Raw genomic sequence first — 109,636 nt, forward strand, 5'->3', positions numbered from 1 at the left:
CGCCTGCATCCGCATGGGGTAGACGATCTCGCGCGAGGGGAAGGTCGCCCGGATCGGCTGGAGCTCGCCGTCGAGGGCGTGGGGCGCGTCCGGGCTCGCCGTGAGGCGGATGGCGGCGATGACCCAGCCCTCGCGCAGGTAGGGGCGGGTCGACTCGATGACCTCGTCACGCACGCGGTAGCCGTTGTCCTGCAGCCACTGCGTCAGCGTGCTCGTGGACGTCGACGTCAGCTGGGTGGCCGTGAAGGGTCCGAGTTCCCGCTGCTCCAGGACGCGCACGCCCGGCGGCGCTCCCGCCGAGGTGCCGTCGCCGGCCGCGCCGCCGATCACCGGGAGCTGCAGGCCGCGCAGCACCTTGCGCTCGACGACCTCCGGGCGGGTGGCCCGGGCCAGCTGGCCCAGGGTGTCGACGTCGGCGAGGTCGAGCTCGGCCCTCGCCGGCAGGGGCAGGATGAGCGCGACGTCCTGGGCCGAGGTGAACATGTCGAAGCTGAGGACGATGTCCTCCGTCTCGCCGTCGTGCCGCACGACCGCCGACTCCTCGTTGACGGACACGCTCTCGCCCTCCGGCGCCTCGACGCCTCCGCACGCGCAGGCCATGGCGGGCGCGGCCACACCGACGGCCTGCACGAGCGTCACGAGCAGCGCGATCGCCAGGGCCCGCAGGCCCGTCCTCGAGATGGTCACGTCATCCCCCTTCGTCCCCGCCAGTGTGGTGCACGGGCGCGGCGGGACGAAGGGGGAGGGCTCCCCTCAGAGGACGTCGTGACCGGGGCGGTCGCCCCGGGACATGGCCTCGGCGATCTCGAGCGCCGAGCGGACCCTGGGCGTCTTGGGGATGACCCCGAGGCGCCCGGCCTGGAAGTCCTCGAAGGCCGTGACGAGCTCCTCGCGGGTGTTCATGACGAAGGGGCCGTACGCGGCGACGGGCTCGCGGATCGGACGGCCACCGAGCAGCACGACCTCGAGCGAGGGGCTGCGCGAGTCCTGGTTGTCGTCGGCGGCGATCTCGAGCGCACCGCCGGCGCCGAAGACGGCGAGCTGGCCCTCGCGGATCGGTCGGCGCTCCGGGCCGACGACGCCCCGTCCGGACAGGACGTAGGCGAGACCGTTGAAGTCCTCGCGCCACGGGATGTGCATCCGGGCGCCGGGCGCGATCGTCGTGTGGATCATCGAGATCGGGGTCGTCGTGATGCCCGGACCCTCGTGACCGTCGAGCTCGCCGGCGATGACGCGCAGCAGCGTGCCGCCGTCGTGGCTGGAGAGCAGGCCGACCTGGCCGGAGCGGATGTCCTGGTAGCAGGGGTCGGTCATCTTCTGGTGGCTCGGCAGGTTGACCCACAGCTGCAGGCCGTGAAAGACCCCGCCGCTCACGACGAGCTCCTCCGGCGGGGCCTCGATGTGCAGCAGGCCGGACCCGGCGGTCATCCACTGGGTGTCGCCGTCGGTGATCAGGCCGCCACCGCCGTGGGTGTCCTCGTGGGCGAAGGTGCCGTCGATGATGTACGTGACGGTCTCGAAGCCGCGGTGCGGGTGCCAGCTCGTGCCGCGGGCCTCGCCCGGGGCGTACTCGACCTCACCCATCTGGTCCATGTGGATGAAGGGGTCGAGGCGGGCCATGTCGACGCCGGCGAAGGCGCGGCGGACGGGGAAACCCTCGCCCTCGTGGCTCCGGGGCGCCGTGCTCACCGACAGCACGGGGCGCGAGACGGTGTCCGGCAGCGGCTGGGTCACGCGGGGGAGGGTGAGGATGTTGTCGACGGTCACGGCGGGCATCGGGTGCTCCTTCGGGGTTGCGGTCCCTTGGTCCAACAGTAGTTGAAAATCAAACATTCCGTGTCCCGGAGGAGGTTGCGCAGCAACCGTCCCCCCGGTCCCTGAGGAGGTTGCGCAGCAACCGTCCCCCCGGTCCCTGAGGAGGTTGCGCAGCAACCGTCTCGAAGGGCCGGTCTAGTCTCGCGAGCGTGCCTCCACGTTCACCCCTGCCTGCGCGACACGGCCTCGCTGCCGCGTGGGTGCGCACCCTCGACCTCGACCACGGTCGTCCGCGGCCGTGGTCGACGATGTCGGATTGGTTGCGGGACACCTCCCCCGGGGGCGTCGACGTGGACGGGATGCTCGCCGCGGGGCGGTTCGTCTACGAGGACGCCACCCCGGTCCTGCCCGGGGACGGCTATCGCCCGCACACCTTCGTGTGGTTCCACCGCGACCTGCGCGACGAGGTCGAGGTGCCCGGCGAGCTGACGGTCCTCCACCGCGACGAGCGGCTGGTCGTCGTGGACAAGCCGCCCTTCCTCTCCACGATCCCGCGCGGACGGCACGTGCGGCAGAGCGTGGTCGTCCGGCTGCGGGACGAGCTCGGCCTGCCCGAGCTCTCCCCGCTGCACCGTCTGGACCGGGTGACCTCGGGCGTCCTCATGCTGGCGACGGAGCGCCGGTGGCGGGGGCCGTACCAGTCGCTCTTCGAGCAGCGCCGGGTGCGCAAGACCTATCTCGCGCTCGCCCCGTGGCGCGAGGACCTGGCCCTGCCCGTCACGGTCGGCAACCACATCCGCAAGGAGCGCGGGGTGTGGCAGGCGCAGGTCGTCCCCGACGCACCGGTCAACGCGGAGACCCTCGTGGAGGTCGAGTCCCGCGTCGGTGACCTCGCGGTCTACCGGCTGACGCCGCGGACCGGGCGCACCCACCAGCTGCGGCTCCACCTGCACGACCTCGGCATCCCGATCGTGGGGGACCCGCTCTACCCCGACGTGCTCGACGTGTCCGTCGACGACTTCACCCGACCGCTCCAGCTCCTCGCCAGCACCGTGGAGCTCGTGGACCCGGTCGACGGGCGCGAGCGGAGGTTCGTCAGCGCCCGGCAGCTGCCGCTCGCCGCGCAGGCCTGAGCCGCGACCGCTGACGACGGCGACCCACCCGCCGACCTCTTGCCGAACGCCGGCATCCGTGCCACTCTCGATCTCCATGTAGCGAGTGCTACATGGAGTCTGCAAGGACGCAGGCCGGCGGTGCGAGTCGTCCGTGGCGTCCCTGCACCGATGTGACCAGGAGCGCCACACATGACAGCACGCCCCGGACTCGCCCTCCTCGCCACCGCGGTCGTCGCGGTCGGCGGGCTGGGCGCCGCCGCCACGGCCACCGCGGCCCCGGCGGGACCCCCTTCGCCCGCCGTGTCCTTCTTCGACGGTCCGGCCAGCCCGGAGGACCTCGTCACCCTCCCGGGCACGGACACCGTGCTCGCGAGCGGGCTCGCCGCCGACCCGTTGTCCGACTCCTCGGTCGGCCACCTCTACGCGATCGACAGCCGCACCCGTGAGGCCACCGAGATCTGGCCCGACAGCACGTGGGGCATCGACCACGACCGCTCGCTCTACGGCGACTGCCCCGGCGCGCCCGACCCGAGCCTCGCGTCACCGCACGGCATCGCCGCCGAGCGGGGCGAGGGTGGGACCTTCGACGTCTACGTCGTCAACCACGGCGGGCGCGAGGCCATCGAGGTCTTCACCCTCGACCCGCGCGCGGACAGCCTCACGTGGCGCGGCTGCGTCGAGATGCCCTCGGGCACCTTCGCCAACGGCGTCGCGCCGCTGCCGCAGGGCGACGGGCTGGTGGCCACCGACTTCTTCGACCCGACGCTCTCCGACCCCTTCAGCCAGATCTTCAGCGACACCGCGACCGGCAGCCTCCAGCGCTGGGAGCCGGGCACGGGCTGGTCGACGGTCCCGGGCTCGAGCACCTTCGGGCCCAACGGCGTCGTCGTGAGCCAGGACGGGTCGAGCGCCTACGTCGCCGAGTGGGGGCGCAACCGGATCCACCGCATCCCGCTCGAGGGGTCGCGGCCCGGGACGACCCGCGCGGTCGCCGACGTCGACCTCATGCCCGACAACCTGCGGTGGTCGCGCTCGGGCGAGCTGCTCGTCACGGGCCAGGACTTCACCGTCGCGGACGTGCAGGCCTGCCAGCGCGACGACCTGGCCAACTGCCCCACGGGTCTGGACGTCTACGCGATGGACCCGCGCACGATGGACGTGCGCACCGTCTGGTCCGGCGACCCCGCGGGCTTCCGCGCTCCCACCGTCGCGACCCAGGTCGGCGGGGAGCTGTGGGTCGGCGCCGTGAAGGGTTCGCGCATCGGCGTGGTCGCCCCCTTCGCCGGCCGCTCCCGCTGACCGCCTGACGACGCCTTCGCCCCCACGTCACCCGGTCGGGTGGGTGGGGGCGAAGGGCGTGGTCCGGGGGCGTCAGGGGCGGCGCGCGGTCGCCAGCTGCGACTCGTCGTCGACGGCCCCCGCGTCGGAGGCGTAGGCGTCCAGCGTGTGCTGGGCGGCGTCCTCCACCGGGTGGTCCTCGTTGGTCTCGCGCAGCGGCGTGTTGGGGATGAAGAGCGTGGCGAGGAAGACGACCGCGAGGATCGGCAGGCCGAGCATGAAGGCGTCGTTGAGCTTCTCCGCCAGGCCCCAGCGCACGGCCTCGGCGACGGCCGGGGGCAGCGTGGCCAGGGCGCTCGGGTCGAGCACCGCGCCGGCGTCCATGTGGGCCCCTGCGCCCGCCGGCAGGCCGTCGGGCAGGTGCGACGCGATCCTCTCCTGCAGGCCGCTCGACATCACGGTCCCGAAGACCGCGATGCCGACGGTCGAGCCGACGTTGCGGAAGAACTGCGTCGAGGACGTGGCGACACCCATGTCGGCGCGGGAGACGGAGTTCTGCACGACGAGGGTGAACTGCTGCATCGCCATGCCGAGCCCGATGCCGAGGACGACCATCGAGCCGGTGAGCTCCAGGCTCGTCGCGGTGTGGTCCAGGCGGGTCAGCATGAGGACGCCGGCGGCCATGACCACGATGCCGGTGAGCATGAAGGGCAGGTAGCGCCCCGTGCGGGTGATGAGCATCCCGGTGACGATGCCGCAGACAATGAAGCCGAGCATGAGCGGCATGAGGATCAGCCCGGAGTTGGTCGCGTTGACGCCGATGACGCCCTGGGCGAAGACCGGGATGTAGATGATCGCGCCGAACATGACCATCGCGATGCCGAAGGCCGCGACGAGGCTCAGGCTGATCGTGCGGTCGGCGAAGAGGCGCAGCGGCAGCACCGGCTCGACGGCCTTGCGCTCCACGACGACGAAGGCGACGAGGGCGACGGCGCTCAGCGCGAACAGGCCGAGCGACTGGCTCGAGCCCCACGCCCAGCTCGACCCGCCGAAGGAGACGGCGAGCAGCAGCGCGACGAGGCCGGTCGAGAGCGTCGCGATGCCGAGGTAGTCGATCGGCGCGCGGCGCGGGGTGTGCGGGACGTGGAGGAACTTGGCGATGAAGACCAGCGCGATCAGGCCGATGGGCAGGGAGGCGAAGAAGAGCCAGCGCCAGCCGAGGTGGTCGGTGATGACGCCGCCGAGCAGCGGGCCGGCGACGGAGGTGACGCCGAAGACCGCGCCCATGAGGCCCTGGTACTTCCCGCGCTGACGCGGCGGGATGATGTCGCCGATGATCGTCTGCGACAGCGGCATGAGCGTGCCCATGCCGAGGCCCTGCACGGCTCGACCGGCGACGAGCATCCAGAAGCTCTGGGAGAACCCGGCGATGACCGAGCCGACCATGAAGACGACGATGCCGGCGAGGTAGAACTCGCGGCGGCCGTAGAGGTCGGAGAACTTGCCGACGATGGGCACGGTGACGGCGGAGACGAGCATGGCCGCGGTGGCGACCCAGCTGTAGTGCTCCATGCCGCCGAGCTCGGAGACGATGCGCGGCAGCGCGGGCCCGACGATGGTCTGGCTCACGGAGGCGACGAGCATGCCGAGCATGAGCCCGATGAAGACGCGTTGGTCCTGCGGGCTCAGCGTGTAGGGGGCGGGGGAGGTGCTCAAGAGGCGGTCCTTCCGGTGCTCTGGAGGGGCGAAGGGGGGTGCGTCGCCGACTGCGCGTCGGCGGCGAGGTCGGCGGCCAGCCGGGTGAGGAGACGGTCGAGGTCCTCGAGGTCCTCCTCCGGCCAGTCCGCGAGGATCTGGCCGAGGAGGCCGGCGCGGTTGCCGCGCTCGTCGCTGAGCGTCTGCTGGCCGCTGGGGCTCAGGCGGATGGTCGAGGCGCGCCCGTCGGTCGGGTCCGGCAGCCGCTCGACGAAGCCGTGGGACTCGAGGTGGGTGACCCGGCGACTGATGGTCGACAGGTCGTGACCGAGTGCCTCCGCCACCTTGGAGATGCGGATGCCCGGCTCGCTGGGGCAGTGCTCGAGCGTGCCGAGGAGGGCGTAGTCGGTGCGGCTCATGGCCTGCGGGTCGAGCGCCTGGCGGCGCAGGACCATCTTCGAGAAGAGCCCGAAGACCCGGCCCAGCGTCTCCTGCAGGTGGACTGCGACGGCAGGAGTGATTGCGTGCATTCCGCAACTATATACCTGCGTGAGGCAAGCAATCAAGTGAGAGTCTGCATTCCCCTAGGTGTTGCGGGGCATGAGGTTGGTGACACGAGGAGGGGCGTAACAGGGCGGGCAGGTCCCCGTGGCGACAGGATGAGGGTGTCAAAGCCGTTCATCACGAGCCAGCCAAAGGAACCTGCCCTGTGTCCCACGCTAATGCCCCGATGACCCCTGGTGGTCGCCTACGTCTGATCGAGCGAGTGCTGGGTCAGGCCAATGATGAGGCCGGCCCGCGGCCGATCGCGCACGTCGCAGCCGAGGCCGCGATCTCACGCCAGTGCCTGTCCAAATGGGTAGCCCGCTACCGCGAGCACGGCGAGGAAGGGCTGCACGACCGCTCCAGCCGGCCACAACGCTCCCCGAGCGCGACTGCCGAACCGGTGGTCGAGCGGATCATCGAGCTGCGGCGCCGTAAGTGGTCCGCGCGGCGCATCCATCTGGCGCTGGCCGATGAGGGCACGAACGTGGCGGTGTGCACCATCGCCCGGATCCTGCGCCGCGAGGGCTTGAACCGGCTGCGGGACCTGGACGTCGACGGGCAGCCCCTGCGCCAGCAGCCCGCCGGCAAGATCATCGCGCGCTACCCCGGGCACATGATCCACCTGGACGTGAAGAAGGTCGGACGCATCCCGCCCGGGGGCGGGTGGCGCGTCCACGGCCGCGGCTCGGACGCTGACCGGGCCCGCGGCCTGCGAGGACACCACCGCGGCGCCAAGGTGGGCTACACCTACCTGCACTCGGCCGTGGACGGCTTCACCCGGATGGTCTACACCGAGGCCCACGACGACGAGAGCGCCGCGACCGCGATCGCGTTCCTGGCCCGCGCCCGGGTCTTCTTCGCCGCGCACGGCATCACCCGCATCACCCGCATCGTCACCGACAACGGGTCCTGCTACCGCGCCAAGAACTTCACCCGCTCGGTGCTCTCCTTCGCCTCGAAGCACAAGCGGATCAAGCCCTACACGCCCAAGCACAACGGCAAGGTCGAGCGCTACCAGCAGACCATGGCCCGCGAGGTCCTCTACGCCGACGCCTACCCCTCCGAAGAAGCCCGCCGACGACAGCTACAGATCTGGGTGACCCACTACAACTACCATCGCCCACACAGCGCCATCGGGGACCAACCCCCAGCCAGCCGCGCCAAGACCCGTGTCACCAAGGTCATGCCCAGTTACACCTAGGGCAATGCGGGATCAGGTGCCGTGCTCGATGAGCAGGGTCGGCGTGCCGAGCGCCCGGTCGCGGATCGTCGCGACCCGCGTACCGGGCTTGCGGCCGGCCCTGGCCTCCGAGACCTCGACCCCTGAGGCCATGAGCCGCTCGCGCGTCGCGTCGAGGTCGGTGGTGCGCCAGGCGAGCCCGCCGAAGCGGTCCGGGCCGTCGACCCCCTTCGTCGGGGCCACCACCTCGACCACCGCGTCGCCGCAGCGGAAGAAGAGCCCGCGGAAGCCGTGCTCCTCGAGGCGCCGGTCGAGCCGCAGCTCCAGGCCCAGCCGCGCGCCGTAGTGCGCCGCGGCCCGCTCCGCGTCGCCCGTCTGCACGACGACGTGGTCGAGCACCACCTCGCCCGTGCTGCCGGGGACGAAGGGCGCGAGCCGCCACTCCAGCCCGCCCACGTCGAAGCCCTTGGCGTCCCGGACGAGCCCGCGCCGCTCGAGCAGTCGCTCGGTCCCGGGGACGTCGTCGACGCCGAGGACGACGGCGGCCAGGCCGCTCTCGCCCACCTCGAAGCTGATCTCGCTGCCGCTCGCGCCGAGGCGCCGCCACGCGTCCTGCGCGGCGGCGACGTCGGGGGTGCTGATGACGAAGCCGGTGATCCTCACCCGCCCATCATGGCGTGGCGGGCTCCGTGGGTGTCCACGGCTGGGCGAAGGGGGTCGCCGCCCGGCCCGTGTCGGCGAGCGTCAGCTCGAGGGTGGTCGCCCCGTCGATCTGCTCGCGGATGATGTCGGCGTGGCCGGCGTGGCGGGCCAGCTCCTCGACGAAGTGCGCGAAGGAGTACCGCAGGGTCGTCCGCGACGGGCTCATCAGGCCGTACCACGGGGCCGGTGGGACGGTGATCTCCTGCGCGGGGTCGCTCGCCCGGATCCACTCGACGACCGCCACGCGCCGCCGGTCGAAGACCTCGATCGTCGCGGCGAGCGTCTCGTCCTCCCGCAGTGCGAAGCCTGCCATGAAGGCCGCGTAGGCGGCCTCGGTGACCTCGCCGTCGTCCTCGACGCGCGGCCCCTTCTCCTCCGGCGGGGCGATGACATGGCTCGTGTGCTTGACCAGGCCACCGATGGACAGCGCCGAGCGGGTCGGGGTGAGGCGGGCCTGCTCCTCGGTCAGGCCGTGGGCGCTCGCCCGGATCGCCTCGAGCTGCTGGTCGACGTACTCGGCGTAGCCGGTGACCTCGTCGTGGACGGCGGGTGCGTACATGGCGTGCTCCTGGGCTGGGTGGTCGAAGGGGGCGGTCCCTCCCTTCGTCTGCCTCCCACGGTCCCGCCGATCGCGGACACCTCCTGTCACCGATCGGAGGAGACTCGTGGACATGGCCGAGACGACCGAACGCGCGCTGCGCCTGCTGGGGCTCTTCGAGAGCCGGTCCGTGTGGACCGGGCCCGAGCTCGTCGAGCTCCTGGGGGTGACGACGCGGACGCTGCGTCGTGATGTCGGGCGGCTGCGCGACCTCGGCTACCCCGTCGAGGCGACGTCTGGGGTCGGCGGCGGGTACCGGCTCGGGACGGGTGGCCGCCTGCCCCCGCTCCTCCTCGAGGAGGACGAGGTCGTGGCGGTGACTGTCGCCCTGCGCGTCGGCGCCCAGGGGATCTCGGCGATCGGCGAGCCCGCCGTGCGCGCCCTCACCAAGCTCGACCAGGTCATGCCGCCGCGGCTGCGCGGCGAGGTCGCGGCGCTCGCCGACGCCACCGTGCTGCTGCCCGGCGCGACGGACGACGTCGACACCGGCGTGCTCGTGGTCCTCGCCCATGCGATCCGCGACCGGGTCCGGGCCCGCTTCGGCTACACCGGCCGCGGCGGCGAGCCCACGGAGCGGGACGTGGAGCCCTACCGCCTCGTCGCGACCGGCCGACGGTGGTACCTGCTCGCCTGGGACGGGCGAAGGGAGGACTGGCGCACCTTCCGCCTCGACCGGATGGCCGGGGTGCGCGCCTCGACCTTCCGCTTCACGCCGCGGGAGGCGCCCGACGCCGTCGAGCACGTGCGCCGCGCCGTGACGCGGGCCGGGTACGCGCACCGGGTCCGGGTGCGCCTGACCGCCGACGTCGAGGCGGTGCGCCGCCGGGTGCCCGCGGCGTACGGGGAGGCGAGCGAGGTCTCGCCCGGGGTGACCGACCTCGAGTCGCACGCCGACGACCTGGCCGACCTCGCCAGGCACCTGACCATGGCGGCGCACGACCTCGGGGCGCGCCTGGTCGTCCTCGACCCGCCGGAGCTGGCGGACGCGATCGACGAGTTCGTGGGCGCGCTGGCCGGCACGCGGGTCCCGAGGCTCGAGCCCTAGAGCAGCCTGCGCACCACGGACAGCGGCAGCACCCGCATCGCGCCGCCGACGGCGACCCACGGCTTGGCCGGCACGAGTGCCTTGGCCTTGCGGGCCTCGATGGCGGCGACCATCGCGCGCACGCCGGTCTCGGTGTCGACCATGAACTTCGTCTTCTGCTCGACCTTCTCGTTCATCTCCGAGCGGATGTAGCCGGGGAAGAGGACGGTGACGTCGATGTCGAGGTCGGGCTTGCCCATCATCTCGCTGCGGATGCCCTCGCCGAGCGCGGCGAGGAAGGCCTTGGACGCGCCGTACGTCGTCATCGACTTCGGCATGCCGCGCAGGGCGGTGACGGAGGAGATGAGCACGAGGTGGCCGGCCCGCTGCTCGCGGAAGATCGCCATCGCGGCCTCGGTCTGCATCGCGGCGCCGAGGACATTGGTCTCGATCGTCTCGCGGTTGGCGTAGTGGCTGCCCTTGCCGTACGGGGCGCCCTTGCCGAGGCCGGCGTTGACGACGACCCGGTCGAGGCGGCCGAGGTCCCCCTTCGCCTGCTCGAAGACCCGCGTGACGGCTGCGTCGTCGGTGACGTCGAGGGCGTAGGTCTCGACGCGACGGTCGGGGTGTGCCACGGTGATCTCCGCCCGGAGGGCGTCGAGCCGGTCGGTGCGCCGCGCGGTGAGCGCGAGGTCGTGGCCGAGGGCGGCGAACTGGCGGGCCATCTCGGCGCCCAGCCCCGAGCTGGCACCGGTGATGAGGGTCGTGAAGGTCATGAGTACTCCTGGGTGCGACGAAGGGAAGGTCAGCCGATGAGGGATCGGCAGCGGGCCCCGAGGTAGGTGACCATCGGGCCGAAGACGGCGAAGCGGGGGTTGGTCGTGGCACCGGCGCGGTAGCGCTGGTAGATCTGCTGGGCGATGCCCGCGAGGCGGAAGAGCCCGAAGACCTCGTAGAAGGCCCACTCGCGCTCGCTCACCAGCAGCCCCCGCGCGGCGCAGTAGCGCTCGACGACCTCGGCCCGGGTGAGCATGCCGGGCAGGTGCGTGGGTTGCAGGCGAAGGGAGCGCATCGTCTCGTCGTCGTCCGCCTGGGCCCAGTAGGCCAGCGCCCCGCCGAGGTCCATGAGGGGGTCGCCGACCGTCGCGAGCTCCCAGTCGAGGACGCCGACGACGCGCGTCGGGTCGTCGGCGTCGAGGACGAGGTTGTCGAGGCGGAAGTCGTTGTGGATCAACGCGTGCGGGCGATCGGCCGGCTCGTGCTCGGCGAGCCAGGCCATGACGTCCTCGAAGTCCGGGACGTCGTCGGTCGCCGCTGCGCGGAAACGGCGGGTCCATCCTTCGACCTGGCGGTGGACGTAGCCGTCACCGCGGTCGAGGGCCGCGAGCTCGGGGACCGCGGTCACGTCGACCTCGTGCAGCTCGACGAGGGTGGCGAGGGCGTTGTCGCACAGGGCGGTCGCCTGCTCGGGGGAGAGGGTGACGCCCTCGGGCAGGTCCTTGCCGAGGATCGTGCCCTCGAGCTTGTCCATGACGTAGAAGTCGCTGCCGAGCACCGACGCGTCGGTGCACAGCGCGATCATGCCGGGCGCGTGCGGGAAAACGGGGCCGAGCGCGGCCTGGATGTCGTGCTCGCGGCGCATGTTGTGCGCGCTGCCGCCGAGCGCCCCGTGGGGGGGCCGTCGCAGGACGAGCGTCCTTGCCGGCCAACGCAGCTCGTAGGTGAGGTTGGAGGCGCCCGAGTCGAACTGGCGGACCTGCGGGTCGCCCTCGAGCTCGGCCGCCAGGTCCGGCGTGACCTGGGCTCGCAGCCACTGCGCCACCCTCGTCGCGTCGAAGGCGTCCTCCGGCCGCACCGCTCCGGCACCCATCGCCACTCCCTGTGCTGAATCCGAGTTCATGTCGGTCCGACCCTACCCGGGATCGGCGGACGACCCCCGGACGAGGAGGGCATGCCGCTCGCACCTCACCCGCAGGCGGGTCGCGGGGTCGAGCACGTCACCGTCGAGCTGCACGTGCAGCGGCACCTCGCTGACCACCTCGACCTCGCGGGAGGCGCGGGTGGTCAGGCCGGCGACGTCCCCCTGGAGACGGAAGACCCCCTTCGCCGCGACGCCGAGCCAGTGGGTCGGACGCTGCACGACCACCTCGAGCACGTCGAGGAGCCCGTCGTCGACGAGCCCGACCGGCGCGATGTGCACGCCCGCGCGCACCCGGCCGCAGTTGGCCGCGAGCACGCTCCACACCCGCAGGTGCTCGGGGTCGCCGCCGTCGTGGCGCACCGCGACCGGCACCGGACGACGCAGCGCGCTCACCGCCGCCGGGGCTAGGTAGGCGGGCCAGCCGATGCGGTCCTTCAGCCCCGGTCGGGTCGCCGCCACGGTCGCCGCGTCGTGGCCCATCCCCGCCAGCACGACGAAGGGGAGGTCCTCCGAGTCGTCGACGCGCGCCAGGCCCAGGTCCACCGGTCGGGCGCGGCCGGTGAGCGCGACCCGCACGGCGGCGTGGAGCACGCGGGGCAGGCCGAGGTTGTGGGCGAGCAGGTTGGCCGTGCCGGTCGGCACGATGCCGAGCTCGACCCCGGACCCGGCGACGCCGTGGGCGACCGCGCGCACCGTGCCGTCCCCGCCGGCGACGACGACGAGCTCGGCGCCCGCGGCGACCGCGGCCGCGGCCTGGGCGCGCCCGGTCTCCGCGCGGGTCGTCAGGTGCACCGCGGGATCGGGCCAGCCGGCCTGCGCCGCCGCGGCGGTGACCCCGTCGAGCACGCGCTCCCAGCCCCCCTTCGCGGGGTTGAGGACGAGTGCGGTCCTCACGATGTCCTGGAGTCGTCGGAGACGACGATCGAGCGGGCCGGCTCGTCGCAGGGCACGCCCGTCGCGACGCGCCGACGGCGGACGTGGACCGGGTCGTTGTTGATCTTCACGAGGCACCTCGGAGTCGGTTCCTGCGAACCTACGGCCGGGCGGCGAGCCTGCGGTGGAGGCGCACCGCGCACGGGCTGCGGGCCACCCGCGCGTCAGGATCAGCGGTGCGGCACATCCCGCCGGCTGAACCCGACGAGACCGAGGGCGACGAGCAACGCCCCGCCCACCCCGGCGACGAGCGCGCCGGTGACATGGAGGTCCTCGGCCGGGACGTTGCCGACGAGGCCGAAGGGCGCCCACTCCACGAGCGTCGTCGGCAGGTCGAGGCCCGGTCCCATGTAGCCGATGACCGCCGCGACGGCGAAGACCGCCCAGGCGGCCGGCTGCAGGCGCGGCAGCCAGCCGAAGAGGGTCAGGCTCAGCCCGGCGAGCAGCAGCGCGACGGGGAGGTGGGCCGCAGCGGCGCCGGTGATCCGCGCGACCCAGGACGCGTCGTCGAGGACGACCGCGGTCGATACGGCGAGCGCCAGGGCCCCGACGATCCCGACGACGAGGGTGCCGATGGCGATGACGAGCAGGTGAGGGGTCAGCCAGGCGGTGCGGCTGCGTGACTCGCTCAGCTGCAGCTCGAGGCGCCCGGAGACCTCCTCCTTGCGCAGGGAGCCGAGGGACTGCAGGACGTAGCCGACGACGACCATGGCGAGCAGGAGGACGAACATCGCCGCCATCGGCTCGATGATGCCCTGCGCGCCGCCCCCGGAGAGGAAGACCTCGAGGTCCGGGTTGCCCTCGAAGGCGTCGATGACCGTCTGCGACAGCGACCCGTACGTGCCCATGAGGATGCCGGCGACGACGGCCCACCCGAGGGTGACGGTCCGGTGCTCGCGCAGGGCCAGGCCGAGCGGGGTGAGCAGCCCGCTGCTCGCCCGGTGGGGGCCGGGGCGCGCGGCGACGAGCGAGCCGCCGACGTCCCGCCCCGCGGACAGGCGGAGGGAGAGCACGACGAGGGCCGCGGTCACGACCGAGGCGAGGACGAAGGGGGTGACCCGCGGCTCCCCGAAGGGTGCCACCTCGTCGTACCACCCGTGCGGCGAGAGCCAGACGAGCCAGGTCCCGTCGACGGCACCGATGCCCCGCACGAGGTAGGAGACGACGACGACCGCCAGAGCGGCGCCCCACACGGAGCGCTGGTGGCCGAGGGCCTGCGCCAGCACGGCGGTCACGCCGACGAAGACGGCGCCGAGCATGACGACCGCCGCGCCGTAGACGAACGACCCCGTGGTCTGCGCGCCGGCCACGAGGAAGGCGGCGGTGACGAGCCCACCGAGCGCGACGAGGGTCGCCAGGGCGAGGACGACGGAGGCGACGAGCGGGGCCTGCCGACCCACGCGGCTGGCGAGGAGGAGCTCGAGACGGCCGGCCTCCTCATCCCTTCGCGTCCCGCGGACGGTCATCGCGACCGCCATCAGCGGCACGGCGAAGGCGACCGCGAAGCCGAGCTCGTTGACGAGCACGCCGCCGAGGGTGTCGACGCCGGCGACGTCGCCGTTGAGCATCCGCAGCGCGGGCGTCGCGATCGACGCGGAGTAGCTGCGCAGCTTGTCCGGGGTGTCGTAGAGACCGGTGATCGAGGTGGTCGTCGTGAGGACGACGGCGGTGAGGCCGAGGACCCAGGCGAGCGAGGCCCGCCAACCGGTGCGCCACTGCACCCGCAGGCTCGTCCCGACGCCGCCGACGTGGACGCTCATCGCACGGTCTCCGCGACCCCACCCCGGTACTGCTCGAGGAACAGGTCGTCCAGGCTCGGCGGCGTGATCGTCAGCGTGTGCACGCCGGCGGCGTGGACGCGCCCGACGAGCTCGGCGACGGCGGTCGCGTCGACGTGGCAGCGCAGGTCGTGCCGCCCCTCGACGTCCCCGGCGACGAAGCCGGTGACCCCGGGGACGTCGGCGAGGTCGAGCGGTCGGTCGGTGACGGCGTGCAGGACGCTGCTCGTGCTGCGGCGCAGGTCCGCGAGCGTCCCGGTCGTCACCGTGCGGCCGCCGCGGATGATGCTCACCCGGTCGGCGAGCGCCTCGACCTCGCCGAGGATGTGGCTCGACAGGAGCACGGTCGTGCCGTCGGCGACGCGCTCGCGGACGACGTCCTGGAAGACCTGCTCCATGAGCGGGTCGAGGCCGGAGGTCGGCTCGTCGAGGAGGAGCAGCTCGACGTCGGCGGCGAGGGCGGCGATCAGCGAGACCTTCTGCTTGTTGCCGGTCGAGTAGTCGCGCGTCTTCTTGCTCGTGTCGAGGTCGAAGCGCTCGACGAGGTCACGTCGTCTCCCTTCGTCCAGCCCACCGTGCGCCCGTCCGAGGACGTCGATGCACTGGCCGCCGGTCAGTCCCGGCCAGAGCGTGACGTCGGCGGGGACGTACGCGAGCCTCCGGTGCAGCTCGACGGCGTCGTGCCACGGGTCGCCACCGAGGAGGCGCGCCTCTCCGGAGTCGACCCGGGTGAGACCGAGGAGGACGCGGATCGTCGTCGACTTGCCGGCGCCGTTGGGGCCGAGGAAGCCGTGGACCTCACCTGCGGCCACCGTCAGGTCGAGGCCGTCGAGGGCGTGGGTGCGGCCGTAGGCCTTGCGCAGGTCGCGGGTGCGGATGACGTCGTTCACGAGGTCACCTCCGACGAAGGGGGCGGGGTCGCGATGTGGCTGTCTGCGGCTGTATCGGGCGGAGGCAAGATCGCGGCATAGAACCGCATCGCCTCGTCGGCCCAGCGGGCGAGGCCCGCGCCGTGGAGCGGGTCGTAGCCGAGGACCTGACGCCAGTGGTCGGCGAGGAAGAGGGTGCCGAGGTCCGAGGTCATGGCCAGAGCGGCCCGGGTCTCGGGGTCGGGGCCGGCGACGAGCCGGCCGGCGGCGTCCCAGGCCGTGAAGATCTCGACGGTGCGGCGGTGCCAGACGGTGAGCAACTCGGTCCCGAGCGGGTCGCCGGACATCATCAGGCGCCGCAGGTAGGGGACGATCGGCGATCCCTCGGGCAGGGCCTGCTGGAGCACCTCGCCGATCGAGGACCACTCCCCGGCCTGCATGTCGCGCGCCATGTCGGCGTCGGCGCCCAGGTCGAAGAGCTCGTCCATCCACGCGCGCACGTGGTCGACGACCGCCTCGCGCAGGCCGGCCTTGGAGCCGAAGTGGTGGACGACGAGAGCGGGGGAGACCTCGGCGAGCTCGGCCACCTGGCGCATCGTCACCCGGTCCTCGCCGTGGGCGGCGAAGAGCTCGAGCGCGGCGTCACGCACCCTCGCCCGTCCCGTGCGGTCCTCGGCTGAACCCATGTTCAGCAGGCTAAACCTGTGTTCAGTGAGTGGTCAAGGCCCGCTGACGGTAGACAGGGGGCATGGACCCCCGTGCCGCTGGCTCCGTCGCCCGCTCCCTCGAGACCCTGCATGCCTTCGGGTACTTCGCCCCGGAGGTCGGCGCGGAGCTCACCGAGCTCGGGCTGCGCCCAGGTCGCATGTGCTACTTCGCCTCGCGCTCGGCGCCGATGGGGGCCGTCTCGCCGGGGACGGTGGCGGCGACCTTCTTCGTGTTCAACCCCGAGCTCGTGGAGCGCCACCTGAGCGACGCGTGGACCCTGGCGTCCCCGCACGAGGTCACGGCAGCCCGCTACCGGGGCGTCGCGAGCGCGTGGAGCCGGCTCCTCGGCGGTCTGGACCCGGACGAGGTCGCCGAGGCGGCGGAGCTGGCGCGCACCGCTGCGGTCGCCTGCTCGGTGGCTGGTCGCCCGCTCTCTGCCGCCCACGCCGGGCTGTCGTGGCCGAGCGAGCCACGCCTCGTGCTCTTCCACGCCCTGACGATCGTGCGCGAGCACCGCGGGGACGGGCACGTCGCGGCTCTCCTCGGCGAGGGCCTGTCCGGTCTCGAGGCCCTCATCACCCACACCGCCACAGGCCGTGGATTCACGGTGACCGCTGCCCAGACCACCCGTGGCTGGAGCGAGGACGAGTGGGGTGCGACGGCAGCCGACCTCGTCGAGCGTGGCGTGCTGACAACGCAGGGCGGTCTGACCGAGCAAGGGCAGGCCCTGCGACGGCGGGTCGAGGAGGCCACCGACCGGATGGCCGTGGGGCCGTGGGACGCACTGGGGGAGGACGGCGCCACCCGGCTCGCGGAGCTGGGACGCCCGTGGGTCCGACAGGCGCTGGCGAACGGTGCCTTCCCGGAAGGCGTCTTCGCCTGACAGGCTGTCCGTCCGCAGGCGTAGCGTCCTCCGTATGACTGTCGAGAGGGCGCCCGTAGGTACCGCCCGGGATGACCAGCCCGACAACCCGTGGCCGGCGCTGTGGGCCCTCGTCGTCGGGTTCTTCATGATCCTCGTCGACGTCTCGATCGTCTCGATCGCGACACCTGCGCTCATGGAGGACCTCGACGCCGGCATCGAGCCCGTGCTCTGGGTGACCAGTGCCTACCTGCTCGCCTACGCGGTGCCGCTGCTCATCACCGGGCGCTTCGGCGACCGGTATGGCCCCAAGAGGCTCTACCTCGTGGGGCTGGCGATCTTCACCCTCGCCTCGCTCGCCTGCGGCCTGTCCCCGACGATCGGCTGGCTCGTCGGGGCCCGGGTCGTCCAGGGACTCGGCGCGTCGATGATGACCCCGCAGACGATGGCGGTCATCACCCGCACCTTCCCGCCGGAGCGAAGGGGGTCGGCCATGGCGCTGTGGGGCGCGACCGCCGGTGTGGCCTTCCTCGTCGGGCCGCTGCTCGGCGGGGTCCTGCTCGACGCGCTCGGCTGGGAGTGGATCTTCTTCATCAACGTGCCGGTCGGCATCGTCGGCTTCGTCGCCGCGCTGCGGCTCGTCCCGCGGCTGGAGGTGCACGCCCACGCGATGGACTGGGTCGGCGTGGCGCTGTCGGCCGTCGGGCTCTTCCTCGTGATCTTCGGTCTGCAGGAGGGCGAGAGCCACGACTGGGGCCAGTACGCCGGACCGGTCACCATCCCGATGCTCATCGGTGCCGGCCTGCTCGTCCTGATCGGGTTCATCGCCTGGCAGGCGCGGGGTCCGCGCGAGCCGCTCGTGCCCCTCGGCCTGTTCCGGGACCGCAACTTCTCGCTGTCCAACCTCGCGATCACGATGATGGGCCTGGCCGTCACGGCGATGATGTTCCCGATGCTCATCTGGTTGCAGACCGTGCGCGGGTACTCGCCGACCGGCGCCGCGCTGTGCATCGCGCCGCAGGCAGTGGCCTCGATCCTGCTCGCCCGACCCGTCGGCCGGCTCGTCGACCGCATCCACCCGCGCCTGCTCCCGACCTTCGGCCTCGGGGGCTTCGCCATCACCCTCTTCGTGCTCTCGCGGCTGATGACCCCCGATGCCCCGATGTGGGCGGTCCTGGTGACGATCACCTTCATCGGCGTGACCGGCGCGTGCATCTGGGGCCCGCTCGCCACGACCGCCAACCGCAACCTGCCGGTCGAGCTCGCCGGCGCCGGTGCGGGCATCTACAACACGACCCGTCAGGTCGGCTCGGTCGTCGGTTCAGCGGCCATCGCCGCGCTGATGTCGGCGCGGATCAGCTCGCACCTCGGCCCGCAGGCGGCCACCTCGTTCGGGGGCGGCGGGCCCGAGGCCTCGTCGGCCGGCCCGGTCGAGCTCCCACCCCACGTCGCCGACGCGCTCTCGGCGGCCCTGTCGGACTCGATGCTCCTGCCCGCCGCGGTCCTCGTCGTCGGCGCCCTCGCCGCCCTGACCCTGGAGCGCATGAAGCACGTCGGCCGCCCCGGGGCCTGACCGCTGAGCAAGACTTTCGTCGCCTTCGCAGGAGTTTCAAACTCTTGCGAAGGCGAGGTTTATCGGGTGACCCGATAAACCTGGGACTCCTGGGACCAGCCTCAGGCCAGGTCGTCGGTGGCCGCGGCGTGGGCGCGGCCGAGCTCGCCGAGGTCGACCCGGTACTCGGTGATGCGGCAGCCCAGCCCGTTGGGCTTGACCCCGATGCCCTCCTGCCGCCAGTGCTCGAAGACGGCGGACCGCTTGTGCTGCGGCGCGTCCCCAGAGGCGTTGACGACACGCCACCACGCGACCCCGCTGCCGTACTCACGCAGGACCCAGCCGACCTGCCGGGGCCCGGTGCCGACGAGCGCCGCGATGTCCCCGTAGGAGATGACCCGCCCACGGGGGACGAGCTCCACCGCACGCAGCACCCTCTCGACGAGGACGTCGTCCATGCTCACTCCTCGCTGACCGTCACGCTCTCGATGCGGTGGACCTTCGCCGGGGCGCCGTCACCGCTCGACCCGTCGGCCTCGATCGCCTCGACGGCGTCCATCCCCTCGGTGACCTTGCCGAAGAGGCTGTAGCTCGGCGGCAGTCCCACGCCCGCGTCGCCGGTGATGATGAAGAACTGCGAGCCGTTGGTGTTCGGCCCGGCGTTGGCCATCGCGACCGAGCCGATCTCGTAGTCCCCGGCCTGCGGCAGCTCGTCCTCGAACTCGTAGCCGGGGCCGCCGCTGCCGTCGCCCGACGGGTCACCGCCCTGGACCATGAAGTCCTTGATGACGCGGTGGAAGGTCAGCCCGTCGTAGTACCCGTAGCGCGCGAGGACGACGAAGTTGTTGACCGTCGTCGGCGCCCCCTCGGCGTCCAGCTCGATCGTCACGTCACCGGCGTCGGTGGCGAGCGTCGCCGTGTAGGTCTTCGCCTCGTCGATGCACATCGGCGGCGCCTCCTCGAAGGAGGTGGCGCGCACCTTCGCCCCGCCCTCGGGCGGGCACTCGGTCGCGCCGCTGACCGCCGTGGTCTCCGCGTCGGTGCCGCCGTCGCCGGAGCCGCACCCGGTGAGGGCGAGCAGGACGGCGGCGGCGAGGGCGGGCAGGGCGCGTCGGGTCATGGCCGGAGTCTACGAACCTGCCTGCTCGCAGACGCATGATGAGGGCATGGCCTCGCTCACCCGGACCCTCGCCATCACCCACCCGATCGTCTGCGCGCCGATGGCCGGCGTCGCCGGCGGCCGTCTGGCGCATGCGGTCTCGGCCGCCGGCGGCCTCGGCATGATCGGTGCCCGAGGTGCCTCCTCACCCGAGTGGATCACGGAGCAGGCGGCGATCGCGGGGGCGGGAGGGACCCCCTTCGGCATCGGCCTCATGGCGTGGGTGGACGAGGTCGACGACCAGATCGACGCCGTCCTCGCGCTCGAGGGGGAGCGCCGTCCGGCGCTCGTGTCGGTGTCCTTCGGCGCACTCGCCGCGCCCGTCGCCCGGCTGCGGGAGGCCGGCCTGCGCACCGCCTGCCAGGTGGGCAACGCGGCCGACCTGGCGGAGGCGATCGACGCGGGCGCGGACGTCATCGTGGCCCGCGGGGGCGAAGGGGGCGGACACGGGCGTGACGAGGTGGCCACCGCCGACATGCTCGCCCGTGCGCTCGCCGCGACCGACCGCCCGGTCCTCGCCGCCGGCGGCATCGCTACCGGAGGCGACGTGGCCCGGGCCCTCGCCGCGGGAGCCGCCGGGGTCTGGTGCGGCACCCCCTTCCTCACCTGCGTCGAGGCCGACAACACCCCGGCCGCGCGCGCCGCGATCATCGCGGCGAGCTCGACGACGTACTCCCGGGTGCACGACGTGGCCCAGGACCTCGCCTGGCCGCGCGAGTTCGGCGGGAGGGCCGTGTCGACCCCCTTCGTCCGGCAGTGGGCGGGGGACGAGGACGCGATGACCGCGCAGGCGCGCGCCCAGCACGCCGCGGGGCGGGCGGCCGGCGATCCCGGCTACGCGCCGCTCTACGCGGGCACCGGTGTCGACCGGCTCAGCGCGGAGACCGACGCGGCCGCCGTCGTGCGGGCTCTGGCGGACGGCATTTGATGTCGTGTGACTCGTCCCACAGGATGAGGGCATGAGCGACGAGACCTCCGCGGGCGTGCACTTCCCGAGCGACGACCAGGGCCGACGGACGACGACCCCGACGACGAAGGGGGTCCTCGCGGACTCCGTCCGCGGCGTCGACCCGGCCCTCGCCGAGCGCGTCGACGGCGCACGCGACTGGCGCAAGGACTACGCCGATCTCGTCCACGCGGTGACGCTCGCCAGCGCCGCCTCGCCCGACGCCGCGACCCGCATCGCGGCCGACGGGCTGGCCTCGATGCGCCGCCGGATGGTGCTCGTCGACGCGGGCGGTGCCGAGGTGCCGCTCGAGGAGGCGGAGCCGGGCGGGGCGAGCGAGGCGACCTTCGGGACCGAGTCCGTGCGGGGCACCGCGCGGCCGGTCACCGAGCTGCGGGTGCCCTACGAGGGGCGCGAGCTCGCCGGCGATGAGCTGCGCGGTCAGCTCGCCGCGTGGGTGGACCGCGGGATCGTCGAACCCTCCTTCGCGGCGGCGGTCGAGGAGGTCGTCGACCACCCGGAGTGGCTCGCGCTGCCGGGCCACCGCGCGCTGCTCATCGGTGCCGGCGCCGAGATGGGGCCGCTCGAGACCCTGCTGTCCTGGGGCGCCGACGTGCTCGCGATCGACCTGCCGCGCAGCCGCGCCTGGCGGTACAAGAAGGGCCTGGCCTCCCGCGGCGCGGGCACGCTGACCTTCCCCGTCGACCCGGCCGGTGAGGAGGGCGGCGACGTCGTCCACCAGCTGCCGCAGGTCCTCGAGTGGGTCCGGCGGCAGCAGGGCGACCTGCCCCTGGCCGTCGGGATGCACGCGTACGCGGACTCCGGGGTGCACGTGCGCCTCACGGCGGCGGTCGACCTGCTCATGGACGAGCTGACCGCTGCCGACCCCGGCACCGCGCTCGCGTGGCTGGCGACCCCGACCGACGCCTTCGTCGTGCCGCCGGACGTGGTCGCCGATGCCCGGCGGCGCTGGGACGCGCGGGGGCTCGGGCTCAGAGGTGTCCAGGCGCCGGCGCGCGCGGTCGGGCGCGGGCGGCTCTTCGAGCCGGCCTATCGCGATGCGCCGGAGGGGCGCTCCGGGATCGCCGACGTCATCGTGCCCCAGCAGGGCCCCAACTACTCGCTCGCCAAGCGGCTGCAGCGCTGGCGCGGCGTCGCGGCCGAAGGGAGCGGGCAGACCGTCTCCTTCAACGTCGCCCCCGCCACGTGGACGCGCTCGGTGACGAAGAACCCGGTGCTCGGGGCCGCGTACGGCGGTGCGCACCACTTCGGCGTCGAGGTTTTCCGGCCGGAGACGGTGCGCCCGCTCATGGCGGCGCTGCTCGTGCGCGACCTCGTCCGCGGGGTGCCGCAGCGGGCGCACCCGGAGGAGCTCTTCAGCGATGCCGCGGCCCACGGCGGCCTGTGGCGCGTGGCCTACGAGCCCAAGACCGCCCTGGGCGTCGCCGCCGTGGCCGGCCTGCCCGGCTCGGTGAGGCGGCGCCTGCGGGGCTGACGGTGGTGGGCACACCCGCCTCATGATTATCGGGTCACCCGATAAACCTCGGGTTCGCAAGAGTTTTAAACTCATGGGAACCCGATGAATATCGGGTGACCCGATAATCCTGGGACGAGCCCCCTCAGCCCCCGTCGTGCCCCCGCAACAACTGGCTGAAGTCCGTCACCGGCCCGAGGGGCCCCGGCTCGTCGGCGCCCTGGGCGAAGCCGGCGACCCCGGTGCGCTCGGCCACCACGAGGGCGGCGAGCTCCTCGGCGGCGCGCTGCACGCGGCGGTCGAGGTCGACCTCGCCACCGAAGTCCTCGGTCGCCGCGAACACCGCGGTCGGCACGACGACGGCCCGCAGGTAGGCGAAGAGCGGGCGCAGGGCGTGCTCGAGCACCAACGAGTGCCGGGGCGTGCCGGCGGTCGCCGCGACGAGCACGGGCGTGCCGGTGAGCGCGTCCTTGTCGAGCAGGTCGACGAAGGTCTTGAACAGACCGGAGTAGCTGGCCGTGAAGACGGGCGTGACGGCGATGATGCCGTCGGCCGCCGCGACCTGGCGCTGGGCGGCGCCCAGGGCCGGAGTGGGGCGTCCTCCGGAGACCATCGACTCGGCCATCTCGACGGCCAGCTCGCGCAGCTCGACGAACTCGACGTCGAGGGACTCGCCCCGCCCACCGACCGCGGAGCGCGTGGCGTCCGCGAGCTGGTCGGCGAGCAGTCGGGTGCTCGAGGGCTGCGAGAGCCCGGCGCTGATGACGACGACGCGGCGGCTCACCGGGCTGCCATCTCCCGCTCCTGCTGGGCGATCGCGACCGGGCTGGTCACGACCTTGCGGTGCGGGCTGTCGGGGCCCTCGGCGACGAGCGACGCATGCGTGGGCGGCTCGCTCGGGACACCCTCGGGGCGGCGCGCCTCGAACTCCCGGCGCAGCACCGGCACGACCTCGCGGCCGAGCAGCTCGACCTGCTCCAGGGCCATCTCCAGAGGCAGCCCGGCGTGGTCCATGAGGAAGAGCTGGCGCTGGTAGTCCCCGACGTGGTCGGCGAAGGACAGCGTGCGCTCGATGACCATCTCGGGCGTGCCGACGGTGAGCGGCGTCTGCCGGGTGAAGTCCTCCATCGAGGGACCGTGCCCGTAGACCGGCGCGTTGTCGAAGTACGGACGGAAGACCCGCTTGGCCTCCGCCTCGGTGCCGGCCATGAAGGCCTGCCCGCCGAGCCCGACGATCGCCTGGCTGGCGTCACCGTGGCCGTAGTGCTCGAAGCGGCGGCGGTACAGCTCGACCATCTGGGCGGTGTGCTCGAGGTTCCAGAAGATGTTGTTGTGGAAGAACCCGTCGCCGTAGAAGGCGGCCTGCTCGGCGATCTCGGTGGAGCGGATCGACCCGTGCCAGACGAAGGGGGCGACGCCGTCCAGCGGTCGGGGGGTCGAGGTGAAGCCCTGAAGGGGCGTGCGGAACTGGCCCTTCCAGCTCACCGACTCCTCGCGCCACAGGCGGCGCAGCAGGTGGTAGTTCTCGACCGCCAGCGGGATGCCCTGGCGGATGTCCTTGCCGAACCACGGGTAGACGGGGCCGGTGTTGCCGCGGCCCATCATCAGGTCCAGACGGCCGCCGGACAGGTGCTGGAGGAAGGCGTAGTCCTCGGCGATGCGCACGGGGTCGGTCGTCGTGATGAGGGTCGTGGACGTGGAGAGCTTGAGCCGCTCGGTCTTCGCCGCGATCCAGGCGAGGTGGGTCGTCGGTGCCGACGGGACGAAGGGAGGGTTGTGGTGCTCGCCCGTCGCGAAGACGTCGAGCCCGACCTCCTCGGCCTTGAGCGCGATCTGCGTGATCGCGTCGATGCGCTCGCCCTCGCTCGGCGTGCGGCCGGTCGTGGGGTCCATCGTGACGTCACCGACGGTGAAGATGCCGAACTGCATGACCGCTGCCTCCTGGGTTGTTGATGATTCAACTATACCAACAGGGGGCCCCTCGGTTCCATTCCATGGTCAGCGGGTGGATCTCTGCCGGGCGGCCTGGACGTACGAGGGCCGGCGCAGCAGGGCCATGGCCCGGTACTGGCTCAGCCCCCGGGGCAGCTCGTCCACAGGGTCGAAGGGGTCCGCGGGTGCCGCGTCGCCATCGAGGGTCAGGCTGCCGAAGGTGTGCCACCGTCCTCCTGGTCTCGACCACGACAGCTCCCAGGCCGTGGCGGCCGTACCCCGCGGCGTCAGGCGCAGGAGCAGGGGTCCGGTGCCCGTGGCCATCGGCACGAGGGTCGAGCACGTGCCGGCGGACACGCGCGGCAGCAGCAGGTGGCGGCTGACGCGCCCGCTGCCGGTGCCGGCGAGCAGGAGGTCTCCTCCGGACGGCCCGTCGAGGTGTACCGCGATGCCCTCGATGTCAGGGGTCCCGGCGGGCAGCCCGATGGCGCGACTGCGTCGCACCACGCAGGTCCACGTGCCCTGCTGGTCGCACACGGCGACACCGACGGGTACCTCCGCGTCCTCGGTCACGGACCACGTCCCCCGGAAGACCTCCCCGTCGGGATGCAGGGGCCTGGCTCCGCCACGGCCGTAGATCCTGTTGATCAGCACCGACAGCGCGTGGCCGCCCAGCTCGGCACCGCCGTCACGGATGACACCCAGAGTCCTCATCGATCCAGACTAGGACCGCGCGAAGGGGGTGACCCCCTTCCCGCGCACCCCCGGGGACGCGACGAAGACCGACCCGGCGGCCGGGTCCTCACCCTCGTCCAGCCCCTCCCGCGAGGTCGTGATGTACAGCTCGTCCAGGTCCGCGCCCCCGAAGGTGCACGCGGTCACCTGCCGCGCGCCGACCTCGACCACCGCGTCGAGCGTCCCGTCGGGGGAGCGGCGTTCCACCCGGCCGGCGCCGAAGAGAGCGGTCCAGACACCCCCTTCGGCATCGACGGTCAGGCCGTCGGGGTTGCCGTCGACGTCCGCGAAGGTCCGCCCGTCGACCAGCCCGCCCTCCGGCGTCCAGTCGAAGACCGTGATCCGGCCGGTCGCCGTGTCGTCGTAGTAGGCGAGCGTCCCGTCCGGTGACCAGTCGATGCCGTTGGAGACCGTCACGGCGGGCAGCGCGGTCTCGACGGACAGGTCGGCGCCGACGCGGTAGAGGCGCGCGGCCCCCTTCGCCTGGTCGTAGGCCATCGACCCGACGTAGAGGGTGCCGTCGGGCGCGACCCCGCCCTCGTTCATCCGGACCGCGTCCGTGGTCCACAGCGGGCGAAGGGGGTCCACCCGCCAGTCCTCGTCGGCGAGCGCCAGGCCCCGCTCGACCGCGATGACCGCGCCCCCGCCCGCGCGGGGCCGGATCATCGCGGCGACGTCGCCGACGTGGGTGCGGGAGATCGCGCCGCTGTCGTCGAGGGCGAGGACGTCGCCGGCGAGCATGTCGACCCAGCGCAGGCCGCCCCACCCGGGCCACCAGCAGGGGCCTTCGGCGTGGTGGGCGACGGCATCGGTGAGGCGGGTGGCGCGCATGCCCTCGAGGCTAGCCGGGGGCCGTGGTCCGGCTCAGTCCCGCTCGAGCAGCTCCGCGATCTGGTGCGTCAGCTCCACGGCCGCCTCGATCTCGACCTTGCGGCTGGAGACGGACTCGATGTTGAAGCCGAAGGGGATGCCGAGGTAGCGGCAGAAGCTGGACAGCTCGCGTGCGGCGTTGAGCGCGTGGAGCTTGGACCAGGCGAGCGGGTCGTCGGCGTGGAGGATCTCGTTGCGCACCCAGCTCGGCACGTCGACCCCGAGCCACTCGAGGAACTGCAGCGTCTTGGGCGACCCGCACAGCGAGAGCGTGAAGATCAGCGGCGCCGGGTCGAGCCGGTCCTCCACGACCGCGTAGCGGTAGTCGGACGCGAGGTTCTTGGCGGCACCGATGTCGTAGACGATCTGGCTGATGAAGAAGCTCGACCCGGCGTGCTGCTTGCGCAGGATCCGCTCGTGCTCGTCGCCGCGCCCGGCGTGGCGCTCGGGGATCGTCACGCCACCGAGCGGCAGGAGGGGGCGCACCGTGCGGTGCAGCTCCACCGCCTCCGCGAGGCTGGTGCGCATCTCGGCGTCGCGCGTCGAGGACCCGACGAAGACCGTCAGCACGTTGTCCGGCGCGGACTCCAGCCACGTGCGCAGCTCGTCCTGGGCGTACTTGCCGACCGCGCGGTAGACGATCGCCGGACGGTCCCAGCGGTGCAGCTGCCGGCACAGGTACTCGCCCGGGTCGAGCATCGCGGCGAAGGGGAAGGGTCGCGGGGCGTCGTTGCGGTCGGCCTCGTCGGTGATGTCGTAGAGCACGAGCGCGTCGACGGGCAGCGCCTCGACGCGCTCGAGCGTCCGGGCGGCGATCTCGGCGACGCGCTCGGGGGCGGTCTCGGCGCGCGGGGGCGTCAGGCCGAAGAGCAGGACCTCCCGGGGGTTGCGCGCGGGCGCGGGGAAGGCTCCGGGGGAGGGGGTGTGCGACTCCGGCTCGGGCTGCTCCATGGCTGCACGCTATCCGCCCGGGAGGGGCACCCGCGGGGCCGTCCGCTGGTTAGGCTCGGCCCGAGCCATCCCGGCCTCGTCGAAGGAGAAGCATGCAGATCACGGACACCGCAGCCGTCGTCACCGGCGGGGCCTCGGGCCTCGGCGCCGCCACCGCTTCCGCGCTCGCCGCGGCCGGGGCGAAGGTCTACGCCTTCGACCTGCCGACCGCCGTCGAGACCGCGCCGCAGGTCGAGGGCGTCGAGTACGTCGCGGTCGACGTCACCGACCCGGAGCAGGTCCAGGCCGCCGTCGACACCGTCGCCGGTGCGGGCGTGCCGCTGCGCACCGTCGTCAGCTGTGCCGGCATCGGCCCCTCGATGCGCATCCTCGGCAAGAAGGGCCCGCACGACCTCGCCTTCTACGCCAAGGTCGTCCAGGTCAACCTCATCGGCTCCTTCAACGTCATGACGCTCGCCGCGGAGAGGATCGCGGCCACCGAGCCCCTCGAGGACGGCGCCCGCGGCATCGTCATCAACACCGCCTCGATCGCCGCCTACGACGGCCAGGTCGGTCAGGCCGCGTACGCCTCGAGCAAGGGCGGCATCGTCGGCCTCACCCTGCCCGCCGCGCGCGACCTCGCCCAGCACGGCATCCGCGTGATGACGATCGCGCCCGGCATCGTCGAGACCCCGATGCTCGCGACGGTCTCCGAGGAGTTCCGCGCGGGCCTCGCCGCCGGCGTCCCCTTCCCGCAGCGCCTCGCCCGCCCCGACGAGTACGCCCAGCTCGCGCTCGCGATCATCGACCACGACTACCTCAACGGCGAGGTCATCCGCATGGACGGCTCGCTGCGCATGGCCCCCCGCTGACCCCCGCTCCCTGAGGAGCTTGCGCAGCGCCGTCCCGCTCCCTGAGGAGCTTGCGCAGCGCCGTCCCGCTCCCTGAGGAGCTTGCGCAGCAAGCGTCTCGAAGGGTCAGGCCGGCTCGGTGACGTCGGCGACCTGCGCGCCGAGGTGGGCGATCATCGCGTCCGCGTCGAGGGTGGCGGCGAGGCCGTGCTCGCCGGCGCCGATCGAGACGGTGCGACCGGCGACGGTCGTGTCGGCGATCACCGGCAGCGCGGTCAGGGAGCCGAAGGGGGTGATCGTGCCCCTCTCGTAGCCGGTCACCTCCTGCGCGACCTCCTTGTCCGGCAACGAGATCCGGTTGACGGAGAGGAGGGTGCGCAGCTTCGGCCAGGAGATCTGGCGGTCGCCGGGGACGAGGACGAAGAGGTGGTCGCCCTCCCCCCTTCGCACCACGAGGGTCTTGATGATGTCGCGCGGCTCGACCCCGCGGGCGGCGGCTGCCTCCTCGAGGGAGCGCACCTTGCCGTGCCGCGTGATCGTGTGCTCGATGCCGCTGTCGCTCAGGGCCTGCGTCGCCCGGGTGCCGTCCATGATCCGACCCTACGACTGGGGGACCCGGGCCGTCTCGTGCATCACAGGATGTTATGTCTGGCCAAACATGCTCTTATGCTTGACGGCATGGGCTTCTTCGACTTCCCCGACCCGGTCAACGAGAAGGCGGCGCGCACGGTCGCGACCGGCGTCGTGCTGCTGAGCGTGCTGACGCTCGTGACCGGCTGGTGGTGGCTCACCGTGCCGCTCGCGCTCGGGTTCCTCGGCCGGGTGCTGGCGGGTCCGCGCCTCAGCCCCCTCGGCTGGCTCGCGATGAGGGTCATCGGGCCCCGTCTGGGTGCGCCCAGGTTCTCGCCCGGCCCGCCCAAGCGCTTCGCCCAGGGCATTGGTGCCGCCTTCTCGACGACGGCGGCCGTGCTCGCTCTCGGGTTCGGTCAGACGATGGCTGCCGGCATCGTCCTCGGCGTCCTCACCCTCTTCGCCATCCTGGAGGCGGCGCTCGGCTTCTGCGCCGGCTGCTTCGCCTTCGGCCACCTCATGCGCTGGGGCGTCGTCCCCGAGGACACCTGCGAGGCCTGCGCGGACATCTCCCTTCGCCGACCCCAGCCCTCTGCATTGCCCTAGGGCAATGCGGGCTCTCGCGACCGTTCGTCTGCATTGCCCTAGGGGAATGCAGACGAACGGGCGAGCGGGAGCGGGTCAGCGGCCGAGGAACTGCGCGAAGAGCGCCCGGGCCTCCTCGCCCTGCCCACGGCTGCTCAGGGTCGCGGCCTCGTCGACGGCGGACGCGGCCCGGTCCCGGGTCCACGAGGCGCGCAGCAGACGGCGGCTGTCACCGAAGGCGCCGGCCGCCCCCTTCGCGAGGCTCGTCGCCAGCTCGAGCGCGCGGGCCTGCGCGTCCTCGACGACCTCGGCCACCAGACCCTGGGCCAGCGCGTCCTGGGCCGACATCGGCCGACCCGAGAGGGCGAAGGCGAGCGCCCGCTGCTGGCCGATCGCGCGCGGCAGCAGGTACGAGGCACCGCAGTCCGGCGTCAGGCCGATCGCCGGGTAGGCGAAGACGAACTTCGTGCCCTCCTGGGCGACGACCACGTCCCCACCCAGCATGATCCCGAGGCCCCCGCCGGCGACGGCGCCCTGCACGGCCGTCACGACCGGCTTGGCGAGGTCCTCGAGCGCGATGACCGCGGCGCCGGCCTCCTCGGCGAGCCGCTGCAGGTAGGCAGGGTCCTCCTCGTCGACGAAGCTGCGGATGTCGCCGCCGCTGCAGAAGCGCTTCCCGGCCCCGGTGAGCAGGACCGCGCGCACGGCGTCGTCCTCCGCGGCCGCGGCCACCGCTCCGCGCAGACCGGTGGCCAGCGCCATGTCGATGGTGTTGGACGCCTCCGGCCGGTTGAGCAGGATGCGTGCGACCCCGTCGGCGACGGAGTACTCGACGGCCGCCATCAGATCCGCCGGAAGAGCGCCGCGAGGGCCTGGCCGCCACCGATGCACATCGTGACGATGCCGTACTCGAGGTCCGCGCGGACCATGTGCTTGGCGGCGCGGACCGTGAGGATGCCACCGGTCGCGCCGACGGGGTGGCCGAGCGCGATGGCCCCGCCGTAGGGGTTGACCTGCGCGGGGTCGAGGCCGGCGTCGCGGATGACGGCGACGGCCTGCGAGGCGAAGGCCTCGTTGAGCTCGATGACCCCGATGTCGGACGGCTGCAGCCCGGTCTTGTCGAAGAGGGCCTTGAGCGCGAGCGTCGGCGCGTAGCCCATGAGCTCCGGCTCCATCGCGGCGGTCGTCACGGCCTCCAGGCTGACGAGCCCGCTCAGCCCGCGCTCCTGCACGGCCGACTCGCGGCCGAGGACGACGACACCGGCGCCGTCGTTGATCCCCGAGGCGTTGCCGGCCGTGACGGTGCCGTCCTTGGTGAAGGCCGGGCGGAGCCGGGCGAGGGTCTCGAGGGTGGTGTCCGGCTTGGGGTGCTCGTCCGTGTCGGCGGTGAAGGGCTTGCGGCCACCGACCTCGACCGGGGTGATCTCCTCGGCGAAGGCGGCCCGCGCCTCCGGGGTCGCCGCGCGGCGCTGCGACTCCAGCGCGAACTCGTCCTGCTCCTCGCGGGAGACGCCGTACTTCTTCGCGACGTTCTCCGCGGTGACGCCCATGTGGATGTCGTGGAAGGGGTCGGTGAGCATGAGGACGGTGCCGTCCTGCAGCTGGCGGTTGCCGAGCCGGTACCCGTTGCGGGCGCCGAAGTCGTAGAACGGCATCCGGGTCATGGACTCGTCGCCGCCGGCGAGGGTGAAGTCGAGGTCGTTCCAGCGCATCTCCATCGCGGCGGACCAGATGGCCTGCAGGCCGGAGCCGCAGAGCCGGTTGACCGTGTAGGCCGGGACATTCGCGGGCAGGCCGGCGGTCACGGCGACGCGCCGCGCGTTGTAGGCGTCAGGGCCGACCTGGCCGATGCAGCCCATGACGACCTCGGAGATGTCCTCGCCCGCGACGCCGGCGCGGCGCAGCGCCTCGCGGCTCGCGGTCGCGCCGAGCTCGTGGCCCGGGACGTCCTTGAACATGCCACCGAAGCTGCCGGTGGGGGTGCGGGCGCCGTCGACGACGACGATCTTCTCGTTGCTCATGGTGGCTCCAGGGTCGGGTGCAGTGCTCACGGCAGCATCCCATCCCCCTTCGCCCCGGTCGTAGCCTTGTCCGCATGGCACTTCGTGACGCTCACCTCGTCCAAACCGCCCCCGTGACCGCCCTCGGGCTGGTCGGCGGTTACCTCACCGCGCGCGAGAGCGGCATCCGCCCGCTCGGCGGCCTCGTCCTCGGCGGGGCCGGCCTGCTCGCCGGCCGGAGCTGGCTGGCCAAGACCGACCCCGCGACCACCGCGGCGCTGTCGGCGATCTACCTCGGCGGCTTCGGCGCCTCGCACCCGCTCGCCAAGAAGGTCGGCGCCTGGCCGGCCGTCCTCGGCGTCGCCGCCCTGTCCGCCGCCGCCTCGTACGTGCTCTCCGACCGGCGATGACCCCCGTCGCCCTCACCGGCGCGACCGGTCGCATCGGTGGTCGGGTGGCGCAGCGCCTCGCGACGAAGGGGGTCCCCCTGCGCCTCCTCGTCCGCGACCCCGACCGGGCACCCGACCTGCCGAGGTCGAGTGCCGTGGTGGCCCCCTTCGCCGATGGTCCGGCGGTGCGCGCGGCGCTCGAGGGCGTCGAGACCGCCTTCATGGTCTCCGCCTCGGAGGCGGCGGACCGGGCCGAGCAGCACCGCACCTTCGTCGACGCTGCGGCTGCCGCCGGGGTGCGGCACCTCGTCTACCTGTCCTTCCAGGGGGCGAGCCCGGGGTCGACCTTCACCTTCGCCCGCGACCACGCGGTGACCGAGGACGCGATCCGGGCGTCCGGCATGACGTGGACCTTCCTGCGGGACGGCTTCTACGCCGACTTCATGCCCGGCCTCGTCGGCGAGGACGGTGCCATCCGCGGTCCCGGCGGTGACGGTCGGGTGGCCGTCGTCGCGCAGGACGACATCGCCGATGCCGCCGCAGCGGTCCTCGCCGACCCGGCTGCGCACGCCGGTGCCACGTACACGCTCACGGGGCCGGCAGCCCTGTCCTTCACGGAGATCGCGACGATCCTCGGTGAGGTCGAGGGGCGTGACATCAGGTACGTCGACGAGACCCTCGCCGAGGCCCGCGCCTCCCGGGCGGCCTACGGCGCCCCCGAGTGGGAGGTCGCCGGGTGGATCTCGACGTACACCGCGATCGCCGCGGACGAGCACGCCGAGGTGATCGGTGACGTCGAGGCGTTGACCGGGCACCCGGCCACGCCGCTGCGCGAGGTGCTGGGCGGCTGATCAGCCCTCGTACGGCAGGAACAGGTCGGTCCGCAGCGTGCTCGGGTCCATGTCGGGCCGCGGCTCGGTGACGTAGACCTCCCAGAAGGGCAGCGCCGGCTGCCGGCCGTCGGCGGCGGCCTGCTGCATGAGGCGGGACCACGCCTGTCCCAGCCCGTCGTAGCCGCCGAGGTAGGACATCGTCGCCACCTGGGTCGCGGGCAGGACCGAGGGATGGAAGGCGATGCCGCCCGCCTCGAGCTCGCCGTCGAGGGGCGCGGCGAGCGGGAAGCCCAGCTCGAAGGTCATCGTCGCCCCCGGCATGCGGCGGTGCATGGAGAAGGCGGGTCCGGCGACCTGGATCCCCTTCTCCTGCAGGGCGGGCACGAGCGCGCCGAAGCTCTCGTCGAAGATCCCTGCCAGGTCACCGGGCAGGACGTCCTCGGCCAGCCGGACGACGGTCGGGACCGCCTGGGTGCTCAGGTAGGTGACCTGCTCGTGGGGCGCGGCCGGGTGGGTGGGGGTGTCGCTCACGAGGTCCTCCTCGGGGTGGTGGGGTCCTTCACCCTCCCACGCTGGCCCCCGCCGTGAGGGTGACAGCGGCCGTCCAGGCGAGCGGTGACGGCCCGGCGGGGGACCCGTCGTCGCGCACCTTCTCCGGGAGCGACCCGGCGGAGGTGCGGTGACGGGCGAGCCAGACGAGCGTCTCGCGGGCCCGGTCCCGGGTCGCCTCCGAGGTCGCCCACGCCGCGGCGAGCACCGCGGTCTCCGGGGTCCAGGCGACCCCGTCCTCTCGCCAGCCGCCCCCGGGCGCGTAGCCCCCGTTGGGTCGGCGCATCTGCTCGGCGGCCCGGTCGAGCGCGGCCCGCAGGTCTGCGCGGTCGGTCAGGCGGTAGGGCGGCAGCATGAAGGCGACCGCGGTGTCGCTGCTCCCGCCGGCGATCTCGCGGGGCCATCCCCGCGCGCCGAAGGTCTCGTCGATGCGCGTCGCCATCCGCTCGGCCGCGGCGGCGCAGCGCTCGCGCAGCCGGCTCGGCCCGAGCAGCTGCACCGCGCGCTCGAGCCCGACGAGCAGGGGTGCGGCCGTGCCGAGCGTGAGGTGGTCGGCCTCCAGCTCCCAGTAGTCGGGCGAAGGGAGCGGCAGCCCGTCGTCGTCGAGGCGCGTGAGCAGGGTCGCGGCGCAGTGCCGCACGAGCGCCTCGACCCGCGGTCCGTGCGCATCGCCCCGCCATGAGCCGGCGGTCGTGTGCGCGGCCCACAGCACCCAGCCGAAGCCGTCGTCCTGCGGTGGCCGGTCGTCCGGTGTGCCCCCGTCGAGCGCGTAGCGCGCCTCGATCCGTGCGGCCCGGCCGACGCGGGAGGCGAGGGCGGAGAGCTGGCGGGTCGCCCCCTTCGCGTCCCCGAGGTGGTGGAGGGCGACGGCGACGTGCGCGGTGTCGCGGGGCCAGGCGTGCCGCCACATCGGCGACCACCCGGCGACGGCCATCGGCAGGCCGGCGGAGAGCACCCACACGTCGAGGGCGGCCTGGCGGAAGAGGTCGCGCGGGGTCCCCGGCACGTGGTCCGGGAGCGCGACGCTGCCGAGCCATTCCTCCTGCGCGTCGAGCAGGCGCTCCTGCTCGGGGCCGGCGAGCACGCGGGTGCCCGGGAGGAGCAGCTCGAGGCCGTCGGCGGGGACGATCTCGCGGGTCTGCCGCCACGGGCCGCTGGTCGAGCGCATGGCCACGGTGAGCCCGTAGGACGCGGGCACCTCGTGACGGTCGCGGTACAGGGCCAGACCGCCCGTGCCGGTCGCGGCGAGGGCGACCGCGCCGAGCGAGCCGGTCACGAGGGTGCGCCGGCTCGGCGGCTGTGGCGTGTCGCCCATCACCCCGTCACGGTACCGGTGCCCAGGGGCGAAGGGAGCGTGTGCCAGCACGGGCCGCGCAGCCCGCGCCGGTGTCGGCTCATCCGGCCACGTCCCCTTCGTCGGACCCCGAACCCTGCATCGCTCTGGGGGGGTGCAGCGGGTTGGCCAGGTCGCCGACGCGGATGAGGGAGCCCTCCGGGTCGGTCAGGTCGACCATCTGCAGGGTGTTGCGCAGCTGCAACCGGTTGAGGCACGAGTGCTCGAAGCTCGCGCGCAGAAGGTCCAGGCGCGCGGCCCGGGGGTGCTCCTCCGCGTGCTCGGCGATGCACTCCGCGACGAGCGACCAGAACTGGTTGCCCGGGAGCACACCGTCGTCGGTGAGGATCTCGGCGATGAAGCGCAGCACCCCGTCCAGGACGTCCGTGAGCACCGACAGCGACTGCACCTGCGGGTCGAGGACGTGCCGGATCCGCTCGACGTCTGCGGGCAGCGGTCGGTCGGACATGACGACGACCTCCTCACCGATGTCCTTCATGAAGATGCCGGTGGGCACATGGTCCTCGAGCACGAGGATGACGTTCTCGCCGTGCGGCATGAAGGCCAGGTCGTGCACCCCCAGGCAGTGCACGACGGGCCGCAGGTAGGCCCGGAGCATCCGGCGGACCCACTCGGTGGCGCCGATCGGGCTGGCCGAGATCAGCTCGGTGATGAGCGCGCCGCCGTCGGAGTCGCGGTGCAGCAGACCCGTGAAGGACTGGAGACGTTGTCCCACGCCGAGCTTCGGGACGGGCGACTCGCGCCACAGCGCGGCGACCATCTTGGTGTGCGGGTTGGGGGCCCCGAGCTGGTGGTACGCGTCGCCCGTGTAGCCGATCGCCGCGACCTCGCGCAGCACGCGGAATCCGCAGTCGGCGAGGTCTGGGTCACCCGCGACGATCCGCGCCACCCAGTCGTTGATCGCGGGCGTCGCGGCCATGTAGTGCGACGACAGCCCGCGTAGGAAGCCCATGTTCTGGATGGCCAGCGCGGTCTTGACGTAGTGCCGCTCCGGTCGGTCGGTGTTGAAGAACGTCCGGATCGACTGCTGCGCCCGGTACCGGTCGGTGCTCGGGCCGAGGTGGACGACGTCGCGCCGCGCGAGGTCCGCTGCGAACGTCACCGCGAGCTTGTGGTCCCACTGCCAGGGGTGGACGGGCAGGTAGAGGTAGTCCGCCGGCTCCAGACCCAGCGTCTCGAGGTGGAGGGAGAAGCGCGCCCGGTCCGCCTCGTCCAGCTCACCGTCGTAGAGGTCCGCCTCGGTCACGCCGTCGGCGAGGGCGAGATGGGCGACGCTGCGGCGGACCGCGACCCACACGAGACGTACCTCGGATCCGGCCTCGGGGGAGTAGGCCGCGTGGTCGGTCGCGGAGAACCCGATCCGGCCGTTGTTGGCGACGAAGGCAGGGTGCCCCTCGGTCATCGCGCCCTCGATCGTCTGGAAGTCGGCGCCGACCAGCTCGCGGCTGGTGTGCTGCTCGTGGTGCCACTTGTGGGCCAGGCTCGCGAGGGTCCCGCTGAGCTCCTCGAGGTAGGTCGAGCGCAGGTGGTCGGGGGTACCGAGGTCCTCGTGCAGGTCGGAGACGACCGTCAGGGCGTCGACCTCGGTCGGCTCGCCGTCGAGGCTCCGCTCCAGGCTCGTCGGATCGACCCGCCAGTGCTCGAGCGCGTGCCGGGTCGCGGCGAAGGTGTAACGGGCGTCTCCCGCCGCGATCGTCCAGCGCCCGTCACCGGTCGACTCGGGAGCGAGCAGCCGCTCGTGGGCGAACTCACCGATCGCCTTGGCCGCGACGTGGCGGTGGGCACGCGCCATCACCTCTGGCTGCAAGTGGGCGACGTCGGGCGAAGGGAGGCCCCCGCCGCCTTCGAGCCGGCTCGTCGCGAAGTCCACGGCCGTGCAGAAGCTCAGCAGGGCCTCCTTGTCCGGCAACGAGATCCGCCGGTCGACGACGAACCCGGCGGCGGCGTTCTTCGAGTGGATCGGATGGTTGCGCGCGTCCGGCTCGACGACGACGCGCGTGGTCGCGGGGTGGCGGAAGCAGAAGTGCATGACCGCGCGGAAGACCTGCGAGGTCAGCCCACGCACCGGGGTGCCGGTCGGTGCGACGAGCACGTGCATGCCGAGGTCGCCCGCGGCGACGGGGTAGTGCGCGGCGAGTGCGCTGTGCGCGGGGTCGTAGGTCTCGGTGAGGAAAACGGGCTCGTCGTCGACCCGACCGAGCCAGGCGTCGTGGTGGACGTCGGCGTCGATCTCGTCGAAGGCTGCCCGTGACTCCGCGCGCGTCGATCCCTGCATGCCCCAGAAGGCGGACCGCGGGTGCGTGACCCACGTGTGCAGCAGCGCGCCGTGCTCGGCCGGGACGACCGGCTCGATGGTGATCCGTCCGATCGGGGAGAGATGGTGCCAGGTCGTCATCGGCCCACCTCGACGAGCCGCGCACGCTCGACCACTGGTGACTCGATCTCGTGGACCCCGAAGTGCTGGAAGGCGATCCGCTCCTCCACCGGGTACACCTCGCGTCTCGCGACCGCGTTGACGATCACCGAGTTGCGGTGAGCGCCCATGCCGAGGTCGGGGGCGAGGACGGAATGGGTGTGCTCCTCCGCGTTCTGCACGAAGATCCTCCTGTCGACGTCGACGCTGTAGTCGTCGCCGGTGTCGTAGCGGTCCCGGGCGTCGCGCCGGATGCGGTCCTCGACGGGCGCGAGGAAGTGCGGTGTCCGCGGGCGGTAGCCGGTCGCGAGGACCAGGCCTGCGCTCGTGACGTGCACCGCCGCCTCCTGCTCCTCGTGGTGCACGACCAGGCGGTACCTCCCTTGGTCCTCGTCCCAGCTGGCCTCTTGCAGCTCGCTGCTGGACAGCAGGGTGGTGGGCACGGGACCTCCGGTCTCGACGCGCAGCCGGTAGAGCGTGTCGTAGATGACGTCGACGAGGTCACCGCTGATGCCCTTGTGGAGGTTGCGCTGCTCACGCGTGAGGACGTCGCGGCGCGCCATGGGCAGACCGCGGAAGTACCGGGCGTACTCGGGCGAGGTCATCTCGAGCGTGAGCTTGGTGTACTCCATGGGGAAGAACCGCGGGGAGCGCGTGATCCACGTCAGGTGGTAGCCGTGGGCCATGCAGCCCTCGAGCAGGTCGAGGTAGATCTCGGCGGCGGACTGCCCGCTGCCGATGACCGTGATGCTCTCCTTGTCCTGCAACGCTGCTCGCGCGTCGAGATAGCCCCCGGAGTGGGTCACGGGTCCGCCGAGGCCTTCGGTGACGGGCGGGACGGCCGGCTCCGTGCCGATACCCAGGACGATGTGCCGGGCGCGAAGCGGGATGAGCGTCCCGTCCCCGCGCCGGGCGGTGACGGTGTAGACCCCGTCGGTGTCGCGCTCGACCGCGGTCACCTCGTGGCCCCAGCGGATCGTCTCGAGCTGGTCGGCGACCCACCGGCAGTACTGGTCGTACTCGGCGCGCAAGGGGTTGAAGTCCTCGCGGATGTAGAAGGGGTAGAGCCGTCCGACCGCCTTGAGGTGGTTGAGGAAGCTGAAGCGCGAGGTCGGATCGGCCATCGTCACCAGGTCGGCCATGAAGGGCACCTGGATCGTGGCGCCCTCGAGCAACATCCCGGGGTGCCACGAGAACTCGCCGCGGGACTCGAGGAAGACGCCGTCGACGTCCGGCAGGTCGTGGATCAGCGCGGCGAGCCCGAGGTTGAAGGGCCCGAGGCCGATGCCGACGAGGTCGTGCACCCGGCTCATCGCGCCACCTCCAGCGCCGGGAGCCGGCCCTCGTCCAGCGCGTCCTCTGCCACCAGCAGCTCACCGGTGGCGGCGATCGCCTCGAGGATCCCGCGCAGGTGGGCCAGGGTGGTCTGCGGGTTGAGCAGGGTGAGCTTCAACCACGCCCGGGCGTCGATCGTCGTGCCCGCGACCATGACGTCGCCCCGGTCGAGCAGGGCGTGCCGGATGCGGGGGTTGAGCGAGTCGGCGTCCTGCGGGTCCAGCCGCGGCGGGCGGTACCGCAGCACGACGGTGCTGAGCATCGGCTCGGCGGCGACCTCGAAGCGGTCGTCGGCGACGAGCACCGACCACACCTCGTGCGCGCGGTCGATGACCTCGTCGAACATCTCGCCGACGGCGTCGGCGCCGGTGACGCGCAGGGTCATCCACAGCTTGAGGGCGTCGAATCGGCGCGTCGTCTGCAGCGACTTGTCGACCTGGTTGGGCGTCACGGCGGTGGCTGGGTTGAGGTAGTCCGCGTGGTGGGTGACGTGGGCGAGCGTCGCCCTGTCACGGACGATGATCGCGCTGGAGCTCACGGGCTGGAAGAAGGTCTTGTGGAAGTCCACGGTCACCGAGTCCGCGCGCTCGATGCCCGTGAGCAGGTCCCGACGACGAAGGGAGGCGAGCAGCCCGCCCCCGTAGGCGGCGTCGACGTGCAGCCAGGCGTCGTGCTCGGCGGCGAGCTCGGCGATGCCCGGGATCGGGTCGATGGCGCCGAGGTCGGTCGTGCCGGCGGTCGCGACGATCGCCATCGCGCGCTCGCCGCGCATGCCCATGCGCTCGAGCTCGCTGCGCAGGGCCGTGAGGGACATGCGGCCGCTCGCGCCGGTCGGTACGGCGATGACGTCGTCCGGGTGCATCCCCATGACCCGGGCCGCCTTGATGACGCTGAAGTGGCTGTGACCGGTGGCGAGGACGCGCAGGCGGGGGGTCGCGCCCTGCGCCTCGGCTCGACGCTGCGCCTCGCCCCGCGCCAGGAGCAGGCCCTGGAGGTTGGACTGCGTGCCGCCACTCGTGAAGACGCCGTCGGCCTCGTCCCCGAAGCCGATCCGCTCCGCCGTCCACCGCACGAGTCGCTGCTCGATGAGGGTGCCGCCGGCGCTCTGGTCCCAGGTGTCGACCGAGGTGTTGACCGCCGCGATGATCCCCTCCGCGAGCACCGCCGGCAGTGCGACCGGGCAGTTGAGGTGCGCGACGTAGGAGGGGTGGTGGAACCAGATCGCGTCGCGCAGGTACAGGTCGGTGACCTCTTGGAGGGCAGCGTCCAGGTCAGCTGCAGGCCGGTCGAGGTCGATGGCGTCCACAGCGGGGGAGAGGTCGGCGACGGTTGCGCCGCTCGAGGGGGCGTTCGTGGCCAGGTGCCGGGCCACGAGGTCGGTGACCCGGGACATCCCGGCGCGGTAGTCGTCAGCGGTGTCGTGCGTCAGCAGGGACTTCACGGAGCTCCTCGAAGTTAGGGAATCCTTAGTTAGGCTTACCTAACATAGATGCTGGCTCCGTCGCTGTCCTCCTGTGCCCACGCTCGGGGCGAAGGGGGCGAGCGCCAGCCCCTGCTCCCCGCCCCCTCGTCGGTGGTCGCCACGACGACCCGACCGTCGGGTTGCGCGGCCAGGCCGACCAGCCGACCGGGCAGGTTCGCGGCAGAGGCGTCCTCGTGGAGCTGCGCGACGTGGGTCGTGCCGCCGTCGCTGTGCGCCACGGTGTCCACCGACCCGGCGACGACGGCGATGGTCGGGGACTGGGAGGTCAGCACGTCGGCCGCCACCAGCTCGGGCGGCGCGACGCGCGTCGGCAGGCCCTCGCCGAGCGGCACCCGCCACACGACGACGTCGTCGTCGCGGCGACCGGCCGCGGCGCAGTGGTCCACGGCGCACGAGACCGCAGTCGGCCGCTCGACCCCTGCGTCGTCCTCGGGGAAGCGCACCTCCCGCCACGGTCCGGCGGGCGCGCTCGCCGTCCACAGGACCGCGACGTCGCGGATCGCCGGCTCGAGCTCGGTGACCCACCCGACCGCGAGGTAGCCACCGGGCACGGCGGTCACCGCGCCGGGGGAGGGCTGCCGGGCGTCCGAGGCCCGCAGGTCCGCCCCGGCGTCGCGCGGCTGCGACCAGCGGTCACCCGACCGGGTCCACACCGCCACGTCGCTGCCGTGCTTGCTCGCGCTGACCCAGCTGCCGAGCACCACGGGTCCGCGTGGGCCGACCGCGGCCCCGACGAGCCCGCCCGCGTCCCACCCGCCGAAGGTCTCGAACCGCTGCGGCTGCTCGACCACCCGCCGGGTGTCGCCGCTCCAGATGGTCCACCGCACGTTGCCGTGCGCGCCGGCGCGATGGCCGCCGACGGCGACGGTGCCCCCTTCGCCGGAGGCCACGGTGAGCAGCTCGGCCTCACGACCGGCCCACTCCCAGCGCGTCTGCATCCCGACGGCCCGGGTCGTGCCGTCGGGCCGCAGCAGGTGGATCGAGGTGCGCTCGGTGTCGTCCTCGTCGTAGCGCCCGACGAGCACGCCCTCGGGCGTACCGGTGAGGGTGACGACCCGACCGGGGCCGGGGAGCGCGACCGGCTCCCAGGTGGGTGCGGGCGAGCCGCAGCCGGCGAGGAGGGCGACGGCGGCGGCGCCGAGCGCGGTGACCCGCCGCACGGGTCACCGCTCCTGCGCGGGGCGCGTCGGCGCGGTCATCTCCCCAGTGTGGTGCGCGTCAGGGGGAGAGCACCACCTTGATGCAGCCGTCCTCCTTGTCGCGGAACGTGCGGTAGGCCTCCGGGGCGTGCGAGAGCGGCACGCGATGCGTCGCCAGGCCCTCGACGTCGAAGACGTCCTCCTCACGGGTCACCATCTCGAGCAGCTCGTCGCTCCAGCGCCGGACATTGGCCTGGCCCATGCGCACCGTGACCTGCTTGTCGAACATCCGCATGAGCGGCATCGGGTCGGCCATGCCGCCGTAGACGCCGCTCAGCGAGACCGTGCCGCCGCGCCGGACGATGTCGAAGCACTGGTGCAGCACCTTGAGGCGGTCGATGCCGATCGTCTCGATGGCCTTGCGGGCCAACGGCTTCGGCATCCGGCTCGTTGCACCGATGACCCGCTCGGCGATCGGGTTGCCGTGCGCCTCCATCCCGACGGCGTCGATGACACGGTCGGCACCCCGGCCGTCGGTGATCTCACGGACGGCCGAAGGGAGGTCGTCGACGGTCCGGATGTCGATCGTCTCCATGTCATGGGCCGCGGCCATCGCGAGGCGCTCGTCGACGAGGTCGACGCCGATGACGCGCTCGGCGCCCTGCAGCCGCGCGGCCCGTGCGGTCATCTGCCCGATCGGGCCGAGCCCCATGACGACGACGGTGTCCCCCTCGCCGACGTCGGCGTACCGCGCCGCCTGCCACGAGGTGGGCAGCACGTCGGAGAGGTAGAGGTAGCGCTCGTCGGACCCGCTCTCCGGCAGCCGCACCGGTCCGTACTGCGCCTGGGGGACGCGCAGGAGCTCGGCCTGGCCACCGGGGACGGAGCCGTAGAGGCTCGAGTAGCCGAAGAGCGCCGCCCCCTTGCCCTGGTCGCGCACCTGCGTCGTCTCGCACTGCGACTGCAGCCCGCGGCGGCACATCCAGCAGTCCCCGCAGGAGATGTTGAAGGGGACGACGACGCGGTCGCCGACCCGGAGGTCGCCGGCGTCGGGGCCGACCTCCTCGACGATGCCCATCGCCTCGTGGCCGAGGACGTCCCCCGGCTGGAGGTAGGGGGCGAGCACTCCGTACAGGTGCAGGTCGGAGCCGCAGATCGCCGTGGACGTGACGCGCACGATCGCGTCGGTCGGCTCCTCGATCCGCGGGTCGGGGACGTCGATGACCTCGAGGGTCTCGGGGGACTGCCAGGTCACGGCCTTCATGGGTGCCTCCTGGGGCATCGAGTGGCATCGGGTCCGCTACCGCTACCCGCCCGGGCGGCCCTCAACCGTCCCCGTGCCCGCCGGCCTCCCCGCGCAGCCGCACCCGCCCCTGCGACCACGAGATCTCGGCCAGGTCGGCGACGTCGTGCCAGTGCGCCTCCCGGTGCACGGCGTCGATGATCCAGCGGATCACCCGCGGCCCGTCCTGATCCTCCGAGGAGTAGCCCAGGCTCGAGCCCACGACGCGCGGCCCCACGAGCACCCGCGTGAGGCGCGGGCCGGACCCGACGAAGGCGGTCCGCGCCTCCAGGTCCGTGATGTGCCGGCCCGCCTCGTGGCCCTCGTCGATGACGGCCATGGCGAAGAGCTCGGTCATGCGGTGCACGTCGCCGTCGCTGCCCCGCTGCGGGATCGGGCCGTGCCGGCCCCCCGACCATGGCGAGTCGTCGTCGAACTGGTCGCCGTCCCCCTTCGCCCCCGGGATGCGGCCGATGAGGTGGCGACGCAACCACCGCTCGAGGCCGAAGGAGGCGAGCAGCTCGGCGCCGGCCCGGTCCACCACCTGGATCGCCGAGCCCAGGTCGGTGATCTCGCGCCAGGGGACGAGGACGACGCCGGGGTCGTCGGGGTGGTTGAGCCGTCGCCAGATCGCCCAGCCCCAGCGACCGAGCACGCCGGGGTAGCGCGGTGCGAGCGCGCCGGGGCCGATGAGCAGGCCCTCGACGACGAGCCCGTCGCCGTCCTCGCGCAGGGCGAGGTCGTCGACCTTGCCGAGGAGGCGGCCCTCGCGGTCGACGACCTGGTGGTCGAGCAGGCGCTTGACGAGGCTGTCGTGGAAGGCGTGGATGGTCATGTCACTGCCCCACCCGGGTGATGAGCATCAGCGGCACGGCGGCCGCGGACGCGACGAGCACGGGGACGAGCACGGCGGTGCCGCACACGTTGGCCAACCACCCGTTGACCCGGTCGCCCATGTACGTGCGGTCGTTGGCGACGATGAGGATGGGGATGTACGTGAGCGGCAGGGCGACGGCGCTGAAGACGACCGAGTACTCCGTGACCATGATCGGGTCGACGGTCGTGAGCAGCACGCCCGGGCCGAGGATGCACAGCAGGAGCAGGATCGTGTGGAACCGGGTGGCGTGCAGCGGCTCGGCGTACTTGCCCCACTGCCAGCCGAAGTACTGGCAGACGCTGTAGCCCACCGACAGACCCGTCTCGCAGGCCGCGCCGAAGGTGGCGGCGAAGAGGCCGAGCAGGGCGATGGCGATACCGATCTTGCCCAGCGCCATGCCGACGGGCAGCACCGTCTGGCTCAGCTCGCCGACCTCGATCGACAGGGGGAGGAAGACGATGGCCGCCGACGCGGTGATCGCGACCGAGAGCACCGCGCCCAGGGGGAAGCCGAGGAAGACGTTGGCGCGCATCGTGGGGATGTCCTTGCGCGTCCACCCCTCCTCGACGCCGCCGGAGGAGAAGAAGAAGACCTCGTAGGGCGTCATGGTCGCGCCGAAGATCGCCACCGCGTAGTACCAGTAGGTCGGGATCCCCTCCGGCTGCGGCATCGTCGCCGTCGACGCCTCGTGCCACATCTGCGACCAGTCCGGCGAGAGCTGCCAGACGGCGACGGCGAAGACGACGAGGGCCAGGCCGCCGAGCCCGAAGGTGTCCTCGAGCGCGGAGAACTTCACCCGCCAGAACACCAACCAGAGCGCGGCGGCGACGACGGGGATCCACAGGTAGGGGTTGACGCTCGTCGCGAGCTGCAGTGCGAGCGCGACGCCACCGATCTCGGCGATGAAGGTCAGCAGGGTGACGGCGATGGAGCCGACGAGGTTGAGCAGCCCGACCCGTGGCCCGAGGCGCTCGCGGATGAGGTCGAAGGTCGGCCGTCCACTCACGGCCGCGACCCGGCCGCTCATCTCGGCGAAGACGCAGATGCTGAAGGTGCCGACCACGAGGACCCAGGCGAGCGACAGGCCGAAGCGCGAGCCGACGACGCCGGCGGTCACGATGTCACCGATGTCGACGAAGCCGCCGATCGCGGTCAGCAGGCCGAGGAGGAGGGCGAGGGCCTTCTTCATCCGACGTCCTGCTCGAGCTTCTCGAACTTCCGTACCGTCGCCTCGAGGTCGTGCAGCGCCTGCCGCAGACCGCTCGTGTCGTGCCGGCGGGCGGCGATGCGGGCGTCGGCGATCGCCTCGTCCGCGTCACCGAGGGCGCTCAGCACGTCGGAGCGAAGGGGGTCGTCCCGCCTGTGCGGGGGTTGCACCTTGCCGAAGCTGTCCTCGATGGGCCCGATGGCGTCCTCGCAGCCGCTCAGGCTCGTGTCCGCGACGGCGTCGGTCACGCGGTCCTGGAGGACCTGCCGGACGACGAGCTCGGCGGTCGCGGTCTCGGAGAGCCCCGAGCCGACGGCGCCACGGGCGTTCTGCCGGAAGGCCCCCGAGTCGAACGCCGGGGTGACGCAGCCGGTGAGCGCGAGCACCACCCCGATCGTCGTCGCCACGACCGTCCGTCGCGTCATCGTCGCTCCCGGAGCACGACATACGCGAGCAGGCAGACGAGGCCGATGAGCATCAGCCAGCCCAGACCCAGGGGCCAGCCCTCGATCATGGCGCACCGGTCGCAGCGCGGGACATGCCCCCTGCCTACCCCGTCCTGCACCGATCATGCGCCACCGCAGGGGTGCCCGCGCGTGTCAGGTCGCCCTGAGCAGCGCCACGAGCTCGCGCTCGACCCGTCGCCGCACGGTGTCGCTGTGCTCGAGCGGCTGGCCCCGCGTGGGCCGGACGTGGCGCCCCGCGCGGTGCGCCGCTAGGACGCGTGGGTCGACGTAGCTGTCGCGGGCGACCGTGAGGGTGTCACCGAGCGAGTCCGCGGCGGCCTGCAACGCCGCGCGCTCGATGTCGTCGGGGTCGCCACCGCCGCGGGCGGCGCGCGCCAGGGCCTCTGCGGCGGTGACGGTCGCCGCCCACGTGCGCAGGTCCTTGACCGTGTGCTCCTCGCCGACGAGCTCGACGAACCGGTCGGTGACGTGGCGTGGGGCGAGGTCGTGGCGCTCGCCCCCTTCGCGGTAGCGCATGAGGTGCTCGCCGCGACGACCGGCGCGGCGCAGGCCGCGCAGGGTCCGGGTCACGTCCTCGTCCTGCACCGCGACCGAGGCGGCCTGGCCCCCCTTCGCCGGGAACTCGAGGAGGACGCCGTCGCCGCGGTCGTGGAGGTGCTCGGTGAGCAGTGTGGTGGCCCCGTGCGACCCGTGCTCCGCCTCGTACGCGGTCGACCCGACCCGCAGCCGGCCGGTGTCGAGCAACCACAGGGCCAGGCCGGTGACGCGGGCGCGGGTCAGCCCCGGTGACCGCAGGTCGGCGCGCACGGCACGACGCAGGGTGGGCAGGGCCGGTGCGAGGGTGAGGACCCGGTCGAACTTGTCCCGGTCCTGCTGCTCGCGCCACCGCGGGTGGTACAGGTACTGAGTCCGGCCGGCGGCGTCGACGCCGGTGGCCAGGAGGTGGGCGTCGGGGTCGGTGCAGATCCACACGTCCTGCCAGGCAGGAGGGATGACGAGGTCCTCGATGCGGGCGCGTACCTCGGCGCCGACCCGGCGCCCGTCGGGGTGGACGTACGTGAACCCCCGTCCGGCGCGTCGCCGGCGGATGCCGGGCTCGTCGGGGCTGCTGCGTCGCATGGTCCTGTCATACCCGACGCGGGGGCCGGTGACCCGTCAGATGATGTCGCGTCCCTCGTCCCTGGCCGCCCGCCACGCCCTGTAGAAGGCGACGCAGATGACGGTGAGGACGACGGCCACGACGACGGGCCAGACGAGGATGTAGGCGGTGAGTGCGGTGATGGACATGCGGGCTCCCAGAGGTCAGGCGCGGGCGGGCTGGAGGTCGGGGTCGTCGTGCTCGGTCGCGACCTCGTCGTCGGTGAAGTCGCTCGTGCGACCCGCGATGAGCGCGAAGTCGAAGGGCGCCTGCCGCGACAGCAGCGACATGACGACGCAGACGATCGTCGAGACGGCATAGGCGCTGAGCGACCCGGACAGGGCCGGGTGCTGCGAGATGACCCCGATGGCGAAGGGGGCGACCCCCACCGCGAAGACCGTCCCGATCGTGATCCCGGCCCGGGCCCCGAAGAAGCCGAAGGCCATGAGCCCGATGACGATCCCGGCGCCGATGACGCCGATGACGTCGATCGCGAGGTCGAGCGCCCCGGACTGCGGCAGCCAGGAGAAGCGGACCGGGAGGAAGACGACGAAGGCGACGAGCACGGAGACGGTGAAGGCCGAGTTGGTGACCCGGGTCCAGTAGAAGGAGGCGATGACGGGGAAGACGAGGCAGCCCCACATCGCACCGACGAAGACGAGCAGGTCGAGGATGTTGAGCTCGAGCGCGGCGAAGAGCACCGCGGCGACCGTCGCGACCACCATCGTCAGGCGCCCGATGAGCAGCATCGTCGCCGGGTTGACGGTACCGCCGCGGCGGGCCCGCTCCCCGTAGATGTCGGTCATGACGATCGACGACAGGGCGGCGAGGTCGGAGTCGGCGGTCGAGGAGAGCGAGCCGATGATCATGACGAAGAAGATGACGATGAGCGGCGTCGCGAGGTGCGAGGCGGCCAGCTGCGGCAGCAGGTTGTTGGGGTCGCCGCCGGCCGGGGTGATGCCGGCGTAGAGGGCGAGCACTCCCATCATGCCGATGCCGATGATCGTCGCGCCGTACCCGATGGTCGCCGTGATGAAGGTCGGCTTGATGAGGTCCTCGCGCACCGCGAAGAGGCGCTGGGCGATCGTCTGGTTGCCGATGGCGTAGGCGAGGACGGCCGCGATGTACGGGGCGCCCTGGCCGAGGAAGGCCTCGGAGGAGAAGAAGCTCGACTGCTGCTGGGTGAGGTTGCCGGCGCCCTCGCGCAGCAGGTCGGGGCCGCCGAGGACGAAGAAGAAGGCCGGCACGAGGACGACGACCGAGAGCAGCATCGCGACGACCTGCGCGAAGTCCGTGAGGACGGACGCGCGGAACCCGGACCAGACGGTGTACAGCAGCACGCCGGCGGCGATCATCAGCACGCCCTGGATGAAGCTCATCGGAGAGAGCATCGAGATGAGGGCGCCGCCCGCGATGAAGTTGGACATCAGCGAGATGACGCTGCCGAGCACGTTGGAGATCGCGAGCATCAGCTGGCTGGAGCGGCCGTGCCGGGCGCGCATGACCTCGGCGAGGGTGTGCGCGTGGGGCGCGACCCGGCGGATCCGTCGGCCGAAGGGGTAGATGAAGAGGATCATCAGCGCCCCCCACAGCCCGTAGTGGATGGGCCCGGAGATGCCGTACGTGTAGCCGGAGGTCACGGACGCGTACATCGACGACGCCCAGATCCAGGTCGCGGTCATCGAGGCCGCCGAGATGCCGAAGCCGATGTTGTGCCCGGCTGTCATGTACTCGTCGGCGTTCTCCTTGCCTCGGCTGATCCTCATCGACATGACCATGGTCAGTCCGTAGAAGAGGAGGAGCAGCAGGATGATGGTCGCGATGCCCAGGGGCGGCTGCGTCGGCATGCCTTCCTTCCGGTGTGGTGTTGTGGGTGTGGCTGGGCGCAAGGTAACCCGGGGGCGCGGCGAAGGCTAATGGCGCCAAACATGTGAAAACCGCCGCAAAGCCCATGACCACGGGCCCGTCCGCGGTTTCGGCCGGGGTCCGCCGTGTGAGCGATCTCACCGGTTCGCACGGGTGTGGCGACGTGCGCACGAAGGGGGAGACCTCCCCCGTCGATGTGCTTGCCGTTCCCCGGAAATGTCGGTTGGGTGTGCCCATGAGCTATCAGCCGCCCCCGCCGCCCCACCAGCCGCCGCCGCCCGGGCAACCGCCCTACGGCGGTCAGCCCCCTTACGGTGGTCAGCCCCCTTACGGCGGGCAGCCGCCCTACGGTGGTGGCGCGATGCCGCCGCCGGGCGGGTCGGCGCCGCGCCAGTACAGCCCGATCGAGGCCGTGAAGTACGCATGGACCAAGTTCACGCAGAACCTCGGCCCCTTCCTCGGGGTGACGGCGATCGTCCTCGCCGTCGGCATCGGCCTGAACATGCTGATCAACCTCGCGCTCACCGGCAGCGTCCTCAGCAGTGCGGAGGCCGTCGACCCGCAGACGGGGCTGCCCGACAACTTCGTGCAGATGCAGCTGGCCAACGTGGTCGGCAGCTTCCTCACCGGCTTCGTCTCCTGGGCGCTCGGCCTGGCGCTGCTGCGCGGTGCGCTCGACGTCGTCGACACGGGCCGGACCTCGTTCGGCGAGATGTTCAGCCGGATCCCGTGGGGGCAGGCGCTCCTGGCCGGTCTGCTGGTGTGGCTCGCCACGACGATCGGTGTGGTGCTGTGCATCCTCCCCGGCCTCGTCGCGATGTTCCTGCTCTACTACACCAATGTCGCCGTGCTGGAGGGGCGCTCGGCCACCGACGCCATCGGGGCCAGCTTCACCTTCGTCAAGGACCACCTGGCGGAGAACCTGCTGCTGCTCCTCGTCGCCCTCGGCCTCGTCATCCTGGCGATCTGCACCTGCGGCCTCGGCATGCTCGTCGTGACCCCGCTGCTCACGATCGCGCAGGTCTACACCTGGCGCGTCCTGCAGGGACGGCCGGTCGCCTGACCATGACCGATGTCTGGGAACTGGTCCACGCCGAGCGGGCCGCCCTCGCCGACGACCTCGAGCGACTCACCGAGGAGCAGTGGCTCCAGCCCTCGCTCTGCGAGGGCTGGAGCGTCCACGACGTCGCGGCCCACCTCGTCGACAACGCGCGGGCGACCCCCTTCGGGGTGGTGTGGGCGATGGTGCGGGCGCGCGGCGACTTCGACCGGCAGAACCAGCGGGGCATGGAGCGTCACCGGGGCGTCACCCCCCGCGAGACGCTCAGCGGGCTGCGTGAGGTCGCGGCGCGGCGGACCGGCCCGCCGGCTCCCGTCGACAGCCGGCTGGTCGAGGAGGTGCTCCACGGCGAGGACATCCGGCGGCCGCTCGGGATCTGGCACGACTACTCCGCCGAGGCCGTCGAGCGGGCGCTGCGCTACCAGGCGCGGGTCTCGCAGGGGCTGGGCGGTGGCCGGCAGCGCGCCGAGCGGGTCACCCTGCACGCCACCGACCTGGACCTGTCCATCGGCGACGGGCCCGAGGTGCGCGGCCCCGCGCTCGCGCTGCTCATGGTCATCTCGGGCCGGTCCGCCGCGCTGCCCGACCTGGAGGGACCGGGCGTCAGCCTCCTGGGCTGAGCGGCTGCAGGATGCTCACGACGAACCCGGTCGTGGGCGTCCACGGCTCGAGCGCCCACCCGCCGAGGCGCACCTGCTCCTGGAGGCCCGCTGCTGCCGCGTCCGCGACGAAGTCGTCGAGGTCGTAGCCCCGGTCGGTCCCGAAGCCGACGACCGCGCGTCCGCCCTCGGCGAGGTGGTCGACGAAGCCGGCGAGCACCGACCGTCGGGTGCTCGGTGCGAGGAAGGTCATGACATTGCCCGCGCACACGACGAGGTCGAAGGGAGTCCTGCGCCCCTCGTCGTCGCGCAGGTCGAGGGTGGCCAGGTCGCTGACGACCCACCTCGGGCCGGGGTGGTCCTCCTGCGCCGCGGCGATGAGGGCGGGGTCGACATCGGCCCCGGTGACGTCGTGGCCCAGCTCGTGGAGGCGGCCGCCGACCCGGCCGGGCCCGCACCCGGCGTCGAGGATGCGGGCGCCGCGGGTGGCCATCGCGTCGACGAGCCGGGCCTCGCCGTCGAGGTCGTCGCCCCGGGCGGCCATCGCGCGGAAGCGGTCGATGTACCACTGCGAGTGGTTCGGGTCCTCCGCGACGATGCGCATCCACTCGCTCGTCTCGGGTGCGGCCGACCGGCCGGCGTCGGGCGTCACGCCGCGGAGACCTGGTCGTGGAGCGCGCGCACCCGGGGGAAGAGGATGTTGTTCTCCTTGTGCACGTGCGCGTGCAGGTCCTGCTCCAGCTCCTCGAGGCCGGCGAGCATGGCGCGGTAGGAGTTGCAGCCGTCCGGCGGCGGCGTGAACCCGCCGGTGAGGTCGCGCAGCTCCGCGAGCAGGTCCCCGACGACGTCGTGCTCGTCGACGAGCTGCTGCACGAGCTCACCGAGGTCGCCGGAGGCGACGGTGACCGGAGCCCGCGTCTTCTCCAGGCGGCTGATCGCCGGGAAGACCACCCGCTCCTCGCGGGTCAGGTGCGGCTCGATCTCGGTGACCACGCGGGTGTAGGTCTCCTGCACGCGGGCGAGCTCGGGGTGGCGCTCGCCGTGGACGCCGACCACCTTGTCGACGAGCGCGGTGAGGCGCGGCATCTCCTCCCACAGGTACGCGTGGTGGGTGTCGACGATGTCGTGCGCGAGCGCCGACAGCGCGAGGTCCTTGGCGACCATCACGGGGGGCTCGCCGGGCAGGTCGAGGCGCACGCTGACGTCCGCCGGGTCCAGGCCGGCCGCGCGGGCCGCCTCGTCGAGGGGGCGGTCTCCGTTGCAGCAGTAGTCGAGGCCGAGCTGCTCGAGCACGCGGCTGCGGCGCGGGTCCTCGGTGACGAGGTCACCCAGGGTGGTGGTGGTCATGACGGCCATGGCGAGATCCCTTCGTGGTGGTGGTGCCGGGTGGTCAGGGGTGGGGTGCGGTCGCCGGGGTGGCGGCGAGGATGTCGGTCAGCGTGGTCCGGGCGCGGCTCCACGCCTCGTGGAGGACGCAGGTGCGGCCGAGTGTGCACGCGCGGTCCTCGGCCACGCACCGCCCGGTGGTCGTCGGGCCGTCGATGGCCTCGATGACCTCGAGCACGCTCACCCCGCTCGCGTCGTCGGTGAGCGAGTAGCCGCCGGTCGGGCCGGGGGTGGAGCGCACCCACCCGGCCTTGACGAGCGGGCCGACCACCTGGGCGACGAACCCCGGGGTCGCGCCGAGGGCCTCGGCGAGCTCGGGTGCCTTGAGGCGGGTGCCGGCCGGGGCGAGCAGCCCGACGGCCTGCACGGCCAGCTCCGCTCTTCGGGTGACCTCTAGTCTCATAGTCATAGACTACAAGATCAGGACGAAGGGGGGAAGCCCTCCAGGTCCCAGCGCTCCACGACGTGGCAGCGGCCGCTCTCCCACCAGGCCAGCTGCAGCTCGGCGAGCGTGCAGGCGGCCGGCAGCAGGTGGCCGAGCGAACGTCGGGTGGAGGCGATCGAGACTCCGTCGCGGGCCGCGTCGAGGGTGAGGTGCGGGACGGGGACGCGACCGAACCTCCCTTCGTAGGGAGGGAACGCGGGGAAGGCAGTGGCGAGGGCCGCCGTGAGGGCGCGCAGCGGGGCGTCCGGCTCGGGGCGCAGGTGGATGATGCCGTCGGGGAACTGGTCGATCTCGTCGAGCCGCACCGTGATCGGCGCCGTCCGGGCCGCGATCGCGGCGACCGTGGCGAGCTGGTGCGGGGTCGGCGCCGGGGCGAAGGGGGCCAGCGCCGTGATGTGCGCGTGGCCGAACGCCGGGTCCGTGGAGACGAACCCGGCGTCGTGGTGGGCGGTGCGCTCGACGACCCAGGCCTCCAGCGGTGGGACCGGGAGCTGCAGGACGGTGTGCCCCGACGCCCCCTGCGGGTTCGTCATGGCGTCACCGTAGACCTGCCCGTCAGTCCTCCGGCAGCTCGGCGAAGGTCTGCTTCGTCGCGTTGTACCAGCCGAGCGCCTTGCGGGGGCGCAGCCACCGCTTCTTCATCGTCGGTCCTCTCGTGGTGGGGTCTCTCGTGGTGGTGACGACCGGGGGAGCGCGGATGTGACCGGCCGGCGGCGCAGGTCCTCCCGCCGGGTGACGCGACCGAGCACCTCGAGGTCGGCGCGGAAGGTGATGCCCCGCACCACGCCCCCTTCGATCGAGCACGGCGATCTCCCTTCGCCCGTCGATCCGCTCCGGGGTGCCGGTGGCGATCGCGGCCGCGTCCGCCGTGACCCTCGCCTGCGGCGCGAGCCCCTCGTCGCCGTGCCTCAGCCCACTGACGCACGGGGCGGGTCCAGTGTGACTGGCAGGCTGGCCCCATGACACGCACCCGCGACGCCTGGTCCCTCGACCGCATGCCCGACCAGACCGGCCGGACCGTGGTGGTCACCGGGGCCAGCTCGGGGCTGGGCGCCGTCACCGCCCGTGAGCTCGCCGCGCGGGGCGCGCACGTCGTCCTCGCCTGCCGGGACACGGCGAAGGGGGAGGCCGTCGCCGCCGATCTCGAGCGCGCGCAGGTCGTGCGCCTGGACCTGTCGTCGCTGGACTCGGTGCGCGTGGCCGCGCGGGAGGTCCGCGACCGGCACGAGCGGATCGACCTGCTCGTCAACAACGCGGGGGTGATGATGACCCCGCGGGGAGTGACGGCGGACGGTTTCGAGCTGCAGGTCGGCACGAACCACCTGGGCCACTTCGCGCTCACCGCGCTCCTGCTCGAGCGACTGCTGGTGACGCCGGGGTCGCGCGTGGTGACGGTGTCGAGCCTCGCGCACCGGTTCGGGGGCGGTCGTCTGGACGTCGACGACCTGCAGTCCGAGCGGGGCTACGACCCGATGGGCGCCTACGGGCGCTCGAAGCTGGCCAACCTGCTCTTCACCCATGAGCTGCAGCGGCGGTTGTCCGAGGCTGGGGCGGGGACGATCGCGCTCGCCGCGCACCCCGGGCTCTCCCGGACCGCCCTGGCCCGGTACCTGCCCGCCCCGGCCCGTCCGCTGGTCGCGGCAGGCAACGTGCTCGTCGGGCAGAGCGCGGCGAAGGGGGCCCTGCCGATCCTGCGCGCCGCGACCGACCCGGCCGCGGTCGGCGGCGAGTACTACGGCCCGAGCGGGTTCCGCGAGTTCCGTGGCCGTCCGGTGGCGGTCGGCTCCTCCCGCGGGTCGCGGGACCCGGAGGTGATGCGCCGGCTGTGGGAGGTCTCGGAGGAGCTCACCGGGGTGCCTTTCCCCGAACTCGCCCCCGCTCCCTGAGGGCCACCCGGGGGCACGCTCCCTGAGGAGGTTGCGCACCCCGACCCACGCTCCCTGAGGAGGTTGCGCAGCAACCGTCTCGAAGGGCCACCATCCCCAGACCCCCACCCGACCCAGCGCCCGTCCACAGCACCCCAACGCTCCCGACCGCTGTCGGTGGTCGAACATACGATCGATGCATGTCAGAGGCGACGGTGCGTGACGCGGACCCGGGACCGGACCCGGTCCTGCGGGACGCGCTGCGCCCGTTGCTCGACACCGACGTCGACAGGGTGTGGCAGCTGCCCGACGCCGAGGTCACCGACGGGCTGGCGGCGCTGGGCCGGGCGAGGCAGCTGCTGGCCGTGGCCGAGGTCGCGCTGGTGCGCGAGGGCATCTCCCGGGGGCTGCCGACGCAGACCTCGTGGTCGGTCCACGACTGGGTGGGCGTCAGCGAGGGGCGGCACGCCCCGCGCCCCGAGTCCCGGCACGTGTCGTCGGTGGTGCGCGTGGCGACGACCGGCCTGCGGGCTGGCAGCGGGGTGAGCGACCCGAGCGCGGGCATGGCCCCGGAGCCCACCGGTGACGCCGGGATCGCAGGCGTCGTGGCGGCCTTCGAGGCGGGAGACCTGCCGCTGGGCAAGGCCGACCAGCTGGTGCGATTCGAGGAGGGTGTGCGGCGAGTGGCCGACCGCGACCTCCTCGACGCGGACCTGGGGCTCCTCCTGGGCGAGGCCCGCGACGGGCTCGTCGCCACGGGCCCGGACGGACGCACCCCGCAGCGGGTCTCGGGCCTCGACGAGAAGAAGCTGGCCGCGGCCATCACGATGACCACCCGGATGCTGCGTCCCGACAAGGACCTGGGTGAGGACGACGAGCGGCACAAGGCGTCGCGCTCCCTCACCTCGCACACGGATGCGTGCGGCATGACCCGGTACAAGCTCGTCCTGGACCCGGAGGGCGCCGCGATCATCGACGCGGCAGTCGCCGCGCTGTCCGCCCCCGTCAAGGGCCCCGAGGGCGAGCCGGACGACCGCTCCCCGGCCAGGCGTCGCGCCGACGCGTTGCTCGCGGTCGTCGAGCGGGGTGTCTCGGCCCCGGTGGGAACGCCCCCCGGCGACAAGGCCAGGGTCGTCGTCACGATCAGCCTGGCCGCCCTGACGGCCCACCTCGCGCAGGGCCGCTGCGGTGCCTGTGGTCAGGACCTGCCGACCACGGCCTTCGGGGGTCATGCCGGCGGGTCCACCGCCACGGGGCAGGTCCTGCCCCCGTCCGCGGTGCGCCGGCTGGCCTGCGAGGGCGGGATCATCCCGGCCCTGCTGGGCACCGACAGCGAACCCTTGGAGCTGGGCCGCGCGGCACGCTTCTTCACCCCGGGCCAGAAGCGCGCCCTGTACCTCCGTGACGGCGGGTGCACCTTCCCCGGGTGCACCATGCCCGCCCACTGGTCCGACGCCCACCACGTGCAGTACTGGTCCCTGGGAGGGGGCACCGACATCGGCAACGCGGCCCTGCTGTGCGAGCGCCACCACACGCGGGTCCATGCCCGCGACCTGGCCTGCACCATCACGGCGACCGGCGTGACCTGGCACGTCTAGCTGCCGCGCCCCGGACCCGGCCCGCCACGGGCCGGGCCACAGTCGTGCTCACGCGTTCGCCGGGGCCTCGGTGCCCGCGCCACGGCGGCGGATGGTCGGGTCGGCGCCGGCGCCGGACGTGCCGTGCTCGGCGCCGAGGACGACGAAGCCGTTGTCGGCGAGCATCTCGAGGTCGGCCTGCGCGGCCTGGCCCTCGGAGGTCAGGTAGTCGCCGAGGAAGATCGAGTTGGCCACCTGCAGCGCGACCGCCTGCAACGACCGCAGGTGCATCTCGCGGCCGCCGGCGATCCGCACCTCCCTGTCGGGGGCCACGAAGCGGGCCATCGTGAGGATCCGCAGGCAGCGAAGGGGGGTGAGCTCCCAGGTGTCCGCCAAGGGAGTGCCGTCGAAGGGCATGAGGAAGTTCACCGGGATCGAGTCCACATCGAGGTCCCGCAGCGCGAAGAGCGCCTCGACGAGCTGTTCGTCGCTCTCGCCGAGACCGGCGATGAGCCCGGAGCAGGGGGAGAGGCCGGCGGACGTCGCCCTGCCGATCGTGTCGACCCGGTCCTCGTAGGTGTGCGTCTGGACGACGGCGTCGTGGTGGGACTCGGCGGTGTTGATGTTGTGGTTGTAGGCGTCGACTCCCGCAGTGCGCAGCCGCTCGGCCTGTCCGTCCTTGAGCAGTCCGAGGCAGGCGCACACCTCGACGCCCTCGTTGGCCTCCTTGAGCGCCTCGGTCATCGCGACGACCCGGTCGACGTCCCGGTCCGAGGGGCCGCGCCCGGAGGCGACCAGGCACACGCGGGTCGCGCCGCCGCGCAGCCCGGCGGCGGCCTGGTCGATGGCCTCGTCGGTCGACAGCCACGAGTACGTGAGGATCGGCGCCTGCGAGCCGAGGGCCTGGGAGCAGTAGCTGCAGTTCTCCGGGCACAGCCCCGACTTGAGGTTGACGAGGTAGTTGACCTTGACGGTGTTGCCGAAGTGCTCGCGGCGCAGCCGGGCCGCGGCCACGACCGCGGCCATGACCTCGGTGTCGTCCGTGCGCAGCACGGCGAGCGCGTCGGCCTCGGTGGCCCGGCCTCCCTCGAGGATCCGGTCGGCGAGCTGGTCGAACGTGGTGGTCATGGCGCCCCTTCGGTGAACGTCGTTCAGTGAACGACGTTCAGGTTACCCGGCCGGGCTCCGGCCGGGCGTCAGGCAGCGAAGGGAGCGCCCAGGGGCGACGATCGTCATGCCCGCGACTGGTGCGGTGTCGAAGCCGGGCAGCAGCGCCGCGGCCTCCTCGAGACCGATGGTCCGCTCGACGAGCCGCTGGGGCTGGAGCGCTCCCGACTCGATGAGCGCGAGCATGCCCGGGTAGTCGACAGCGGCCATGCCGTGGCTCCCGAGCAGGTCGAGCTCCCACCCGATGACGCGCGCCATCGGCACCCGGGGGTGCCCGTCGACCGGTGGCAGCAGGCCGACCTGCACGTGCCGGCCGCGCCGCCGCAGGCTGTGGATCGCGGCGGCGCAGGTCTGCTCGCTGCCCACCGCGTCGACCGCGACGTGGCTCCCACCGCCGGTGAGAGCCGTGACCGCTGCGCCGACGTCCCGGCCGTCGGCGAGGACGACGTGCTCTGCACCGAGATCCGTCGCGAGACCGAGCGCCTCGGGATTGCGGTCGACCGCGACGACCCGGGCCCCGAGGGCGCGGGCGATCATCACGGCACTCAGCCCGACGCCGCCGGCCCCGACGACGGTGACCCACTCTCCCTTCGCCACTGCGGCGCGGGCGACGAGGGCGCGGTAGGCGGTGGCGAAGCGGCACCCGAGGCTGGCTGCCGTCGCGAAGTCGATGCCCTGCGGGATCGCGACGAGGTTGGTGTCGGCGGCGTGCAGCGCGACCCGCTCGGCGAACGAGCCCCAGTGCGTGAAGCCGGGCTGCTCCTGGTCGGGGCACACCTGCGCCTCGCCAGCGGCGCACCACTCGCACCGGCCGCACCCGCAGACGAAGGGCACCGTCACCCGGTCGCCGACCCGCCACCGCTCCACGCCCGCGCCGACCTCGCTGACGACACCCGCCAGCTCGTGGCCGGGCACGTGCGGCCAGGCGATGTCGTCGTGCCCGGCCCAGGCGTGCCAGTCGCTGCGGCAGACCCCGGTCGCCTCGACCTGCACGACCACCCCACCGTCGGGGGCGAAGGGGGCCTCCACCTCCCTGACCTCTGGCTGGGCTCGGACGCTGTCGATGACCACCGCTCGCATGCGCCCATCCTGACGCACAGGGCACTTGGTCCCTTCACGATCGGTCGTCTCGCGCACACCATGGCAGTGAGGCAGTCGGACGCACATCGGAGGACCCGTGACCACGACCCTGACCTTCCTCGGTGCTGCAGGGACCGTCACCGGTAGTGCCTTCCTGATCCAGGACGGGCGCGCCGGGACCCTGGTCGACTGCGGGCTCTACCAGGGTGAGCGGCGGTGGCGCCGCCTCAACTGGGACCGGCGGGACCTGTCGGTCCGGGGGCTCGACGACGTCGTGGTGACCCACGCGCACCTGGATCACTGCGGTTACCTCCCGGCGTTGGTGCGACAGGGGTACAGGGGGCCGATCTGGGCGACCGACTCCACCGCCGCCCTGGCCGAGATCGTGCTGCTCGACAGCGCCCACCTGCAGGAGGAAGACGCTCGGCAGGCCGCCGAGGGCAGGTCGCGGCACAACCCGCCCCTGCCCCTGTACACCGTCGGCGACGCGGCGAGGGCCGTTCGCCTCTTCAGGTCCCAGGCGTACGAGGAGCCCTTCACGCTCACCTCGGGGGGCACGGTCACGCTGAGCCGGGCCGGCCACATCCTCGGCTCGGCCTGCGCGCTGGTCGACGTCGGTGGTGCCACCACCTTGTTCTCGGGGGATCTCGGTCGCCGAGCGCACCCGCTGCTCAAGCCGCGCGCAGCCCCACCCCAGGCGCAGTACGTGGTGATGGAGTCGACCTACGGCGACCGCACCCATCCCCACGCGGCCGACGACGCGCACGAGATCCTCGCCGACGCCGTCCGACGCACGATCAACCGCGGCGGCTCCGTGGTCATCCCGGCCTTCGCCGTCGACCGCACCGAGCTCGTCCTCCTGGCCTTGGCCCGGCTGCGCGAGCAGGGGGCCATCCCCGACGTCCCGGTCTACGTCGACAGCCCCATGGCTCTGCGCGCCCTGGAGGTGTACTCGCGCCCCGAGTCCGCCGATGAGCTCGTCGGCGACGGACTCGGTGAGCTGGCCGCCCTTCGCGACCTCCGCACGGCACGCACGTCCGACGAGTCCAAGGCCCTGAACAACCCGGGTAGGCCGTGCATCATCGTGTCCGCCTCAGGGATGGCCACCGGCGGACGGGTGATCCACCACCTGCGCGAGCTGCTGCCCCACCCGCGCAACTGCGTGGTCCTGACGGGTTACCAGGCCGTCGGGACCCGGGGCTGGGCCCTGGTGGAGGGCGCCAGGGAGGTCAAGCTCCTGGGCGAGTACGTCCGCGTCCGCGCCGAGGTCGTGGACGACGGCGGGTTCTCCGTCCACGCCGACAGCGAGGACCTCCTGGACTGGTTGCAGGCCATGCCGGCAGAACCCGAGTGCGTCTACCTCGTCCACGGTGAACCCGACGCGAGTGCCGCCCTGGCCGCCCGGATCCGCGATGCCTTCGACTGCTCCGTCGTCGTCCCGCGCCTCGGCGAGAAGGTCGTCCTCGGCCCCTGAGCCAGGGTCTGCGCCACGGCTCAGGGCGCACCGGGCCCGGTGCCGTCACGCAGCCCCGGGGGCAGTGTCCCGTGTCGCTCGCGGTACCAGGCGGCATAGGCCTCGACGGCGGTCGGCAGGGTCATGAAGACCCGGTCGGCACCGATCCGCTCGACGAACCCGTCGCGCACCAGGTCGATGCGCAGCTCCTGCTTGACCCGGGCCAGGCCCAGCACGATGTCCCGGCGCTGCAGCTCGTGGTGGAGGTCGTTCAGGGCGTCCAGGGCGGTGATGTCGATGGTCACGTTCGCCTCGGCATTGAGGACCAGCCACTCCACGGGTGTCGGGGAGGTGTCGACGGCGCGAAGGGCGCGCCGCACGAAGTCCTGGGCGTTGGCGAAGAACAGGGGCGAGTCGTAGCGGTAGACGACCAAGCCGGTCACGGGCTGCGCCACGGGGTAGTCGGCGACGTCGTGCATGCCGGCCACCCCCGGGACGAACGCGAGGACCCCGTCGTGCGGCCGGGCCACCCGGTGCAGGAGATCCAGGACCGAGAGCCCGACAGCGACCAGGACACCCGTCAGCGGGCCGAGCAGCACGACGCCGAGGAAGGTCGCGAGGGACAGCCACAGCTCGGTGCGCCGGAAGCGGGCCAGACGCCGCACGTCGGCGACGTCGACGAGCCGAGTGGCGGCGTACACCACGACGGCACCCAGGGCAGCGGCCGGCACGACGGCGAGCACCGGTCCGGCGAGGGTCACCGCCAGGAGGACGGTGATCGTCGTCGCGACGGAGTGGAGCTGGGTCCGGCTCCCGGCCGCCGCACCGATGGCCGTGCGGCTGCCGCTGCTGCTCACCGGGAACCCGCGCACTGCGCCGGCTGCAAGGTTGGCGGCACCCAGCGCCAACAGCTCCTGGTTGTTGTCGACGACGTCACCGCGGCGCGTCGCGAACGCCCGGGCGGTGAGGACGTTGTCGGTGAACCCGACCAGGGCCACGCCCAGGGCCGCGGGGAGCAGCAGGGTGACGTCGTCCACCCCCAGGTGCGGCACCTCGAGCTCGGGAAGCGCTGACGCGACCGGGCCCACGACGGCGACGCCGCGCCCGGTGAGGTCGAGGAGGGCGACGGCTCCGGCGGCGAGCACGATGAGCAGCAGCGGCCCGGGCAGTCGCGGGGCCTGCCAGCCCGCGAGGAACACCAGGCCGAGCAGGGTCAGGGCCAGGATCCCGGTGGGTGCGTGGATGTCGCCCACGTGCCGCAGGGCGAAGGCGACCTGGTCCAGGACACTGCCCTCGGGGACGTCCAACCGGGTGAGGTTGCCGATCTGGCTCACCATCATGAGAGCAGCGATCCCGCCCATGTACCCGTCGAGCACCGGTCGGGAGAGGGCCTCCGCGACGAAGCCCAGACGCAGCACCCAGCCCATCACGCAGATGGCCCCGACCAGCACGGCCAGGGTCGCTGCGCGAGCGGCGTACTCCTGCGCGTCCTGCAGGCCCAGGGTGCCGAGGGCGACGGCCGTCATCAACGCGGTGGTGGACTCGGGACCCACGGACAGCTGGGGGGAGGAGCCGAGGACGGCATACACCGACAACGCGGCCATGGCCGCCCACAGGCCGGCCACAGGTGGGAGACCCGCCACCGCGGCATACGCCATCACCTGCGGGACCAGGTAGGCCGCGATCGTCACGCCCGCCACCAGGTCCCCTCGCAGCAGGTCTCGGTGGTAGCCCCGCATCGCGGAGACTCCGGGCGCGAGGCCACGGACGTCGAGGCGGGGTCGTTGTCTCACACCGCGACCTGCGCGGCGATCGCGAAGTAGATCGTCACCGACAGGACGTCCTGGATCACGGTCGCCAGCGGACCGGAGCCGAAGGCCGGGTCCGAGCCGAAGCGGTGGAAGACCCAGGGCAGCGCCAGCGCGACCACGGTGGCGATGCTCGAGGCCGCCACGATGGCCAGGCCGACGGCCAGGCCGACGCCTGCGTCACCCCAGATGGTGGCGACCATGCACAGGGCCACCGCACCGAGCACCAGCCCCAGGGCCACCCCGGACTCCAGCTCGCGTCGGGCGAAGCGGCGGATGCCGACACCCAGCGACAGGCCGCGGATGGCCAGGGCCTCGGTCTGGGTTCCCACGGCGTCGGCGAGGTAGACGACTCCGGGGAGGAAGTAGGCGATGAGGACCTGCTGACGCAGCGTGTCCTCGAACCCGCCGACGACTCCCGCGGCGAGCAGGGCACCCGCCAGGCCCACGACGAGCCATGGGAGGCGATGGCGCAGACGGCGCGCCACCGGTTCCAAGGTGGCGGCCAGCGCGGTCGCGGTCGAGTGGGCGAAGCCACCCAGCCGAGCCAGGTCCTCGTCGTGCTCGGCGTGCAGGACCGCGACGAAGGCGGCCGGCGTCACGATGCCCTGGAAGCGGGCGCCGCGGTCGACCACGGCCAGGACGGTTCCTCCACGCTGCACGGCCCGCCAGACCGCGGGCTCCTGTCGGGTGTCGAGCTCCACGGTGGGCGGGTCGGGGTCCATCAGCTCGCTCATCACGGCCTCGGCCGGTGCAGCCAGGAGTGACTCGATCGACACCAGACCCGCCAGGTGGTCGCCGTCGAGCACCGCCAGCACGTGGACCGTCGCGAAGTGATGCCCCAGCAGCCGCGACACCACCAGGTCTGCCCGGTCGTGGGGCGAGACCCTCGGGACGTCCGCGGTGAGGTGCTGGGCCACCGTCCCCCGAGTGCCGGCGACCCCTGCTGTCCACCCCATGTCTCCTCCTCGGGACGGCACGGCCGGGCGCGCCACCACGTGGTCCACACTTCCACCGCTCCGGCGGGGCGGGCAGGGACCAATGGCCCTGACGCCATGACGTCACCGGCAGCAGGATGGGCCCATGTCCGCACCATCAGCCCGACGGGCCCTGCGCATGCTGATGGCTCTCGTGGTGGTCGCGCTCCTGCTGTCGTCCTGCGCTGCCGGCCCCAACACCCTCGTGGACACGCAGCCGCAGAGCGGGTTCCTCATGGGTCTGTGGCACGGGTCCATCTCACCGATCACGTTCGTGGTCTCGCTCTTCGACGAGGACGTGACGATCTACGAGGTCCACAACACGGGCCACTGGTACGACCTCGGTTTCGTCCTGGGGTGCTCGGTGGCGTTCTCGGCGGCCGCCCGTTCCGGTGGGGCGGGTTCCTCCCGATCACGACGTCGAGGCCCCGGCTCCCCGAGCTGATCAGGTCTGCTCGCGCAGGTACCGCCCGAAGTGCGGCACCGTGAAGGCGATCCGCCCCCGCTCGGCGGAGTAGATCAGGCCCTTCTTGAGCAGCGCGTCCCGGGCGGGGGAGAGCGACTGCGGCTTCTTGCCGAGCGTGCTCGCGACCTCGGAGGTCAGGACGGACTCGATGTCGTCGAGGGCCTCCTCCCCCTTCGCCGCGATGCCGGCCGCGACGTCCGCCATCGCCCGCAGGTACTCGCGCTCGCCGGGCGTCGCCCGCTCGTACCGCGAGCCGAAGAAGCCCACCGCCAGCTCCGACTCGGCCTCGGGCGAGGCGACCCGCACGTCCTCGGCGCGGATCGGCGACTGCGGCGCCTGGTCCCACACCGCCTTGCCGTACGCCTGGATGAAGTACGGGTAGCCGCCCGTCGCGACGTACAGCGCGTCGAGCGCGCCCTGCTCGAACTCCGCGAGCTCGTCGGCCGCCGGCGCGGTGAGCGCCCGGTCGGCCTCCTCGCGGGCGAGCCGGCCGATCCGCTGGTACCGGAAGAGCCGCTCGCTGTACGACTTGCTCGCCGAGAGCACCGCCGGCAGGTGCGGCAGGCCCGCGCCGACGACGATGAGCGGCAGCCCCGACTGGCTCATCTCGTGGCAGGCGGCGCAGATCGCAGAGATGTCCTCCGGCCCGAGGTCCTGCATCTCGTCGATGAAGACCGCGACACCCCGCCCGAGGTCCGCGGCCAGACCCCCGACGTCGGTGAAGAGCTCGACGAGGTCGATCTCGATGTCGCCCGAGTCCGCGCGCCCCTTGATGGCGGGCGCGTCGATGCCGGGGTTCCACACCTCGCGCAGCTTGGTCCCGGGCTTCGCGTCGCGCTGGGCGAAGGACTTGATGACGCCGAGCACGTGCTCGACCTCCTCCTCCTGGGTGTGCCCGAGCTCGCGCACCGCCTGGTGCAGCGCGCTCGCCAGCGGGCGGCGCAGGCCGAGCTCGGGGCGCGCCTCGAGCTTGCCGGTGCCCCACTTCGCGCGGACGGCAGCCGAGCGCAGCTGGTTGAGCAGCACCGTCTTGCCGACCCCCCGCAGCCCGGTGAGGACGAGGGAGCGCTCCGGCCGGCCGCTGACGATGCGCTTGAGCACGACGTCGAAGCGCGTCAGCTGCTCGTCGCGGCCGGCGAGCTCGGGTGGGCGCTGGCCGGCGCCGGGGGCATAGGGGTTGGTGATCGGGTCCACGATGCGACCGTATCCGGGCCTCTAGGCAGATCCGGATATTGACGCAGATGCAGCGATCGGCGCGTCGCGGGCCACGGGCTCACCCGAGGTCGGCCAGGACCTCGCCGAGCTCCTGCCGTGAGTGGATGGCCAGCTTCGAGTACGCCTTGCGCAGGTGGTACTCGATGGTCTTGGGGCTGAGGAAGAGCGCGGCCGCGGCCTCGCGGGTCGTCCTCCCGTCGGCCAGCAGCAGGCACACCTGCAGCTCCTGCGGCGTGAGCGAGTCCGGGCCCGTCGGTGCCCTGGGCGGCACGCGCTCGCCGGTCGCGGCCAGCTCCACCCGCGCGCTCTCCGCCCAGAGCCCGGCCCCGAGGTCCTCGAAGGTCGACAGCGCCTCCCGCAGCACCGGGCGGGCATCGACGCGACGCCCCGCGCGGCGCAGCCTCATCCCTTACGCCAGACGGGTCCGGGCCGCCTCGAAGGTGTCCCGTGTCCTGGCATGGGACACCAGCGCCAGGGCGAAGGGGGCGTCGCACGCCTCGTCGGGGGCGACCAACCCGAGCGCCCGCTGCACGCGCGCCACGGTCCACGGCCGGGCGTCGGGGCCGGCGACGCTCGCGTAGCGCCGGGCGGCGCGGGTGGCGGCCTCGACCTCACCCACGCGCAGGAGCGCGTCCACGAGGTCCGGCCCGGGGTCGAGGTTCGCGTCGCCGACCCCGAGCTCGTCCAGCCGGGTCACGAGCAAGGTCAGCCGCTCGGCCGCCTGGGCCGACCGGCCCTCCGACAGCTCGAGCTCCCCCCTGGCCAGCTCGCACCAGATCTGCGCGACGCCGGGCTGGCACCCGTCGCGGGCTGTCGAGGACCATCGTTGCGACGGTGAGAGACTGGTCACATGCCTGCCGCAACGCCTTCGTCGTACTCCGTCACCATCCGCCTGCACACCTCGCCCGACTACGCCGTCGTCGGCCGCATCGCCACCGCGATCGCCGAGCAGGGCGGCATCGTCACCGCCGTCGACATCGCCGACTCGCGCCACGACCGGCTCGTCATCGACGTGACCTGCTCCGGCTTCGACGTCGACCACACCGACGACCTCGTCGAGGCCGTGGAGGCCATCGACGGCGTCAAGGTGCACAAGGTCTCCGACCGCACCTTCCTGCTCCACCTCGGCGGCAAGATCGCGGTGCAGTCCAAGGTCGCGCTCAGGACCCGTGACGACCTGTCCATGGCGTACACGCCGGGTGTCGGGCGCGTCTCCTCCGCGATCGCCAAGCACCCCGAGGACGCCCGCCGCCTGACGATCAAGGGCAACAGCGTCGCCGTCGTCACCGACGGCTCGGCCGTCCTCGGCCTGGGCAACATCGGCCCCGAGGCCGCCATGCCGGTCATGGAGGGCAAGGCGGCCCTGTTCAAGCAGTTCGCCGACATCGACGCCTGGCCGATCTGCCTCGCCTCACAGGACACCGAGGAGATCATCCGCGCGGTCGAGATGATCGCCCCCGGCTTCGGCGGCATCAACCTCGAGGACATCGCCGCCCCGCGCTGCTTCGAGATCGAGCGCCGGCTGCGCGAGAGCCTCGACATCCCCGTCTTCCACGACGACCAGCACGGCACCGCCATCGTCGTCCTCGCCGCCCTGCGCAACGCGCTGCGCGTCGTCGACAAGTGGCTCGAGGAGGTGCGCATCGTCGTCTCCGGCGGCGGCGCCGCGGGCTCGGCGATCGTCACCCTGCTCCTCGCGGCGGGCGCCCAGGACGTCGTCGTCTACGACCGCGAGGGCCTGCTCTCCGCCGACGACGAGTCGCTGAGCGGTGCCAAGCGCGAGCTGGCCGAGCGCACCAACCCCCGCCGGGTCCGCGGCACCCTCGCCGACGGCCTGCAGGGCGCCGACGTCTTCATTGGCGTCTCCGCGCCCAACCTGCTCAAGGCCGAGTGGATCCGCGACAACATGGCGCAGGACCCGATCGTCTTCGCGCTCGCCAACCCGGACCCGGAGATCGACCCCGCCGAGGCCGCCAAGTACGCGAAGGTCGTCGCCTCCGGCCGCAGCGACTACCCCAACCAGATCAACAACGTCCTCGCCTTCCCCGGCGTCTTCCGCGGGCTGCTCGACGCGCACGCCGAGAACGTGACCGTCGAGATGCTCATCCGCGCCGCCGACGCCATCGCCGCGGTCGTCAAGGACGAGGAGATCAACCCCTCGTACATCATCCCGAGCGTCTTCCACCCCGATGTCGCCGACACCGTGGCCGTCGCGATCGCCGGCGAGGGCAAGACCTCCGCGGGCGCGACCGGCCCGATCAAGGTGGGCTCGCGCTCGACCGCGGCCCCCGTCGACGAGACGGGCGTGCTCCCGCGCGTGCGGTGATCCCTCGAGACGGTTGCCGCGCAACCTCCTCGGGGAGCGGGCCGGTGCGAGTGGCAGGCTGGCTCCCGTGAAGCCTCCCCGCACCTACCGCAAGGACACCTCCGCCGCACCGCGCGGCTACTCCTCCTGGGAGGCCGCCGGGCTGCTGTGGCTCGCCGAGGCGCAGGCCTCGGGCGGGGCGCGGGTCGCCGAGCTGCAGGACGTCGACCTGGGCCACATCGACCTGCTCCAGTACGACCCGGCGCCGTCGACCAACGTCCAGGCCGACGAGCTGGGTGTCGCGCTCGCCGCGACCCACGCCGCCGGCGCCCCGGCCTTCGGGGCGCCGCCGGCGCGCTGGAGCAGCCACGGGTTCATCGGGCCGGCCGACTCGCCGCTGCCCATGCCGCTGGAGCCGACCGACTCGTGGGGCGCCTTCTTCGCCGAGCAGCGCATCCGCCACCTGCTGCGCATCGGCCGGTCCAAGGACCTGTGGGCCGACGAGACCGACGTCTTCGAGCGGGTCGCGACCCGGCTCGAGTCCGGCGAGCTCGACGACGGCCGCCCGCCGGCCCGCATCCACGGCGACCTGTGGGCGGGCAACATCCTGTGGACCCGGCAGGGCGCCGTCCTCATCGACCCCGCCGCGCACGGTGGGCACGCGGAGACCGACCTCGCGATGCTGCTGCTCTTCACCGCGCCGCACATCGCGCGGATCATCGCCGCCTACGACGAGGCCGCGCCCCTCGCCGACGGCTGGCAGGAGCGCGTCGGTCTGCACCAGCTCTTCCCCGTCATGGTCCACGCGGTCGTCTTCGGCGGCGAGTACGTGACCCAGGCCGTCGACATGGCCCGCGCCTACGCCTGACCGCCGGGGACGAAGGGGGGACATCCCCCCTTCGACCTGGGGGAGGACGGGGCAGACCCGCGGCACCCGCCCTCCCTAGGTTGGTCACGTGACCACAGCAACGATGACGCCGCCCCGGGAGCGCACCCGTCTCCCCCTCCGCTGGTTCGCCGGCTGGGGGAGCGTGCTCCTCCTCCTCACGAGTGCCCTCACCTCGATCTTCGCGATGGTCCTCGTCTCCCTCGTCGTCGCCTCGGTGCTGCTCATCAGCGCCGGCGGCGTGGGGATCTTCCTGCTCGTCCCGCTCCTGTGGCTCTGCGGGGTGATCGGCCACGCCGAGCGGCACCGGATCATCGCCCTGTCCGGGCGCAGCGTGCACCCGCCGGCGCGCGTGGAGCAGCCGCTGTGGCGCCGTCTCTTCCTCGACGTGCACTCCTGGCGCAGCACGGCCTACCTCGCGCTGCACTCGCTGTGGGGCTTCGTCACGGGCTGGGTGACGCTCGCGGTCCTCACCCAGGCGCTGCTCGTCCTCCTCCTGCCGCTCTTCGCCGGGAGCATCCCGGAGCGCGGCTTCCTCGTCTTCGGCCTGGTGCGCGTCGACGGGGCCGTCGCGACCGCGTCCGTGTGGACCGGTGCGCTCGTCACGCTCATCCTCATGCCGCTCGTCGCGCACCTGCTCACATCGGTCGACGTCATGCTCGCCCGCTGGCTCCTCGGCCGCGACGAGCGCCGGGTCGTCGAGCACCTGGCCGCCCGCGTCGACACCCTCACCGACTCCCGCCGCGAGGCCGTGGACTCCGTCGAGGCCGAGCGCCGGCGCATCGAGCGCGACCTGCACGACGGCCCGCAGCAGCGGATGGTCTCGATCGCGATGACCCTCGGCATGGCCAAGGAGGCCATCCACCGCGACCCCGACGCCGCCGCCGAGCTCGTCGACGAGGCGCACCGCTCCGCGAAGGAGGCCATCGTCGAGATGCGCCACGTCGCCCGCGGCATCGTCCCGCCGATCCTCGCCGACCGCGGGCTCGAGGCCGCCCTGCCGGCCCTGGCCGCCCGCTCCGCCGTCCCGACCTCGGTCGACGTCCGCGACGTCGGGCGGCTCGACCCGACGACCGAGGCGATCGCCTACTTCGTCGTCAGCGAGGCCCTGACCAATGTCGCCAAGCACTCCGGCGCCGCCCACGCCGAGGTCGACGTCACCACGACCGACGGGCACCTCGTCGCCGTCGTCACCGACGACGGCCGCGGCGGTGCCGACCCCGGCCTCGGCACGGGCCTGACGGGGCTGCGCCAGCGGCTCACGGCCGTCGACGGGACGCTCGACGTGTCCTCCCCGAACGGTGGGCCGACGCGGCTCACCGCCACCCTCCCCCTTCGCACCGGACGGAGCCTGCGATGACCGACACCCAGCCCACCCCCACCAAGGTCGTCCTCGCCGAGGACTCCGTGCTCCTGCGCGACGGGATCGTGCGCCTGCTGGGCTCGGCCGGCTTCGACGTCGCGGCCGCGTGCCCCGACGCCGAGAGCTTCCTCGTGGCGGTCGACGAGCACGAGCCCGACCTCGTCGTCGTCGACGTGCGGATGCCCCCGACCTTCACCTCCGAGGGCATCGTCGCGGCGCTGCGGGTGCGCGAGTCGCACCCCGAGACCGCGGTCATGGTCCTCTCGCAGTACGTCGAGGAGCAGTACGCGACCGAGCTCGTCGCGTCGCGGTCGAAGGGGGTCGGGTACCTCCTCAAGGACCGCGTGGCCGACACGAGCGACTTCATCGCCGCGCTGCACGACGTCGCCGGCGGCGGGACCGTCCTGGACCCCGAGGTCGTCACCCAGCTGCTCACCCGGGCCCGCCACGCCGACCCGCTCGCCGCGCTCACCCCCCGGGAGCGGGACGTCCTGGACCTCATGGCCCAGGGCCGCACCAACTCCGCGATCGGCAAGGCGCTGTACATCTCCGACGGGGCCGTGGAGAAGCACGTGACCTCGATCTTCACCAAGCTCGACCTGCCTCCGGCCGACGGCGACCACCGACGGGTGCTCGCCGTGCTCCGCTGGCTCGACCAGGAGGACTGACCCGTGACGAGCACACCCACCACCCCGCTGCCCCCTCGTCCCGGGGAGCCCACGGACCCCGAGTTGCGCGAGCGGTACCGCGACGACGCCGTGGAGCAGCGCGCGCAGCGCCGCACCGCGGCCGGACGGGCGGCCGCCGAGGCGCCGCCCTCGCGCACGCCGCGCGGACCGATCCTGGCCCTCGCCGGGCTCGTCTCGCTGGTCCTCGTCCTGCTCGCCGGCCTGAGCCTCGTCGGGCCGATGCTCAAGCAGACCGAGACGACCGAGCAGGCACTGCCCGCGGCGTCCGCCGTCCGCATCGAGGGCGACGTCGGGGCCATCCGGGTCCGCGCCGCCGAGCCGGGCGAGCGGCCCAAGGTCGTCATGACGAGCGAGTGGGGCCTGCGCAGGCCGACGACCACCGTGCGCGAGAGCGACGGCACGGCCCGGCTGACCTCCCGCTGCCCCTCGTGGGGCCCGGGCACGGTCTGCAGCGTCGACTGGCTGGTCGTCGTGCCGCCCGCGAGCGACCTGACGATCGAGCACGGTGTCGGTGACATCCAGGTCGAGGGCCTGTCCGGGGACGTCGACGTGGAGGCGGGCGTCGCGGACGTGACGATCGCCCGGTCCACCGGCGAGGACGCGAGCATCCACCTCGGGGTCGGCGCGATCGACTACGAGGCCACCGAGCCGCCACGGGAGGTCGACCTGAGCGTCGGCGTCGGCGAGGCCCGCGTCCGTGTCCCCGACACCGTGCCCTACCGGGTGACGACGCAGGGCGGGGCCTCGGACATCACCAACACCATCGGCAGCGACCCCACGGCCGAGCGCAGGATCCGGGTGGAGTCCGGTGTGGGCGCGATCATGATCGACCCGAGCTGACCTCCCCTTCGTCCCGCGGGACGTCAGGCGTCGACGAGGAGGACGACGAGGGTCCGCGGACCGTGGACCCCCTCGACCCGCTGCAGCTCGATGTCGCTCGTGGCGCTCGGTCCGCTGATCCAGGTCAGCGGCCGGGCGTCGGCGGCGTCCGGCCGCAGCCGGGCCACCGCGTCCGGTACGTCCTGCACCACCTGGTCGGCGCGCACGACGCACACGTGGGTGTCCGGCACGAGGGTCAGCGCCCGCCGGCCCTGGTCCTCGCGGTGGTCCAGGACGATCGTGCCCGTGACCGCGATGCCCAGCGCCGCGGCGGTGACCACGGCGTCGGTGGCGTCGAGCTCGGCGTGCGTGCTCGTCCGCGACTCGCGTCGCACCTCGGCCACGCCCGCGACCGACTCCACCCAGGCCGGATCGAGGCCCTCGGGGACGACGACGCTGCGGCACCCGTTGCCGCGCAGGGCCGTCGCGATCGCCTCGGTGAGTCCGTCCGCGGGCACCCGGACGACCTCGGCCCGGTAGTCCCGCACCCTCTCGACGAACTGCGTCAGGCCGTCCGCGTCGACGGCGCCGCTGCCGGTCAGCCGGTCCCGGGGGACGGAGCCGGCCTCGGTGGTGACGTCGGCGGTCGCCCCGCGCACCCGGTTGAGGATCTCCTCGCGCGCGCTCATCGGTCATCGCCTCTCTCGCGGGCCCACCACTGGCGGAAGGACTCGGTCGGTGGGGTGGGTACGTCGCGCGCGTCCGTCCACGCGCCGAGGCCAGGCAGGGACCGGATCGTCCGGTCGGCGACGGCGCGCCCGACCAGGCCGGACACCTTCTGCGCGCCGGCCAGGCGCTTGGGGTCGGAGAGCACCCAGGCGGCGGCCCGCATGGCGGCACCCTCGGCGACATGGCCCTCGGCGGTGACCCGACCGCGCAGCTCGACGAGCAGCTCGGGGATGTTGATCCGTACCGGGCAGGCGTCGAAGCACGCGCCGCACAGGCTCGAGGCATAGGGCAGCGACGCGTCGATGTCACTGCTCGTGCCCCGCAGCTGCGGGTTGAGGACCGCGCCGATCGGGCCCGGGTACACAGAGCCGTAGGCGTGGCCGCCGGTCCGCTCGTAGACGGGGCAGACGTTGAGGCAGGCCGAGCAGCGGATGCAGCGCAGGGCCTCGCGGCCGACGGTGTCGGCGAGGACGTGGCTGCGACCGTTGTCGAGCAGGATCACGTGCACGTCCTGGGGTCCGTCGCCGTCGTGCGCGCCGGTCCACATCGTCGTGTACGGGTTCATCCGCTCGCCCGTGCTGGAGCGGGGGAGCAGCTGCATCATCGGGGCCAGGTCGTCCCACGTGGGCAGGACCTTCTCGATCCCGACGACGGAGACGAGGGTCTCCGGCAGCGTGAGGCACATCCGCCCGTTGCCCTCGGACTCGACGACGACGAGCGTGCCGGTGTCCGCGATCGCGAAGTTGGCCCCGGAGATCCCCACCTTGGCGCGCAGGAACTTCTCCCGCAGGTGCAGCCGCGCGGCCTCGGCGAGGCGCGCCGGGTCGTCGGTGAGGTCCTCGGGCGCGGGGCGCCCGACCTTGGCCATCTCCCGGAGGAAGATCTCGCGGATCTCGCTGCGGTTGCGGTGGATCGCGGGTACGAGGATGTGGCTCGGACGATCGTGCCCGAGCTGCACGATGAGCTCGGCGAGGTCGGTCTCCCACGCGTGGATGCCCGCCTCCTCGAGCGCCTCGTTGAGCTCGATCTCCTGGGTCACCATGGACTTGACCTTGACGACCTCGTCGACCTCCTTGGCGCGGACGATCTCCAGCACGATCCGGTTGGCCTCGACGGCGTCCCGGGCCCAGTGGACCGTCGCGCCCTGCGCGGTGAGGGACTCCTCCAGCTGCTCGAGGTAGTCGCCCAGATGGGTGAGGGCCTCGTCCTTGGCGTCGGCCCCGGCGACCCGCAGCGCCTCCCACCCCGGCAGCTCCTCGACGACCGCGGCCCGCTTGTCGCGGATCGTGTGCGTCGCGTGCCGCAGGTTGCGTCGCTGCTGGGTGTTGTCGAGGGCCTCGCGGGCGGCGTCGGGGAAGGCCGGCATCCCGACGAAGGTCGGCGAGGTCTCCTGGACCGGTCCGCCGCGGGTCTGCGTGCTCATGAGGGGTCCTCCTCCGTGGATGCCAGGATCTCCGCCAGATGCATGTGCCGCACCCCGGACCGCTGCCGGTCGAGCATGCCGCCGATGTGGGCCAGGCAGGAGTTGTCGCTCGCGACGACGACCTCGGCGTCGGTCGAGCGGATGTTGCGGCACTTGTCCGCGCCCATCGCGACGGAGACGTCGGCGTTCTTCACCGCGAAGGTCCCGCCGAAGCCGCAGCACTCCGTGTCGCCCGGCAGGTCGACGAGCTCGAGCCCGCGGACCGCCCGGAGCAGCTGCAGCGGCTTGTCGCCGACCCGCAGCATGCGCAGGGAGTGGCACGTCGGGTGGTAGGTGACGCGGTGCGGGAAGTACGCGCCGACGTCCGTCACCCCGAGCACTTCGACGAGGAACTCGGACAGCTCGTGGACCTTGGGCGTCACCCGCTGCACCCGCTCGAGCAGGCGGTCCTCGCCCGCGTGCCGGGCGATGGTGGCGTGCTGCTCACGGACGGAGCCGACGCATGAGCCCGACGGCGCCACGACGGCGTCGTACCCCTCGAAGACGTCCGCGAAGCGCTGCACCATCGGGACGGCGTCGCGGCCGTACCCGGTGTTGGTGAGCACCTGGCCGCAGCAGGCCTGCTCCATCGGGAACTCCACCCGCACGCCGAGCCGCTCGAGGAGGCGGACCGTTGCCTTGGGGGTGTCGGGCCACATCGTGTCGTTGAAGCACGTGGCGAAGAGGGCGACGCGCAGGTCGGTGCGGGCCGGGGCGGTCACGGGAGCATCCACGACAGGACCGTCGACTGGAGGCCGACGAGCAGACACATGACGAGGATGAGGCCGATGCTCCACGGGAGCACCTTGCGCAGGATCGCCGACTCCTGCCCGACGAGACCGACGGCCGTGGCCGCGATCGTGAGGTTCTGCGGGCTGATCATCTTGCCGACCACTCCTCCGGAGGTGTTGGCGGCGACGAGCAGGGTCGGGTCGATGCCGGCCCTCTCGGCGGCGCTTTGCTGCAGGGTAGCGAAGAGTGCGTTGGCGCTGGTGTCCGAGCCGGTGACGGCCGTGCCGATCCAGCCGAGCAGGGGGCTGAAGAAGGCGAACGCGGTGCCGGTCCCGGCGATCCACGCGCCGATGGTGATCGTCTGGCCGGAGAGGTTCATGACGTAGGCCAGGGCGAGGACCGAGGCGACGGTGAGGAAGGCCCACCGCATCTTGACCGCCGTCTCCTTCATCTCGGCGAAGAGGCCGGAGAAGCCGATGCCGTAGGCGAGGGCGACGACGACGGAGCAGACGAGGAGCATCGTGCCGGGCGAGGACAGCCAGGAGAAGGTGTAGGTCGCCGACCCGTTGACGCTGCCGTCGTGGTTGAGCACCTCGCCGGCCAGACCGGGCCACGGGATCTTGGCGTTGGTGCCGGTGAGCCAGGTGTCGACCGCCGGCACGAGCTTGGCGACGGAGAAGACGGCGACGACGAGGACGTAGGGGAACATCGCCCACGCGATGCGCCGCGGCGTGAGGGCCCGGGCCTGGGCGTCGAGCTCCTCGGGGGAGATGTGGTAGTCGCCGGCGGCGCCGGACGGGGCGCCGTCGGTGCCGGCGCCGACGGTGGCCAGCTGCTTCTCGCGCTCGACCTGCAGGGACTCGGTGGCCGCGTCGCCACCGGAGGGCTGCCACACGCGCAGGAAGGCGACGGCGACGGCGAGCGAGACGAGCGAGGCGATGATGTCGGTCATCTCGACCGAGATCCACGTGGCCGAGACCCACTGCGTGACGGCGAAGGTGATGCCGATGACGACGGCCGCCGGCCAGGTCTGGCGGACCCCCCTTCGCCCGTCGACCATGAAGACGAGCAGCAGCGGGACGAAGATCGCGATGACCGGGGCCTGGTGGCCGACGTAGGCGCCGATCTCCTGGTACGGGATCCCGGTGAGGTTGCCGGCGGTGAGGATCGGGATGGCGATGGCGCCGAAGGCGACGGGGGCGGTGTTGGCGAGCAGCACGACCGTGGCGGCGCGAAGGGGGGCGAAGCCGACGGCCATGAGCATGACGCCGGTGATGGCCACCGGGGCGCCGAAGCCGGCGAGGGCCTCGAGCAGCGCGCCGAAGCAGAAGGCGATGATGATCGCCTGGATGCGGGGGTCGTCGGAGATCAGACGGAAGGTCGCGCGCAGGTCCTCGAAGTGCCCCGACCGCACGGTCACCTGGTAGAGGACGATCGCCGTGAAGACGATCCACATGATCGGGAAGAGGCCGAAGACGGCGCCCTCGGTCGCGGCGAGGCCGGCGAGGGTGAGCGGCATCTTGAAGAAGATGACCGCCACGAGGATCGCGACCGCGACGGCGGAGAGGCCGGCCCAGTGGGCCTTCCACTTCAGGACGCCGAGGGTGACGAAGATCGTCACGAGGGGGAGCAGGGCCACGAGGGCGGAGATCGCGAGGCTGTCGGCCACGGGCGAGATCTCGGGTTGGAATGAGGTCGGTAGTGCGGCGAGCGTCGTCATCTCGTCCTCCGGTGCACGTCGTCGGGCGGGGAGTCAGCAATGGTCGGACCATTGCCCGGGTGGGACGACGATAGAGCCCCGGGAGGGCCCGAGTCAATGGTCGGACCAATCTCTCTCATGAATGGTCCGACCATCTGTCCGTCGGCTGCCCGGGCGTGCCATCCTGTGCTCGTGACGGACGCTCCCGCCCCCGACCGGGGCACGCCGGGCCTCAAGGCCTACGAGGTCGTGCTCGAGTGGGTCGACGCCCGGATCCTCGACGGCCGCCTCACGGTCGGCGACACCCTGCCCGCGGAGCGGGAGCTGGCCAAGATGCTCGAGGTCGGCCGGGCCGCCGTGCGCGAGGCCGTGCGGACCCTCGAGGCCCAGGGCGTCGTGCGCTCGGCGGTCGGCGCGGGCGCCGCCGGAGGCACGATCATCACCGCGGTGCCGAGCGGGGCACTCGGGCGGCTGCTGCGGCTGCACGTCGCCCTGGCGAACTTCCCCCTGCCCGACGTCCTCGAGGTGCGCGTGGCGCTCGAGACGCTGAGCGTGCGCCTCGCGGCCACCCACGCGAGTCCGCAGGACCTTGCCGAGATGGAGCGTCTGCTCGAGGCGATGGAGGACCCGCAGGTCGACCGCGGTCGCTTCAACGACTGCGACACCGCCTTCCACGTGCTGCTCGCCCGCGCGGCCGGCAACCACCTGGCCCGTGACTTCACCGCCGCGATCCGCGAGTCGATGCGCCTGCCGATCCTCGACGCCTTCCGCTCCGTCGGGACGTGGGAGGACGTCGCGGACAAGCTGTGCGCCGACCACCGGGCGATCCTCGAGGCGGTCACCGCCGGCGACCCGGACCGGGCCGCCGCGGTCACCGAGGCGCACATCCGCTCGGCGTGGCGGCTCATCACCGCGGACTGACTACTTGAGGAACTTGCTCGTGCGCCGGTCCGCGAGCGGCTTGCCGCCCGTCTGGCAGGTGGCGCAGTACTGCAGCGAGCGGTCGGCGAAGCTCACCTCGCGCACGACGTCACCGCAGACCGGGCAGGCCTCGCCGGTCCGCCCGTGCACCCGCATCCCCGAGCGCTTGGCGTCCTTGAGCTCGGCCGCGGCCTTGCCCGACGCGGCGGCGATCGCCTCGGTGAGGGTCGTGCGCAGCGCCTCGTGGAGCGTGTCGACCTCCTCCTCCGTCAGCGACGAGGCGAGGGCGAAGGGGGACAGCCGCGCCGCGTGCAGGACCTCGTCGGAGTAGGCGTTGCCCACGCCGGCGATGAGCGACTGGTCGCGCAGCACCCCCTTGATCTGCGTCTTGCGTCCGGCGAGGAGGACGCCGAAGGCCTCGCGGGTCAGCTCGCCGGAGAGCGGGTCGGGACCCAGGCGGGCGATGCCGGGGACCTCCTGGACGTCACGCACGAGGTAGGCGGCGAGGGACTTCTTGGTCCCCGCCTCGGTGACGTCGAAGCCCGACCCGTCGACGAGCCGCACGCGCAGCGCGATCGGCGACTTGCCGGGGCGCAGTGGTGTGCCGGGCAGCTCGTCGGACCAGCGGATCCAGCCGGCGCGGGCCAGGTGGATGACGAGGTGCGTCCCGTCGCAGTCGATGTCGATGAACTTGCCGTGGCGGTGGACCCCGTCGACGGGGGCGCCCTCGAGCGCCTGCGGCGGCGGGTCGAAGGTCTTGAGCACGGAGAAGGACGCGAGCTCCAGGCGCTCGACGGCCAGGCCGGAGAGCCGCTCGCCGAGCACGTCGACGAGCCGCTGGACCTCCGGCAGCTCAGGCACGGGTCGCCCCGAGGCACTCGCGCAGCTGCTCGAGCATCGTGTAGCCGTCGCTCGCGTGGCACACCGGCAGCTCGACGCCGACGTGCTGCGCGTAGTCGTCGGTCGCGATCGGCGTGAAGTGGCTCAGCAGCTGCTCGGTCGCCGACAGCGTGCGGATGCCGATGGCGCGCACCCGCTCGGGCAGCTGCTCGGCGAACTCGCCGTAGATGCTCGGGTCGTGCTGCCCGTCGTCGCCGATGAGCAGCCAGCGCACGTCGGGCAGCTCGCGGGCGAGCCGGTGCAGGCAGGCGCGCTTGTGGTCGCGACCGGAGCGGAACCAGCCGGTGTTGGTCGGCCCCCAGTCGGTCATGAGCATCGGGCCGAGGGGGTAGCCCGAGCGCCGGAGGAAGCGGGTGATGGACGGCACCGCGTTCCACGCGCCCGTCGAGACGTAGACGATCGGGGCGCCCGGGTGCTCGGCGAGCAGCTCGCGGTACATCGTCGCCATGCCCGGCACGGGGCGGCGGGTGCCCTCGTGGCGGAAGAAGGTGTTGTACGCGGCGATCATCGGTCGCGGCATCGTCGTCGTGATGATCGTGTCGTCGATGTCGGAGACGATGCCGAAGGTCTGCCCCTGCTCGACGACGAAGACCGCCGCCGTCGTGTCCGCCGCCCGCGGGGAGACGATCTGCAGGTCGTGCCAGCCGGGCTCCAGGCCGTGGCCGGTGATCGTGAGGTCGAGCAGCCCGGACCGGTCGGACCGGGTGCGGTACTCGCGCTCGCCGATGCGCACGGTGACCGGCTCGCCACCGGCCGGTGTGGTGAAGAAGGCGCGCCACCCCCTTCGCTCGCTGTCGGCGGTGCGCAGCTCGAGCCACGTCGCGCGGGCGTCCGCGGCCGCCGGTGCGTACGGGCGACGGGTCATCAGGACGCGGCCGAGGACGCGGACGCGCTCGGTGCTGCCGTAGCCGGTGAAGGCGAGGACGCGGGTGCCCCAGCCTCGTCGGCGCATGGCGCCGGCCAGCTGGCGGTGCCAGGCGTCCTCGATGATCGCGGCTGCGTGCGGTCGCGTCATGGGGCCGAGCCTAGGGGAGGATGTGCCCGGGCGTGGTCATCCGGCGGGCTAGCGTGGGCGCATGATCCTCATCGTCGTGAAGTACCGCACCAAGCCCGAGTACACGGAGCGCTTCCCGCAGATCGTCCGGGAGTTCACCGAGGCCACGCGGGCCGAGCCGGGCAACATCTTCTTCGAGTGGAGCCGCAGCATCGAGAGCGACGACGAGTGGGTGCTCGTCGAGGCCTTCCAGGACGACGCGGGCGAGGCGCACGTGACGAGCGACCACTTCGCCCAGGGGCTCGAGGCGATGCGCCCGACCCTCGCCGAGACGCCCCGCATCATCAGCCGCACCGTCGAGGGGACCGGCTGGGACGAGATGGGCGAGCTGCAGGTCTGAGCGTCGCTCAGCCGGCCAGGAAGGGCGCGACCCGCTCCTTGGGCCGACCGATGATCGCGACATCGCCCTTGACGAGCACCGGGCGCTGCATGAGGCGCGGGTGCTCCACGAGCACGGCGACGACCTGGTCGACGGTCGCGACGTCGGCGTCGGTCAGGCCCTGCTCCTTGAAGAAGGAGTCGCGGCGCACGAGGTCGGTCGGCTCGTCCTCGAGCTTGCCGATGAGCTCGCGCAGGGCCGCCTCGTCGAGGGGCTCCTTGAGGTACTGGACGACCTCGGCCTGCGTGCCGGCCGCGTCGACGGCCTCGATGGCGGCGCGGGAGGTCGAGCACTTCGGGTTGTGCAGCACGGTGACGTCACTCATGGGGCCAACCTAACCACCGCTCCCTGAGGAGGTCGCGAAGCAACCGTCGCGAAGGGTCAGTCCGCGTAGTCCACGACGACCGCGGCGTGGTCGCTCACCCGCTCGGGACCGCTCGCCGGGCGGTCGGTCCCGGCGGTCACGGCTCGCCGGGCCAGGCCGGGCGTCGCCAGGTGGTAGTCGATCCGCCAGCCGGTGTCCCGGTCGAAGGCCCCGCCCATCCACGACCACCACGACATCGGGCCGGACGCGTCGGGGTGCTGCGCGCGGACGACGTCGACGAGGGTGCGCGGCGAGACGATCGAGGAGAACCACTCGCGCTCCTCGGGCAGGAACCCCTCTGACCTGCTGCTGCTGCGCCAGTTGGTGAGGTCCTGGGGCGTGTGCGCGATGTTGAGGTCGCCGAGGAGCAGGAACTCCCGACCGGCGGCGCGGGCCGCCTTGCGGGAGCGGTCGAGCTGTCGGGCGAAGGAGGCGAGGAAGCGCATCTTGCGCTGGTACCTCGCGCCGCCGTCGGGGACCTCGCGCCCGCCGGGCTTCTGCAGGTGGGCGGGCAGGCCCCCCTTCGGCAGGTAGAGCGAGGCAACCGTCAGCGGAGGTGCGTCCCCTGTGTCATCGATGTCGACCTCGATGTACCGCCCTTCCGAGGCGAAGGGGGACAACCCGCGCGCCATCGTGCCGGGCGGGGAGGGCTCGGTGTGCAGGTGCTCCTCGCCGGGGGCGCGCATCAGGACCTCCCCGTCCCAGGTGCGCACGGCCGACGGACGGGTGCGGGTGAGGACGGCGACGCCGTTGCGGCCGGCGATGTGGCCCGGCTCGTAGGCCAGATGGTGGTCACCGAAGACCCCGCTCGGCAGCTGCTCGGGTGGGCAGCGGACCTCCTGCAGGGCGACGACGTCGGGCCGGCGCTCGGCGAGCCAGGTCTCGAACCCCCTTCGCTGCGCCGCCCGGATGCCGTTGACGTTGAAGGTCGCGACCCTCACGCGTCGATCGCGGCGAGGTCCGCCGGGGTGGGCTGCGAGGTGATGTCGCCGTGCTCGGGGTGCTTGCCGAGCCACTTCTTGACGTAGGGGCAGACGGGGACGACGGTCAGACCTTCCTCGCGGGTGGCCGCGACGGCCCGTTCGACGACGATGCCGGCCAGCCCCTGCCCGCCGAACTCCTCGTCGATCTCGGTGTGGAAGAAGACCCGGCGCCCGTCGTGGTCGGCGAACTGCGCGAACCCGGCCACCTTCCCCTCGCTCGTGATCTCGAAGCGGTCCGGGCCGGACTGGCGACTCACCTGGGTGCTCATGCCCCAACCCTGCCACGGACCCCTTCTCACCTGCAGAACGCCTGCGGCCCCCTCGTGCCTGCCCGGCTAACGTGAGGTCAGACCCACGCCCGCCTCTCGAGGAGCCCGCATGACCGCTTCCGCGCTGCACCCGAACTTCCAGGCCCACTTCGACGAGGTGATCGCCCGCAACCCGGGTGAGAAGGAGTTCCACCAGGCCGTCTACGAGGTCATGCAGTCGCTGAGCCCGATCGCCGGCCGCGTCGACGAGTACGCGCAGTGGTCGATCCTCAAGCGGATCGTCGAGCCGGAGCGTCAGATCATCTTCCGCGTGCCGTGGGTGACCGACTCCGGCGACGTGCAGATCAACCGCGGCTTCCGCGTGGAGTTCAACTCCGCGCTCGGCCCGTACAAGGGCGGGCTGCGCTTCCACCCGAGCGTCAACCTGTCGATCATCAAGTTCCTCGGCTTCGAGCAGGTCTTCAAGAACTCGCTGACCGGCATGCCGATCGGCGGCGGCAAGGGCGGGTCGGACTTCGACCCCAAGGGCCGCTCCGACCAGGAGATCATGCGGTTCTGCCAGTCCTTCATGACCGAGCTGTACCGCCACATCGGCGAGTACACGGACGTCCCGGCCGGCGACATCGGTGTGGGCGGACGCGAGCTCGGCTACCTCTTCGGCCAGTACAAGCGGATCACCAACACCTACGAGTCCGGTGTCCTCACGGGCAAGGGCCTGTCGTGGGGCGGCTCGCAGGTGCGCACCGAGGCGACCGGCTACGGGACGGTGTTCTTCGCGCAGGAGATGCTCGCGGTCAAGGACGACTCGCTCGAGGGCAAGCGGGTCGTCGTCTCGGGCTCCGGCAATGTCGCCATCTACGCGGTCGAGAAGGTGCACCAGCTCGGCGGCACGGTCATCGCCGTCTCCGACTCCGGCGGCTACGTCGTCGACGAGGGCGGCATCGACCTCGGCCTCCTGCAGGAGATCAAGGAGCGCCAGCGCGGTCGCCTCACGGACTACGCGGAGGCGAAGGGGGGGTCCGCCCGCCACATCGCCGACGGCACCATCTGGGACGTGCCGTGCGACGTCGCCCTGCCGTGCGCGACGCAGAACGAGCTCTCCGAGGAGCACGCCGCGACGCTGATCAAGAACGGCGTCAAGCTCGTCGCCGAGGGGGCCAACATGCCCTGCGTGCCGGGTGCGATCGAGGCCTTCCGCGCGTCCGAGGTCCTCTACGCCCCGGGCAAGGCCTCCAACGCCGGCGGCGTCGCCACCTCCGCCCTGGAGATGCAGCAGAACGCCAGCCGCGACTCCTGGGGCTTCGAGGAGACCGAGCTGCGCCTCGAGGAGATCATGCGCGACATCCACACCAACTGCGTGGCCACCGCCGAGGAGTTCGACAGCCCGGGTGACTACGTCGCCGGCGCCAACCTCGCCGGCTACATCAAGGTCGCCGACGCGATGGTGGCCCAGGGCGTCATCTGATCGACCGCCCATCGCGACGAACTGTGGCTGGCTGTCGACGTCAGTCGTGGCAGCAGCAGGTGCACTCCTCGTCCTCGTCGTGCACGAGCTCGAAGCGCCGCCCGAGGCACAGCCGCACGAGCGCGACGCTGCTCGGGTTCTGGCAGATCTCGAAGCTGCCCTGCTCGTGCCGGCGGAGCAGCTCCACGGCGGCGAGCATCCCGGCTGCCTCGAGCGGGCTCAGCTCCGGTGAGTAGAGCCTCGCGCGCAGGGCGGTCAGCTCGGAGGTGTGGTCGGGGACGGGGCGGGTCCGGTGCGTCATGTGGTCACCCTGAGCTCGGTCGAAGGGGGTGTCAGCTCGCCTCGTCGGGTCGTAGCTGAACCGCAGCTGCATGACTGGTCAGGTTGTGCGTTGAACCGGTAGTCCCTCATGCCGGCAGCGCCCTCTGAGCATGCGCCGGTCCCCTCAGCTACCACTTGAACACACAACCGTCCGGCCACCCCGTGGTCAGGACCGCCCCCCTTCGCCCGCTACACTCGACACAGCAGCCGCCCAGTTCTGCAGCGAGCTGCTTCTTTGATTGCACCGATGCCATCGCGCCGCGATCGTCCCCTGCGTTGCCGCAGGCTGGCTCCCGCGCCGGGCAGAACCGAAGCATCATGACTCCGTCTGGAGCACCCTTCGTGACCAACACCTTCGCCGACCTCGGCGTGCCCACCGCCCTGACCTCGATCCTCGAGCAGGACGGCATCACCATCCCCAGCCCGATCCAGGCAGCGACGTTGCCGGACTCCCTCGCCGGCCGGGACGTCCTTGGCCGCGGCCGCACCGGATCGGGCAAGACCCTGGCCTTCGTCCTGCCGATGCTCGCCCGCCTGGCCGAGGCCAACCGGCGCCCCCAGGCCAAGCGCCCCCGCGCCCTGATCCTCGTGCCGACCCGTGAGCTGGCGACGCAGATCGACGACGTGCTGGCTCCCTTCGCCTCCGTCCTGGGCATGCGCAGCCGCACCGTCTTCGGCGGGGTCGGCCAGAACCCGCAGGTCCAGGCCATCGCCCGCGGCGTCGACGTCGTCGTCGCCTGCCCGGGGCGTCTCGAGGACCTCATGCAGCAGGGCCACGTCGACCTCTCCGGGATCGAGATCACGATCCTCGACGAGGCCGACCACATGGCCGACCTCGGCTTCCTGCCGGGCGTCAAGCGCATCCTCGACAAGACCCCGCGCGGCAGCCAGCGGATGCTCTTCTCCGCGACCCTCGACGGCGCGATCAACCAGATCGTCAAGCGCTACCTCGAGCAGCCGGTCACCCACGAGGCCGACTCGGCGCAGTCGCCGGTCGCGAAGATGACCCACCACGTCCTGCACATCAGGAACGACGACCACCTCCCGGTCCTCACCGACCTCGTCGCCGCGCCGGGTCGCAAGGTCGTCTTCACCCGCACCAAGCACCGCGCCAAGAAGATGGCCCGCCAGCTCAACGCCGCCGGTGTCCCCGCGGTCGAGCTGCACGGCAACCTCAGCCAGGGCGCACGCACCCGGACGATGGAGGCCTTCCACTCCGGCAGCGCGCAGACCCTCGTCGCGACCGACATCGCCGCCCGCGGCATCCACGTCGACGACGTCTCGCTCGTCATCCACGCCGACCCGCCGGTCGAGCACAAGGCCTACCTGCACCGCTCCGGTCGCACGGCCCGCGCCGGTGCCGAGGGCACCGTCGTCACGCTGATGACGGACGAGCAGGTCCGCGACGTCCGCGACCTCACCCGCAAGGCCGGCATCAAGCCCACCACCACCCGCGTCGCCGTCGGGCACGAGCTCCTCGCGGAGCTGGCCCCGGGCGAGCGGACCTTCCCCGGTGGCTTCGTCGCCGACGTCCCGCAGCAGCAGGGCGGGGCGAAGGGGGGCTCCCGCGGTGGTGGCCGTGGCGGCCAGTCCCGCAGCGGCCAGGGCGGTCAGGACGGCCAGCGTCAGCGCGGTGAGCGCGGCGGTGCCGGGCGCAACCGCAACGGCGGCGGCTCCGGCCAGGGCCGTGGCGGCTCCGGCGGCGGTCAGTCGCGCGGCGCCTCGGGCGGCCAGCGTCGCTCCGGTGGCCAGGGCGGCGGGTCCGCCCGCCAGGGTGGCAGCCGCGGCGGCAGCGTCGTGGCCTTCAGCTCCAGCAGCAGCGGCCGCAACCGCTGACCCCACGCCGCACGACGAAGGAGCGCGACCCACGGGTCGCGCTCCTTCGTCGTGTCGTCGGTGGTCCCGGCGTGACCGCGCCGCTCAGCCGAAGACGGCCACCGTCTGCCGGCTGATCGCGACGAGGCGCCCGTCCGGGTGCCAGATCCGCGCGTCCGTGTGGGCGTAGCCACCCTCGGCGCGGTCGGTGCGCACGGCGTAGGCCCAGTGGGTGTCGGGCTCGGCCGCGACGTCGTCGGTGATCTCGAGCGACCAGGTCAGGCTGCTGCCGGGGGCCGGCTGCGACAGCATCTGGATGACCGCGGGCGGCCACGCGTCGGCGAGGCTGACGAAGTGCCGTTCGTCGAAGACCGGCGGCGCCTCCCGGAAGCGCATGAAGCCGTGCAGGTGCGAGGTGTCGACGCCCGTGTACGGGAAGCCGCCGTCGGCCAACCGCATCTCGACGTGCTGGAAGAAGTCGGGCGACGCGCCGGGGACGTGCGGGAAGGGCTCGATCGTCTCCGGCGCGGGCAGCGTCGGCATCGCGCCGCTCTCGTGCGGCACCGAGATCGTGGACTCGCGCTCCCGACCGAAGGCGGCGAGCACAGCCGCGACGACCTGGCCATCCTGCACCACGTGCGCCTGCGCCTGGGTGGCGTTCTTGCCGCGACGCAGCGTCGTCACCTCGGCCCGGGCGCTCCCCGGCGCCAGCGGCGCGACGAAGCTGACCATGAGGTGCCGCAGCGGCGGGGCGTCCGGCAGCTGCGCACGCAGCGCGGCGAGGGCCAGCCCGGCGACGAGGCCGCCGTAGGTGGCCCGTCCCTGGCCCCAGCCCTCCTCGACGTGGAGGGTGCCGGTCCCGGCCCGGTCGAGCATCTCCTGCAGATCCATGGCCGCAGCCTACAAATGCAGGATCAGCGGTCGAGCAGCAGTTGCGCCCGGTACCCCTCCCGGTACGTCGGGTACCGCAGCTCCAGCCCGCTCGACCGCAACCGCGTGTTGAGCATCCGCCGTCCGTGCGGCTCCTCGACCCCGGTCGGCGCCGGGCGCGGCACCCCGAGCTCGTCGGCGACGAAGTCCCGCACGTCCCCGGCCAGGGCCGGCTCGTCGTCGGTCCCGACGTAGAGGTCGCTCGGCTCCGCGGCCATCGTCAGGAGGTGGGTGATTGCGGCGGCCGCGTCCTCGCGGTGGAGGCGGTTGGTCCAGCGGCCGGGGTCGGCGTTGTGGCCCTCGCGGGTCATGCGCACGAGCCGGTTGCCGGGGGCGCCGTAGAGCCCGCTGAACCGCAGGATGCTCCCGTGGGGGAGCGCCGCGCGGAAGAGGGCCTCGGACTCGAGCAGGATCTTGGGTCGATCCGCTTGCGGCGCAACGGGAGTCGTCTCGTCGAGGTCGCCCTCGAGGTCGCCGTACACGCTCGTCGACGACACGAGCACCGCTCGCCGCGGCATCCCGGCGCGCAGCACGGCGTCCAGCCCACCGCGGACCCCGTCGAGGTAGGCGCGGCGGTACCCCCCTTCGTCCCGGCGGTCGGGGGTGAGGGAGATGACGAGCAGGTCCGCGGGCAGGTCCGGGACGTCCCCGGAGGCGAGGTCGGCGGCGACGCCGTGGAAGCCCTCCGGCAGCGCGGCGACGTTGCGCCGCACACCGGTCACCTCGTGGCCGCCGGCCAGCAGGGCGGTCCCGACGCGGATGCCGAGGTCGCCGCACCCGAGCAGCACGGTACGAAGGGGGGATCCCTCGGAGTCGGTCATCCCCTGATCGTGCCAGCCGCTCGTTCCTCAGACCGTCTCGGGGACCGGCAGGTCGGCCTCCACGACCTCGGTGGCATCGGTGATCGCCCCGTCCGTCCCCACGGTCACGTCGTGCCGCACCAGGTCGCCGTCGGTCACCGTCCACAGCTCCACGATCCACGGCCCGTCGCCCGTCACCGTGGCGGCGGAGATGTCATCGGCGTGGTCACGGCGGACGGCCTCGATCCGGGCCGTCTCCTCCTCGGAGGGCGTGGGGACGAACCGGATGTCGTCGACGGAGGACAGGCGCGCGTAGCCCTTCGTCATGTCCCGCGTGGCGTCGGCGTGGACGGCGGCGAGCTCCTCCGCCTCGTCCGCGCTGGTCACGCGGGCCCCCTCGATCACCTGCTCCCAGCGCTCGGGGAAGCCGCTCAGGACGACGACCTCACGACCGGAGTCCTTGATCCCCATGAACCACCGCTGCGGGTGACCCCCACCGCTCGGCAGGACGTCGACGACCTGCCAGTCCCCGAGGGCGGCTGCCTCGATGGGGGAGACGCTCGTGGTGTCGGCCCGGACGGTCCGCGCGATCGTCGGGCTGGTCGCCTCCAGGGTCGTGGCGATCTCTTCCTGCATGTCCTTGCCTCCTGTTGTCGTGCTCCGGGTCGGTGCCTGGGTCGTGCTCGGGTCGGTCGTGGTGTCCCCAGCGCATGCCGACACGGGCACGAGGCAGAGGGCCGCGGCGGTCATGGCCCAGACGTGCCGCAGGGGTCGAGGTCGTGACATCAGCTCCATGGTCCTTCGACGCTACCCATCTTCGAGCGGTTCCTCGTCAGTTCACCGAGTCCCAGTGGGACCCGTAGTACTCGGGGTAGGTCTGACCCGTGTTGGACGTCGTGTAGTAGCCACTGGTGAAGAGCTCGTAGATGGCGTCCTGGCCCGCCTGGTCGGCCTCCTCGGGGGACTTGCCCGCGTCGATGGCGCTCTGGCGCGCGGCGTCGTAGTCCTGCTCGGCCCTGCTGACCGGCACGTCCACCCCGGCCTCGCGCTGCTGCTTCGCGTAGCTGACCTCGGTCGCCACGGCCTCGGTCTCGTCGCGCAGACGGTTGTCGAGGTACTCGTCCCGCGGGACCTCCGTGGCATCGACCGGGCGGTCCTCTGCGTCCCACCGCGCGTGGCTGGCCTCGTGGATGATCGTCGACGAGTTGTCGTACCCGGGCCCGATGACCATCGCGTTCAGCCCTGCGTCGTAGATCGCGCCCTGCTGGTTGGGGTCGACGATGATCTCGATGCCGTTGCGCGCCATCCAGTCGAGGGTGGCGCGACCCTGCGGCGTCGCCTGCATCTCCTGGATCATCGGGTCGTCCGGGTCGGCACCCTCGGGCAGCTGGCCCTGGCCTGCTCCCGGGTCCTGCGTGCCGCTCCACGGGTCGTCGCCGAAGAGCCGGCGCAGCCAGCTGCCGAACCCGTCACGCGCGTCGTTGTTGTCCGGGCTCACCGGCTCACGGGACCCACCGACGCCCCGGTCCGGGCCGCCGTCGTCGCTCGTGCGGCGCTGCTGGTCGGCCTCGGCGCGCAGGCGGTCCACGGCCTGCTGCAGGGTCTGAGCGGCCTGGGCGACCTGCTGCCGCGCCGCCGTCCACTCGTGGCAGAAGCGCTCCAGGTCGCCGCCCTGCCACGCGTCCTCGAGCACGTGCACCATCGCCGTACCTCGCTCGGCGATGTCGTCGACCCGGTGGCTCTGGCTCTGGAGGTTGCCGGCGATGTCGTCCAGGCGCTCGGCGTTGCTGCCGTGGCTCACGGTCTGGCTCATCTGTTCCCCTCGATGTCTCTCCGACGTCCTCGGCACACGTTAGGTCCGGCAGCAGCCGCGGGGCGATGGGGAGCGCTCCCCACGACCTCGCCCTACGCTGACCAGCATGACGCGACCGGACCCCTTGGCCTTGTGGGACGAGACTGCCCGCGACCTGCTCGCCGTCCTGCGCGAGCTCGGCGACGATGACTGGGACCGGCCGGCCCTGCCGGGGTGGACCGTCAAGGACGTGCTCGCCCACCTCGCGCACCTCGAGTCCGAGGCGGCGGGCATGGACCAGCCCGAGGGCGGCCGCGTCGCGGTGGAGTCGGGCGCCAACCAACCGATGCCGACCGACCTCACCGGGGTGGGCGTGGCCGCCCGCCGGGAGCGCTCTGCCGCAACGCTGCTCGACGAGTTCGAGACCGCCTGCGTCGCGCGCCGCGAGGTCCTCGCCGCCCTCGACCAGTCGGACCCGGGCACCCCGGCGCCCGGCATCGTCGGTGACCTCGGCTGGGACCTGCGCACCCTCCTGCGCAATCGCCCGATCGACCTGTGGGTCCACGAGCAGGACATCCGCCGCGCGACCGGGCGGCCGATGACGACGACCGGCGTCGGTGCCGCCCACGTCGCCGGCCTGATGACGAAGGTCTTCCCGACGACGCTGCGCCGCCTGCCCGTCGGCACGTCGGTGGTCGCGACGATCACCGGACCGCAGGGGCGGGTGCTCGCGGCCCGGGTGGGCGAGGACGGGAGGGCGGCCCCCTTCGACCCGAGCGAAGGGAGCGACGTCGCCCTCGAGATGGACGACGCCACCTGGCTCCTCCTCACCGGCGGTCGCATCACCCCGGAGGAGGCGGCGGTCGAGGTGACCGGCGACGCCGACCTCGCCGCGACCGTGCTCGGTCGCCTCAACGTCACCCCCTGACGGGACGACGGTCGGGGTGCGCGGGCACTAGCGTGAGCCCCATGGAGCACCGATACCTCGGCAACAGCGGTCTCAAGATCAGTGAGATCGCCTACGGCAACTGGCTGACCCACGGGTCGCAGGTCGAGGCCGACGCGGCCACCGCCTGCGTGCGGGCCGCGCTCGACCACGGCATCACCACCTTCGACACCGCCGACGTCTACGCCAACACCAAGGCGGAGAGCGTCCTCGGCGAGGCACTCAAGGGCGAGCGGCGCGAGTCGCTCGAGATCCTCACCAAGGTCTACTGGCCGACCGGTCCCGGCGGGCCCAACGACTCCGGCCTCTCGGCCAAGCACATCCGCGAGTCGATCGACGGCTCGCTGCGGCGGCTGCAGACCGACTACGTCGACCTCTACCAGGCGCACCGCTTCGACACGGAGACCCCGCTCGAGGAGACGATGCAGGCCTTCGCCGACGTCGTCCGGCAGGGCAAGGCGCTCTACATCGGCGTCAGCGAGTGGACCGCCGAGCAGATCCGCGAGGGGCACGCGCTCGCGCAGCAGCTCGGCATCCGGCTCATCTCCAGCCAGCCGCAGTACTCGATGATCTGGCGGGTCATCGAGGACCGCGTCGTCCCGACCTGCGAGGAGCTCGGGCTCTCGCAGATCGTCTGGAGCCCCATCGCCCAGGGCATACTCACCGGCAAGTACCAGCCCGGTCAGGCCCCGCCCGCCGGCTCGCGCGCCACCCACGAGGAGGCGGGCAAGCCGATCGCCGGCCGCGTGGGCGACGAGGCGCTGCTGACCGCCGTGCAGCAGCTGCGCCCGATCGCCGACGAGGCGGGCCTGTCGATGGCCCAGCTCGCCGTCGCCTGGGTGCTGCAGAACCCCAACGTCGCCGCCGCGATCATCGGCGCCTCGCGCCCCGAGCAGGTCGAGGAGAACGTCGCCGCCTCGGGCGTCACCCTCTCCCCGGAGGCCATGGTCGCGATCGACGAGGCCCTCGAGGGCCACATCGAGCGCGACCCGGAGATGACCACGAAGAACGCTCCGGCCACGCGCCCGACCTGACCCCCCTTCGAGACGTGGGCGATGGCTGCTATCCAGGCGCGATAGCGGCCATCGCCCGCTTCTCGGCGAGGGGCGGCGGGCAGGACCAGGTCGAAGGGGGTGTCCCCGGCCACCGCACCTCACTACCGTTGGGTGCATGGCCATCCCGTCGATCCTCCGCTCACCCCCCGTGGTCGGGCTGGCATCGCTCGCCGCGCAGCGGGTGCTGGCGCGCGGCTCGACGTCCCCCGGCACGTCCGCGCTCGGTGCGGCGGTCGCCGTCGCGGGTGTCGCCCTCATGGGCGCCGGCATCCGGCAGATCCGATCGGCCGGGACCACGCTCGACCCCATGCACCCCGAGGGGGCGACCGCGCTCGTGCGCGATGGCATCTTCAGGCACTCACGCAACCCGATCTACCTCGGGGACGCCCTCCTGCTCACGGGGCACGCCATCCATCGGCGTGACCTGCTCGCGCTCCTCCCGGTCGCGGTCTTCGTCGGGGTGATCGACCTCCTCCAGATCCCCGAGGAGGAGGCGGCGATGCTCGCGACCTTCGGGTCGAGGTACGGCGACTACGTCGCGACGGTGCGGCGCTGGTTCTGAGGCCAAGCCTCGCCAGGACGTGTCGCGCGGTGCCGGGTGGGTATGGCCTAGGGACCCACCGCACGACGACCCGAGGAGCCACGATGGCCGCAGACGAGATCGACACCGTCACCAAGATCATGGAGGACACCAGGATCGCCGTCCTCACCTACGTCGAGGGCGGACGACTGGTCTCCGTGCCGATGGGCACGCAGGACCTCGACGACCCGGGGACGGTCCACTTCATCACCGAGGCCGACTCGGACAAGATGCACGCGATCGCCGCCAACCCGCAGGTCAACGTCACCTACTCGAGCGACGACGGCTGGGTCAGCCTGAGCGGCACGGCCGCCCGCAACGACGACCGCGAGCTGCTCGAGCGGCTGTGGGACCCCTCGGCCGGCGCCTTCATGGAGGGCGACGCCGACAACCCCGCCAACACCCTGCTCACGGTGACCGCGGAGACCGCCCGCTACTGGGCCACGCCCGGCAGCATCGCGACGGTCGTGCAGATGGCCAAGGGCCTCGTCAGCGACAGCCGGCCCGACCTCGGCGACAGCGGGACCGTCTCCCTCTGAGCGGGCGCCTGTCGGGGGTCTGGCGTAGCGTCGTCCCTGTCCGAAGCTCCACATCTCCCGGTGCCCGGCGGTGGTCGTCAACCCCCGTCGCATGGAGGACAGCATGACCACGACCGCCCCACGCGCAGACGTCACGTCGCTGCTCGAACGCTTCCGCAGCGTCCGTGAGCGGACCGACCGGCTGACCCGTGACCTCAGCCCCGAGGACCAGACCCCGCAGTCGATGACCGAGGCGAGCCCGGCGAAGTGGCACCGCGCCCACACGACGTGGTTCTTCGAGGAGTTCGTCCTCGGCGCCGATCCCGGCTACCGGCCGCGCGACCCTGCCTTCCGGTACCTCTTCAACAGCTACTACGAGGCGGTGGGCGAGCGGCACCCCCGCGCCGCCCGTGGCCACGTGACCCGCCCCGGCGTCGCGGAGGTCGCGGCCTACCGGGCCGATGTCGAGCAGCAGGTGGCCGAGCGGCTCGAGGCGGGCACGCTCGAGGAGGCGCAGGTCGCCCTCGTCGAGCTCGGCTGCCACCACGAGGAGCAGCACCAGGAGCTGCTCCTCATGGACCTCAAGCACCTGCTGTCGGGCAATGTCCTGCAACCGGTCTACGTCGAGCGGGCCCCGGACGCGGACCCGGCGACCGCCCCCGACCCGCTGCGCTGGACCCACGTCCCGGGCGGGGTGACCCACGTCGGTGACGACGGTGCGGGCTTCGCCTTCGACAACGAGCGCCCGCGCCACCGGGTGTGGCTCGAGGACGTCGAGATCGGCGCCCGTCAGGTCACCAACGCCGAGTGGCTCGAGTTCATCGGCGACGGCGGCTACGCGCGCCCCGACCTGTGGCTCTCCGACGGGTGGGCGAGCGTGCAGGCCGCCGGGTGGCGCGCGCCGGGCTACTGGCGCGAGGACGACGACGGGGGGTGGACCACCTTCACCCTCTCCGGCCGTCGACCGGTGGTCGCCGCCGAGCCGGTGTGCCACGTCTCCTTCTTCGAGGCCGACGCGTTCGCCCGCTGGGCCGGCCACCGCCTGCCCACCGAGCAGGAGTGGGAGGCGCGGGCCGCGAGCGGGCGCGAGGTGCGCGGGGGGCTGCTCGACCCGGAGCGCTGCCACCCCCTTCGCGCGGCCGAGGTGACCGTCGGCGACGTCTGGGAGTGGACGGCGAGCGCGTACGTGCCCTACCCCGGCTTCGAGACGGCGCCGGGTGCGGTCGGCGAGTACAACGGCAAGTTCATGAACGACCAGCACGTCCTGCGCGGCGCGTCGGCGATCACCCCGCCCGACCACCCGCGCACGACCTACCGCAACTTCTTCCCCGCCGCCTCACGCTGGGCCTTCTCCGGACTGCGCCTCGCCCGATGAGCCGCGAGGAGCTCGAGGCCGACCTGCGCGCCGGGCTGTGGGCGGACCCGCCGACGCTGCCGCCGCGCTGGTTCTACGACGAGCGCGGCAGCCGTCTCTTCGACGAGATCACCGCACTGCCCGAGTACTACCCGACCCGGGCCGAGCACGAGATCCTGCGCCGGCGCAGCACCGAGATCGTCGCGCTCACCGACGCGCGGAGCCTGCACGAGCTGGGCGCCGGGACCGCGACCAAGACGCGCGAGCTGCTCGATGCCCTGACGGCCGGCGGCCGCAGCGCGCTGTACGCGCCGCTCGACATCAGCAAGGAGGTGCTCCTGGAGGCCGCGGACCGGCTCCGGTCGGACTACCCGAGCCTGCGGGTCGAGCCGGCCGTCGCCGACTTCCACCGCCTGCCACCCCTGTCCGGCGAGCCCGGCGGGCGGCTGCTCGCCTTCCTCGGCGGGACGATCGGCAACTTCGAGGAGGATGAGCGCGCGGTCTTCCTCCGGATGGTCCACGCTGCCCTCGACCCGGGGGACCACCTGCTCCTCGGCGCCGACCTCGTCAAGGACCGCGAGCGTCTCGTCGCGGCCTACGACGACGCGGCCGGGGTCACGGCGCAGTTCAACCTCAACCTCGTCGACGTCATCACCGGCACCACCCCCGTCACCGGGCTCGACCGGGCCGACCTCGTCCACGAGGCGGCGTGGGACGAGGACTCCTCGCGCATCGAGATGCGCCTGCGGGCGGTGCGGGACGTCACCGCGGACTTCACCGCCATCGGGCGCACCTGGCACCTGCCGGAGGGGGAGCACCTGCGCACCGAGATCTCCCGCAAGTTCGACCTCGCCGCGCTGGGTGGCGAGCTGGCCGGCCACGGCTTCGAGACGGCGGCGACGTGGACCGACGACGCCGGGGACTTCTCGCTCACCCTCGCCCGCGTCACGGCGGGCTGAGCGCGTGGACGCGCTGGTGCTCGACCGCTTCCGCGGGCGGATCCTCGGCGCCGGGAGCAGCAGCGGGCTGCGTCTGGTCATCGGTGACTGGTCGACCTCGCCGCTCGGCTCCTTCACCGACGTGATGGTCGCGACTGCGGACGACCGCCGGGTCCTGCTCGCGCCGGACCGGGCCGTCGCGGAGTACGTCGCCGCGACCTACACCTTCGACGAGGTCCGGCTCTGCCCGGTGGTGCTGGGCGTCGGCGGGGACACCTGGCAGCTCGACGCGGGACCGCTGGCCTGCCGCCTGGGGCTGGGCACCCGCACGCAGGTCGGCCGGCTGCTGCGACCCCTGCCCGAGAGGGTGGGCCGCAGCCGCGTCTTCGCCCACCTCGCCGACCCGGTCGCGCGGCGACTCCTGCCGGGGGTGCGGACGGTGGGCAGCGCCGGAGGGGGGCGGCGCGAGTACTACGGCGCGCACGACCAGCACCACGTGACCTCCCTGACCGGCACCTGGGAGGGCGCGGACCTCGGCGGGCTCGCCCCGGTGCGCCCGGCGCCGCGGTTCGGGTTCAGCTCGACGCCGGTCACGCCCAGCCTGACGCGGGTGACGACGACCGTCGCGCGTCAGGTCGCCGCGTCGTAGCGGGCGAGAGCCTCGAGGCGCTCCTCGGCGTGGTCGACGACCCGCTCCGGGTAGCCGTGGGCGTACCCGGAGTCGTGCTTCCACGGCTCGTGCGCGGCCGCGCCCCCGAGGTGGGCGAGCTCCGGCACCCACCGGCGCACGTACTCGCCGTCGGGGTCGAAGCGCTTGCCCTGGGTCACGGGGTTGAAGACCCGGAAGTACGGCGACGCGTCCGTCCCGGTGCCGGCGACCCACTGCCAGCCGTGGTTGTTGGACGCGAGGTCCCCGTCGAGCAGGTGGTCGAGGAAGTGCTGCGCGCCGAGCGGCCACCACACGTGCAGGTCCTTGGTGAGGAAGCTCGCCGTCACCATCCGTACCCGGTTGTGCATCCAGCCCTCCCCGAGCAGCTGCCGCATCCCGGCGTCGACGATCGGGTAGCCGGTACGGCCCTCGCGCCAGGCCTCGATCGCGTCCTGCGGCTCGGCGTAGCGAAGGGGGAGCGGCCGCAGGTCCTCGTGGGCCGAGTCCGGGTTGGCCCACAGCACGTCGGCGTAGAACTCCCGCCACGCGAGCTCCGTGCGGTAGGTCTCGGCCCCGTCTCCGCGCGCACCGCGCAGGTCGGCCAGGAGCTGGCGGGGGTGGACCACCCCGAGGTGGAGGTCGGCGGACATGCGCGAGGTCCCCTCCACGGCCGGCAGGTCGCGGTCGTGGGCGTAGTCGGCCAGGGCCCCGTCGCGGAAGCGCTCCCAGCGGCGCCGGGCGGCGTCCTCCCCCGCCGCGGGCAGGTCGATCGGGCACTCGCGCTCGGCCCGGTCGAGCATCGCCGCGACGCGACCGTCGTCGTCGGCCTCGACCCACTCGACACCGCGCGGGGCGTCCAGCGGCTCGTCCCAGCCGTGCTCGCGCCAGGCCGCGGCGAAGGGGGTGAAGACCTTGAAGGGGGTAAGCCCCTTCGTCCTCACGGAGCCGGGGTCGACGGCGTAGGGCGAACCGGTGGCGACCCCTTCGACCCCCAGCTCGCGCAGCGCCGCGACGACCCGACGGTCGCGCTCGACGCCGCCCGGCTCGCTCTCCCGGCTCACGTGCACCGAGGTCGCTCCCACCTCGCGGGCGACGCGCGGCACGACGTCGGCCGGGTCGCCGAGGCGGATGACGAGCCGCCCGTCGAGGGACGCGTCGAGCGCGCGGAGGGTGGCGGCCAGCCAGGCGGCCTTCGCGCGGCCGGCCGGCCCCCACATCGACGGGTCGACGACGAAGAGCGGCAGCACCGGCCCGCGGGAGGCGGCCTCGTGCAGCGCCGGGTGGTCGCGCAGCCGCAGGTCCCGGCGGAACCACATGAGCGAGGTGGACATCAGAGGCGGACGAGCATCTTGCCGGTGTTGGCGCCCTCGAGCAGGTCCATGAAGGCCTGCGGCGCGGCGTCCAGGCCGTCGCGGAAGGTCTCGTCGGCCTGCAGCCGTCCCTCCGCGAGCCAGCCGGCGGCGCGCTCGCGGTACTCGCCGGCGAGCCGGGGGTACTGACCGACGATGAAGCCGCGCAGGGTCAGCCCCTTGCCGATCGCCTGCATGAGGTTGCGCGGCCCGGGGGTGGGGTCGGTCGCGTTGTACTGCGAGATCGCGCCGCACAGGGCCACCCGCCCGTGCAGGCGAAGGGAGGAGATCGCCGCCTCGAGGTGGTCACCGCCGACATTGTCGAAGTACACGTCAATGCCGTCGGGAGCCGCGGCGAGCAGCCCCTCGCTGACGGGCGCCGTCTTGTAGTTGAAGGCCTCGTCGTAGCCGAGCTCGAGGACGCGGGCGACCTTGTCGTCCGAGCCGGCGGAGCCGACGACGCGCCCGGCGCCGAGCGCCTTGGCGATCTGGCCCGCCAGCTGTCCCACGGCCCCGGCCGCGCCGGAGACGAAGACGGTGTCCCCCTCGCGCATCTCGGCGACCGCGGTGAGACCGACGTAGGCGGTGAGGCCCGGCATCCCGAGGACGCCGAGGTAGGCGGACGCGGGGGCCCTGTCGGTGTCGACGACCGTGACGGACCCGCTCGGCAGGACCGCGTGCTCCCGCCAGCCGGAGCCGTGCAGGACGTGCTGCCCCACGACGACGTCGGGGGAGCGCGAGGCGATGACCTGGCCGACGGCGCCGCCGTCGAGCGGGGCGTCGACGCGGAAGGGGGCGACGTAGGACTTCACGTCGTTCATCCGGCCGCGCATGTACGGGTCGACGGACATGACGACGTTGCGCACGAGGACCTGGCCCTCGGCGAGCTCGGGCAGGTCGACGTCCTCGAGGCGGAAGTTGTCGCTCGTCGGAGCGCCGGTGGGGCGCGAGGCGAGGACGATCTGCCGGGTGGTGGTGGGGATGTCGCTCATGGGCCTCAGTCCTGGGTGACCGTGACGGTCACGTCGATGTTGCCGCGGGTGGCGTTGGAGTAGGGGCAGACCTCGTGGGCCCGGTCGGCGAGCTGCTGGGCGGTCTCGGTGTCGAGGTGCGGCAGGGTGACCTCGAGCTCGACGGCCAGCTGGAATCCGCCGGCGTCGGTCGGGCCGATGTGCACCCGGGAGCCGACGGAGGAGTCGGTGACGTCGGCCTTCGCCTGGCGGGCGACGAGCTGCAGCGCGGAGTGGAAGCACGCCGCGTAGCCGACGGCGAAGAGCTGCTCGGGGTTGGTGCCCTCTCCGGAGCCGCCCATCTCCTGCGGGATGGCGAGGTCGAGGTCGAGCCGGCCGTCCGAGGTGCGGCCGTGGCCGTCCCGACCGGCGCCGGTGGCGAGGGCCTCTGCGGTGTAGATGGTCTTCATCGTGCTCCTTCGGTGGTGGGGTGGTCGAGGCGTGCTGCGGACTCGCAGAAGCGCTGGGCGAGCTCGCGCAGGGTGGCCAGCTCCTCCGGCTCCATGTCCACGGCGTCGTACAGACGGCGCTGGACCTCGGCGACCCGGGACTCGAGCGCGCGCCCGGCCGGGGTGAGGTGGACCGTCACGCGACGGGCGTCGGGGCCGGTGCGCCGGCGCTCGACGAGACCGCTCGCCGACAGGCGCCCGAGGAGGGGGGAGAGCGTCCCGCTGTCGAGACGCAGCGCCTCGCCCAGCTCGGACACCGCCTGGGCGTCGCGCTCCCACAGGGCGAGCAGCGTGACGTACTGGGTGTACGTCAGGCCCAGCTCCGCGAGGGCCTCGCGGTAGGCCGACGTGGCCGCCCGCGACGCCGAGTAGAGCGCGAAGCAGACCTGGTGGTCGAGCTGCTGGTTCGTCTGCACCCGATGAGCATTGCACGCAATTGAGTTGTGCGCAATGCATCTGAATGTCCAACACGATATATATCGATTTGTGTATGCTATGACCCATGGACGCCGTGCTGCACGCCTTGGCCGACCCGCACCGGCGGGTCATCGTCGAGGCGCTCACTGCCGGCGAGGCGGCCGCGGGCGAGCTCGGCGCACTCGTCCCGATCGCCCAACCTGGGGTCTCGCGCCACCTGTCGGTGCTGCGCGAGGCGGGGATCGTCGACGTCCGCCGCGAGGGGCAGCGCCGGATCTACCGGTTGCGCCCCGACGGGCTCGTCGAGGTCGGTGACTGGCTCGAGCAGCGCCGGCAGGACTGGGAGCACCGGATGCAGGCACTGCACACCGAGGTGGCGCGTGGCCGACGAGAGCGACGAAGGAGCGAGTGATGGCACCGATGGGCAGGAGCGGGCTGCTGGGTGAGGTGTGGGTGGCCGACGGCGTGCCGGTCGTCCACGTCGAGGACGTGTACGACACGGACATCGACGACCTGTGGGACGCGATCACCGAGCCCGCGCGGCTGGGCCGGTGGGTCGCGAGCGTCGAGGGGGACCTGCGACCGGGCGGTCTCTTCCGCGCCTCCTTCACCAGCGGGTGGGACGGTGGCGGTCGGGTCGAGGTCTGCGAGGCACCGCACCGCCTGCTGCTCACCATGGAGCCCGGTGCTGCCGACGAGACCACCATCGAGGCCGTGCTGAGCGCCCAGGACGGGGGCACGCGCCTCGTCGTCGAGGAGCGGGGGATCCCCGTCGAGCAGGCACCCGACCACGGCGCCGGGTGGCAGGCGCACCTCGAGGACCTGCGGGCAGTCCTCGACGGCCGTGTGCCCGGGTCCTGGTCGCAGCGCTGGGCCGCGCTGCGGCCGGCCTACGCGCCGGTGCAGCGCCCGTGACCGGCCCGGCGTCCCCCGAGCGCGACGGGCTCCTGGCCGCTCTCGGGGCGCAGCGGGCCAGCGTCCTGGCGATCGTCTCCGACCTCGACGAGGCCTCGTGGCGCAGCTCGGTCGTCCCGAGCGGGTGGACCCCGCTCGGACTCCTGGAGCACCTCGGCGGGGCCGAGCGCCTCTGGGGGCAGGTCGTGCTCGGCGGCCGCGTGCCACCGCGGCCCCGTCCGCACGCGGCGGAGGCCGGCGAGGAGGAGACCGGCGAGGAACCGTCGGGGTTCGTGTCCGACCGCGAGGTCGATGACGTCCTCACCTTCTACCGGGACCAGTGCGCGCAGACCGACCTCGTCCTCGAGGGGCTGGCCCTCGACGACCGGCCCCCCGGTGTGCGCCGACCGGACCTGCCGACGCCCGTCACCGACGTCCGCGACGTGGTCCTGCACCTGGTCGAGGAGACCGCGCGGCACGCCGGGCACCTCGACATCGCCCGCGAGCTGCTCGACGGGCGGACCGGGCTCGGTCCACGCTAGGCCCATGGACGACGCCCACCTGCTGACCCACCTCGCGACCGAGCGCACCCACGTGCTGCGGGCCGTCGACGGCCTCGACGAGCCCGCCATGGGCCGCGCCGCCGCCCCCTCCGGCTGGACCGTGACCCGGCTGCTCAACCATCTCGCCCTCGACGACGAGATGTTCTGGATCTCGGCTGTGCTCGGTGCCGACCCCACCGCGATCGCCGCCCTGCGCGACGGCTGGGCGGCCGGGCCCATGACGGGCGCCGAGGCCGTCGAGCTCTACCGGCACCGCATCGCCTGCAGCGACGAGGTCCTCGCGACGGCCGACCTCGACGCCCCGCCGCGCTGGTGGCCGCCGGCGGAGGTCTTCGGCGGGCCCCCCATGTCCGACGGGCGCGAGGTCGTCTTCCGCGTGCTGACCGAGACAGCGGTGCACGCCGGACACCTCGACATCGTGCGTGAGCTCGTGGACGGCCACCAGCACCTCGTGGTGGGCGGCTAGCGAGCCACCCCGAGCGAGCGGGTCAGCCCCCGACCGTCCGCTGCACGGCGCCCTCGGCGCTCGTCTCCACCACCGGCGCGCCGTCCGCGGGAGGCATGCCGGCGTCGGCTGCCTCCGGCGTGGACGTCGAGAACTCGTCCTCCGTGCCGGGGGCGTGGTCCGTCCCGGGGAAGCGCCGCAGGTCGAGCGTCACGGGGAAGTCCGTGACGGCCGGGCCGAAGCCCGCTCTCGGGTCCGGCAGGGCCGACACGTCGACCGGCCCGGGGGTGTGGCCGTCGGTGACGAAGCGCGCCGCGCGCCGGGACTCGGCCGACGCCGCGTTGACCGGGAAGGAGTCGTAGGCGACGCCGCCCGGGTGGGTCACGTGGTAGGTGAACCCACCGAGCGAGCGGCCGGCCCACCGGTCGACGAGGTCGAAGACGAGCGGCCCGTGGACGCCGATCGTCGGGTGCAGCGCCGACGGCGGCGCCCAGGCCCGGTAGCGGACGCCACCGACGAAGGCGCCGGTGCTCCCCTTCGCCCCGACGGGTCCGCCCCAGCCCTGCTCGGCGACGGGGACCATGGGCACGGGGACGCCGTTGCACGTGACGACGTGCCGGCCCTCGACGAGGCCGACGGCGCGGACCTGGACCTTCTCGACCGAGGAGTCGACGTATCGGGCGGTGCCGAACTGGCTGACCTCCTCGCCGAGCACGTGCCACGGCTCGATCGCCGTGCGCAGCTCGAGCTCTACTCCGGAGATGACCGTGTCGCCGAGCCGCGGGAAGCGGAACTCGAGGAAGGCGTCGAACCACGCCGGGTCGATCCGTCCGGCGCCGACACGCTCGAGGTAGCGGTTGACGTCGTCGATGACATCGCGCAGGTCGGCGGCGACGAAGGCCGGAAGCAGGTACCGGTCGTGCAGCCGCGTGCCCCAGTGGACGAGGGGCGCGGTGTACGGCTCAACCCAGAAGCGGGCGACGAGCGAGCGCACGAGGAGCGCCTGGAGCAGCGCCATCCGCGGGTGCGGCGGCATCTCGAAGCCGCGCATCTCGAGCAGCCCGAGACGCCCGCGCTCCGTGCCGGGGGCGAAGAGCTTGTCGATGCAGAACTCGGCCCGGTGCGTGTTGCCCGTGATGTCGGTGAGCAGGTGGCGCAGCAGCCGGTCGGCGAGCCAGGGGCGGGTGCCGCGCCTGGCCCGGTGGTCCTCGTCGAGCGGGTCGGTGATCGCACTCTCGTCGTGCTCCATCGCGATGACGTGCTCGAGCTGCGCGAAGGCGATCTCGAGCTCGTAGAGCGTGTCCGCCCGCCCCTCGTCGACGCGTGGCGCCTGCGAGGTCGGGCCGATGAAGCGCCCGGAGAAGAGGTAGCTGAGGGCCGGGTGGTGCTGCCAGTAGGTGACGAGCGAGCGCAGCAGGTCGGGGCGGCGCAGCATCGGGCTGTCGGCCGCGGTCGGGCCGCCGAGCGTCAGGTGGTTGCCGCCGCCGGTGCCGGTGTGCGAGCCGTCGAGGTCGAACTTCTCCGTCGACAGATGGATCTGGCGGGCGTGCTCGTAGAGGCCCTCGGTCTGCTCGACGAGCTCGGGCCACGAGGCGGTCGGGGTCACGTTGACCTCGATGACGCCGGGGTCGGGCGTCACCGACATCGTGCGGACCCGGTCGTCACCGGGCAGGGGGTAGCCCTCGAGCACGACCGGGTGTCCGACCTCAGCGGCCGCGCCCTCGACCGCGCTGACGATCTCGAGCGCGTCCTCGAAGGCCTCGACGGGCGGCAGGAAGACGAAGAGGTGGCCCTCGCGGTGCTGCACGGCGAGCGCCGTGCGCGGCGCCTCGTCGATCGGCAGGACGCGGGCGGGCGGGACGTCGACCGGCTCCAGCGCGGCCGGGTCGAGCGCGGGCAGCGCTCCGCGGGGCTCGAAGGGGGAGCGCTCCGGTGTCGTCGGCCCCTCCGTCCACGAGATCGAGGACAGCGGCAGCCGCAGGCCGGCGGGGGAGTCGCCGGGCACCAGGGCGAGGAAGCCGCGCCGGGTGCGCCAGGTCGTCGTCGCCCAGCCCTCGCCGTCGGGCGCGGGGAAGATCGGCAGGACCCACGCGGTCGGGGTGTCCGGGTCGGCCGCGGTGTCGACGGCCGCGAGGGCGGCCGCGCGCCGGGCCTCGTCGGAGACCTCCTCGGCGTCGGGCGCGAGGTCACCGGGGGTCGGCGCCGCGCCGTCCGGGCGGCGGGCCTCGAGCACGAGCCGCTGGAGCGGGTCCTCCACGGCCGGGACGAGCTGCTCCGGCGGGACGCCGAGCCGGCGGGCGATGCCGAGGGCCAGGTCGCGCGCGGCCCCCACGGCCTCGGGGGCGTCGGACGACTCGCGGGTCGGCCCCCACGGGTCGTCGAGCAGGTCGGGATCGCGCCACAGGGGCTCCCCGTCGGCCCGGGAGGCCAGTGCGATCTGCCAGCGCGGGAGCGGCTCGCCCGGGTACCACTTGCCCTGGCCGTGGTGGCGCAGCGTGCCCGGCCCCGACAGGCGGCGGGCGAGGGCCATGGCGAGCTGTCGCTTCTCCTCGCCGTCGGCGGCGGTGTGCCACTGCGGGTCCTTGGTGCCGCCGGCCGCGACGAAGGTCGGCTCGCCGCCCATCGTCAGGCGCACGTCACCGTCGGCGAGCAGGCCGTCGACGGCCGCGCCGAGCGCGTTGATCCGCGCCCAGTCGTCCTCGGAGACCGGCCTGGTGACGCGAGGGTCCTCGGCGATCCGGGTCACGGTGTTGCTGAAGCCGAAGGTGACGTCGGTCGGTGCCGTCGCGCCGCTGATCGGCGCCGCGGAGGTCGGGTGCGGGGTGCACGAGAGCGGGATGTGCCCCTCGCCGCAGAGCAGGCCGGAGGTCGCGTCGAGCCCGACCCAGCCGGCGCCGGGGATGTAGACCTCCGCCCACGCGTGCAGGTCGGTGAAGTCCTGCGCGGGGCCGTTGAGGCTGTCGTCGCCGACGGCGCTCAGGTCGGCGGTCAGCTGCACGAGGTAGCCCGAGACGAAGCGCGCCGCGAGCCCGAGCTGGCGCAGCGCGGAGACGAGCAGCCAGGCGCTGTCGCGGCAGGAGCCGATGCCCCGGTCGAGCGTGTGCTGCGGCGTCTGCACGCCCGGCTCGAGACGCACGGTGTAGTCGACGCTCTCCCGGATCGCGCGGTTGAGCGCGACGACGAAGTCGACGATCCGCGTGCCCTCCCCGGCAGCCGCGTCCCGCGGGGCGGTGAGCAGCGACGGCAGCCGCTCCTCCAGCCAGGCGCTCACCCCGGGCGCCGGTCCGCTCCCTTCGCCCCCGTCGTCCACCGGGGTGAGGTACGGCGCGAGGTCGTTGCGCAGCTGCTCCGGGTAGGCGAAGGGGTAGGTCGCCGCCCAGTCCTCGACGAAGAAGTCGAAGGGGTTGATGACCGTCATGTCCGCGACGAGGTCGACGGTGATCTCGAGCCGGGCGACCGGCTCGGGGAAGACGACGCGCGCGAGCCAGTTGCCGAAGGGGTCCTGCTGCCAGTTGAGGAAGTGGCCCTCGGGCTCGATGCGCAGGGAGTAGCTCGGGATCGGCGTGCGCGAGTGCGGGGCCGGCCGGAGCCGGATGGTGTGCGGGTAGACCCGGACCGGCTCGGAGAACTCGTAGGAGGTGCGGTGCTCGAGGGCTACGCGGATGGTCACGTCGCCACTCTAGGTCGCCCGCTGCCGGCACGCGTGCGGGTGACGCGGCTACTGCTCGAGACGGGCGAGGACGTCGGCGGCCAGCTGCTCGACGGGCTCCATCGTCAGGGACTCGTCGGTGCCGACCTGCTGGACCGTCACGAGGTTGTGGCCGACGCGGTAGCTCATCTGGTCGATGTGGACCCGGGTGGTCTTCCCGCCCACGCGGTCGAAGGTCGTCACCCGCACCGCGAAGGCCTGCTCGCCGACCGGGGAGATGGTGCGTGGCTCGGTGAGCAGCCGCAGGTCGAAGTCACCGAGCTCGTCCCGGCCGTAGAGCGAGAAGGTGGCGCAGCCGCCCGCCGCCTCGCCCGCCGCGGTGAGGATGCCGGGGCCGACCGGGCGCGTCACCGAGGTGATGCTGACCGACATGGTGCGCAGGGCGTCGCCCGTGCCCTCGGACCAGCTGAGGTTGGCCTGGCTCGCCCGCTGCTGCCGCAGGTTGCGGTAGTGCCAGCCGAGGCGCAGGACGTCGACGCACTCGGCCGGGTCGGAGGTGCGCTGCTCGGCGCCGGTGTCGGAGGGCTGCTCGGTCGCGCCCTTCGGCAGCGGGGGCAGCGCGGCCTCGGCCTCGTCGCGGGTGAGCTCGCGGCCGGCCCGCTCGAGCCCGGGGTCGGGTGGCGGCACGGGCGAGGTCGACGTCGTGGACGGTGCGGTGGGCGTCCGCTCGGGGGCGAAGGGGGTCACGCACCCCGAGAGCACCAGGCAGGTGAGCGCGGCGACGGTCGCGGGCAGGATCCTCACGACGCCTCCTCGAGCCCGTCGAGGGTCGCGCGGGCGGTGCGCTCGGTGAGCGCGGTGTCGGGGGTGCCGTTGTACGTGCCGTTCACGACCGTGAAGGTGTTGTGACCGACCTTGACGGCGACGAAGTCCATGGTGAGCGTCTCCATCGTCTGGTGGATCGTGAGCCGCAGGGCGAGGGTGCGGTCGCCGAGCGCGGGGAAGGTCAGCGCGTCGGCCTCGTACGCGCTGCTGTTGCCGGTGTCGCGCTGCACGATGCTGAACTGCGAGCAGTCCGCGACCTCGGCGCCCGCCTCGTCGAAGAGCCGCACCGGGTACGGCTCGTCGTAGGAGTAGGCCCACACCGCGACGTGGCGGCGCTGCGTGCCCGGCGGGGGCTGGTTGTCGCTCGCGGCGAAGTTGGCCTGGGCCCGCCCGCGGCTGGTCTGCTGCACCTCGTCCCAGCCGGGCCCCTTGAGCACGAGCGGGGCGCACGAGGACGGGGTGACCTCGGCGGCCCGCGTCTCGAAGAGCGTGCCGGCCGGGTCCTCGCCCCACCCGTCGCCGAGGTCGCCGGGGGACGGGAGGACGCTGCGCAGGCCCCCTTCGTCCAGCGGTCGACCGGCCCCCGTGAGCGTCCCGAGGTCCTCCGCGGGCTGCGGGTCGTCGACGAGGCCGCAGCCGGGGAGGACGAGGGTGAGCGCGGCGAGCGCCACGGCGGGGCGAAGGGGGCGTCTCACAGGGCCTCGAGGTTGTCGACGGTCGTGCGGGCCACCGTCTCGACGACCCGCGAGTCGTACCTCGAGCCGGGGCCGGCCGCGTAGACGACGTGGACGAGGTTGTGGCCGACGGAGATGCCGGCGACCTGCACGACGCCTCCCTTGAAGACATCGCCCTCGGTCGTCGACTCGACGCGCATGGAGTAGGTCCGCTCACCGAGCGGCGGGAAGGTCACGGGGCTGAGCTTCCACGAGGACGTGCCGGACTCGTCGATGAGCTGGAAGGTGGCGCACTCCCCCTGCGCGGCGCCGGCGTCGTCGAAGAGCTGCGTCGGGACGGCGACGTCGTGGCTCGAGACGGTCACCGTCAGCGACCCTCCGACCTCCCCGGCCCAGGCGCGCTTGGCGCGGGCCGTGCGGTGCGTGCGCAGGTCCTTGCCGACGTCACCGGCGAGGCGCACGTCGAGGCAGGTGGCGGGGTAGGCCGTCGCCTGGGGGTCGTCGCCACTCGTCTCCTGCTCGACGGTGTCGCGGCGGAACCCGGACGGCATCTGGTCGTCGCCCGGCAGCACCGACGCGGCCTGCTCCTCGCTCAGCCGGCCGTGGCCGACCGGCGGCGGGGTCGAGCTCGCCGGGTCCTCGCCGCCGAGGCCGGGGACGCACCCGGCGGTGACGACGGCGAGGGCGGCGACCAGGCCGATCCCTCGGACGGTGCGTGGTGTCCCCATGTCTGCTCCCCTGTCGTCCGGCTCGTCGTCGGGCTCGTCGTCGGCTCACGCGAGGTCGTCGAGGACGCCCTCGGCGTACTCCTGGAGGATGTCCGAGTTGTCCGCGCGGAACCCGGTGAGCATGCGCACGTGGACGAGGTTGTGGCCGCTGCGCACCCAGAGGTAGTCGATCGCGGAGTCGAGCTCGCGCGAGCCCGCCCGCACCCCGAGGCTCTGCTCGCCGAGGACCGGCGTCTGGATGTTGGTCGCGGACCAGTCGCTCATCTCGGAGCCGGGCGAGACGGCCGTGCGGAAGGTCGCGCAGTCGGCGAGGGCCGCACCGGCCTCGTCGAGGAAGCGCGTCGGGAAGGCCTCGTCGTAGCTGTAGACCGCGACGGAGATGCTCGGCTGGCCGACCGAGTCGTCCTCGCCGCTGTTGCGCGTGTAGCGCACGCCCTCGCCGTCGGCGAGGTGCTCCGACTTCCAGGTGCGCATCTGCGGGGTGTCGAGGAAGACGGCCAGGCAGGCCTGCGGGTCGGCCCGGCGCTGGCTCGCCCGGCGAGTGTCGAACCCGCTGGTGTCCTGGACGAAGCCCCGCGGGGCCTCCTCACGCGTCGGCAGCGCCCGCTTGATCTCCGCCGCGGTGAGCTGCTGCTGCTCCGGCGCGGTGAGCTCCTCGACCGTCGTGGCGCTGCTGCTCGGGGTCACCTCGCCCGAGGTGACCGAGGCGGCCGGCGGGGCGTCGCCGCCGCAGGCGGTCAGGGCGAGGGCGGCGACGGCCGCGAGCGCGAAGGGGGTGGCTCGGGTGCGAGAGGTCATGTCGTCTTCTTCAGCTCGGCGAGGGTCTTCTCTGCGTACTTCGTCATGGCGGCGCCGTCGTAGGGCTCCCCGCCCTTGATGTACCAGACGGTGACGAGGTTGTGGCCGCTGCGCACGTAGAGGCGGTCGACCGAGATCCCCTCCCCGCCCGCGCCGAAGGTGAGGCGCACGGCGAAGGAGCGGTCGCCGACGCTCGGGGTGCTGATCGCGCGCGTCGTGCGGGTCGTCGAGGAGCCGCCGTCGTCAGGCGTCGTCGTGTACGAGGCGCACTCGGCGAGGTACTGGCCGGCCTGGTCGAAGAACTCGAGGGGGTAGGGCTCGTCGTAGGACTCGACGATCGTCGTCACCGACTCGTCGGTGACGGAGCGCGGGCTGGTGAAGCGGCTGTACTCGCGGACCTTGCGGTGGGCGTCGCGGAACTTGCGCTCCTGCGGGCCGTCGAGGGTGATGTGCGCGCACACCTGCGGGTCGTAGGTCTGCCCGCCCTCGGTGAGCTTGGTCGTCCACGTGGCGAAGCCGCCTGGCGCGTCCTTGATCGTCGGCAGCGCGCGGCGCGCGGTGGCGGCGTCGATCTGCTGCTGCTCCGGCTGGTCGAGGGCCTCCGCGCCGTCGGCGGAGGTCGTGACGGTTACCGTCGTCGGTGGGGCCTCCTGGCCCGAGCCGCACGCCGCCAGGCCCAGCACGAGCGTCGCCATGGTGACGGCGGTCGCACGGGGGGAAGGGCGTCGGGACGATGGGCGCACGGGCCCAAGGTTCTCACGCGGGCCGTGCCCTCGCTCGCGAGGCCCGGCCCGTATCGTCGTCCCGAGACCCGCAAGGAGGACCCGTGGAGCAGATCTCCCGCCGTGCCCTGCTGGCCGCACTGGGTGCTGCCGGATCCACCGCGCTCACCGCCTGCGCCGAGGACGAGCCCCCGGTGGAGATCGGGTCCACGACGCACACGCCCGCGGGCGGTAGCGACCCGAGTGAGGGATCCGGCGGTGACGAGGCGCCGAGCACGTCCGGCCCCGCCTCGATGGTCCCCGTCGACCTGGCCTCGCCGGACGACCTGCGCAACCGGTGGGCGGCCTATGCCGCCATGTGGGTCGGCGCCGGGGTCTCCGAGGGGGGCACCGGACCCCGCGCCACCGACGGCGACTGGGTCTACGAGATGGAGATCGGCCAGTGGGGCTACCTCGTGCGGCTCAAGGACGGGCGGGCGGTGCTGGCCGGCCAGAGCAACCCCGACACCCGCCGTGACGCCGCGGCCGAGAAGCGCAACCGCCAGACCCTCCTGGGGCAGGGCCCGAGCTGGTGGGGCGTCGTCGACGACGTGCTCCCCGCGACCGCCAACCTCGGCTTCGTCATCGGCTGGGACGGCAAGCGGTGGACCCGCTCGAGCGCCGCACCCACCGGTGGCGGTTACGACAGCTTCGTCTTCTACGTCGCGACGGCGAAGGACCTCGGCCAGATCCTCGTGCGCTGGGGGAGCAACGGGCAGCAGGAGTACACCGGGACCGGTGGGGCCCGAGCGGCCGCCGACACCGTGATGGCGCAGGGGACCCGGGTCACCTCGAGCCAGCTGCGCCGGCTCGGACCGGGCATGAGGTCCTCGCGGCTGCCGGCCGCGACCGCGGCCGCGCGGGCCTTCGAGGGCAGGGGCCGGCACTAGGACGAAGGGGGTCCCCCCTTCGTCCCGGCGCTGCTCAGTCCCGCCGGTCCTGCCAGGTGCACACGCAGGCCTCGTTGCCGTCGGCGTCGGCGAGGACCCACCACGCCGGCGCGAACTCGTCGGTGACGAGGCGCCCGCCCGCCGCGATGGCCGCGTCGACGCGCTCCTGCGCGATGTCGTGGGGGACGTAGACGTCGAGGTGCAGCCGGTTGCGGACCTCGCGCGGTGCGCTCTCCTGGAACCAGATCTGCGGCAGCTGCCCGTCGGGTGAAGGGAGGACGTCCGGGTCCCCCTTCGCTGGCTCGTGCCCGGTGAGGGCCTGCCAGAAGGGACGGATCGCATCCGCGTCGGCGGTGTCGATGCCGATGGTCATCGCGACGACGACGTGCGGGTCGTGCTCGGCCCCGAGCTCCTCGGCGATGCGGGAGATCTCGCCCGCCAGCTGGAGGTCGCGACTGGTCAGGCCACCCACGTCGTGGCTCACGAGGAGCAGCCCGACCCAGTTGTAGCGCAGGTCGATGTCGGGGTGGTGGTCGGCGGCGTCGGCCACCCGGGCGATGCGGGTCACGAGCTCGACCGCTGCCGGGTAGTCCGCGGTGCGCAGGCGGGTGCGGAGGGTGCCGTCGATCTCGCGCCACCCCCGCGGGGCGGCCTCGGCGACATGGCTGCTGGACAGGGTCTGGGCGTCGTCGCTCATGTGACCCACGTTAGGCCCCGCGGGGCCGCTCCGGCGGGGGATCCGCCGTTAGCCTCGAGCGCATGACGGCCGCCGCGTTCTTCGACCTCGACCGCACCCTCCTGCCCAAGGCCTCCGGGCCCGCCCTGTCCGCGGCCATGCGGCAGACGGGGGTCGTCTCGGCCCGGCTGCCGGGCGAGTCGCTCGTCTTCGGGTACTTCAACCTCCTCGGGGAGTCCCTCGGCTCGATCGCCCTCGCCCGGCAAGCCGTCCACGTCGCCCGCGGCCGGGCGGCCGACGCCTTCGACGAGGCCGCGGAGGTCGCGGCCGACGTGCTCGAGCCGCTCGTCGGGCCCTTCGCCAGGATGCTCATCGAGGAGCACCACGACGCCGGGCGGCTCGTCGTCCTCGCGACGACGACGCCCGAGCACCTCGTCCGGCCGCTCGCCGAGCGCCTCGGCATCGATGCCGTCATCGCCACCCGGTACGAGGTGGGGGAGGACGGCCGCTTCACCGGCCGCCACGACGGGCACTTCGTGTGGTCGATGGGCAAGATCGCCGCCGTGCGCGACTGGGCGGAGCAGCAGGGCGTCGACCTCGACGCGTCCTTCGCGTACTCGGACTCGATCTACGACGCGCCCCTGCTGCGCGCGGTCGGCAACCCGGGCGCGGTCAACCCGGACCCTCGCCTGCAGGCGCTCGCGGTGGCTGCCCGCTGGCCCGTCCTGCACTTCGACACCTCCCCCGGCGTCTTCAAGCTGCCCGTCATCGGCCTGGAGCTGCAGCGCAGCCTCGCGCTGCTCGCCCGCCCCGAGCTCTTCCCCTACGCGCGGTTCTCCATCCGGGGCGTCGACAACGTCCCGAGGGTCGGGCCGGCGATCCTCGTCGGCAACCACCGCTCGTACTTCGACGCCATGGCGATGCTCGTGGCCATGGGGCGCACGAGCCGCTCCGCCCGGTTCCTCGGCAAGAAGGAGCTCTTCGACGTCCCCGGCCTCGGTGCCTTCTTCCGAGCAGGTGGCGGCATCAGCGTCGACCGCCGCGGGGACGACCCGGACAGCCCGGACGCCTTCGCGGCCGCGGTCCGCGCGCTCGCCGGCGGCGAGCTGGTCGCGATGATGCCCGAGGGCACGATCCCGCGCGGCATCGACTTCTTCGAGCCGGGCATGTCCGGGTACCCCGGCGCAGCGCGCCTGGCCCAGCTGACCAAGGTGCCGGTCATCCCCTTCGCCATCACGGGCACCGAGCAGGTCTGGCCGCGCTCGTCGAGGCTGCCCCGGGTCACCCAGGTGCTCCGGCGGCCCGAGGTCACCGTGACCTTCGGCGAGCCGGTGGAGCTGAAGCGCCGCTCCGTGGTGCGCGACATGGAGCGGGTCTTCGACGCGATCACCGCGCTGCTGCCGGACGAGGTCCGCGAGCCGCCCCGCCCGACGCTCGCCGAGCTCGCGCGCGCCTACCCCGACGGGCGCGTGCCCGACGAGGACCGCTGGTACGCGGTCGACGGGGACGGGGGATGAGCGGGCTCACGGTCTGTCGGTCGTGCCTGTGACGACCGTGCACGGGCTCGTGCTCGCGGCCGGAGCGGGTCGTCGGATGGGCCGGCCCAAGGCCCTCATGACCGATCCCGACGGCACGTCGTGGTTGGCCCGGGCGGTCACCGTCCTGGACGAAGGGGGCTGCGCGGCGACGACCGTCGTCCTGGGCGCCAGCGGCACGGTCGGACCGACGCTGCCGAGGACGACGTACACGCACTGCCCCGACTGGGCGGAGGGCCTCGGCACCTCGTTGGCGCACGGGCTGCGCACCCTCGACGACGGTGACGCGGACGCCGTCCTCATCCACCTCGTGGACCTGCCGGACGTCACCGCGGCGGTGGCGCGACGGCTGCTGTCGTCGCACGTGGACGCCGGCACCCTGCGTCGAGCGGTGTACGGCGGGCGGGTCGGGCACCCGGTGCTCGTCGGTCGGGACCACTGGGGCCCGCTCGTCGCCGGGCTCTCCGGGGACCGGGGCGCCGGCCCGTACCTGCGGCGGCACGGCGCCGTCGGTGTCGAGTGCGGCGACCTGGCGACCGGAGAGGACGTCGACCACCCGCCGTGACGGGAGAGATGCGTCTGCGTGCCGACCGGTCGCACCCGGCGTGGTCACACCCCGATGGTCCACGCGCCGTAGTCGTACACCCAGTCGGCGTTGCCGCCGGACCTGAGCCACTCGTTGCCGCGGGAGCCGACCTGGATCTGCGCGGTGCGCTCCTGGCGCAGGGTCTCGTAGCGCCGCAGGCCGTCCGGGGCGCCGTGCGCGGCGAGGCAACGCGCCAGGACGACCGCGTCCTCGATCGCCTGACCGGCACCCTGCGCCATGAAGGGCATCATCGGGTGCGCCGCGTCGCCGAGCAGCGTCGCGCCGCCGTGCCCCCACGAGGTCAGCGGGTCGCGGACGTAGAGCGCTGAGATGAGTACCTCGTCGCAGGCGTCGAGCAGGGCGCGGGCGTCCTCGTGGAAGTCCGCGTACGCCGCCCGCAGGTCCTGGATGCGCCCCGGCGTCGTCCAGGACTCCTCCGACCAGCTCTCGCGGTGCTCCGTCGCGAAGACGAAGGTCTCCTTGCCGCGGGTCAGCGGGAAGGTGACGATCTGGGTGTAGCGGTCCTTGCCCCAGAACTTGGTGAAGCAGTCGACATCGCGAAGGTGCGCCACGCGCTCGGTCGGCAGCACGGCCCGGTAGGCGACCGTGCCGGTGAACTCCGGGTGCTCGTCGCCGAGCAGGCTGCGGCGCACCGCCGAGTGGATGCCGTCGGCGCCGACGACGACGTCGACCTCCTCGGTCGAGCCGTCCGCGAAGCGCAGGGACACCCCCGCGTCCGTGACCTCGCAGCAGTCGAGCTGGTGACCCAGCCGTACCGCCTCGGAGCCGACGGCCGACTCGAGGGTGTCCAGCAGGTCGGCGCGGTGGATCGTCAGCTGGGGCGCGCCGTAAGCCTCCTCGGCGGCCTCGGACATCGGCAGGCGAGAGGTCTCCTCGCCGGTGTAGCCGTCGCGGCTGATCCGGAAGCGTGGCCGCGCGGCGTCGGTGCGCAGGGCCTCCCCGACCCCCAGGGGGTCGAGCGCGCGGACGGCGTTGGGCGTGAGGTTGATGTCCGCCCCCACGCGCCCGAACTGCGACGTGCGCTCGTGCACGACCGCGTCCAGGCCCTCCTTGCGCAGTGCCAGGGCGAGCGTGAGCCCGCCGATCCCGCCGCCGATGATCGCGATCTTCATGTGCTCTCTCCTTCGAGGACGCCGTCGTCACTCGGGTGGGGGGCTTGACTGTCGTTCCATCTCACCACAAAATTACTTACTACAAAATGGTTGAGCACAAAGGCGTCTCGACCAGGACATCGGAGGAAGCATGAGGACGAGGCACTTCTGGGGCACTGCACTGGTGGTCGGGCTGGCGCTCGGCGCATCGGCGTGCGGTGGTGAGAGCTCCGCCGGCGCCACGGACGGGGAGCTGGAGAAGACAGAGCTCACGGTCGGGTCGCTGCCGCTGGCGGACTATGCGGCCCTCTACTGGGCCGACGAGAAGGGCTTCTTCGACAAGGCCGGGCTCGACGTGACGATCGAGACCGTCCAGGGCGGGCCCGCCGGCGTGCAGCAGGTCGTCGCAGGAGAGCTCGACTTCACCAACTCCCCGGCCTTCGTGGCAGCGACGGCGCACGACTCGGGCCTGCCGATCCGCTCGGTGGTCATCACCAGCGCGCTGGCCGAGGACGGTATGGGCATCTACGTGCTCGACGGCTCGCCGATCAAGGACATCGGGGACCTCGACGGCAAGTCCATCGGTACCAACACGACCAAGAACATCGGTGACATCACCTTCCGCGCACAGGCCAAGAGCGAGGGTGCATCGGTCACGCCGAAGTGGGTCGAGGTCCCGTTCCCCGAGATGCTCAGCGGGGTCAAGGCCAAGTCGGTCGACGCCGGGTACTTCCCGGAGCCCTTCGCCTCCTTCGCGCGCACCGCCGGACTGCGCAAGGTCGTCGACCTCACGACGGGCCCCAACGACGGTCTCGCGGCGGCGAGCTACCTGTCGAGCGAGACCTTCGTCAAGGACAACCCGGACACGACCAAGGCCTTCGCCGACGCGATGTACGCCGCCGGCGCGGACATGGCGAAGAAGGAGGACGAGGTCCGGTCCTGGCTGCCGACCTTCGCGAAGCTGGACAAGAAGACGGCGGAGAGCATGCCGCTGCCGGCCTACTACGGGGCCTACGACGAGGAGGGTCTCCAGCGGGCCCTGGACATCCTCAAGGAGCAGGAGCTCGTCAAGGCCGACCTCGAGGTCGGCGACGTCCACTGGGCGCCGGCCGAGTAGTCGCACGCGAGGTACGACCGAGCCCACGTCCTGCTCAGGACGTGGGCTCGGTCGTGCTCGGGGGGAGGGTGCGTGGGGCGTCAGCGACGACCCACGAGCTCTCGGGCCAGCTCGACCCACGCGGGGTCGTCGCCGGCGACGATCGTCAGGTGGACCGAGCGCCGGGAGCCGAGCAGGGTGGCTGCTGCCGCGCCGACGAGGGCCGCCACCGCCAGACCGGCGAGCTCTCGCCCGGCGGAGTGGGGCACCGCGGCCGCGACGGCAGGGGCGGGGGCAGAGGCCAGGATCGGCCCCTGGGCCGCGGCCGCGGGCTGTCCCGCGGGCACGGTCTCGACGGCCGCAGGAGCCGCTGCCTGCTCGACCTGGCGCTCGAGGTTCCTGCCGAACTGCGTCGCCAGGCGGGTGATGACCTCCGCGAGGATGCCCCGGCCGAACTGGGCCGG

115 protein-coding genes (2 of these 115 running past the window's edge) are annotated in these 109,636 nt (G+C 72.9%); 42 read left to right on the forward strand and 73 right to left on the reverse strand.

Features of this window, described 5'->3' with window-relative positions; translation table 11 throughout:
• Positions 1-687 carry the 5' portion of a DUF2330 domain-containing protein gene (locus V3C34_RS02785; protein WP_346008001.1) on the reverse strand. 420 nt of this gene lie to the left of the window's left edge, so only the first 687 of its 1,107 coding nucleotides appear in the window; the start codon lies at positions 685-687; the stop codon falls past the left edge of the window.
• A 66-nt stretch (positions 688-753) separates the two neighbouring features.
• Positions 754-1,776: a pirin family protein gene (locus tag V3C34_RS02790; RefSeq protein WP_346008002.1), complete on the reverse strand. Its 1,023-nt coding sequence runs from the start codon at positions 1,774-1,776 to the stop codon at positions 754-756.
• Between the two features lie 188 nt (positions 1,777-1,964).
• Between V3C34_RS02790 and V3C34_RS02795 the strand changes: the two genes are divergently transcribed.
• Positions 1,965-2,888, forward strand: coding sequence for a pseudouridine synthase (locus V3C34_RS02795; protein ID WP_346008003.1), 924 nt, complete (start codon positions 1,965-1,967; stop codon positions 2,886-2,888).
• A 171-nt stretch (positions 2,889-3,059) separates the two neighbouring features.
• Positions 3,060-4,169 carry a hypothetical protein gene (locus V3C34_RS02800; RefSeq protein WP_346008004.1) on the forward strand — a complete coding sequence of 370 codons (1,110 nt, stop codon included), beginning with the start codon at positions 3,060-3,062 and terminating at the stop codon, positions 4,167-4,169.
• A 72-nt stretch (positions 4,170-4,241) separates the two neighbouring features.
• On the opposite strand, the gene V3C34_RS02805 is transcribed toward V3C34_RS02800, so the two are convergent.
• Complete coding sequence (locus tag V3C34_RS02805; protein ID WP_346008005.1) at positions 4,242-5,864, reverse strand: MDR family MFS transporter; 1,623 nt, start codon at positions 5,862-5,864, stop codon at positions 4,242-4,244.
• Positions 5,861-6,373 (reverse strand): MarR family winged helix-turn-helix transcriptional regulator, encoded by a 513-nt coding sequence (locus V3C34_RS02810; RefSeq protein WP_346008006.1) that lies wholly within the window; start codon positions 6,371-6,373, stop codon positions 5,861-5,863. The genes V3C34_RS02805 and V3C34_RS02810 overlap by 4 nt, the downstream gene beginning before the upstream one ends.
• 179 nt (positions 6,374-6,552) lie before the next feature.
• Between V3C34_RS02810 and V3C34_RS02815 the strand changes: the two genes are divergently transcribed.
• The gene (locus tag V3C34_RS02815; protein WP_068321680.1) at positions 6,553-7,590 is read left to right on the forward strand and encodes an IS481 family transposase; all 1,038 of its coding nucleotides are present in this window, start codon (positions 6,553-6,555) and stop codon (positions 7,588-7,590) included.
• Positions 7,591-7,602: 12 nt separating this feature from the next.
• Here the strand turns inward: V3C34_RS02815 and V3C34_RS02820 are convergent, their stop codons facing one another.
• Together V3C34_RS02820 and V3C34_RS02825 are read right to left on the reverse strand one after the other, a co-directional pair.
• The gene (locus V3C34_RS02820) at positions 7,603-8,232 is read right to left on the reverse strand and encodes a VOC family protein (protein WP_346008007.1); all 630 of its coding nucleotides are present in this window, start codon (positions 8,230-8,232) and stop codon (positions 7,603-7,605) included.
• 7 nt (positions 8,233-8,239) lie between these two features.
• Positions 8,240-8,830 carry a DUF664 domain-containing protein gene (locus V3C34_RS02825; RefSeq protein WP_346008008.1) on the reverse strand — a complete coding sequence of 197 codons (591 nt, stop codon included), beginning with the start codon at positions 8,828-8,830 and terminating at the stop codon, positions 8,240-8,242.
• A gap of 112 nt (positions 8,831-8,942) precedes the next feature.
• Between V3C34_RS02825 and V3C34_RS02830 the strand changes: the two genes are divergently transcribed.
• Entirely contained in the window at positions 8,943-9,914 is a 972-nt protein-coding gene (locus tag V3C34_RS02830; protein WP_346008009.1) for a helix-turn-helix transcriptional regulator, read from the forward strand.
• On the opposite strand, the gene V3C34_RS02835 is transcribed toward V3C34_RS02830, so the two are convergent.
• From V3C34_RS02835 to V3C34_RS02860, 6 genes are all read right to left on the reverse strand, one after another.
• Positions 9,911-10,669, reverse strand: a complete 759-nt coding sequence (locus V3C34_RS02835; protein ID WP_346008010.1) for an SDR family oxidoreductase — start codon at positions 10,667-10,669, stop codon at positions 9,911-9,913. The two genes, V3C34_RS02830 and V3C34_RS02835, sit on opposite strands and share 4 nt — an antisense overlap.
• 29 nt (positions 10,670-10,698) lie before the next feature.
• A complete protein-coding gene (locus V3C34_RS02840) occupies positions 10,699-11,763 on the reverse strand; it encodes a phosphotransferase family protein (RefSeq protein ID WP_245634811.1) in 1,065 nt (354 codons plus the stop codon).
• A 42-nt stretch (positions 11,764-11,805) separates the two neighbouring features.
• Positions 11,806-12,708: a diacylglycerol/lipid kinase family protein gene (locus tag V3C34_RS02845; protein ID WP_346008011.1), complete on the reverse strand. Its 903-nt coding sequence runs from the start codon at positions 12,706-12,708 to the stop codon at positions 11,806-11,808.
• A gap of 209 nt (positions 12,709-12,917) precedes the next feature.
• Positions 12,918-14,507 carry a hypothetical protein gene (locus tag V3C34_RS02850; protein ID WP_346008012.1) on the reverse strand — a complete coding sequence of 530 codons (1,590 nt, stop codon included), beginning with the start codon at positions 14,505-14,507 and terminating at the stop codon, positions 12,918-12,920.
• The gene (locus V3C34_RS02855; protein ID WP_346008013.1) at positions 14,504-15,415 is read right to left on the reverse strand and encodes an ABC transporter ATP-binding protein; all 912 of its coding nucleotides are present in this window, start codon (positions 15,413-15,415) and stop codon (positions 14,504-14,506) included. Before V3C34_RS02855 ends, V3C34_RS02850 begins: the two co-directional genes overlap by 4 nt.
• Positions 15,412-16,080 carry a helix-turn-helix domain-containing protein gene (locus V3C34_RS02860; RefSeq protein WP_346008014.1) on the reverse strand — a complete coding sequence of 223 codons (669 nt, stop codon included), beginning with the start codon at positions 16,078-16,080 and terminating at the stop codon, positions 15,412-15,414. Before V3C34_RS02860 ends, V3C34_RS02855 begins: the two co-directional genes overlap by 4 nt.
• A 62-nt stretch (positions 16,081-16,142) precedes the next feature.
• Between V3C34_RS02860 and V3C34_RS02865 the strand changes: the two genes are divergently transcribed.
• Complete coding sequence (locus tag V3C34_RS02865) at positions 16,143-16,985, forward strand: SCO6745 family protein (protein ID WP_068327383.1); 843 nt, start codon at positions 16,143-16,145, stop codon at positions 16,983-16,985.
• Between the two features lie 34 nt (positions 16,986-17,019).
• Positions 17,020-18,537, forward strand: a complete 1,518-nt coding sequence (locus tag V3C34_RS02870; RefSeq protein WP_346008015.1) for a DHA2 family efflux MFS transporter permease subunit — start codon at positions 17,020-17,022, stop codon at positions 18,535-18,537.
• Positions 18,538-18,638: 101 nt separating this feature from the next.
• Here the strand turns inward: V3C34_RS02870 and V3C34_RS02875 are convergent, their stop codons facing one another.
• Positions 18,639-18,974: an MGMT family protein gene (locus tag V3C34_RS02875; RefSeq protein ID WP_068327375.1), complete on the reverse strand. Its 336-nt coding sequence runs from the start codon at positions 18,972-18,974 to the stop codon at positions 18,639-18,641.
• Positions 18,975-18,976: 2 nt separating this feature from the next.
• Entirely contained in the window at positions 18,977-19,636 is a 660-nt protein-coding gene (locus V3C34_RS02880; protein ID WP_346008016.1) for a peptidylprolyl isomerase, read from the reverse strand.
• Between the two features lie 46 nt (positions 19,637-19,682).
• Between V3C34_RS02880 and V3C34_RS02885 the strand changes: the two genes are divergently transcribed.
• Together V3C34_RS02885 and V3C34_RS02890 are read left to right on the forward strand one after the other, a co-directional pair.
• On the forward strand, positions 19,683-20,603 hold the full coding sequence (locus V3C34_RS02885) for a nitronate monooxygenase (RefSeq protein WP_346008017.1): 921 nt from the start codon (positions 19,683-19,685) through the stop codon (positions 20,601-20,603).
• 31 nt (positions 20,604-20,634) lie between these two features.
• The gene (locus tag V3C34_RS02890) at positions 20,635-22,116 is read left to right on the forward strand and encodes a hypothetical protein (RefSeq protein WP_346008018.1); all 1,482 of its coding nucleotides are present in this window, start codon (positions 20,635-20,637) and stop codon (positions 22,114-22,116) included.
• 124 nt (positions 22,117-22,240) lie between these two features.
• Here V3C34_RS02890 and V3C34_RS02895 read toward each other — a convergent pair whose 3' ends face one another.
• From V3C34_RS02895 to V3C34_RS02915, 5 genes are all read right to left on the reverse strand, one after another.
• Positions 22,241-22,879, reverse strand: a complete 639-nt coding sequence (locus V3C34_RS02895; RefSeq protein WP_068327364.1) for an FMN reductase — start codon at positions 22,877-22,879, stop codon at positions 22,241-22,243.
• Positions 22,876-24,024, reverse strand: a complete 1,149-nt coding sequence (locus tag V3C34_RS02900) for an LLM class flavin-dependent oxidoreductase (protein ID WP_346008019.1) — start codon at positions 24,022-24,024, stop codon at positions 22,876-22,878. The genes V3C34_RS02895 and V3C34_RS02900 overlap by 4 nt, the downstream gene beginning before the upstream one ends.
• Positions 24,025-24,093: 69 nt before the next feature.
• Positions 24,094-24,741, reverse strand: a complete 648-nt coding sequence (locus V3C34_RS02905; protein ID WP_068425193.1) for a hypothetical protein — start codon at positions 24,739-24,741, stop codon at positions 24,094-24,096.
• Between the two features lie 9 nt (positions 24,742-24,750).
• Complete coding sequence (locus V3C34_RS02910) at positions 24,751-25,593, reverse strand: SMP-30/gluconolactonase/LRE family protein (RefSeq protein ID WP_346008020.1); 843 nt, start codon at positions 25,591-25,593, stop codon at positions 24,751-24,753.
• A 33-nt stretch (positions 25,594-25,626) separates the two neighbouring features.
• Entirely contained in the window at positions 25,627-26,583 is a 957-nt protein-coding gene (locus V3C34_RS02915) for a 5,10-methylenetetrahydrofolate reductase (protein ID WP_346008021.1), read from the reverse strand.
• Between the two features lie 92 nt (positions 26,584-26,675).
• Between V3C34_RS02915 and V3C34_RS02920 the strand changes: the two genes are divergently transcribed.
• Entirely contained in the window at positions 26,676-27,434 is a 759-nt protein-coding gene (locus V3C34_RS02920; protein WP_346008022.1) for an SDR family NAD(P)-dependent oxidoreductase, read from the forward strand.
• A 105-nt stretch (positions 27,435-27,539) separates the two neighbouring features.
• Here V3C34_RS02920 and V3C34_RS02925 read toward each other — a convergent pair whose 3' ends face one another.
• Entirely contained in the window at positions 27,540-28,004 is a 465-nt protein-coding gene (locus tag V3C34_RS02925; protein WP_068327350.1) for an aminoacyl-tRNA deacylase, read from the reverse strand.
• An 87-nt stretch (positions 28,005-28,091) separates the two neighbouring features.
• Between V3C34_RS02925 and V3C34_RS02930 the strand changes: the two genes are divergently transcribed.
• A complete protein-coding gene (locus V3C34_RS02930; RefSeq protein WP_346008023.1) occupies positions 28,092-28,589 on the forward strand; it encodes a DUF4395 domain-containing protein in 498 nt (165 codons plus the stop codon).
• Between the two features lie 75 nt (positions 28,590-28,664).
• Here V3C34_RS02930 and V3C34_RS02935 read toward each other — a convergent pair whose 3' ends face one another.
• On the reverse strand, positions 28,665-29,411 hold the full coding sequence (locus tag V3C34_RS02935; RefSeq protein WP_346008024.1) for an enoyl-CoA hydratase/isomerase family protein: 747 nt from the start codon (positions 29,409-29,411) through the stop codon (positions 28,665-28,667).
• Positions 29,411-30,589: a thiolase family protein gene (locus tag V3C34_RS02940; RefSeq protein WP_068327343.1), complete on the reverse strand. Its 1,179-nt coding sequence runs from the start codon at positions 30,587-30,589 to the stop codon at positions 29,411-29,413. Before V3C34_RS02940 ends, V3C34_RS02935 begins: the two co-directional genes overlap by 1 nt.
• Before the next feature lie 74 nt (positions 30,590-30,663).
• Between V3C34_RS02940 and V3C34_RS02945 the strand changes: the two genes are divergently transcribed.
• Together V3C34_RS02945 and V3C34_RS02950 are read left to right on the forward strand one after the other, a co-directional pair.
• Positions 30,664-30,978 (forward strand): hypothetical protein, encoded by a 315-nt coding sequence (locus V3C34_RS02945; protein WP_068327340.1) that lies wholly within the window; start codon positions 30,664-30,666, stop codon positions 30,976-30,978.
• A complete protein-coding gene (locus tag V3C34_RS02950; RefSeq protein ID WP_346008025.1) occupies positions 30,975-31,808 on the forward strand; it encodes an SDR family oxidoreductase in 834 nt (277 codons plus the stop codon). Before V3C34_RS02945 ends, V3C34_RS02950 begins: the two co-directional genes overlap by 4 nt.
• On the opposite strand, the gene V3C34_RS02955 is transcribed toward V3C34_RS02950, so the two are convergent.
• The 13 genes from V3C34_RS02955 to V3C34_RS03015 form a co-directional block, all read right to left on the reverse strand.
• Positions 31,809-32,321 carry a GyrI-like domain-containing protein gene (locus V3C34_RS02955; protein WP_068327334.1) on the reverse strand — a complete coding sequence of 171 codons (513 nt, stop codon included), beginning with the start codon at positions 32,319-32,321 and terminating at the stop codon, positions 31,809-31,811.
• A 28-nt stretch (positions 32,322-32,349) separates the two neighbouring features.
• Positions 32,350-33,654: a hypothetical protein gene (locus V3C34_RS02960; protein ID WP_346008026.1), complete on the reverse strand. Its 1,305-nt coding sequence runs from the start codon at positions 33,652-33,654 to the stop codon at positions 32,350-32,352.
• A 79-nt stretch (positions 33,655-33,733) separates the two neighbouring features.
• Positions 33,734-36,088, reverse strand: coding sequence for a GNAT family N-acetyltransferase (locus V3C34_RS02965; RefSeq protein WP_346008027.1), 2,355 nt, complete (start codon positions 36,086-36,088; stop codon positions 33,734-33,736).
• Positions 36,085-37,419: a lysine N(6)-hydroxylase/L-ornithine N(5)-oxygenase family protein gene (locus V3C34_RS02970; protein WP_068327325.1), complete on the reverse strand. Its 1,335-nt coding sequence runs from the start codon at positions 37,417-37,419 to the stop codon at positions 36,085-36,087. The genes V3C34_RS02965 and V3C34_RS02970 overlap by 4 nt, the downstream gene beginning before the upstream one ends.
• Positions 37,416-38,882, reverse strand: coding sequence for an aspartate aminotransferase family protein (locus V3C34_RS02975; RefSeq protein ID WP_346008028.1), 1,467 nt, complete (start codon positions 38,880-38,882; stop codon positions 37,416-37,418). Before V3C34_RS02975 ends, V3C34_RS02970 begins: the two co-directional genes overlap by 4 nt.
• 35 nt (positions 38,883-38,917) lie before the next feature.
• The gene (locus tag V3C34_RS02980; protein WP_346008029.1) at positions 38,918-40,084 is read right to left on the reverse strand and encodes a hypothetical protein; all 1,167 of its coding nucleotides are present in this window, start codon (positions 40,082-40,084) and stop codon (positions 38,918-38,920) included.
• A gap of 58 nt (positions 40,085-40,142) precedes the next feature.
• Positions 40,143-41,327: a zinc-dependent alcohol dehydrogenase gene (locus tag V3C34_RS02985; protein ID WP_338539024.1), complete on the reverse strand. Its 1,185-nt coding sequence runs from the start codon at positions 41,325-41,327 to the stop codon at positions 40,143-40,145.
• A gap of 61 nt (positions 41,328-41,388) precedes the next feature.
• On the reverse strand, positions 41,389-42,180 hold the full coding sequence (locus V3C34_RS02990) for a hypothetical protein (RefSeq protein WP_346008030.1): 792 nt from the start codon (positions 42,178-42,180) through the stop codon (positions 41,389-41,391).
• Position 42,181: 1 nt separating this feature from the next.
• Positions 42,182-43,411: an NRAMP family divalent metal transporter gene (locus V3C34_RS02995; RefSeq protein WP_068327314.1), complete on the reverse strand. Its 1,230-nt coding sequence runs from the start codon at positions 43,409-43,411 to the stop codon at positions 42,182-42,184.
• A complete protein-coding gene (locus V3C34_RS03000; RefSeq protein ID WP_346008031.1) occupies positions 43,408-43,854 on the reverse strand; it encodes a hypothetical protein in 447 nt (148 codons plus the stop codon). The genes V3C34_RS02995 and V3C34_RS03000 overlap by 4 nt, the downstream gene beginning before the upstream one ends.
• Positions 43,855-44,028: 174 nt before the next feature.
• The gene (locus V3C34_RS03005; protein WP_338539022.1) at positions 44,029-45,015 is read right to left on the reverse strand and encodes a DNA topoisomerase IB; all 987 of its coding nucleotides are present in this window, start codon (positions 45,013-45,015) and stop codon (positions 44,029-44,031) included.
• Between the two features lie 36 nt (positions 45,016-45,051).
• Positions 45,052-45,183 (reverse strand): putative transporter small subunit, encoded by a 132-nt coding sequence (locus V3C34_RS03010; protein WP_211596828.1) that lies wholly within the window; start codon positions 45,181-45,183, stop codon positions 45,052-45,054.
• A 15-nt stretch (positions 45,184-45,198) separates the two neighbouring features.
• Positions 45,199-46,881 carry a sodium:solute symporter family protein gene (locus tag V3C34_RS03015; RefSeq protein ID WP_346008032.1) on the reverse strand — a complete coding sequence of 561 codons (1,683 nt, stop codon included), beginning with the start codon at positions 46,879-46,881 and terminating at the stop codon, positions 45,199-45,201.
• Between the two features lie 380 nt (positions 46,882-47,261).
• On the opposite strand from V3C34_RS03015, the gene V3C34_RS03020 reads away from it, so the two are divergent.
• The gene (locus tag V3C34_RS03020; protein ID WP_346008033.1) at positions 47,262-47,963 is read left to right on the forward strand and encodes a hypothetical protein; all 702 of its coding nucleotides are present in this window, start codon (positions 47,262-47,264) and stop codon (positions 47,961-47,963) included.
• 2 nt (positions 47,964-47,965) lie between these two features.
• Positions 47,966-48,580, forward strand: coding sequence for a maleylpyruvate isomerase family mycothiol-dependent enzyme (locus tag V3C34_RS03025; RefSeq protein WP_068327299.1), 615 nt, complete (start codon positions 47,966-47,968; stop codon positions 48,578-48,580).
• Here the strand turns inward: V3C34_RS03025 and V3C34_RS03030 are convergent.
• Genes V3C34_RS03030 through V3C34_RS03045 form a run of 4 tightly spaced genes read right to left on the reverse strand, consistent with a single transcriptional unit; the run spans position 48,564 to position 50,923 of the window.
• Entirely contained in the window at positions 48,564-49,211 is a 648-nt protein-coding gene (locus V3C34_RS03030) for a class I SAM-dependent methyltransferase (protein WP_428832196.1), read from the reverse strand. The two genes, V3C34_RS03025 and V3C34_RS03030, sit on opposite strands and share 17 nt — an antisense overlap.
• Positions 49,208-49,906: an iron-sulfur cluster repair di-iron protein gene (gene ric, locus V3C34_RS03035; RefSeq protein ID WP_345913371.1), complete on the reverse strand. Its 699-nt coding sequence runs from the start codon at positions 49,904-49,906 to the stop codon at positions 49,208-49,210. The genes V3C34_RS03030 and ric overlap by 4 nt, the downstream gene beginning before the upstream one ends.
• Positions 49,907-49,949: 43 nt before the next feature.
• A complete protein-coding gene (locus tag V3C34_RS03040) occupies positions 49,950-50,348 on the reverse strand; it encodes an RrF2 family transcriptional regulator (RefSeq protein WP_068327292.1) in 399 nt (132 codons plus the stop codon).
• A gap of 17 nt (positions 50,349-50,365) precedes the next feature.
• A complete protein-coding gene (locus V3C34_RS03045; RefSeq protein WP_346008034.1) occupies positions 50,366-50,923 on the reverse strand; it encodes a 2'-5' RNA ligase family protein in 558 nt (185 codons plus the stop codon).
• 426 nt (positions 50,924-51,349) lie between these two features.
• On the opposite strand from V3C34_RS03045, the gene V3C34_RS03050 reads away from it, so the two are divergent.
• Positions 51,350-52,276, forward strand: coding sequence for an oxidoreductase (locus tag V3C34_RS03050; RefSeq protein WP_346008035.1), 927 nt, complete (start codon positions 51,350-51,352; stop codon positions 52,274-52,276).
• 179 nt (positions 52,277-52,455) lie between these two features.
• Positions 52,456-53,853, forward strand: coding sequence for an HNH endonuclease signature motif containing protein (locus tag V3C34_RS03055; protein ID WP_068425143.1), 1,398 nt, complete (start codon positions 52,456-52,458; stop codon positions 53,851-53,853).
• A gap of 48 nt (positions 53,854-53,901) precedes the next feature.
• Here V3C34_RS03055 and bioB read toward each other — a convergent pair whose 3' ends face one another.
• On the reverse strand, positions 53,902-54,960 hold the full coding sequence (gene bioB / locus V3C34_RS03060) for a biotin synthase BioB (RefSeq protein WP_345913358.1): 1,059 nt from the start codon (positions 54,958-54,960) through the stop codon (positions 53,902-53,904).
• Positions 54,961-55,002: 42 nt separating this feature from the next.
• Positions 55,003-56,079 (reverse strand): zinc-binding dehydrogenase, encoded by a 1,077-nt coding sequence (locus V3C34_RS03065; protein WP_346008036.1) that lies wholly within the window; start codon positions 56,077-56,079, stop codon positions 55,003-55,005.
• A 97-nt stretch (positions 56,080-56,176) separates the two neighbouring features.
• Here V3C34_RS03065 and V3C34_RS03070 point away from each other — a divergent pair, with 97 nt between their 5' ends.
• Entirely contained in the window at positions 56,177-57,553 is a 1,377-nt protein-coding gene (locus V3C34_RS03070) for an MBL fold metallo-hydrolase RNA specificity domain-containing protein (RefSeq protein ID WP_169702002.1), read from the forward strand.
• 20 nt (positions 57,554-57,573) lie between these two features.
• On the opposite strand, the gene V3C34_RS03075 is transcribed toward V3C34_RS03070, so the two are convergent.
• Both V3C34_RS03075 and V3C34_RS03080 read right to left on the reverse strand, forming a co-directional pair.
• On the reverse strand, positions 57,574-59,325 hold the full coding sequence (locus tag V3C34_RS03075) for a SulP family inorganic anion transporter (protein WP_255218325.1): 1,752 nt from the start codon (positions 59,323-59,325) through the stop codon (positions 57,574-57,576).
• The gene (locus V3C34_RS03080; protein ID WP_068327266.1) at positions 59,322-60,299 is read right to left on the reverse strand and encodes a magnesium transporter; all 978 of its coding nucleotides are present in this window, start codon (positions 60,297-60,299) and stop codon (positions 59,322-59,324) included. The genes V3C34_RS03075 and V3C34_RS03080 overlap by 4 nt, the downstream gene beginning before the upstream one ends.
• Positions 60,300-60,423: 124 nt before the next feature.
• On the opposite strand from V3C34_RS03080, the gene V3C34_RS03085 reads away from it, so the two are divergent.
• Entirely contained in the window at positions 60,424-60,762 is a 339-nt protein-coding gene (locus V3C34_RS03085) for a hypothetical protein (protein ID WP_068327264.1), read from the forward strand.
• Here the strand turns inward: V3C34_RS03085 and V3C34_RS03090 are convergent, their stop codons facing one another.
• The 3 genes from V3C34_RS03090 to V3C34_RS03100 form a co-directional block, all read right to left on the reverse strand.
• Positions 60,763-61,977, reverse strand: coding sequence for an ATP-binding protein (locus V3C34_RS03090; protein WP_068327261.1), 1,215 nt, complete (start codon positions 61,975-61,977; stop codon positions 60,763-60,765). It abuts the gene before it with no gap.
• Between the two features lie 79 nt (positions 61,978-62,056).
• Positions 62,057-62,404 (reverse strand): helix-turn-helix transcriptional regulator, encoded by a 348-nt coding sequence (locus tag V3C34_RS03095; RefSeq protein WP_082807670.1) that lies wholly within the window; start codon positions 62,402-62,404, stop codon positions 62,057-62,059.
• Between the two features lie 3 nt (positions 62,405-62,407).
• Positions 62,408-62,848 carry a hypothetical protein gene (locus V3C34_RS03100; RefSeq protein WP_068327255.1) on the reverse strand — a complete coding sequence of 147 codons (441 nt, stop codon included), beginning with the start codon at positions 62,846-62,848 and terminating at the stop codon, positions 62,408-62,410.
• Here V3C34_RS03100 and V3C34_RS03105 point away from each other — a divergent pair, their 5' ends adjacent.
• From V3C34_RS03105 to V3C34_RS03125, 5 genes are all read left to right on the forward strand, one after another.
• A complete protein-coding gene (locus V3C34_RS03105) occupies positions 62,849-64,324 on the forward strand; it encodes an NAD-dependent malic enzyme (protein WP_068327252.1) in 1,476 nt (491 codons plus the stop codon).
• Positions 64,325-64,391: 67 nt separating this feature from the next.
• Positions 64,392-65,171, forward strand: a complete 780-nt coding sequence (locus V3C34_RS03110) for a fructosamine kinase family protein (RefSeq protein ID WP_346008037.1) — start codon at positions 64,392-64,394, stop codon at positions 65,169-65,171.
• Positions 65,172-65,259: 88 nt separating this feature from the next.
• Complete coding sequence (locus tag V3C34_RS03115) at positions 65,260-66,549, forward strand: sensor histidine kinase (protein WP_346008038.1); 1,290 nt, start codon at positions 65,260-65,262, stop codon at positions 66,547-66,549.
• Positions 66,546-67,220: a response regulator gene (locus V3C34_RS03120; protein WP_068425124.1), complete on the forward strand. Its 675-nt coding sequence runs from the start codon at positions 66,546-66,548 to the stop codon at positions 67,218-67,220. The genes V3C34_RS03115 and V3C34_RS03120 overlap by 4 nt, the downstream gene beginning before the upstream one ends.
• A 3-nt stretch (positions 67,221-67,223) precedes the next feature.
• On the forward strand, positions 67,224-68,081 hold the full coding sequence (locus tag V3C34_RS03125; protein WP_346008039.1) for a hypothetical protein: 858 nt from the start codon (positions 67,224-67,226) through the stop codon (positions 68,079-68,081).
• Between the two features lie 23 nt (positions 68,082-68,104).
• Here V3C34_RS03125 and V3C34_RS03130 read toward each other — a convergent pair whose 3' ends face one another.
• The 4 genes from V3C34_RS03130 to V3C34_RS03145 are packed head-to-tail and all read right to left on the reverse strand — an operon-like array spanning position 68,105 to position 72,703.
• Entirely contained in the window at positions 68,105-68,749 is a 645-nt protein-coding gene (locus V3C34_RS03130; RefSeq protein WP_346008040.1) for a lactate utilization protein C, read from the reverse strand.
• On the reverse strand, positions 68,746-70,212 hold the full coding sequence (locus V3C34_RS03135; protein ID WP_068327234.1) for a LutB/LldF family L-lactate oxidation iron-sulfur protein: 1,467 nt from the start codon (positions 70,210-70,212) through the stop codon (positions 68,746-68,748). Before V3C34_RS03135 ends, V3C34_RS03130 begins: the two co-directional genes overlap by 4 nt.
• Positions 70,209-70,973 (reverse strand): (Fe-S)-binding protein, encoded by a 765-nt coding sequence (locus V3C34_RS03140; RefSeq protein ID WP_346008041.1) that lies wholly within the window; start codon positions 70,971-70,973, stop codon positions 70,209-70,211. Before V3C34_RS03140 ends, V3C34_RS03135 begins: the two co-directional genes overlap by 4 nt.
• Entirely contained in the window at positions 70,970-72,703 is a 1,734-nt protein-coding gene (locus V3C34_RS03145) for an L-lactate permease (protein WP_068425114.1), read from the reverse strand. Before V3C34_RS03145 ends, V3C34_RS03140 begins: the two co-directional genes overlap by 4 nt.
• 171 nt (positions 72,704-72,874) lie before the next feature.
• Here V3C34_RS03145 and V3C34_RS03150 point away from each other — a divergent pair, with 171 nt between their 5' ends.
• Positions 72,875-73,603 (forward strand): FadR/GntR family transcriptional regulator, encoded by a 729-nt coding sequence (locus V3C34_RS03150; protein ID WP_346008042.1) that lies wholly within the window; start codon positions 72,875-72,877, stop codon positions 73,601-73,603.
• Here V3C34_RS03150 and V3C34_RS03155 read toward each other — a convergent pair whose 3' ends face one another.
• Both V3C34_RS03155 and V3C34_RS03160 read right to left on the reverse strand, forming a co-directional pair.
• Positions 73,604-74,464, reverse strand: a complete 861-nt coding sequence (locus tag V3C34_RS03155) for an Fpg/Nei family DNA glycosylase (protein ID WP_068425111.1) — start codon at positions 74,462-74,464, stop codon at positions 73,604-73,606. It abuts the gene before it with no gap.
• Positions 74,457-75,518, reverse strand: coding sequence for an App1 family protein (locus tag V3C34_RS03160; protein ID WP_068425108.1), 1,062 nt, complete (start codon positions 75,516-75,518; stop codon positions 74,457-74,459). The genes V3C34_RS03155 and V3C34_RS03160 overlap by 8 nt, the downstream gene beginning before the upstream one ends.
• 61 nt (positions 75,519-75,579) lie before the next feature.
• On the opposite strand from V3C34_RS03160, the gene V3C34_RS03165 reads away from it, so the two are divergent.
• Positions 75,580-75,897: a putative quinol monooxygenase gene (locus tag V3C34_RS03165; protein WP_068425105.1), complete on the forward strand. Its 318-nt coding sequence runs from the start codon at positions 75,580-75,582 to the stop codon at positions 75,895-75,897.
• A gap of 7 nt (positions 75,898-75,904) precedes the next feature.
• Here the strand turns inward: V3C34_RS03165 and V3C34_RS03170 are convergent, their stop codons facing one another.
• The 3 genes from V3C34_RS03170 to V3C34_RS03180 are packed head-to-tail and all read right to left on the reverse strand — an operon-like array spanning position 75,905 to position 77,552.
• A complete protein-coding gene (locus V3C34_RS03170) occupies positions 75,905-76,261 on the reverse strand; it encodes an ArsC/Spx/MgsR family protein (protein WP_068425102.1) in 357 nt (118 codons plus the stop codon).
• Between the two features lie 56 nt (positions 76,262-76,317).
• A complete protein-coding gene (locus tag V3C34_RS03175) occupies positions 76,318-77,241 on the reverse strand; it encodes an exodeoxyribonuclease III (RefSeq protein WP_068425099.1) in 924 nt (307 codons plus the stop codon).
• Positions 77,238-77,552 (reverse strand): GNAT family N-acetyltransferase, encoded by a 315-nt coding sequence (locus V3C34_RS03180; protein WP_068425096.1) that lies wholly within the window; start codon positions 77,550-77,552, stop codon positions 77,238-77,240. The genes V3C34_RS03175 and V3C34_RS03180 overlap by 4 nt, the downstream gene beginning before the upstream one ends.
• A gap of 109 nt (positions 77,553-77,661) precedes the next feature.
• On the opposite strand from V3C34_RS03180, the gene gdhA reads away from it, so the two are divergent.
• A complete protein-coding gene (gene gdhA, locus V3C34_RS03185; RefSeq protein WP_345913528.1) occupies positions 77,662-79,017 on the forward strand; it encodes an NADP-specific glutamate dehydrogenase in 1,356 nt (451 codons plus the stop codon).
• A 40-nt stretch (positions 79,018-79,057) separates the two neighbouring features.
• Here gdhA and V3C34_RS03190 read toward each other — a convergent pair whose 3' ends face one another.
• Positions 79,058-79,318, reverse strand: coding sequence for a hypothetical protein (locus tag V3C34_RS03190; protein WP_346008043.1), 261 nt, complete (start codon positions 79,316-79,318; stop codon positions 79,058-79,060).
• A gap of 338 nt (positions 79,319-79,656) precedes the next feature.
• On the opposite strand from V3C34_RS03190, the gene V3C34_RS03195 reads away from it, so the two are divergent.
• Positions 79,657-81,174, forward strand: a complete 1,518-nt coding sequence (locus V3C34_RS03195) for a DEAD/DEAH box helicase (protein ID WP_428832198.1) — start codon at positions 79,657-79,659, stop codon at positions 81,172-81,174.
• A gap of 84 nt (positions 81,175-81,258) precedes the next feature.
• Here the strand turns inward: V3C34_RS03195 and V3C34_RS03200 are convergent, their stop codons facing one another.
• From V3C34_RS03200 to V3C34_RS03215, 4 genes are all read right to left on the reverse strand, one after another.
• Positions 81,259-82,044 carry a thioesterase family protein gene (locus V3C34_RS03200; protein ID WP_346008045.1) on the reverse strand — a complete coding sequence of 262 codons (786 nt, stop codon included), beginning with the start codon at positions 82,042-82,044 and terminating at the stop codon, positions 81,259-81,261.
• Between the two features lie 23 nt (positions 82,045-82,067).
• Positions 82,068-82,904: an SDR family NAD(P)-dependent oxidoreductase gene (locus tag V3C34_RS03205; protein WP_346008046.1), complete on the reverse strand. Its 837-nt coding sequence runs from the start codon at positions 82,902-82,904 to the stop codon at positions 82,068-82,070.
• A gap of 27 nt (positions 82,905-82,931) precedes the next feature.
• The gene (locus V3C34_RS03210) at positions 82,932-83,519 is read right to left on the reverse strand and encodes a hypothetical protein (protein ID WP_346008047.1); all 588 of its coding nucleotides are present in this window, start codon (positions 83,517-83,519) and stop codon (positions 82,932-82,934) included.
• A 196-nt stretch (positions 83,520-83,715) separates the two neighbouring features.
• On the reverse strand, positions 83,716-84,696 hold the full coding sequence (locus V3C34_RS03215) for a hypothetical protein (protein ID WP_346008048.1): 981 nt from the start codon (positions 84,694-84,696) through the stop codon (positions 83,716-83,718).
• A 106-nt stretch (positions 84,697-84,802) separates the two neighbouring features.
• Between V3C34_RS03215 and V3C34_RS03220 the strand changes: the two genes are divergently transcribed.
• The 7 genes from V3C34_RS03220 (at position 84,803) to V3C34_RS03250 (ending at position 90,715) form a co-directional block, all read left to right on the forward strand.
• Entirely contained in the window at positions 84,803-85,603 is an 801-nt protein-coding gene (locus V3C34_RS03220) for a maleylpyruvate isomerase family mycothiol-dependent enzyme (RefSeq protein WP_346008049.1), read from the forward strand.
• 41 nt (positions 85,604-85,644) lie between these two features.
• The gene (locus tag V3C34_RS03225; protein ID WP_068425076.1) at positions 85,645-86,655 is read left to right on the forward strand and encodes an aldo/keto reductase family protein; all 1,011 of its coding nucleotides are present in this window, start codon (positions 85,645-85,647) and stop codon (positions 86,653-86,655) included.
• A gap of 136 nt (positions 86,656-86,791) precedes the next feature.
• Entirely contained in the window at positions 86,792-87,238 is a 447-nt protein-coding gene (locus V3C34_RS03230; RefSeq protein WP_346008050.1) for an isoprenylcysteine carboxylmethyltransferase family protein, read from the forward strand.
• Positions 87,239-87,321: 83 nt separating this feature from the next.
• Positions 87,322-87,795, forward strand: a complete 474-nt coding sequence (locus V3C34_RS03235) for a pyridoxamine 5'-phosphate oxidase family protein (protein ID WP_068327187.1) — start codon at positions 87,322-87,324, stop codon at positions 87,793-87,795.
• 103 nt (positions 87,796-87,898) lie between these two features.
• On the forward strand, positions 87,899-89,149 hold the full coding sequence (gene egtB, locus V3C34_RS03240) for an ergothioneine biosynthesis protein EgtB (RefSeq protein WP_346008051.1): 1,251 nt from the start codon (positions 87,899-87,901) through the stop codon (positions 89,147-89,149).
• Positions 89,146-90,087 (forward strand): L-histidine N(alpha)-methyltransferase, encoded by a 942-nt coding sequence (gene egtD, locus V3C34_RS03245; RefSeq protein WP_346008052.1) that lies wholly within the window; start codon positions 89,146-89,148, stop codon positions 90,085-90,087. The genes egtB and egtD overlap by 4 nt, the downstream gene beginning before the upstream one ends.
• Positions 90,088-90,091: 4 nt before the next feature.
• Entirely contained in the window at positions 90,092-90,715 is a 624-nt protein-coding gene (locus V3C34_RS03250) for a hypothetical protein (protein WP_346008053.1), read from the forward strand.
• Here V3C34_RS03250 and V3C34_RS03255 read toward each other — a convergent pair.
• The 4 genes from V3C34_RS03255 to V3C34_RS03270 are packed head-to-tail and all read right to left on the reverse strand — an operon-like array spanning position 90,697 to position 93,939.
• Positions 90,697-92,046 carry a deoxyribodipyrimidine photo-lyase gene (locus tag V3C34_RS03255; protein ID WP_346008054.1) on the reverse strand — a complete coding sequence of 450 codons (1,350 nt, stop codon included), beginning with the start codon at positions 92,044-92,046 and terminating at the stop codon, positions 90,697-90,699. The genes V3C34_RS03250 and V3C34_RS03255 overlap by 19 nt on opposite strands.
• Positions 92,046-93,056: an NADP-dependent oxidoreductase gene (locus tag V3C34_RS03260; RefSeq protein WP_338538992.1), complete on the reverse strand. Its 1,011-nt coding sequence runs from the start codon at positions 93,054-93,056 to the stop codon at positions 92,046-92,048. Before V3C34_RS03260 ends, V3C34_RS03255 begins: the two co-directional genes overlap by 1 nt.
• A gap of 5 nt (positions 93,057-93,061) precedes the next feature.
• Positions 93,062-93,484, reverse strand: coding sequence for an organic hydroperoxide resistance protein (locus V3C34_RS03265; protein WP_068327176.1), 423 nt, complete (start codon positions 93,482-93,484; stop codon positions 93,062-93,064).
• Positions 93,481-93,939 carry a MarR family winged helix-turn-helix transcriptional regulator gene (locus tag V3C34_RS03270; RefSeq protein WP_068327173.1) on the reverse strand — a complete coding sequence of 153 codons (459 nt, stop codon included), beginning with the start codon at positions 93,937-93,939 and terminating at the stop codon, positions 93,481-93,483. Before V3C34_RS03270 ends, V3C34_RS03265 begins: the two co-directional genes overlap by 4 nt.
• Positions 93,940-94,025: 86 nt before the next feature.
• On the opposite strand from V3C34_RS03270, the gene V3C34_RS03275 reads away from it, so the two are divergent.
• Genes V3C34_RS03275 through V3C34_RS03290 form a run of 4 tightly spaced genes read left to right on the forward strand, consistent with a single transcriptional unit; the run spans position 94,026 to position 95,863 of the window.
• Positions 94,026-94,352 (forward strand): metalloregulator ArsR/SmtB family transcription factor, encoded by a 327-nt coding sequence (locus tag V3C34_RS03275; protein ID WP_346008055.1) that lies wholly within the window; start codon positions 94,026-94,028, stop codon positions 94,350-94,352.
• A complete protein-coding gene (locus tag V3C34_RS03280) occupies positions 94,352-94,855 on the forward strand; it encodes an SRPBCC family protein (RefSeq protein WP_338538991.1) in 504 nt (167 codons plus the stop codon). Before V3C34_RS03275 ends, V3C34_RS03280 begins: the two co-directional genes overlap by 1 nt.
• Positions 94,852-95,376: a DinB family protein gene (locus V3C34_RS03285; RefSeq protein ID WP_346008056.1), complete on the forward strand. Its 525-nt coding sequence runs from the start codon at positions 94,852-94,854 to the stop codon at positions 95,374-95,376. Before V3C34_RS03280 ends, V3C34_RS03285 begins: the two co-directional genes overlap by 4 nt.
• A gap of 4 nt (positions 95,377-95,380) precedes the next feature.
• Positions 95,381-95,863: a DUF664 domain-containing protein gene (locus tag V3C34_RS03290; RefSeq protein WP_346008057.1), complete on the forward strand. Its 483-nt coding sequence runs from the start codon at positions 95,381-95,383 to the stop codon at positions 95,861-95,863.
• Between the two features lie 22 nt (positions 95,864-95,885).
• On the opposite strand, the gene V3C34_RS03295 is transcribed toward V3C34_RS03290, so the two are convergent.
• From V3C34_RS03295 to V3C34_RS03320, 6 genes are read right to left on the reverse strand one after another with little or no spacing between them, the layout of a single operon-like run.
• Positions 95,886-99,512: a transglutaminase family protein gene (locus V3C34_RS03295; protein ID WP_346008058.1), complete on the reverse strand. Its 3,627-nt coding sequence runs from the start codon at positions 99,510-99,512 to the stop codon at positions 95,886-95,888.
• Between the two features lie 48 nt (positions 99,513-99,560).
• Positions 99,561-100,295: a hypothetical protein gene (locus tag V3C34_RS03300; protein ID WP_345913564.1), complete on the reverse strand. Its 735-nt coding sequence runs from the start codon at positions 100,293-100,295 to the stop codon at positions 99,561-99,563.
• A complete protein-coding gene (locus tag V3C34_RS03305) occupies positions 100,292-101,011 on the reverse strand; it encodes a hypothetical protein (protein WP_346008059.1) in 720 nt (239 codons plus the stop codon). The genes V3C34_RS03300 and V3C34_RS03305 overlap by 4 nt, the downstream gene beginning before the upstream one ends.
• Complete coding sequence (locus V3C34_RS03310) at positions 101,008-101,718, reverse strand: hypothetical protein (protein WP_068327152.1); 711 nt, start codon at positions 101,716-101,718, stop codon at positions 101,008-101,010. Before V3C34_RS03310 ends, V3C34_RS03305 begins: the two co-directional genes overlap by 4 nt.
• Positions 101,719-101,763: 45 nt before the next feature.
• Positions 101,764-102,516 carry a hypothetical protein gene (locus tag V3C34_RS03315; RefSeq protein ID WP_346008060.1) on the reverse strand — a complete coding sequence of 251 codons (753 nt, stop codon included), beginning with the start codon at positions 102,514-102,516 and terminating at the stop codon, positions 101,764-101,766.
• Positions 102,513-103,211, reverse strand: coding sequence for a hypothetical protein (locus V3C34_RS03320; RefSeq protein WP_346008061.1), 699 nt, complete (start codon positions 103,209-103,211; stop codon positions 102,513-102,515). The genes V3C34_RS03315 and V3C34_RS03320 overlap by 4 nt, the downstream gene beginning before the upstream one ends.
• Before the next feature lie 131 nt (positions 103,212-103,342).
• On the opposite strand from V3C34_RS03320, the gene V3C34_RS03325 reads away from it, so the two are divergent.
• Positions 103,343-104,167 carry a hypothetical protein gene (locus V3C34_RS03325; RefSeq protein ID WP_346008062.1) on the forward strand — a complete coding sequence of 275 codons (825 nt, stop codon included), beginning with the start codon at positions 103,343-103,345 and terminating at the stop codon, positions 104,165-104,167.
• Between the two features lie 34 nt (positions 104,168-104,201).
• Here V3C34_RS03325 and V3C34_RS03330 read toward each other — a convergent pair whose 3' ends face one another.
• Positions 104,202-104,864, reverse strand: coding sequence for a 4a-hydroxytetrahydrobiopterin dehydratase (locus V3C34_RS03330; RefSeq protein ID WP_068425043.1), 663 nt, complete (start codon positions 104,862-104,864; stop codon positions 104,202-104,204).
• 62 nt (positions 104,865-104,926) lie between these two features.
• On the opposite strand from V3C34_RS03330, the gene V3C34_RS03335 reads away from it, so the two are divergent.
• A complete protein-coding gene (locus V3C34_RS03335) occupies positions 104,927-106,360 on the forward strand; it encodes an HAD-IB family hydrolase (RefSeq protein ID WP_346008063.1) in 1,434 nt (477 codons plus the stop codon).
• Between the two features lie 22 nt (positions 106,361-106,382).
• On the forward strand, positions 106,383-106,943 hold the full coding sequence (locus tag V3C34_RS03340; protein ID WP_346008064.1) for a nucleotidyltransferase family protein: 561 nt from the start codon (positions 106,383-106,385) through the stop codon (positions 106,941-106,943).
• Between the two features lie 44 nt (positions 106,944-106,987).
• Here V3C34_RS03340 and V3C34_RS03345 read toward each other — a convergent pair whose 3' ends face one another.
• Positions 106,988-108,097, reverse strand: coding sequence for an FAD-dependent monooxygenase (locus V3C34_RS03345; RefSeq protein ID WP_346008065.1), 1,110 nt, complete (start codon positions 108,095-108,097; stop codon positions 106,988-106,990).
• Between the two features lie 130 nt (positions 108,098-108,227).
• Between V3C34_RS03345 and V3C34_RS03350 the strand changes: the two genes are divergently transcribed.
• Entirely contained in the window at positions 108,228-109,193 is a 966-nt protein-coding gene (locus tag V3C34_RS03350; RefSeq protein WP_346008066.1) for an ABC transporter substrate-binding protein, read from the forward strand.
• Positions 109,194-109,273: 80 nt separating this feature from the next.
• Here V3C34_RS03350 and V3C34_RS03355 read toward each other — a convergent pair whose 3' ends face one another.
• A protein-coding gene (locus V3C34_RS03355) for an SRPBCC family protein (protein ID WP_346008067.1) crosses the window boundary here: on the reverse strand, positions 109,274-109,636 show its 3' portion. Its footprint extends 351 nt past the window's final position; the window shows 363 of its 714 coding nt (coding positions 352-714); the start codon falls outside the window, past its right edge — the gene reads right to left on this strand; it ends in the stop codon at positions 109,274-109,276.

The sequence above is a fragment of the Janibacter terrae genome, assembly GCF_039636765.1.
Taxonomy (GTDB): Bacteria; Actinomycetota; Actinomycetes; order Actinomycetales; family Dermatophilaceae; genus Janibacter; species Janibacter terrae.

Excerpts from the sequence above, each read along its gene's own strand:
- V3C34_RS03205 (WP_346008046.1), bottom strand. The coding sequence starts at position 82,904 with ATGACCGACTCCGAGGGATCCCCCCTTCGTACCGTGCTGCTCGGGTGC.
- V3C34_RS02970 (WP_068327325.1), bottom strand. The coding sequence starts at position 37,419 with ATGAGCCGGGTGCACGACCTCGTCGGCATCGGCCTCGGGCCCTTCAAC.
- V3C34_RS03040 (WP_068327292.1), bottom strand. The coding sequence starts at position 50,348 with ATGAGACTAGAGGTCACCCGAAGAGCGGAGCTGGCCGTGCAGGCCGTC.
- V3C34_RS02960 (WP_346008026.1), bottom strand. The coding sequence starts at position 33,654 with ATGGGCGACACGCCACAGCCGCCGAGCCGGCGCACCCTCGTGACCGGC.
- V3C34_RS02950 (WP_346008025.1), top strand. The coding sequence starts at position 30,975 with ATGACCCCCGTCGCCCTCACCGGCGCGACCGGTCGCATCGGTGGTCGG.
- V3C34_RS02830 (WP_346008009.1), top strand. The coding sequence starts at position 8,943 with ATGGCCGAGACGACCGAACGCGCGCTGCGCCTGCTGGGGCTCTTCGAG.
- V3C34_RS03160 (WP_068425108.1), bottom strand. The coding sequence starts at position 75,518 with ATGACGCGACCGCACGCAGCCGCGATCATCGAGGACGCCTGGCACCGC.
- egtD (WP_346008052.1), top strand. The coding sequence starts at position 89,146 with ATGAGCCGCGAGGAGCTCGAGGCCGACCTGCGCGCCGGGCTGTGGGCG.
- V3C34_RS03045 (WP_346008034.1), bottom strand. The coding sequence starts at position 50,923 with ATGACGAACCCGCAGGGGGCGTCGGGGCACACCGTCCTGCAGCTCCCG.
- V3C34_RS03005 (WP_338539022.1), bottom strand. The coding sequence starts at position 45,015 with ATGCGACGCAGCAGCCCCGACGAGCCCGGCATCCGCCGGCGACGCGCC.
- V3C34_RS03170 (WP_068425102.1), bottom strand. The coding sequence starts at position 76,261 with ATGAGTGACGTCACCGTGCTGCACAACCCGAAGTGCTCGACCTCCCGC.
- V3C34_RS03130 (WP_346008040.1), bottom strand. The coding sequence starts at position 68,749 with ATGAGCGCGCGCGAGGAGATCCTCAACCGGGTGCGCGGGGCGACCGCC.
- V3C34_RS03085 (WP_068327264.1), top strand. The coding sequence starts at position 60,424 with ATGTCCGCACCATCAGCCCGACGGGCCCTGCGCATGCTGATGGCTCTC.
- V3C34_RS03335 (WP_346008063.1), top strand. The coding sequence starts at position 104,927 with ATGACGGCCGCCGCGTTCTTCGACCTCGACCGCACCCTCCTGCCCAAG.
- V3C34_RS03015 (WP_346008032.1), bottom strand. The coding sequence starts at position 46,881 with ATGCCGACGCAGCCGCCCCTGGGCATCGCGACCATCATCCTGCTGCTC.
- V3C34_RS02885 (WP_346008017.1), top strand. The coding sequence starts at position 19,683 with ATGGCCTCGCTCACCCGGACCCTCGCCATCACCCACCCGATCGTCTGC.
- V3C34_RS03000 (WP_346008031.1), bottom strand. The coding sequence starts at position 43,854 with ATGACGCGACGGACGGTCGTGGCGACGACGATCGGGGTGGTGCTCGCG.
- V3C34_RS02965 (WP_346008027.1), bottom strand. The coding sequence starts at position 36,088 with ATGACGACCTGGCACCATCTCTCCCCGATCGGACGGATCACCATCGAG.
- V3C34_RS03310 (WP_068327152.1), bottom strand. The coding sequence starts at position 101,718 with ATGGGGACACCACGCACCGTCCGAGGGATCGGCCTGGTCGCCGCCCTC.
- V3C34_RS03195 (WP_428832198.1), top strand. The coding sequence starts at position 79,657 with ATGACTCCGTCTGGAGCACCCTTCGTGACCAACACCTTCGCCGACCTC.
- V3C34_RS02925 (WP_068327350.1), bottom strand. The coding sequence starts at position 28,004 with ATGGACGGCACCCGGGCGACGCAGGCCCTGAGCGACAGCGGCATCGAG.
- V3C34_RS02875 (WP_068327375.1), bottom strand. The coding sequence starts at position 18,974 with ATGGACGACGTCCTCGTCGAGAGGGTGCTGCGTGCGGTGGAGCTCGTC.
- V3C34_RS02860 (WP_346008014.1), bottom strand. The coding sequence starts at position 16,080 with ATGGGTTCAGCCGAGGACCGCACGGGACGGGCGAGGGTGCGTGACGCC.
- V3C34_RS03180 (WP_068425096.1), bottom strand. The coding sequence starts at position 77,552 with ATGAGCACCCAGGTGAGTCGCCAGTCCGGCCCGGACCGCTTCGAGATC.
- V3C34_RS02915 (WP_346008021.1), bottom strand. The coding sequence starts at position 26,583 with ATGGAGCAGCCCGAGCCGGAGTCGCACACCCCCTCCCCCGGAGCCTTC.
- V3C34_RS03260 (WP_338538992.1), bottom strand. The coding sequence starts at position 93,056 with ATGAGCGACATCCCCACCACCACCCGGCAGATCGTCCTCGCCTCGCGC.
- V3C34_RS02990 (WP_346008030.1), bottom strand. The coding sequence starts at position 42,180 with ATGACCATCCACGCCTTCCACGACAGCCTCGTCAAGCGCCTGCTCGAC.
- V3C34_RS02790 (WP_346008002.1), bottom strand. The coding sequence starts at position 1,776 with ATGCCCGCCGTGACCGTCGACAACATCCTCACCCTCCCCCGCGTGACC.
- V3C34_RS03345 (WP_346008065.1), bottom strand. The coding sequence starts at position 108,097 with ATGAAGATCGCGATCATCGGCGGCGGGATCGGCGGGCTCACGCTCGCC.
- V3C34_RS02890 (WP_346008018.1), top strand. The coding sequence starts at position 20,635 with ATGAGCGACGAGACCTCCGCGGGCGTGCACTTCCCGAGCGACGACCAG.
- V3C34_RS03145 (WP_068425114.1), bottom strand. The coding sequence starts at position 72,703 with ATGACGACGCTCGCCGCACTACCGACCTCATTCCAACCCGAGATCTCG.
- V3C34_RS03065 (WP_346008036.1), bottom strand. The coding sequence starts at position 56,079 with ATGCGAGCGGTGGTCATCGACAGCGTCCGAGCCCAGCCAGAGGTCAGG.
- V3C34_RS03255 (WP_346008054.1), bottom strand. The coding sequence starts at position 92,046 with ATGTCCACCTCGCTCATGTGGTTCCGCCGGGACCTGCGGCTGCGCGAC.
- V3C34_RS03315 (WP_346008060.1), bottom strand. The coding sequence starts at position 102,516 with ATGACCTCTCGCACCCGAGCCACCCCCTTCGCGCTCGCGGCCGTCGCC.
- gdhA (WP_345913528.1), top strand. The coding sequence starts at position 77,662 with ATGACCGCTTCCGCGCTGCACCCGAACTTCCAGGCCCACTTCGACGAG.
- V3C34_RS03265 (WP_068327176.1), bottom strand. The coding sequence starts at position 93,484 with ATGAAGACCATCTACACCGCAGAGGCCCTCGCCACCGGCGCCGGTCGG.
- V3C34_RS03290 (WP_346008057.1), top strand. The coding sequence starts at position 95,381 with ATGGACGACGCCCACCTGCTGACCCACCTCGCGACCGAGCGCACCCAC.
- V3C34_RS02880 (WP_346008016.1), bottom strand. The coding sequence starts at position 19,636 with ATGACCCGACGCGCCCTGCCCGCCCTCGCCGCCGCCGTCCTGCTCGCC.
- V3C34_RS03215 (WP_346008048.1), bottom strand. The coding sequence starts at position 84,696 with ATGAGCCAGACCGTGAGCCACGGCAGCAACGCCGAGCGCCTGGACGAC.
- V3C34_RS03095 (WP_082807670.1), bottom strand. The coding sequence starts at position 62,404 with ATGAGGCTGCGCCGCGCGGGGCGTCGCGTCGATGCCCGCCCGGTGCTG.
- V3C34_RS03330 (WP_068425043.1), bottom strand. The coding sequence starts at position 104,864 with ATGAGCGACGACGCCCAGACCCTGTCCAGCAGCCATGTCGCCGAGGCC.
- V3C34_RS03350 (WP_346008066.1), top strand. The coding sequence starts at position 108,228 with ATGAGGACGAGGCACTTCTGGGGCACTGCACTGGTGGTCGGGCTGGCG.
- V3C34_RS03010 (WP_211596828.1), bottom strand. The coding sequence starts at position 45,183 with ATGTCCATCACCGCACTCACCGCCTACATCCTCGTCTGGCCCGTCGTC.
- V3C34_RS03280 (WP_338538991.1), top strand. The coding sequence starts at position 94,352 with ATGGCACCGATGGGCAGGAGCGGGCTGCTGGGTGAGGTGTGGGTGGCC.
- V3C34_RS02810 (WP_346008006.1), bottom strand. The coding sequence starts at position 6,373 with ATGCACGCAATCACTCCTGCCGTCGCAGTCCACCTGCAGGAGACGCTG.
- V3C34_RS02850 (WP_346008012.1), bottom strand. The coding sequence starts at position 14,507 with ATGAGCGTCCACGTCGGCGGCGTCGGGACGAGCCTGCGGGTGCAGTGG.
- V3C34_RS03210 (WP_346008047.1), bottom strand. The coding sequence starts at position 83,519 with ATGCAGGAAGAGATCGCCACGACCCTGGAGGCGACCAGCCCGACGATC.
- V3C34_RS03135 (WP_068327234.1), bottom strand. The coding sequence starts at position 70,212 with ATGAGCACGCAGACCCGCGGCGGACCGGTCCAGGAGACCTCGCCGACC.
- V3C34_RS02920 (WP_346008022.1), top strand. The coding sequence starts at position 26,676 with ATGCAGATCACGGACACCGCAGCCGTCGTCACCGGCGGGGCCTCGGGC.
- V3C34_RS03275 (WP_346008055.1), top strand. The coding sequence starts at position 94,026 with ATGGACGCCGTGCTGCACGCCTTGGCCGACCCGCACCGGCGGGTCATC.
- V3C34_RS03055 (WP_068425143.1), top strand. The coding sequence starts at position 52,456 with ATGTCAGAGGCGACGGTGCGTGACGCGGACCCGGGACCGGACCCGGTC.
- V3C34_RS02935 (WP_346008024.1), bottom strand. The coding sequence starts at position 29,411 with ATGGCGGCCGTCGAGTACTCCGTCGCCGACGGGGTCGCACGCATCCTG.
- V3C34_RS03235 (WP_068327187.1), top strand. The coding sequence starts at position 87,322 with ATGGCCGCAGACGAGATCGACACCGTCACCAAGATCATGGAGGACACC.
- V3C34_RS02800 (WP_346008004.1), top strand. The coding sequence starts at position 3,060 with ATGACAGCACGCCCCGGACTCGCCCTCCTCGCCACCGCGGTCGTCGCG.
- V3C34_RS02900 (WP_346008019.1), bottom strand. The coding sequence starts at position 24,024 with ATGCAGTTCGGCATCTTCACCGTCGGTGACGTCACGATGGACCCCACG.
- V3C34_RS02870 (WP_346008015.1), top strand. The coding sequence starts at position 17,020 with ATGACTGTCGAGAGGGCGCCCGTAGGTACCGCCCGGGATGACCAGCCC.
- V3C34_RS03080 (WP_068327266.1), bottom strand. The coding sequence starts at position 60,299 with ATGGGGTGGACAGCAGGGGTCGCCGGCACTCGGGGGACGGTGGCCCAG.
- ric (WP_345913371.1), bottom strand. The coding sequence starts at position 49,906 with ATGACCACCACCACCCTGGGTGACCTCGTCACCGAGGACCCGCGCCGC.
- V3C34_RS03105 (WP_068327252.1), top strand. The coding sequence starts at position 62,849 with ATGCCTGCCGCAACGCCTTCGTCGTACTCCGTCACCATCCGCCTGCAC.
- V3C34_RS02865 (WP_068327383.1), top strand. The coding sequence starts at position 16,143 with ATGGACCCCCGTGCCGCTGGCTCCGTCGCCCGCTCCCTCGAGACCCTG.
- V3C34_RS02930 (WP_346008023.1), top strand. The coding sequence starts at position 28,092 with ATGGGCTTCTTCGACTTCCCCGACCCGGTCAACGAGAAGGCGGCGCGC.
- V3C34_RS03225 (WP_068425076.1), top strand. The coding sequence starts at position 85,645 with ATGGAGCACCGATACCTCGGCAACAGCGGTCTCAAGATCAGTGAGATC.
- bioB (WP_345913358.1), bottom strand. The coding sequence starts at position 54,960 with ATGACCACCACGTTCGACCAGCTCGCCGACCGGATCCTCGAGGGAGGC.
- V3C34_RS03190 (WP_346008043.1), bottom strand. The coding sequence starts at position 79,318 with ATGACGCACCGGACCCGCCCCGTCCCCGACCACACCTCCGAGCTGACC.
- V3C34_RS03020 (WP_346008033.1), top strand. The coding sequence starts at position 47,262 with ATGCCGCCGCCGGGCGGGTCGGCGCCGCGCCAGTACAGCCCGATCGAG.
- V3C34_RS02910 (WP_346008020.1), bottom strand. The coding sequence starts at position 25,593 with ATGCGCGCCACCCGCCTCACCGATGCCGTCGCCCACCACGCCGAAGGC.
- V3C34_RS02940 (WP_068327343.1), bottom strand. The coding sequence starts at position 30,589 with ATGAGCAACGAGAAGATCGTCGTCGTCGACGGCGCCCGCACCCCCACC.
- V3C34_RS02905 (WP_068425193.1), bottom strand. The coding sequence starts at position 24,741 with ATGAGGACTCTGGGTGTCATCCGTGACGGCGGTGCCGAGCTGGGCGGC.
- V3C34_RS02945 (WP_068327340.1), top strand. The coding sequence starts at position 30,664 with ATGGCACTTCGTGACGCTCACCTCGTCCAAACCGCCCCCGTGACCGCC.
- V3C34_RS03165 (WP_068425105.1), top strand. The coding sequence starts at position 75,580 with ATGATCCTCATCGTCGTGAAGTACCGCACCAAGCCCGAGTACACGGAG.
- V3C34_RS02840 (WP_245634811.1), bottom strand. The coding sequence starts at position 11,763 with ATGGGTGCCGGAGCGGTGCGGCCGGAGGACGCCTTCGACGCGACGAGG.
- V3C34_RS02985 (WP_338539024.1), bottom strand. The coding sequence starts at position 41,327 with ATGAAGGCCGTGACCTGGCAGTCCCCCGAGACCCTCGAGGTCATCGAC.
- egtB (WP_346008051.1), top strand. The coding sequence starts at position 87,899 with ATGACCACGACCGCCCCACGCGCAGACGTCACGTCGCTGCTCGAACGC.
- V3C34_RS03050 (WP_346008035.1), top strand. The coding sequence starts at position 51,350 with ATGACACGCACCCGCGACGCCTGGTCCCTCGACCGCATGCCCGACCAG.
- V3C34_RS03320 (WP_346008061.1), bottom strand. The coding sequence starts at position 103,211 with ATGGCGACGCTCGTGCTGGGCCTGGCGGCGTGCGGCTCGGGCCAGGAG.
- V3C34_RS02995 (WP_068327314.1), bottom strand. The coding sequence starts at position 43,411 with ATGAAGAAGGCCCTCGCCCTCCTCCTCGGCCTGCTGACCGCGATCGGC.
- V3C34_RS03025 (WP_068327299.1), top strand. The coding sequence starts at position 47,966 with ATGACCGATGTCTGGGAACTGGTCCACGCCGAGCGGGCCGCCCTCGCC.
- V3C34_RS03220 (WP_346008049.1), top strand. The coding sequence starts at position 84,803 with ATGACGCGACCGGACCCCTTGGCCTTGTGGGACGAGACTGCCCGCGAC.
- V3C34_RS02825 (WP_346008008.1), bottom strand. The coding sequence starts at position 8,830 with ATGTACGCACCCGCCGTCCACGACGAGGTCACCGGCTACGCCGAGTAC.
- V3C34_RS02835 (WP_346008010.1), bottom strand. The coding sequence starts at position 10,669 with ATGACCTTCACGACCCTCATCACCGGTGCCAGCTCGGGGCTGGGCGCC.
- V3C34_RS03230 (WP_346008050.1), top strand. The coding sequence starts at position 86,792 with ATGGCCATCCCGTCGATCCTCCGCTCACCCCCCGTGGTCGGGCTGGCA.
- V3C34_RS03200 (WP_346008045.1), bottom strand. The coding sequence starts at position 82,044 with ATGGATCTGCAGGAGATGCTCGACCGGGCCGGGACCGGCACCCTCCAC.
- V3C34_RS03120 (WP_068425124.1), top strand. The coding sequence starts at position 66,546 with ATGACCGACACCCAGCCCACCCCCACCAAGGTCGTCCTCGCCGAGGAC.